The following is a 103,986-nucleotide window of genomic DNA, read 5'->3' as shown; positions in this document are numbered from 1 at the left end:
GGCGGCGGCCCGCCCCCTCCCCGTTCGCCGCGCGGAAAGCGGCACCTAAATCATCATCCGCGCAGCGGACTCAACAGAAAAGCCCTCACAAATCACAGCGCAATCAAAGGAGGACACATCTCTCCGTGAAAGCAGATTCAACAAAGCAACCCTCTCCAAATACAGAGCAATCTATCGAACACCCCCGCCTCCCCTGCTACACTAAATCCCCGCCATGACCCCGGCATCCCCACCATGCACACCGCCCCCGCCCTCATCATCATCGACATGCAACAAGGCATGAGCCGCCCCGAAGCCGGCCCGCGCAACAACCCCCAGGCCGAAGCCAATATCGCCCAACTGCTGAACGCCTGGCGCCAGGCCGGCGCGCCGCTGGTCCACGTGCGCCACATCTCCCGCACCCCGGAGTCGCCGTTCTGGCCCGGCCAGCCCGGCGTCGAATTCCAGCCGGCGCTGGCGCCGCTGGCCAGCGAACACGTGATGGAAAAGAACGTGCCGGACGCCTTCGCCCACAGCGGCCTGGAACGCTGGCTGCGCGTGCGCGGCATCGAACAACTGCTCATCGTCGGCGTCAGCACCAATAACTCGGTGGAGGCCACCGCCCGCAGCGCCGGCAACCTCGGCTTCCACACCCTGGTGGCCGCCGACGCCTGCTTCGCCTTCGACAAGGCGGACTACGCCGGCACCCCGCGCAGCGCCGACGAGGTGCACGCGATGGCGCTGGCCAATCTGGACGGCGAGTACGCCCATATCGTTCAATGCGCCGACATGCTGCGGCAGCTGCAATAAACCCTGATCAGGAGCCCAACCATGCAATTCGCCTACACCATTCTCTACGTCTCCGACGTCGCCGCCTCGCTGGCCTTCTTTGAAAACGCCTTTGGACTGAGGCGCCGCTTCCTGCACGAATCCGGCGATTACGGCGAGCTGGACACCGGCGCCACCACGCTGGCTTTCGCCGCCCACCCGCTGGGCCGCAGCAATCTGCCGGAAGGCTATGTGGCGGCGGATGCCTCGCCGCTGCCGCTGGGCATGGAGATCGCGCTGACGACCGACGACGTGGCCGCCGCCCACGCCCAGGCCTTGCGCCACGGCGGCGTTGAGCTGCAAGCGCCCTCGCTCAAGCCCTGGGGCCAGACGGTGTCCCATTTGCGTTGTCCGGATGGGCTGCTGCTGGAGCTATGCTCTCCGATCTAAAACGCCAGCCCAGCCCCAACAGCAGCACGACTCCGGCCAAGGCGGCCAGCGCCAGTTGCGGCCACGGCCCGGAGCCGCGCAGCGGAAACAGCAAAAGACCGCAAGCCGCCAGCGCCAGGCCGGCCGCCGCGCCCTGGCGCGCCAGCCTTGGCAACAGGCCGTGCCCCAAGCGAGCGGCGAGCAGCGCGCCGGTCAGCCACACCCCGGCCAGCGTGGCCAGCGCCAGGCCGGGCAAGCCCAGCCAGCGTGGCAGCGTCAGCAGCAAGGCGGCGCTCAGCGCGCTGCCGGCCAGCTCCAGCGCCAGCGGGCCGCGGGTGTCGCCGCCGGCGTAGCAATAGCGCGCCAGCAGCGCGTTCCAGGCGCCAAACACAATGCCCGGCGCGTACAGCGCCAGCAGCAGCGGCAGGCCGCTCGCCGCCAAGCCGCCGGGCAGCAGCAGCGCCACCAGCGCCGGCGCCGCGCCGATCAGTCCGGCCGCCGCCGGCAGGGTCAACAGGGTGCAGGCGGCCAGGCCGCGTTCCAGCAGCCGCAGCCGGCCCGCGTCCTGCGCGCCGCTCATCTTGCTCAACAAAACCTGGTTCAAACTCATCAAGGCGATCAGCGGCAGATTGATCAGCTTGCGCGCCAGATTCAGCAGGGTAATCGTCCCCTCGCCCAGCAGCGAGGCGGCCAGGCGCTCCAACAAGCCCAGGCCCTGACTGGCGGCCCCGCTGGCCAGCAGCGGCCACAGCCGCCGCCAGACCTGCCGGACATCGCCGCGGCCAGCGCGCAGCCAGGGCCGCCAGCCCAGCCGCCAGTTGCCGGGCAGCAGCGCCGCCGCCATCAACCCGCTGCCGGCCAGAAAGCATTTCGCCAGCGTCGTCGCCGTCGCGGCCGGCCCGGCCCAATACAGGTAGAACACCGCCGGCAGATTGAACAGCAGCGAACCCAGCCCGGCCAGCAGGAAGCGGCCCTGCGCTTGCAGCGGCACCGCCAGCACCGCCTGGGCCAGCAAGCCGGGCGCCAGCCAGGCCAGCCAGCGCAGCGCGGCGGCGGCCAGCTCGGCGTGAGCGGCGCCGATGCCGGGCGCCAGCGCCCGCGTCAGCCACGGCGCGGCCAGGCTCAGCAATGCCGCCAGGCCCAGGCCGGCGCCCAGCCAGTGGCGCAGCTGGCCGGCCAGCCAGCCGCCGCGGCGTTGCGGCGCCTGCGCCTGCCACAAGGGCAGCAGCGCGGCGGACAACAGGCCGCCGGCCAGCAGGGTGCGCAGCGCTTCCGGCAGGAACATCGCCACCAGGAAGGCGTCGCTGCGGCCGCCGGCGCCCCAGGCGGCCACCAGCAGCCACTCGCGGGCGAAACCGGCCAGCAGGCCGGCCAGCGTGGCCAGGGTCAAGAGCGCGGCGGGACCGAACATGGACTCAGTGTCATTAATGGAACAGGGTGAACAGCCCTTTGCCGCCCACCTTGTAGTTAAGATCGCGCGGCCGCTCGCCCATGGGCTTGGCGCCGCTGCCGCCGACGATCTTGTACGGCGCCACTTCCTTGCCCACCACGGTGTTGGCGGTGACCACCGCGCCGCGGCCGATGCGCGCGCCGTGGCCGATCAGCGCGCCGGTGGCGATCCAGGCGTAGTCGTCGATATAGACCGGCGCGGACACCGACCAGAATTCCGGCGCGCTCAGGTCGTGACTGCCGGCGATGATCTTGGCGTAGGAGGCGATGGCGACGTGATCGCCGATGATCAGCCCGGCGCGCGCGTCCAGCAGGCAGTGCCAGGCCACGCAGCTGTCCGCGCCTATCACCAGATTGTTGACGCCCAGCACCTCGGTGTTGCGCCACACGCTGGAGCCCTTGCCGATGCGCGCGCCGCCCAGGCGCAGCCAGGCCAGCCGCAGGTGGTGGGACGGCAGCTTGTTGATCAGGATGTTGTAGCCCTGCTCCCAGGCGCGCAGCCAGCGGTCCTTGAAAGTGGCCCAGTTGAGACCGTAACGCGGCACCAGCTGGGTGGGCACTTCGTCGCGCAAGAGCGCGTAGAAGCGGCTAGCCAAGGGGTGCGGGATGCGGCTTTCCATGTCGACGGAGACGATGGACACGCGCGGTTCCGCGGCGTCGCCCTCCTCGAAGGCCACGTTGTTGGCCAGCATCCAGTCGTAGGCGGCGGCCAGTTCCGCCGCCGGCGCGCCCAGACGCGCGGCGTAGCCGTCCAGCCGCTCGCGCAGCGCGCTGCTGTGGTAAATGCGGTGGCGCAGCGTCAGCGCCGGCGCGGCGGGAAGATCGGTGGGTTTCATCGCGGTTTCGCTTTCGGATCAACGGTTTTCGGGCCGGAGGGCGCGACGGCGCTCAATAGCGGATCGCCGCGGCCGGCCAGCCGGCGCGCCGCTTGCAGATTGACGCCCATCAGCAGCCAGAACAGGCCGATCAGCACCATGGTGAAGCTGTAGTAGTGGTCGAACAGGCCGGTGAGCAGCGCCGCCAGCAAGCCGGACAGGGTGCCGAGCCAGATCGCGCGCTCCGGGTCCAGCGCGGACAGCGGGCCGCGCGGCCGCGCCTCGCGCCACCAGGCGACGGTGACGGCGACGAAGAGCAGCATGCCGGGCGCGCCCAGCTTGTAAACGTAATTGAGCCAGAGGTTGGAGATGCCGAGCAGGCCGCTGTCCGGCGGCGGCGGATCCACTTTGAAGCCCAGGCCCAGCGGATAGGCGCGCATCGCGTCGGGGAAGCGGCGGTATTCGTCCATGCGGATTTCCGTACTGGCGTTGCTGGCGGAAAACGTGGTGGCCAGGCGTTCCTGCAAGGGCGGATAGAACAAGACCAGGGCCAGGACCAGCGCCGCGGCCAGGCCGATGATGCGGCCGGCGTGCGGCGCGCGCCGCCAGCTCAGCCACAGCAAAACCAGCGCCAGGCTGACGATGGCCCCGCGCGAGATGCTGAACAGCAGGCCGGCCGCGCCCAGCAGCGCCACCGTCAGGCCCAGCAAGCGCCGCCAGCCGCGCTGCGCCAGGCCGTAGAAGAAGGCCAGCGGCAGGAAGAGCGCCAGCGCGCCGCCGGTGAGATTGGGATGCACCCAGGGCGAGGCCATGCGGGTGTAGTTGGCGGAGAAGATGTCGCGCACCGCTTCCGGGTGGGCGTAGCGCAGTTTTTCCAGCACCGGGATGAAGCTGTTGGCGTCGCGGTCCTTGAGGAAATAGCCGATGGACAGCAGCAGCATGGCCAGCGTGCCCAGCAGCAGCGTCACGATCAGGCGGTCGCGGCTGCGTTCGTCCGGCAGCAGCAGCGGCGCCAGAAACAAGGCGGACAGATTCAGCAGCCAGCGCGCCCAGTTGACCGGGCCGTTGCCGTCGGCCTGCACCATCAGCTGGCCCGCCAGAAACGGCAGCAGGCTGAAGGCCATCAGCCACAGCAGCAGCTCTTCGGCGCGGCCGCGCGGCCATTGCAGGAGGCCGACGGCCAGCCGCGGCAGCGCCCCCAGCCAGGCCAGGCCCAGCAAGGCCTCGGACACGGTGACGCGCACGCCCAGTTGCACCGTGGCGTAAGGCGCCAGGGTGGCGGCAAGGCCGAACAGCGCCAGTCCCAGCAAGGGCGCGCGCAGCACGGCGACGCCGGCGCAGGCGGCGGCCAGCGCCAGCGCGGCGGCGGCCGGGCTGAGCAGGGCCAGCAGGCCGCCGAACAACAGCCCGCAGCTCAGGGCGAGCGCGCGATTCAGCGGCGTCATGCCAGCAGCCTGTCCAGCAGTTGATCCACGCGGCGGCGGTAGGCGTCCATATCGTAGCGGCGCGCCCAGGCGCGGTTGGCGTCGACATCGCCGTCCGGCCCGGCCGCGGCCAGCCGGTGCATCAAGGCTTGCAGCTCGCCGCCGTCGTTGGGGGCGAAACGCGCCGCTTGCGGCGGCGCGACCTCGTCCAGCGCGGAGCCGGTGGCCACCGCCACCGGCGTGCCTTGCGCCAGCGCCTCGATCACCGGCAGGCCGAAGCCTTCGGCGTAGGACGGCTGCCATAGCCGTTCCGCCCCCGCGTACACCGCGCTCAGCATGGCGTCGTCCAGATCGCTGAGCCAGATCAGGCCGTCCAGCCGCCGCAGCTCCGCCGGCAGGTCTTCCGGCCGCGCCACCAGCGCCAGCGCCGGCAGGTCCGGCTGGCGCTGACGCGCTTTCCGCCATTGCTCGACGAACCAGGGCATGTTCTTGCGCGGCTCGCGCGCGCCCACCGCCAGCCAATAGCGCGCCGGCAAGCCGGTCGGCGGCTCCGCGGCCGGCCTTGCCGGCTGCGGCACCGCGTTGGGCAGCAGCGCCAGCTTGGCGCGCTGGCGCGGGAACAGCCGCGCGGCGGCGTCGGCGGTGAATTGCGACGGCGTCCAGACCGCGTCGGCGCGTTGCAGGGAGCGCGCGGTGCCGGCCCAATCGATCACGCGATAGGCCAGCGCGCGCAGCAGGCTGACGTGGTAGTTGTCCAGGGTCAGCTGGAACACGTCGTGCAACAGCATGGCGTAGCGCACGCCGCCGGGCGCGCGCCAGGGCGGCAGCCCGGTGTTGGCGGTGGCGATGTAAAGATCCAGCCGCCGGGCGCGGATGGCCTGCGGCAGAAAGCGGCATTCGAAATGCCAGCGCTCGCGCGGGCGATGCAGCCCGTCGGCCGGGCTGGGCCGCGCCGGGCATTCCGCCAGCCTCCGGTGGGGATGGTCGGCCGGACAGGCGGTGAAACGCAGCACTTCCACGTTCGGCCGCGCCGCCAGCGCGGCCTCCAGCGCCAGCACTTGCCGCGCGATGCCGGAGCGCGGCGCGGCGGTCACCGGGCGGTAGTCAATTCCGATGCGCATGTCTCAGCTCCCGGTACAAGGTTTCCAGCTGGTCGGCGGCGATGGCCCAATCGTGCCGCCGCCGCACGAATTCGCGCCCGGCCCCGCCCAGGCTGGCCGCGCGCTCCGGCCGGCTCAGCAGCGCGGCCGCCGCCTCCGCCAATTGCTCGGCGTCGTCGCCGCGCAGGTATTCGCTGTCGGGACGCAGGTCCAGCCCGGACGCGCCCTGCGGCGTGCTCAGCAGCGGCAGGCCGGCGGCCAGCGCCTCCAGCACCTTGAGCTTGGAGCCGCCGCCCTGGCGCAGCCCGGCGATGAAGGCCGCGGCGCGGCGCTGCTGCGTCGGCAGTTCCGGCACGAAGCCCAGCCACTCCAGCCGCGCGTCCGGCCAGCGCCGCGCCCAATCCTCCGGCATCGCGTAGCCGCATATCGCCAGCCGCGCCCGCGGCAAGCGCCGCCACAGCCTAGGCATCACTTCCGCCGCCAGCCAGACGGCGGCGTCGCGGTTGGGCGGGTATTCGAAATTGCCGACGAAGAGCAGACGCTGGCTGGCGTAATCCGGGCGGACTTCGGCGAAGGCGTCGGCGTCCACGCCGTTGATCACCACGTCCACCAGCCGGCCGCTGTGCTGGGCCATCGCCGCGGCGTCCTCCCAGGTGACGGCGGCGACGCGCTCGGCGGCGTTCAGCGCCAGGGCCGCCCAACGCCGGTAACGCCAGCGGTCCCACCAGACGAAGGGCGCGCACCAGCGCGGCAGATGCTGATAGGTGGCCGCGCCCAGTTCGGACTCGACATTGTGCTCGGTCAGCAAAAAGGGCTGACGGCGGCGGTCCAGCGCTTCCAGGAAGGGCTGCAAGCCGTAGCTGTGCTCGATCTGCACCACGTCCCACCGCTGGCGCAGCAGGCCGTCGAAAGTGCGGCTCAGATCAGGCGACAGGCCGTTGACGCTGGCCAGCATCGGGTAGGGCCCCAAGGCCGCCGCCAATAGCGTCAGCGGGTGCTTCAGCGGCCGGCGCGGCAGCACGATCAGCCGTTCCACAATGCCTTCCAGCTGGCGGCGGCAGGCCTCGCTGGCCGGTTCCTTGCTCTGCACCAGCAAGGTGATGCGGTGGCCGCGCGCCGCCAAGGCGCGCAGCAGCTGGAACTGGCGCAGCTTGCCGCCGCTGGTGGTGGGCCAGGGCAGATACGGCAGGGTCCATAGAATGCGCAGCGGCGGGCAGCCGCCAAGGGAAAGAGAGGCCGGCTTCATTCTCGCCACTCCAGGATTTGCAGCTGCGGCTTCACCGCCACGCTCAGGCTGTCGCCGGCGGCGCTCAAGGCCGCGCTGCTTCCGCTCAAGGGCTGGCGCAGCGTGGCGCGGGCGACGCCGGGCAAGCGCGCCGCGCCGCCGTTCGCGCTCCAGAACATCCACAGGCGCGCGCCGTCCGGCTTGCGCCAGGCGATGCTGTACAAACCGTCCGGCGCGGCGTCCAGGCGCGGCGGCGACGCCGGCTCCAACCGCGGGCCGGTGATGGCGAGAAAGCGCGCCAGCGCCTTGTAGGCGGGCTTGGGCTTGCCGTTCAGATCCAGCAAGCCGTAACCGCGGTCGCGCGCGCTGGCGCGCTGGTCCAGATCGGACAGCGCGAATAGAAAGACGCGGTCGTAGTCCAGCGCGCTCATCAGCGCCAGCCGGCGCAGTAAATAATCCGCCTGGCCGTCGCGGCCGATGATCTCCTGCTCTTCCTTGGGGCCGGCGTAGCTGGACCAGCCCCATTCGGTGGCCCAGATGCCCGGCGCCTTGACCTGGCGCAGCCGGGCGTTGATCTGCTGAGCGCGCAGCACGAAGTCCCGCGTTTTAGGATCATCGCCCTCAGGCTGCTGGCTGTAGGGATGGTAGGCGACGATGGTTTTCAGATTCAGCGTGCCCTTCTTGCCCAGTTCCTCCAGCATCAGGCCGCCGCGCACCGGCATCTGGCTGTAATAAGCCATGCCGGCCATCACCACCGGCTTGCCCGGCGCCGCGGCGCGCAGCGCTTCCGCGCTGGCCTGCAACAAACGGCCGTAACCTTCCGGGCTGGGCAGCGGCCGCCAGAAGCCGGGCAGGTTGGGCTCGTTCCACACCTGCCAGGCGTCCACCGCCGGATAGCGCTTGGCCAACATGGCCATGCGTTTGGCGAACACCTTGTCGTCCTTGGGCGGGTACTGGTCGCTGGAACCAAGCAGCGGCGGCACGCTGCTGGCGAAGGGCGCCGATCCCACCAGGTAGAACACCGATTTGAGCTTCTGCGCCTTCAGCGTGTCCACCAGCTGATCCAGCGGCGCGAACACGAACTGGTTTTCCTTGGGTTCGTGGCGGTCCCAATGCAGGTCCACCCGCACCCAGCTCAGGCCCAGCGATTTGAGCTGCTGCATCTGGCGCTGGTATTGCTCCGGCGTGAACCAGAGGAAGTGCGCGTTGACGCCGAGAAAGTCGCGCCACACCACCGGCCGGCCGGCGGTCAGCTCGGTGGTTTCGGCGCGCGGGCCGGCCGCGGCCAACGTCAGCGCCGCCGCCAGGACCAGCGTCCGCCACGCCGCGCCGCGCGCGCTAGCCATGCGCCCTCTCCCCCAGCGCGGTCTGGAACATGCGCAGAAACTGCGTCGCCACGCGCGGCCAGGCGCGTTCCCGCCCCAGGCTGCGCGCCTGTTCGCTGTGCAGACGCAAGCGCTCGGGCTGACGCAGCAGGCTGATCAGGGTCCGGGCCAGCGCCGCGCTGTCCCCGCGGGCGTAGACCTCGCCGTTGCCGAAGGAGGCCTCCTCGGCCAGCGCGCGCGCGTCGGAACAGACCACGCCGCGGCCGCAGGCCACGGCCCAGGACAGCGCGCCGCTGGCGCCGCACATCCGGCCCAGCAAGGCCAGCTTCCACGATTCCCGATACGGCAGCACCATGGCGTGATGGGCCTGGATCAGGCCGGGGATGTCGGTGGCCGGCAGGTCCGGCCGCCACTCCAGCATGTCCCGATGCAGCCCCAGCAAGATGGCTTGCTGGCGCAGGGATTCCAGATAAGAGCCGGAGCGGCCGAAGGCGACGTCCGGCGCCACCCCGCCCGCCAGGGTCAGCCGCACCCGGTCCCGGGTGTCCGGTTCTTGCTGCAGCAGGGCCAGCGCGTCCAGCACATCCTCTATGCCCTTGCCCTGGTAGATGTAGCCGAAGTACAGCAGCCGCAACGGCCCCTGCGGCGGCAAGGCCGGCAGCGGTTCGGCGGCGATTTCGCGATTGCCGTGCGCAATGTGGAACACCCGGCCGGCCGGCAAGCGCATCCGCCGGGCCAGGCCTTCCGCGCCGGTGGCCGTCAGCGTCACCAGCCGGGTCAAGCGCCGCGCCAGCCGCCGCTCGCGCGCCAGCGTCAGCGGGGCGGCCAGCAAGGCCGCGGCCTGGGCCAGCGGGCGCGGCAGCCGCCGCGGCAAGCCGGGCGGCCGCCAGACCAGGCGTTCCGGATCATGGACGGTGGCCGTCAGCCTCAAGCCCGGCTGATGGCGCGCCAACCACTCCAGCGCCATGAATTCGCCGCAGCGGCCGCCGCCCAGTTCCGCGTGCACCAGATCGAAACGCCGCCAGTCCACGTTCTGCATCTGCCAGGACAGTTCCAGCGCGTTGAGCGCCAGCGGCTGCCCGTCCAGCGGGGAGACGACGCTGACGCCTTCGTCTTCCAAAGCCCGACGCCAGGCGTCGGCGTAGTCGGCGATGCCGTTTTGCTCCGACGGCAGCGGAGCCAGCAGGGCGATCTTCATCGGCCTTCTCCTTTCCAACGCGCCGCGCCTCTCAACACGGCGGCGGGGATTTCAAAACGGCGGCGGTTGAGCACGATGCCGTCTACCTGTCCGAACGCGGCGCCCAGGATGGCCAGCGCGTTTTCCACCACCGGCACCGTGGAGGCGCGCGCCTCCACCACCAGCAAGATCAGATCGGCGCGCTTCAGCTGCACGAAGGCCTGCTGATTGTCGAGCAGCGCCGGCGCTTCGATCAGCGCCACCTCGCCGGCGGCGACGCGCGCGTCCCCGGCGGCCAGCCGCGCCGGCACGCCGCGCTCGGCCAGCACCCGCAAAAAATGGCCGGCGACGAAGCTGACGCCCTCGCCGCGCCGCGACGACGCCAGGCCGATGACCAGGCCGTCCCGCGCCAGCTTGTCGGCCGGCAACTGGCTGTACAGGCGATAGACGCTGGCCTCGAAGGCCGGCGGCGGGGTCCGCCCCGGCTCCAGCTCCATCAGCGTGCTCCACAGCGGCACGCCGAAACGGCGCTCTACGCCGCCGCCGTCGTGGATGCGTTGGTCCAGCAGATAGCACAGGTAAAGGGCGAACAGGCCCACCGCCAGACCCGCCGGCGCCGCGGCCAGCAGGATGGCCAGGCTCTTGGGAAACACTCGCGCCGGGCTGAAAGTGGCCTGCTCTATCACCGCGATATTGCTGATGCGGCTGTTGTCCAGCTCACGGTCTATGCGCGCTTTTTCCAGGCTGTCGCGGTAGAGCAGGTAGTTCTTTTCCGCCACCGCCAGATTGCGTTCCAGCCGCGACAGCTCCGGCTCCACGCCGAGAATGCGCGCGCGCTCGTCCTTCAGCTCGGCGATGGCCTTGTCGTAAGCCGTCACCTTGGCCTTCAGTTCGCCGGCGCGCATGCCGCGCTCCAACTTGCCGCGCTCCAGCAGATTGACGAGATCGCTGGGCGCGCGGTTTTCCGAGCGCTGCACCGTGTCTTTTTCCCGGGCGATCAAGTTTTTAAGCGCGGCGATGTTTTCATCCAGCTCGCGGATGGGCAGCGCGTCCGGCAGATAGGTCTTGAGCTTGTCCAGCCGTTCCAGCTCCAGGCCGTTGAGCTTGAGCTTGAGGTCTTGCCGCGCCGGGTTCAGGCTCAGTTCGCGCTCCTTGACGATTTCGCGCGGCAGCTTGCCGCCGCTGGCCTGGGCGTTGGCGATGCCGCCCTGCATCGCCGTCCACTCCGCCTGATCGGCGCTGCGCGCCGCCTCCAGCTTGTTGAGCTGGTCGGTGAGGCTGTCCAGACGCTCCTTGGAGCTGATGCCGTCGATCTGGCGCAATTGCTGGCCGATCCGCTCCTTGTAGCCGGCGATCTGCTCGGCCAGCTTGCCGCTTTCGGTTTCGTAAAACGCGTACAGGCTTTTGCGCCCCAGCGCGCGGCTGCGCTCGTCGATATACAGCGCCAGCCATTTGTTCAGCACTTGCCGCGCCACCGCCGGATCGTCCCAGCTGAAAGCGATTTCCATCACCGCCGAGCCGCTTTGGTGGCTGACGCTGAATTGCTTTTCCAGCTTGGCGGCCAGCCGCTCCTGCGGCGTCTGCGTTTCCACCACCCCGATCAGGGCCAGCGCGTCGCGCGCGCCGTCCAGCACAGCGCCGGCCGCCTGCTTTAGCCGATGCTTGACGGTTTTCCACCAGCCTTGCGGCGGCGGCGAGCGCATCTCGTTCAGGTAGTAGTCGGCCACTTGGTGGATGATGGGGCGGCCGGTCAGCAGCTTTTCCTCGTCGACGATGGGATCGCGCTGAGTGCTGGGCGCCACCAGCGTCTGACGGTCGGCGTATTCGATCGGCAACGTACTGGTGTCGCGGCCGGGTTTGACCAGCAGCCGCGCTTCGGATTCGTAGCGGGCCGGCAGCAGGAAGGCGCCCAGCGCCGCCACCAGCACGGTGGCGACGAAGGCCCATTTGAACTCGCGCCGGAAGATGAAGAACAGGCGGGCCAGGTCGCGGAAGGAGCGGATTTCTATCATATCGCTATCGCCGGTGCGGACCAGGGGCTAGCCGCCGGCCTTGATGGTGGGGTTGTTCTGGATGTTGACGTTGTTGCTGCCCTTGCCGCCCAGGTCATAATTCAGTCCTATGCCTATCGCCTTGGAGAAGGGCAGCAGCTGGTTGACGTACATGTCCACGCCTTCCACCGCCTTGCCGATGGCGGACTTGGGCACGAACACGATGTCGCCGCGCTGCAGCATCACCCCGCGCCGTCCGGCGGCCGGGTCCAGCATCCGCGCCAGATCGGTGAAATAAATCTGATACAGGCCGGTCTCGTCCATGCGCAGCAGCGCCACGTGCTCGCTGTCGGCGGACGGCAGCACGCCGCCGGCGCCGATCACCGCCTGTTCGATGCTGGCGGCGGCGCTCAGCTCGAAGGCGGACGGATTGCGCACCGCGCCGCCGACGAAGACGCGGTTGCCCGGCGCGATGGCGATGTTGACGGTGACTTGCGGCTGGCGGTACAGCGCGGACAGCCGCTCGGTGATCTCCGCCCCTATCTCCTCCGGCGTGCGGCCGCCGCCGCGGACCAGGCCGGCGTTGGGATAGGAAAAGCTGCCGTCCGGGCGCACGAAGAACAGCGCCATCTCGTCTTTTTCCGCCGGGGATTGCGCGTCGCGGACGATGCGCAGGGTGTCGCCGTTCATCACCCGCGTCGTCGGCGGCGGCAATTGGCTGATGTCGCGCAGCGCCAGCCGCCGCGCTTCCACGGTCTTGGCGTCCGGCAGCGCGATGGTGCTGGGGGTGGAACAGGCCGTCAGTCCGCCCACAAGGGCGGACAACAAGACGGCGGCGAGCTTGGCGGTGGTCATCGCGTTCATTTCCAATAAGCGGGGAACATGCTGAGGCGGCGCTTGAGCGCGCGCGGCAGCCAGCGTTCGACATGGCCCAGCCGGTAGCCGGCCAGCTTGAGCGCGCAGCGCAGCAGCACTTCGGACTGCCGCCAAGGCTGGCCGGCGCGGCGGACCGTCTCCAGTTCCGAACGCACAAAGCGCCGCCCTTCCGCGCCGGCGCGGCCGAAGCGTTCGGCGATCCAGCGCTCGCGGCCGTAGAACACGCCGATGTCGAAATAACGGCGCATTTCCTCCCACAGCCCGTAATCGTGGGAATGGTGGACGCAGGCGGCGGCTTCGTAGCGCACCGACCAGCCGGCCAGCAGCATGCGGCCGGCGACGTGGGCGTCTTCGGAGCCGATCACGTCCACGGGGAAACCGCCCACCCCGCGCAGCGCCTCGCGGCGATAAGCGGCGAAGGAGTCCGAGCTGAAACAGGTCTTGATGCCCAGCTCGGCGGCGTCGGCCAGCCGCTTGGTGCGGCTGAACGGCGGATAATTGAAGCGGCGCGCGTGCGCGCCCAGCAAGCCGGCGTCCGGCTGCGGCAGTTGACGGCCGTAGGCGACGCCGATGTCCTCCTCCGCCAGCAGCGCGTCGCGCAAGCGGCGCAAGGCGTCGGGGCCGGCGGGAATGGCGTCCTGGGTCAGATAGATCAGCACTTTGGCGTCGGTCAGCTCGCTGGCCAGCCGGCGGGTGCCGCCGTGATTGAAGTCCGCGGCGCGCACCGGCACCACGCTGGCGCCGGCGGCCAGCAGGCGCGCCCGGCTGCCGTCGCTGGACTCGCTGTCCAGCACCAGCCATTCGTCCGGGCGCAGGCTTTGCGCCGCCAGCGCCGGCAGCAGCCGGTCCAGATGGCGGCCGGCGTTGCGCACCGGCAGGATCAGCGCGGTTCGGCTCACGGCGCGGCCTCCGAACGGCCGTAGTCGTCGGCGAAGCGCACGATGTCGTCCTCGCCCAGGTATTCGCCGCTCTGCACCTCGATCAACACCAGATCGATCAGGCCGGGATTGCTCAATCTATGGGTTTCGCCGGCGGGAATGAAGGTGGATTCATTGGTGTGCAGCAAGCGCTCTTCTTGGCCGTGGGTCACCATCGCCGTGCCGCTGACCACGATCCAGTGCTCGCTGCGGTGATGATGCATCTGCAAGGACAATGCCGCGCCGGGCTTCACCACAATGCGCTTGATCTTGTAGCGCTCGCTGTCCGCCAGCACGGTGTAATGGCCCCAGGGCCGCTGCGAGCTCAGGTGCAGCCGCCAGGCCGGGTGGTTCTGCTCCTGCAGCCGCCGCGCCAGCTCCCGCACGTCCTGGCTGCGCTCGCGCTTGGCCACCAACAAGGCGTCCGGGGTGTCCACCACCGCCAGATTGTCCACGCCCAGCATCGCGATCAGCCGGCCGCGGCTCTGGATGAAGCAATCATGGCTGTCCCGCAGCAAGGCGTCGCCGCTGACGCGGTTGCCGTCCGCGTCGGCCGGGAACTGCTCGGCCAGGCTGTCCCAGTTGCCGATATCGCTCCAGCCCAGCTCGCAGCGCACCACCGCCGCGGCGCGGGTATGCTCCATCACCGCGTAGTCGATGGAAATGTCCGGGCAGCGGCCGAAGCGCTCATGCTCCAGCGCGCGCAGCCTGTGGTCCGCGTGCGGGGACGCCGGGCTGTGCGCCAGGCAGTCCCGCACCGCCGCCAGCACCTGGGGCGCGTGTTCGGCCAGCTCTGCGCACAGCGCGGCGGCGGAAAAACAGAACATGCCGCTGTTCCACAGATGACGGCCGCCGGCCAGATAGCTCTCGGCGGCGGCGCGGTCCGGCTTTTCCACGAAACGCGCCACCTCCTGGCCGTCGACGCCGATCGCCGCGCCGGCCTCGATATAGCCGAAGCCGGTTTCCGCGCGGCTGGGCGTCAGGCCGAAAACGACGATGCGGCCGGCGGCGGCCAGCCGCGCGGCCTTCTCCACCGCGGCGGCGAAAGCGGCTTCGTCGGCGATCAGATGATCCGCCGGCAACGCCAGCAGCAGCGGATCGGCCTCCGGCTCGCGCTCCAGCAGGTCCGCGGCCGCCGCCGCCAGCGCCGGCGCGGTGTTGCGCCCTTCCGGCTCCAGCAGCAGCTCCAGCGCCAGTCCGCCGGCGTTGACCGCCCGGCATTCGTCCAGGGTGCGCAGCTGCGCCTGCTGATTGGTGATGATCATCACCCGTTTCACCCCCGGCAGGCGCGCGGCGCGCAGAAAGGCTTTCTGCAACAGGCTCTGATCGTCGGCCAGCCGGATGAAGGGCTTGGGAAACGCTTGCCGGGACACCGGCCACAAACGGGTGCCGGCGCCGCCGGACACGATGCAGGGAATCAGTTCTGGTCTTGGGCTTTGCATGGCGGCCTCAATAGGCTTCGTCGGCCGAGAGCACGGCCGGCAGGGTGCGGATCAGGATGTAGGCGTCGAACCACAGCGACCAGTTCTCGATGTATTCGAGATCGTGCGCCACCCGGCGCTCTATCTTGGTCAGCGTGTCGGTCTCGCCGCGGTAGCCGTTGACCTGGGCCCAGCCGGTAATGCCCGGCTTGACCCGGTGGCGGGCGGAATATTCCGCCACCGCGTCCTCGAACAAGACGCCGGCGGCCTTGGTGGCGGTGGCGTGCGGACGCGGCCCCACCATGGACATGCTGCCGCCCAGCACATTGAGCAATTGCGGCAACTCGTCCAGGCTGGTCTTGCGGATGAAACGGCCGACGCGGGTCACGCGCGGATCGCTGCGCGTGGTTTGCGCCTCGGCGTCCGCGTCGGCCTGCTCCACGTACATGGAGCGGAATTTGTAGACCTCGATCAGGCGGTTGTTGTAGCCGTAGCGCCGCTGCCGGAACAACACCGGCCCCGGCGAGTCCAGCTTGATCGCCGCGGAGATCAACAACATCAGCGGCGCGGCCAGCGTCAGCGCGCAAGCGGCCAGCAACACGTCCTCGCAGCGCTTGAGCAAGGGCGACCAGCCCTTGAGCGGCCGCTCGGAAATATTGAACATGGGCAGCCCGGCCACCGCGCTCACCCGATGATGGGCGTGCCGCAAGCCCGCCATGTCCGGCGCCAGCAGCACCGTCACCGGCAAGCGCCGCAGCAGGCTGACCAAATCCCCCATCCGCTTGACCGCCGCCCAGGGCAGCGCCACCAGGATTTGCTGCACCTCGCCCTCGCGCACCATCGCCTCCAGCCGCTGCATGCCGCCCAAATAGGGCAGGCCGGCCATCGCGTGCTGCAAACGGTCGGAGCGGTCGTCGACAAAACCAATCACGCAAGCGCGGATGTCCGCGTTCTCCCGCAGGAAACCGGCCAGCAAGTGGCCGCTGGCGGTACAGCCCAGAATCACCGTGCGTTGCAGGCCCACGCCGCGGCGCACCAGCCGGCGGCACCAGACATGCACCAGCAAGCGCTGCGACAGCAAGAGCGTCAGCGTCGCCGCGAACCATACCGGCCACAGCCGGTCCGGCAAGGCCGCCAGCGCCGGCGACAGCCCGCGCGCCAGCCACAAGACCGCAAACAGCAGCGCGCACGCCGCGGCCAAGGGCCGCAAACGCAGCTGACGCAGAAACATGCCGCCGCCGTAGACGCCAAAGGCCTGAAAAGACAGCAAGGCCAGGACGCCGGCAAGCAGCAAGACCTGCACGGCCTGCCCGCGGGCCTCCGCCGAAACCGGCTCAAGCAGCAGCAAAACGCAGCCGGGCGCCAACACCATCGCCAAATGCGTCAGCCGAGCCAGCAGCCGCAGATAGGTCAAGGTCTCGGGGTAGAACTGCACCAAGCTGTCCACATTGCGAATTCGCATCACATAAACCGTTAAGTTTAATTTGCTTAAACAAAAACGCCTTTTCAGTTTAAAATTTTGCTTAAATGTCTTTAAATCTTTTACGCAATATCGCAGCAAAGCCTCTTCGACGCAACCAGATTTGCGTTACATTTTGAAATCTGTTGTCAAAAAGAATGTAAAGCGGGCGCTCAAGCTGACTGCGCGGCGATTTATCGATTAAAATCACGACATCACCCCAGAAGGAACGATGCGATGTATCAGTCCGATTTCACCCAATTCATCAACGGCTTCCTGGAAGAGCATCCGGAAGTGGACAGCCAGCGCCGCGACCTGCGCCTGACCCTGTGGGATCGTCAAGTGAACGCCGACGACCAGAAACGCTGGAAAGAATCCCGCGTGCCGCAGCAGCCCTATGTCTACCAGCCGGAATAAGCCCGGCTCCCCGCCTGACCCGACGCCCGCGCCGCGGGCGTTTCCGATTGCACTGCACACCCCATGACCAGCCGCACCGTGGCGCTAGACGGCGCCTTGCATGATTACCTGCTGAACATCAGCCTCAGCGAACACCCGGTGATGCGCGATCTGCGCGAATTCACCGCCACCCACCGCATGGCCAAAATGCAGATCGCGCCGGAACAGGGCCAGTTCATGGCCTGGCTGGCGCAGCTGATAGGCGCGCGCCGCTATCTGGAGATCGGCGTATTCACCGGTTACAGCGCGCTGGCGGTGACGCTGGCGATGCCGGAAGACGGCCGCACGCTGGCCTGCGACGTCAGCGAAACCTTCACCGCCGTCGCCCGCGACTACTGGGCCCGCGCCGGCGTCGCCGAGCGCATCGAACTGGTGCTGCAACCGGCGCTCGCCACCCTGCGCCAACAGCTGGACGCCGGCCAGGCCGGCCAGTACGACCTGGCCTTCATCGACGCGGACAAGCCTGCCTACCGCGACTACTACGAAGCCTGCTTGCAGCTGGTGCGCCCCGGCGGCGTGATCGCCATCGACAATATTTTCCTGTCCGGCCGCGTGGTGGAGCCCAAGCCGGAAGACCCGCCCGGCGTGCATCTGATGCATGAATTCAACGCCGGCCTGAAGCACGACCCGCGCATCCGCATGTGCGTGCTGCCGGTGGGGGATGGGCTGACCCTGTGCACGCGGCTGGCCTGAGCCCCACAGGCGACCGTGGCCATGAACTTTTCATGATCCGCCGCGGTCTGATCCGCTTCCCCCGGACACCTAGACCGGAGCCCGGTGTATCATGACCGCTTGCCAACGCTAACAGACGCTCCATGCTCAATCGCCGTCCCCGCCGCCAGATGAACCAGATGAACGTCGTGCCTTACATCGACGTGATGCTGGTGCTGCTGGTCATCTTCATGGTGACCGCGCCGATGTTCACGCCCGGCGTGATCGAAGTGCCCAGCGTGTCCCAGGCCACCAGCATCGACACCCGTCCGCTGGAAGTGACCGTGGACGCCCAGGGCAAGATCCAACTGATAGACAACGACCGCAAGACCGACGTCGCCTCCGTCGCCGACCTTGCGGTGCAAATCCAGGCCTTGGGCGCGGCCGAACGCCCGGTGGCCATCTCCGCTGACGCCAACCTCAAGTACGCCGAAGTGGTGCAGATCGCCGACAAACTCCACCAGGCCGGCGTCAAGCGCGTGGCGCTGACGGTCAAGCAGCAGAAGCAGGGATGATGGCCGCAGTGTCCACCTCGCCGCGTCCTTGGTCGCTGATCGTTTCGGTACTGCTGCACGTCGCCGTGGTCGGCCTGCTGCTGTGGGGCGGCTTCCATTCCCAAACCCTGCAGGAACAGGCGCCGGTGGCGCTGGAGCTGTGGACCACCGCGCCGCCGCCGCCCGCGCCGGCCGCGGTGGCCGAACCCAAGCCCGCGCCGGTGGCGGAACCGCCGCGCCCCGCCGTGGCCGAGCCGCCGGCCGACGTCAACCTGGGCCGCGGCAAGAAACCGCCGGAACCGCCCAAGCTCAAGCCGGAACCCAAGCCCGAGCCTAAACCGGAGCCCAAGCCGGAACCGGCGAAGAAGCCCGAAGCGAAAAAAGCGGACAAGCCCGCCGAGAAAAAACCGGAGGCCAAAGCGCCGCCGGCGCCGGCCGCCAAACCGCAGGCCAAGCCCAAACCGTCCAAAACCTACAACCCGGAAGCCGACGATCTGCTGGCCAGCCTGGACAACCCGCGCACCAGCGGCAAGGCCAATGCGCGCAGCGATCAGGCCGGTTCGCCCAACGGCGTGGCCGGCGGCGCGGCCAACGGCTCGTCGACGGCCAAGGCCGGCTGGATCAGCCGGGTCAAGGCCAAAGTCACCCCGCTGGTGCAAGTGCCGCCGGAACTGAGCGGCAACCCCAAAGTGGTGTTGCAGGTCAGCCTGCTGCCCTCGCTGGAAGTGAACCGGGTGCAGCTGCTGCAAAGCAGCGGCAGCAAGGCTTACGACGACGCGGTGCAAAGGGCGATCTGGGAAGCGAAAACCTTCCCGGCGCTGCCGCCCGGCGCCAATTTCAACGATGGCTACCGGCAGTTCAAGATGGAGTTCCGGCCCAAGTCATAAGGCGGACCAAACACAAGCCATGATGGACCGGCTGCGGCGTCGCCTCATGCCGATAGACTGATTCGAGGGAACTAATGTCCAGCTTCAAAACTCTGTTGAATATGCTGCTCGTCACGCTGGGCCTGATGGCCGCAGGCGGCGCGCAAGCGGAAATGACCATCGAGATCGTCGGCGGCGGGGCCAATCGCCACGCCATCGCCATCGCGCCGTTCAAGGACGAAGCCAACGCCCAGGGCGGCCTGAGCCCGGTGATCAAGAACGATCTGACGATTTCCGGCGTCTTCCGCATGGTGGACGCCGCCAGCGTGGCCAATACGCCGTTTGAGCCCGCCGACATCCGCTACCCGCTGTGGCAGGCCGCCGGCGCGCAGTCCGTCGCCATCGGCAAAGTGGAGGCCGCGGGCGGCGGACAGTTGAAAATCAGTTTCCGGCTGATGGACGTCGCGCAGAAGAAGCAGCTGACCGGCGGCGAATTCACCGTCACCCCGGACCGCACACGCCAGGTGGCGCACGCGATCGCCGACATGATTTACGAGGCGATCACCGGCCAGAAAGGCTTCTTCAACACCCGCATCGTTTACGTGCTGAAGACCGGCGGCAGCTATCTCTTGCAAGTGGCGGACGTGGACGGCGGACGCGCCCAGACCATTCTGCGCTCCAGGGAGCCCATCATCTCCCCCAGCTGGAGCCCGGACGGCGGACGCATCGCCTATGTGTCGTTTGAAAGCAAGAAGCCGGTGGTCTGGGTGCAGAGCCTGGCCACCGGCCAGCGTTTCGCCGCCGCCAACTTCAAGGGCAGCAACTCCGCGCCGGCCTGGAGCCCGGACGGCGGCAAGCTGGCGGTGGTGCTGACCACCAGCGGCAATTCGCAGATTTACGTGATCAACGCCAACGGCGGCGGCGCGCGCAGGCTGATGTACAACGGCGGCATCGACACCGAGCCCACATGGAGCCCGGACGGCGGCAGCTTGTACTTTGTCTCCGACCGCGCCGGCGGCCCGCAGATTTACCGCGTGTCCGCCGATGGCGGCAACGCCCAGCGCGTCACCTGGGAAGGACGCTACAACGTGTCGCCCAAGGTGTCGCCGGACGGCAAGACCCTGAGTTACATCCGTCGCGAGGGAGGCAACTTCCGCGTGATGGCGCAAGACCTGGCCACCAACGACAGCCGCGCGCTGTCGGACAGCGGCTACAACGAACGCCCAAGCTTCGCCCCCAACGGCCGCATGGTGCTGTACGCCAGCGACGCCGGCGGCAAGAGCGTGTTGTACGCCGCCACCACGGATGGCAGCAGCAAAGTGAAATTGGCCGTGATCAACGGCGATGTACAGGACCCGGCTTGGGGCCCATTTAATCGTCCTTAATTGGAGCTATTGATATGAACTGGAAACAACTCGTCCTCGGCACCGCCACCGTTACCCTGCTGGCCGCCTGCGCCAGCACCAAACCGGCTGACACCACCGCCGGCACCCAGCAGCCCACCACGCCGCAGACCACCGCGCCGGTGGACACCGGCAGCGGCAACCAGAACCAGGTGTCCGTGGATCCCTTGAACGATCCCAACAGCCCGCTGGCCAAGCGCAGCGTCTACTTCGGCTTCGACTCCTCCTCCGTTGACGCCAGCGGCAAGCCGGTAGTGGAAACCCACTCCGCCTACCTGAAGCAGAACGCTGACAAAAAAGTCATCATCCAGGGCAACACCGACGCCCGCGGCAGCCGCGAATACAACCTGGCCCTGGGTCAGCGTCGCGCCGAAAGCGTGAAAAAGGCGATGGAAGTGCTGGGCGCCAAGGAAAGCCAGCTGGAAGCGGTCAGCTTCGGCAAGGAAAAACCGCGCGCCACCGGCAACACCGACGCGGACTTCGCCGAGAACCGTCGCGCCGACATCGTGTACCAAGGCCACTAAGCCCAAACCGCCGGCCCGACTCAGGGCCGGCTTTTACAGCCGGACATCGGGCGGATGCGTTTTCACGCGCTTGCCGTTAAGATATCCGGCTGTATTCATTGCCACCCACCTTACAAGCGTCGTCCCCTCCGGGCCGGACGGCGGGACATCCCGGGACAACCATGAAACGGCTCACCCTCTGCAGCGCGCTCTTGCTGGTTCTCACCGGCTGCGCCACCACCGGCGATCTGGAAGAAACCCGCCGCCAGCTGGACCAAGTCAACCGCCAGGCGTCCACCCGGCTCAATGAAGTGGAAAGCAAGCTTTCCAATGAAAAGCTGTTGGAAATGGTCAGCCAGCTGGAAGCGATGAAGGCTGAAGTGGCCAAGCTGCGCGGCGACGTGGAAGTGCTGAACTACAATCTGCAAACCACGCAGAAGCGCCAGAACGACCTGTACAACGATCTGGACGGCCGATTGGGCCATCTGGAGAACAGCGGCGCCAAGCCCATGCCCGCCACGCACGGCGACGCGGCCTCCGGCTCCGCGGACGGCGGCGCCGCCACCAGCCCGGATTACGACAAGGCGCTGAACCTGCTGCGCGCTCGCGACTTCGCCAAAGCCGCCGACGCGCTGCGCGGCTTCATCGAACAAAACCCGCAAGCGCCGCAAGTGGCGGAAGCCACTTACTGGCTGGGCGTATCCCACACCGCGCTGCGCCAATACGACGCCGCCATCGACATCCATCGCCGCTTCGTCGAGCAGTTTCCGGACAACCACTTCGCGCCGGAAGCCCTGCGCAATATCGGCAATTGCCAGCGCGATCTAGGCCAGATGGACCAGGCCAAAGCCACTTACAAACGCCTGATCAAACTGTATCCCAAGACGGATTCCGCCCAAAAAGCGCGCCAACAACTGGCAAAAATGTAACACCCCGGCCGGCTCCCCTCCGGCCGTCATGCCCCATTTTGAAGCCAGCCCGCCGCGGCTGGCTTTGTCTTCCGCGTCGTTTCCGTCGCCGGCAAATAGCTGATTTTTCAATAAAAAATTAAAACACAAATAATTATAACCAATGGTTATCCGCTCGCCGCACCAAAATGGCGCAGCGCTCCGCCTCCCCCTCCCTCCGCCGCCTCCGCTCCCGCTTGCCTTATCCATGCGTTTTCTCTACCAAACATGCTTATCGCATGACAATATATTCGTTCTGGGTTTAAACCCAGGATAAAAATACAAACGACAAGATCTACAAAGGAGTTACCCGTGATGAGAACCACACAAGCAAGCGGAACCCAATGGTTCCGGCTTGGCGCTATCGCCGTGGGCGTAGCGCTGATCGGCGGCCTGTCCGGCTGCGAAGACGACGGCAGCGGCAGCCAGCCCGGCGACGGCTCCAGCCATCATGGCGGCAGCGGCCGCCTGGCGGTGGACATCTTCGGCAACCGCGGCGGCGTGCTGACCGCGGTGCCCAGCGGCCTGTGCCTGGGCCAGCCCCGCGTGCAATGGAGCAACGGCGCCCGCGGCTTCAGCGCCGAAGACAGCGCGCCGGACCAGCCGCTGACCGCCACCGTCAGCTGCGCGCTGACCAGCGCCAGCCAGACCCTGGTGCCGCAGAACGTGTTCAGCGCGCCGTCGGTGTTCGCCGTGCTCAAGGCGGACCGCACGCTGGCGGTCTGGGGCAGCCGCCGCCTGGGCGGCGACACCTCCGCCCTGCCCGCCCAACCCAAGGACGTGGTGGCGGTGGCCGGCAATGAACGCGCGATGGCCGCGCTGCAGGCCGACGGCACCGTCGTCGGCTGGGGCCGCGCCGGCTCCGGCGCCAGTTTCGCCGGCCCGGTGGGCGTAGGCAGCGCCGACGCCACCTCCCCGGTGGCGCCGCTGGGCAAGATCGCCAAGCTGTGGCCCACCAAACGCGGCTTCGTCGCGCTCAACGGCGACGGCAGCGCCACTAGCTGGGGCAATATCGAAACCACCTTCGACGGCAGCGGCGGCTCCAAATCCATCTCCTCCTACTTCGACGCCGCCCGACTGGCCGCGCTGAAGGACGTCGCCAGCGTCAGCCACAATCTGGGCGCGGTGGCGGTGCTGAAGAAGGACGGCAGCGTGCTCGCCTTCGGCGATCCCAATTCCGGCGGCGACGCCTCGCCGCTGGCCGCCAAACTCAACAATGTGGCCAGCATCGCCGCCACCGATTACAACTTCGCCGCGCTGAAAAAAGACGGCAGCGTGGTGGTGTGGGGCCTGAACTGGGACGGCCAGACCAGCGACTACTACGACGGCAGCGAGCCCATGCCCGCCGGCGTCAGCGCCGTGCAGACCAACCTCAACGTCTTCGCCGCGCTGAAGCAGGACGGCTCGGTGGCCACCATCGGCAGCGCCTACTTCGACCGCGGCGCCGACACCGGCCCGGTGGCCGGCAACCTGGCCGGCGTGGCCAAGCTCTACGCCAGCAAGACCGCCTTCGCCGCCTTGCGCAAGGACGGCAGCGTGGTCACCTGGGGCGACAGCGCCCGCAACGACGCCAGCGGCGTGCAACACCAGCTCAACCGCGTGCGCGCCATCGCCTCCACCGAGCTGGCCTTCGCCGCGCTGCGTCAGGACGGCAGCGTCGTGACCTGGGGCGACGAACTGCGCGGCGGCGACAGCAGCGCGGTGCGGCACCGCCTGCGCGATGTGGTGGCCGTGTTCGCCAACGACTACGCCTTCGCCGCCTTGAAGGCCGACGGCAGCGTGGTCACCTGGGGCGCGCCCACCCACGGCGGCGACAGCTCCGCCGTCCGCTCGCGCCTGGTCAATATCCGCGCCATTTACAGCACTCCGCTCGGCGGCTTCCTCGCCGTGGCCAAGGACGGCAAGTTCGTCGCCTGGGGCAGCCCGTCCGCCGGCGGCAATGCCCCGGCCGGCCTCGCCGCCATCCCCTACGTCAAGAACTAAGCCGTCGCCGCATTGGAGCAATAACACATGAACCGCAAAACCTCGCTGTCCCTGCTGACCGCCGCGCTGCTGGCCGGCGCCGGCGCCGACATCGCCGCCGCGGCGCCCTCCGCCGCCGGCATCACCGGCATCATCGTCAAATACCACAGCGTCTCCCAGCTGCAACTGACCCAGGCTCGCATCGCCAACGGCGGCCGCGCCCCGTCCAGCCGCCCGGCGGATTTCGCCGCCCGCACCCAACGCGTGCAGCAACTGAGCGGCAGCCCGCTGCAATTCCATCACCAGATGGGCACCGGCGCCTACGTCTATCAAAGCGGCAAGGCGATGAGCGTGGCCGAAGCCCAGACCCTGGCGCGCAAGATCCAGCAAGACCCGGCGGTGGAATACGCCGAGCCGGACTTCGTCATGAGCCCCAACTACCTGCCCAGCAGCCCGCTCTACGCGGCCAAGCAATGGGATATGCAGGCTAGCGCCGGCGAACCGGGCGCGATGAACCTGCCGGCCGCCTGGGACCTGTCGCTGGGCGCCGGCGTCACCGTGGCGGTGCTGGACACCGGTTACCGTCCGCACGCCGACCTCAAGCCCAATCTGCTGGAACCGGGCTACAACTTCATCTCCGATCCCAAGCGCGCGCGCCTGCCGGCGGTGGCGCAGACCAATGCCGACGGCAGCCCGCTGCTGGACAGCAACGGCCAACCGGTGCAAAACGCGCGCACCAACAACGGCCTGGATCAGGGCGATTACAGCGACGGCAGCCTGTGCCGCGCCGGCAACAGCAGCTGGCACGGCACTCACGTGGCCGGCACCATCGCCGCGGCCGCCGGCGACGCCAACGGCCTGACCGGCGTGGCGCCCAAGTCCAAGCTGCTGCCGCTGCGCGTGCTGGGCCAATGCGGCGGCGCCAGCTCGGACATCGCCGACGCCATGCTGTGGGCGGTGGGCGCCACCGTGCCCGGCGCGCCGGTCAACGCCAATGTGGCGCGGGTGCTGAGCATGTCGCTGGGCGGCGCCCAGCCGTGCAGCCGCACCTACCGCGACGCCATCCAGCAGGTCAACGCCCGCAACGGCGTGGTGGTGGTGGCCGCCGGCAACGCGATGAAGAACGTGCGCAACACCAACCCGGCCAGCTGCCCCGGCGTGATCACCGTCGCTTCCAACGGCAAGTCCGGCGGCATCGCCTCCTACTCCAACTACGGCGCGATCACCACCGTCACCGCGCCGGGCGGCGATCTCAACAGCGGCGACCCCGGCATCTACTCCACGCTGAACAGTGGTACTACCGTGCCGGGCGCGGACAGCTACGCCGCCTTCCAGGGCACCTCCATGGCCACGCCCCACGTGGCCGGCCTGGTGGCGCTGATGCTGTCCTCCAACCCCAGCCTCAACTGGAAAGCGGTGCGCAACATCCTGATCAAGACTGCCCGCCAACCGGCGGCGGATTGCGAAGGTTGCTCCGCCGGCATCACCGACGCCGCCGCCGCGGTGCGCGCGGCCAAAGCCAACTAAGCCGGCCGGCGGTCGGCGCCCCGGCGCCGGCCGCCGGTTCGCTTGCGGCTTCCTTTCCCTGCACACCGGGAGCCTGCCGCCGCGGCTCTGGCCCAAAACCAGACGGCGGCGGCTTTTTTCTCAACGCTTTCAGGGCGCGCTTACGATCTCGCGAACCAAGACATGACATGGCGTTGCGGTGGGGAAAGCGGAATGCACACACGGTACATGAGCATTTTGAATGCCATACTCACCGTGCCACGTCTCACGACGCGCAGCAGATCGTAAACAGGTTCTTAGGTATCATTCAGTATCCAAACCCATCCCGCCGCGAGCCCGCCATGCCTCTGCCCACCCCGCCCCTGCCGGATTCCCTATCCCTTGCCGCCTTCCTCCTATTGGCCCTGGCCTTGCTGGCCGAAAGCCTGCGCCTGCGCTGGCCCTCCCGCCTGGCCGCGCTCAGCAGCGCCGGCGTCGCCGTCGCCTGCGGCCTGGTGCAGCCCTTGGGCGCCGCGGCCCTCCTCGCCGCCCTCGCCGTCAGCCTGGCCGCGCGCCACTACCGGCGGCCGGAGCTGTGGCTGGTCTGGATCGCGCTGCTGCTGGCGCTGGCGCTGCACGCCTTGCCCGGCTTCGACAACCCCTTGCTGTGGCAGGGCCTGAGCACGCCGAACAGCGCGCCCTACCGGCTGTACTGGAGTTACGACAAGGGCGCCGCCGGCTGGCTGCTCTTGATGGTGCTGGCCGCCAGCCCGCAAGTGGAGCGGCGCTGGGGCCCGGCGGCGGCCGGCGTCGGCGCGCTGCTGCTGCTGGTCGTGCTGGGCCTGGCCAGCGTGGCCGGCGTCATCGCCTGGGCGCCGAAATGGCCGCATTGGCTGCTGCCCTGGCTGTTCGCCAACTTCTTCCTGGTTTCGCTGGCCGAGGAAGCCTTCTTCCGCGCCGGCCTGCAACGCTGGCTGGAATTGCGCACCGAACCCTTTCCCGCCCTGATGGCCGCCGCGGTGGCCTTCGGCCTGGTCCACGTCGCCGGCGGCTGGGTCTGGGTGGGGCTCGCCACCCTGGCCGGCCTGGGTTACGGCCTGGTCTACGCCGCCACCCGCCAGGTCTTGTGGGCGGTGCTGGCCCATGTCGCCTTCAACGCTGTGCACCTGATTCTGTTCACTTATCCGCGGCTGATGTGATATGCCCTAAGTACCTTGATGTCAAAATAAAAAACCATAACGGCAGCAGGCCCCAATCGGGTAAAATCCCGGCTTTAGCCTCAACCAGCGAGCTTCTCCGCCATGATTGAAGTCGGCATCGTGATGGGTAGCAACAGCGATTGGGAAGTCATGCAGAACGCCGCCCGCGTGCTCAAAGACTTCGGCATCGCCTGTGAAACCCGCGTCGTCTCCGCCCACCGTACTCCCGACCTGCTGTTCCAATACGCAGAAACCGCTGCCGAGCGCGGCCTGAAGGCCATCATCGCCGGCGCCGGCGGCGCCGCCCACCTGCCGGGCATGCTGGCCGCCAAGACCCATGTGCCGGTGCTGGGCGTGCCGGTACCGTCCAAATACCTGCGCGGCGAGGATTCCCTGCTCTCCATCGTGCAAATGCCCAAGGGCATCCCGGTGGCCACCTTCGCCATCGGCGAGGCCGGCGCCGCCAACGCCGCGCTGTTCGCCGTGGCCATGCTGGCCGCCACCCGCCCGGAACTGGCGGAACAACTGGTCGCCTTCCGCCGCAAGCAAGAAGAAACCGTGCTGGCGATGACCCTGCCGGAGATCGAATAATGGCCGCCATCCTGCCCCCGGCGATGCTGGGCATCCTGGGCGGCGGCCAGTTGGGCCGCATGTTCGCCGTGGCCGCCAAGACCATGGGCTACCGCGTCACCGTGCTGGACCCGGACGAAGCCGCGCCGGCGGCCGAGTTCGCCGACCGCCACCTGTGCGCGCCGTTCAACGATCCGGCCGCGCTGGAAGACCTGGCTAAGAGTTGCGCCGCCGTCACCACTGAATTCGAGAACGTCAACGCCGACGCGATGCGCCTGCTGGCCAAGACCACCCGCGTGTCCCCGTCCGGCGACTGCGTCGCCATCGCCCAGGACCGCATCGTGGAAAAGGCCTGGATCGCCAAGGCCGGCCTGCCCACCGCGCCCTATCTGGCCATCCAGAGCGTGGAAGACATCCAGGTCGAGCTCGCGCCCTATCTGCCCGGCATCCTGAAAACCGCGCGCCTGGGCTACGACGGCAAAGGCCAGGCGCGGGTGAGCACCGCCGCCGAGGCGCGCGCCGCCTACGCCAACCTGGGTGGCCAGCCCTGCGTGCTGGAAAAAATGCTGGACCTGCAACTGGAAGTGTCCGCCATCGTCACCCGGGTCAGCGCCACCCAGAGTGCGGTGTTCCCGGTGGCCGAGAACATCCACGCCGACGGCATCCTGGACGAATCCATCGTGCCGGCGCGCATCAAGCCGGCGCTGGCGGCCGAAGCGCAAGCGATGGCGCTGCGCCTGGCCGAGGCGCTGGACTACGTTGGCGTGCTGGCGGTGGAATTCTTCGTGCTGGCCGACGACAGCCTGGTGGTCAACGAAATCGCGCCGCGGCCGCACAACTCCGGCCATTACACGCTCACCGCCTGCCTGACCGACCAGTTCCAGCAACAGGTGCGCGCAATGTGCGGCCTGCTGCCGGGCCGCACCGAGCTGCTCAGCCCGGTGGTGATGGTCAATCTGCTGGGCGATGTGTGGAAGGACAACGGCGCCCAGCCCAATTGGGACGTGCTGGCGGAAGCGCCCAACGCCCAACTGCATCTGTACGGCAAGAAAAGCGCGCGCCCCGGCCGCAAGATGGGCCACTTCAATGTGATGGCGGCTACGGCCGACGAAGCCTTGGATCAAGCCCGGGCCTTGAAGGATACCTTGTAAGCAGATGGCGAAGCTTTCCGGCTTCGCCATTTTTTCGCCATGAAGCTGAACGGACTCAATCACCTGACCCTGGCGGTGCGCGATCTGGAGCGCGCCTGGGACTTCTACGCCCTTACCCTGGGCTGCCAGCCCCATGCGCGCTGGGACGGCGGCGGTTATCTGAGCCTGGACGGCCTGTGGCTGTGCCTGTCCTTGGACCCGGCCGCCGCGCCAGCCCCCGACTACACCCATTACGCCTTTGGCGTGGACGCCGCCGACTTCCCGGCCTGGCGCGAGCGCCTGGCCGCCGCCGGCGTCCGCCAATGGCGGGACAACCGCAGCGAAGGCGACTCGCTCTACTTCCTGGACCCGGACGGCCATCAGCTCGAGCTGCACGTCGGCAGCCTGGCCTCGCGGCTGGCCGCCTGCCGCGCCCGCCCTTACGCCGGCATGCGCTTCTTCGACGAGGCGCCGGCATGAACGCCGACATCGCCGCGCTGCGCGCCGGACTGAGCGCCGCCGCCGTCCCGGAACAGGCCGCGCCGATGCGCGCCTATATGCGCGGGCAGTTCGACTTTCTCGGCGTGCCCACGCCGGCGCGCCGCAAGGTCTCCACGCCCTGGATCCGCGCGCTGAAGACCCAAACCGCGGAATACTGCCTGGAACTGGCCGAACAACTGTGGCGGCAGCCGGAACGCGAATTCCAATACGCGGCGGTGGACCTGCTGACCGCGCGCGCCGAGGCACTGCCGGCCGCCAGCCTGCCGCGGCTGCTGACCTTGGCCGCCGCCAAGCCCTGGTGGGACTGCGTGGACGGCTTGGCCGCCTGGGTGGTCGGCACGCTCGCGCGCCAACACCGCGATCTGCAACACGATATGGACGCGCTCAGCGGCGACGCCGACTTCTGGCTGCGCCGCGTCGCCATCCTGCACCAGCTGCGCTGGAAAACCGACACCGACGCCGAACGCCTGTTCCGCTACTGCGCCGCCAATGCCGGCGACGCCGAATTCTTCATTCGCAAGGCCATAGGCTGGGCCTTGCGCGAATACGCTTACACCGACGCCCGCGCCGTGCGCGCCTTTGTCGCGGCCACGCCGCTATCCGGGCTCAGCCGGCGCGAAGCCTTGAAACACATTGCCCGCTCCACCGAGGATTTCCGATGACCGGACTCAACACCACCCAACTGACCAGCTTGAAGAAAATCTACTCCGGCAAGGTCCGCGACCTGTACGAGATCGACGACCAGCGCATGCTGATGATCGCCACCGACCGGCTGTCCGCCTTCGACGTGATCCTGGACGATCCCATTCCCGGCAAGGGCCAGATCCTCACCGCCATCTCCAACTTCTGGTTCGACAAGCTCAAAGAGCTGGTGCCCTGCCACCTGACCGGCGACGCGCCGGAAGACGTGGTCTCCGCCGCCGACCTGCCGCAAGTGACCGGCCGCGCCGTGGTGGCCAAGCGCCTGAAACCGGTGCCGATCGAAGCCGTGGTGCGCGGCTACCTGGCCGGCTCCGGCTGGAAGGAATACCGCCAGAGCAGCACCGTCTGCGGCCTGGCGCTGCCGGCCGGCCTGCGCGAGGCCGACAAGCTGCCCGAGCCCATCTTCACCCCGTCCACCAAGGCGGCGGTGGGCGACCACGACGAAAACATCAGCTACCAGCGCTGCGAGGAAATCGTCGGCGCCGAATTGGCCGCCCAGGTGCGCGACACCGCGATCAAGCTCTACCGCGCCGCCGCCGAATTCGCCGCCAGCCGTGGCATCATCATCTGCGACACCAAGTTCGAGTTCGGCCTGGACGAAAACGGCGTGCTGACGCTGATGGACGAGGCGCTGACCCCGGACTCCAGCCGCTTCTGGCCGGCGGACAGCTACGCGCCGGGCGGCAACCCGCCGTCCTTCGACAAGCAGTTCGTCCGCGACTGGCTGGAAGCCTCCGGCTGGAACAAGCAGGCGCCGGCGCCGACGGTGCCGCTGGAGGTGCGCGAGAAGACCGCGGCCAAATATAAGGAAGCGCTGGACAGGCTGACCGCCTGAGAACCTGCTTACGATCTGCTGCGCGTCGGCGATACGGCGTTGAAAACCGCTTCAGAATGCTCATGTACCACTTGTACATTCCGCTTCTTCAGCTATTTTCGCCTTGTCTCGCTCTAGCTCGCTAGACTTTGAACAAGCACCAAGCCCCGCCCCGGCGGGGCTTGCTTTTTAAGCCGTTTCATATGACATTGGCGACTCAATCCCGCGACAGGAAACCCCGATGAAAACCGCCCTGCTGATCATCGACGTGCAAAGCGGCATGTTCGACCACGAACCCCGCGCCGACCACGCCGACGCCGTCATCGCCCGCCTCAATCAACTGGCCGCCGCCGCGCGCGCGGCCGGAACGCCGGTGGTATGGGTTCAACACGAACGCGCCAGCGCGCCGCTGATCCACGGCTCGGCGGAATGGCAGCTGGCCCGCGGCCTGGACGCCCAGCCGGACGACCACTACCTGCGCAAGACCACGCCGGACTCCTTCCTGCGCACCGGCCTGCATCAGCAACTGCAACAATGGGGCGTCGGCCAACTGGTCATCGCCGGCTACGCCAGCGAATTCTGCATCGACACCACCACCCGCAGCGCGGCCGCCCACGGCTACGCCATCATCCTGGCCAGCGACGCGCACACCACCCACGACAAGGACCACGCCAGCGCCGCCCAAATCCGCGCCCATGAAAACGCCACCCTGCCCAAGCTGGGCAGCTTCGGCGTGCCCATCCTGCTCCGTGCGGCGGCCGAGATCGCCTTCCCCGCCAGCGCCTGACCGCCCCGCATGCCCATCGCCCAGCCCACCCTCAACACGCCGCGCCTGCTGCTGTTGCCGGCTCAGCCGGCGCAGGCGCGCGCGATGCTGGATTTCCACGTCCGCAACCGCCAGCACTTCGAACCCTGGGACCCCAAGCCCGGCGACATGTTCTTCACCGAGCTGTACTGGACCATGCAGCTGCGCCAACGCGCGCGCGACTGGGAAGAAGGCCGCGGCGGCCGCTTCCTGCTGGCGCTGCACGCCGAGCCGGAACGGGTGATAGGCAGCGTCGGCCTCAGCAATATCAGCCGCGGCGCCTTCCAATCCTGTCATCTGGGCTATGGGCTGGACCAGCACTGCCAAGGCCAGGGCCTGATGCGCGAAGCGCTGGAAGCGGTGATACGCTGCGCCTTCGACACCCTCAAGCTGCACCGGGTCCAGGCCAACTACCAGCCGCACAATCTGCGCAGCGCCGGCCTGCTCAAGCGGCTGGGCTTCGAGATCGAAGGCCACGCCAAGAACTACCTCTATCTGAACGGCGCCTGGCGCGACCACGTGCTGAGCTCGCGGCTGAATCCGGACTTCGACCCGGAACACATGCTGGCCTGAGCGCCTGTCCACCATCTGCTGCGTATCAGTAGGACGAGTAGCCACGCTAAAAGCCTGTGCACGACCTGTTCAGTGTTTTGGCCCTGGCTTGGCGCACAGGACACCGCCGATCCGAAGCTCTCCAAGACCTCCGCGTGGGTATCGCTGCGCTCCACCCACCCTACCCCTGGCCAACGACCGCACGTAGGGTGGGTGGAGCCGCAGGCGATACCCACCAGCACCCGCGGTTGAGGATCACGCCAACCAAAGCGAAACAAGGCCTTGCTCGCGACACGCAACGGATCGTAAACAGGTTCTAAGACGTCACCGTCTCCAGCCTCTCCATCGCCCCCTGCAAACGCTGCTGCAAAGGCTCCAACAAGGCCCACAAGGCCTTGCCGCGCACTTGCGCGTTTTCGGTGTGACGCAGCATCAACAGCACCGCGCCCAAGGCCTCATTGCATTGACGCAATTCTTCGGCAACATCGTCGTAATGCTCGCAGCAATGGGCTAAATGAATCAGAACGGGATCGATGGCGGCAAGCGCGGTATTTTCCGAACGCAGACCTTGCAGATGTTTGACGGTCTTGATCAGACGGCTGGCCGCAGGAAGAGCGGCTGGAGATTGAGCGGCCTCCTTGGACGGAGGCGGTTTGGAAAGCAGGGACAGAACTGACAATAGAGGCATGACGGGCTCCGATCCAAAATGAGCCTGCCACCCCGCTTCCAATCAGGATGGGCAGGCATATGGCAGGGTTGGAAGACAGGCGAGTCGGAGCCAGCAGGCCAAAGGCCTCCCTGCCATAACCTGCCCTGATGGGCGCAGCTATAGCGTGGCATTGGGATGATAAGTCCCCCGACTCAATTCAGGCTTCCATTCCTGATGCCGCGCTGTATGAAACGGCATGCGGCTCATGTTGCCCACCCAGCCTGGCCGGGTCAAGCGCGGCGCGTCCCCGCGTGACTCGAAACCCTGCGCCCCACTCCAATAACGGCGACAGCGCCAGGACATTTGGATAGCGCTTGCCAGCATCCTTGCGCCATGTTCTGCTGTGAAGCCGCCGCTTCGCCGCAACCCTGATGCCGCGGCGCAGTCAAAACAGGCCATAAAAGGGCTCAACACCATGCAAACCTTCCATCTGAACGCCGACGACGGGGAAATCCTGCACGCCGCCTGCTGGCTGCCGGACGGCGCGCCGCGCGCCGTGGTGCTGATCTCCCACGGCATGAGCGAATACGCGGTCCGCTACCACCGCTTCGCCCAAACCCTGAGCGCCGCCGGCTACGCCGTCTACGCCCACGACCATCGCGGCCACGGCGCCGCGCCGCGGCTGCGCGGCCATTTCGCCGCCGACGGCGGCTGGGACAAGGTGGTGGCCGACGTGGACACCCTGCGCCGCCACGCCGCGGAACGCCATCCCGGCCTACCGGTGGCGCTGTTCGGCCACAGCATGGGCTCCTTCATCGCCCGCGCCTATTTCCTGCGCCACGGCGCGGCGCTGTCCGGCCTGGTCCTGTCCGCCACCGGCTACCGCCAGCGGCCGCTGGCCTGGCTGCTGCGCGGCCTGGCGCGGCTGGTGGCCCGCTTCGGCAGCCCGGAACGCCCCAGCCGGCTGCTGGCGCGGCTGGTCTTCGGCAGCTTCAACCTGGGCTTTCTGCCCGCCCGCACCGGCATGGACTGGCTGAGCCGCGACCCGGCGGAAGTGGACAAATACCTGGCGGACCCGCTATGCGGCTTCGACCCCTGCCCCGGCCTGTGGATAGATTTGTTCGGCGGCATCATCGCCATGGAACGCGGCGAGGCGAGCGGCGACAGCCTGCCGCGCCGCTGTCCGGTCTGGCTGCTGGCCGGCAGCCGCGACCCGGTCAGCCTGGGCAAGCTGGGCCTGGGCCAGCTGGAAATCCGCTACCGCGAAGCCGGCCTGCTCGATGTGCAGACCACGGTCTACCCCGGCGGCCGCCACGAAATGCTGAACGAAACCAACCGCGTGGAAGTGGAGCAGGACATGCTGCGCTGGCTTGAGCGGATTAGCGCGCAGCCGGCCAGTTAGACAGGCGCATTGAAACCAGCGCCCAAGCGCGCCGGCGCGAATTGGACTAAAATCCGGCGATTCGTTTTTCGCAGGAGGCCGCCATGAGCCTGATTCCCGAGATCAAACCGCAGCAATCGCTGGAACTGCTCAAAGAGCTGCACATCCTGACCCGCGACGGCAAGATCAACCAGGACACCCGCCGCAAGCTGAAACAGGTTTACCACCTGTACCAGTTCATCGAGCCGCTGATGGCCGACGTGCTGGCGGAAAAAGGCGAGATGAGCCTAGCCGACCACGGCGCCGGCAAATCCTATCTGGGCTTCATCCTTTACGACCTGTTCCTGAAGGACAAGGCCGCCGGCAGCGTCTACGGCATCGAAACCCGGCCGGAACTGGTCAGCCGCTCGCAAGAGCTGGCCGCCCGCCTTGGCTTCGAACGCATGGGCTTCTTGAACCTGAGCGTGGAACAGTCGATCACCTCGGAGCAATTGCCGGAGCAGGTGGACATCATCACCGCGCTGCACGCCTGCAATACCGCCACCGACGACGCCATCCGCTTCGCGCTGGCCAAGAACGCGCGCTACATCGTGCTGGTGCCCTGCTGCCAGGCGGAAGTGGCCGGCGTGCTGCGCCAGAAGAAAAACCAGAGCTTCGGCCTGACTCCGCTGTCCGAGATGTGGCGGCACCCCATCCACACCCGCGAGTTCGGCAGCCATCTGACCAATGTGCTGCGCTGCCTGCAGCTGGAGGCCCGCGGCTATCAGCTCACCGTCACCGAGCTGGTGGGCTGGGAACACTCGATGAAGAACGAGCTGATCATCGCCAAGTACACCGGCCAGCGCAAAAACAGCGCGCGCGAACGCCAGGAGGCGATTCTGAAAGAGCTGAACCTGGAAGACCTGCGCGAGCGCTTTGTTTACTAGTAGCCAGTTCAAAGGCTTTAATGATTCGCGGGTTGCAGCATCGTTAATACAATGGAAACCGCGTATTCGACGCGCCCTCACTCCCTTCAAGCCTGCCGACGGGTGGCAGGCCCGAGGTCTTAAGCGGCTGCTTGTTCGAGCAGCGCGACGTTAGCGCGCTGCGAGTTCAGCCGCGCCTCGGGCCTGACGGGAACCGGCGGGAAGCCGTAGGCCAGGCTTGCAGGGCGGCCTTTGGGGTAAAGGGGAATTTGGCCGCGCAAATTCCCCTTTCCGTTTGCCGGGCGGAACCGGCCCTAAATCATCATCCGCGTAGCGGATTCAAAACTCAAAATATCGTAAACAGGTCCAACTACGCCACTGACACCCGTCGCCTCGGCCCGTTTCCGGGCCCTGAGCATAATGGGAACGACGCACCCGAACCGCCCCGCGCGGCCGGTCCCGCCCCCGCCCGCTTCTCCTCCCGCCTCAGATTCTTCCGAGCGTTTCTCCGCGTCCGCCGGGGGCCCTTCCCAGGAGCCCGACATGAATATCAGCGCCAACGGCGTCAAACTGATCCAGCAATTCGAAGGCCTGCGCCTCAAGGCCTACCAGGACGCGGTGGGCGTCTGGACCATAGGCTACGGCCACACCGGTCCGGACGTGACGCCGGGTCTGGTCATCAGCCAGGCCCAGGCCGACGCGCTGCTGGCGCGCGATTTGAACCGCTTCGAAACCGGCGTCTCCCGACTGGTCTCGGTGCCGCTGAACCAGAACCAGTTCGATGCGCTGCTCAGCTTCAGCTACAACCTGGGCCAGGGTTCGCTGCAGAACTCCACCCTGCTGCGCCTGCTCAATCAGCGCGACTACGCCGGCGCCGCCGCCCAGTTTCCGCGCTGGAACAAGGCCGGCGGCAAAGTGCTGCCCGGCCTCACCCGCCGCCGCGCGGCGGAGCAGGCGCTGTTTCTGCAACCGGTCTGAGCACGTGGTCTGAGCCATGAAAAAAGCCCAAGCTGAACGCTTGGGCTTTTTTTGTATGTCGCACACAGCCGGAAAAGCTCGCGGCCCCGGCTCAATCCTCGTCCGCCAACACCGTCTCGCCGTCGCGCTGCGCCAGCATGAAACGGCGCAGCGGCCGGTGGCGCGCGATCAGCTCCGCCAAGCGCGGCGAATGGCTAGTCACCCACAGCTGGCTGTGGCGGCCGGCCTCGGCGATCAGCCGCGCCAAGGCCGGCAACAAGTCCGGGTGCAGGCTGTTTTCCGGCTCGTTCAAGGCCATGAAGGCCGGCGGACGCGGGCTGAGCAAGGCCACCGCCAGGCACAGGAAACGCAAGGTGCCGTCGGACAATTCGGCCGCCTCCAGCGGCCGCAGAATGCCGTCGCGCTGCATCAGCATCTGGAAACGGCCATGCAGCGCCTCCGTCTGGAAGCGGCTGTCCGGAAACGCGTCGGCCAGCACGCTGTGCAGCAGTTCGACGTCGCCGATCTCCACAATGGTCTGGAAAGCGGCCGCCAGGTTGCCGCCGTCGTGCGCCAGCACCGGCGAGCGGATGCCCACTTGCGGCGCGCGCGGCGGCGAGCCGGGCCACACCGCGAACTCATGGTAGAAACGCCAGCGCCGCAGCGTCTCCCGCACTTGCGACACCTCGGGATAGAGATGCGGCTCAGCCAATTGGCCGAACACCGACTCCTCGGCCTGCAGGCCCAAGGGATAGGTGGTCCTGACCCCGTCCACGCTGGTGAGAAAGGCGCTCTGATTGCGCCGCTCCAGCACCTGGGCCGATGGGCGGCGCCCCTGGCCGGCCAGCCACAACGTTTCCTCCTTCACCAATGGGTCCAGCGAGAACAGGCTGCGGCTGGGCTCGGGGTAGCCCAGCTGCAATTCGTAGTCGTAATCGGCCAGCCGCGCCGCCAGCGCCATGCGCTTGGGCTCGCCCTTGCGGTCTCCGCGGCGCAAGCCGCCGGCCCACATCGCCTTTTGAATGCCGCCCTCTTCCGCCAGCGCCGCGGACAGGCGGCCGCAGGCGGCCTCGTGCAGCAGGCGCACCGCTTTGTAGAGATTGGATTTGCCGCAGCCGTTGGGCCCGACGACGACGTTGAGCGGCTCCAGCTCCAGCCGCAGCTGACGGATGGAACGGAAACCCTTGAGGCTGAGCTCGTGAATGGACATGGCGGCTCCGGTGACGACGGAGCCGCCATTCTAGCGCGGACGCGCCGTTTTACTGCAGCGCCTGGTTGATCACCATGGCGATGCGCGCGCCGGCCTTGACCAGCTGCTGTTTGACCAGCTGAGCGCCGGCGGTCTGGTAGGTGCGGTCCAGGTAGGCCACGTCGCTGGGCGCTTGGCCGCAGCTGAAGTTGGACAGCGGGCCGTAGACCTCGCTGCGCGCGTACTGATTGGATTCCTTGATCCAGTCATTGACCTGCCCGCTCTGCCAGCCGGCGATATTGCGCGCGTAGTACTTGAGGTTCTGCGTCGCCCAGCTCTGCTCGTTGGCACCGCTCAAGGCCTGCTGTACCAGGGCGGTGTCCCACACCGAATGCAGATTGCCGGTCTTGTTGCTGCCGGCCAGCCGCGTCTTGACGTCGTTGCCGCCGCGGTCGTGGTTGTCGGCCGCGTGCAGCGGCTGGTGGATGTCGCCGATCATGTGGAGCAGGAAGGTCAGCGCCTGGGCGCGGGCGGACTTGCTCGCGGTTTTGTCGGCCAGCACCTTGCTGTAGCGCCCGATCTGATTGGACGCGCAGTTGCCGCTGGGACAATCGTCCTCCTCCACGCCGTCGCACACCGGCTCGTCGTTGTAATGCCATTGATCCGAGCCCGGCAGCTGCTGTTTCAATTCCTGCTTGTGCTGGTCCATGTACAAGGCCAGCTGGGCGAAGTCCGCGTTGGGGATCAATTGATTGACCGCGGCCTTGGCCTGGGGGCTCAACAATTGCTGAGCGACGTAGCCGGTGACGCGGTGGCCTTCCTGGCCCCAGGCCAGCGCTTGGGCGCTGGGCAGCGCGAAAGCGGCGGGCAACAGCAGGGCGAGCGTAAATTTCTTCATGACAGTTTCTCTTGTGATTGTGATATGCCAAGACGGGCGCGCCGCCCGTCTTTTTATGGCGAACGGATATTACCCGAAAACCGTTAAATTAAGATGCCAATATCATTTCATTTGAAGATATACGCTGTACAACCCCGTAAAAAAACCCGGCAATGCCGGGTTNNACGGACCATACAATAAACCGCCGTTATAGCCAGTGCTGAACAAGCGCTGGCTGGTAACGCCCGCCATATTATGGCTGGGGGGGGGGGGGGCCCGCCATATTATGGCTGGCGTCGGTGGCGGTATTGATGATCTGCTTCAGCGCCGCGTTCACCAGCATGCCGACCAAACCGCCGCCGCCGGAATTATTATTGCCCTCATTGCTCGAGGCCGAAGCGAAGCCACTCCACAGCACCGCGCCGGTCTTCAAGTCCACCATCTTGGCGCTGGCGGACACGACGGTATCGCTACTAATCACGCTATAGCTGGTGCCATACTTGTCCACCGTCACGTATAGCGCGGCGTCGGCGCCAAAGATGTTCTTCAGCTTGGCCGGGGTCACACCGTGAATGTCCGAGGCCGTGCTCAAGCCGTTTTGCTTGAAGGTTTCGTCCACCAGCGCCACCGGCATCACGTAGTAGCCCGCTTCGGCCAGCGGCATGGTGACTTGCGACAACATACTGTAGCTGGCGGCCACTTCCGGCGACTCATTCAACGGCGGCAACACCAGAATGGAGCGCGGCCGGCTCTGTTTGTAGGCCGCGTAATCATAGGGCTTGGGGCTGGCGCAGCCGGTGGCCAGCGCCACGACGGCCAGGCAGGCCAGCCATTGGGCAATGCGTTTGATCATGGTGCGGTCTTTCACTTCTTGGCTTTCTTCAGCAGGAAGTCCATATAGGCGGCGGATTCAGGAAACAGCTGCTTCTCGGTCTGGAACTGCTGGACCATCTGATCGTCCTTGCCCAGGCTGGCGTACAACATGCCCAGGTGGGCATGGTAGCCCGGCGGCGGAGTCTTGCCGTCTGCACGAATTTTCTGCAGATCGCTCTCCAATGCGGTCACCTGTTCTTCGGCCGCCACACCCTTGAAATGCTGGTAAACCTGGGGCTGGTAGCTTTCCCACTGGTACAGCGGTTTTTGACTGGCGCAGCCGGTCAACAATGCGCCGCCCAGCAGGGCCAGCGCCAATAGCGGCGTTTTCGCCATCTTGTGTTTCATGATGTTCAATCTTGCTTTAGCGAGCGCGAACGGGCAGCAAGGCCCGTCCTGTAATCATTCGAGGCTTGTTGAACGCTTAGAGCCGTTAACAAAACCTCGCAGAGAACCTGAGCCAAGGCGCGCCGACGCAGGCAGTACAAGGGGTACGACAAGGGGCGCAACGCAGGATCAGGGGTTTTATTAGCGGATCTTATTTGGCGGGCTGCCAGGCGCCGGAATCTATGGCCGCGGTCAGCTTGTTCACCGCCTCGCGCATCGCCAGGTCCAGCACCTTGCCGTTCAGTGTGGGGTCATAGCCGGCAGAGCCGCCAAAGCCGATGATTTCGCGGCTGGACAAGCTGTACTCGCCAGCTCCCAAAGCGGAGTAAACCACTTCCGAGGTCGCCACTTTGACGATGTTGAGGTTGACCTTGGCGTAAGCGATCTGCTGCTTGCCGCGACCGAGGATGCCGAACAGCTGGTGGTCGCCCACTTCCTTGCGGCCGAATTCGGTCACATCGCCGGTCACCACGTAGGTGGCGCCTTTGACCGCCTGCGCCTGCTTGCTGAACGCGGCTTCCTGCTTCATTTCTTCCAGGTTGTCGCGGTCCAGCACATTAAAGCGGTTGGTCTGCTGCAAATGGGTGATCAGAATGGTCTTGGCCTGGCCGCCCAAGCGATCCACACCGTCGGAGAAAATGCCGCGCATATAACTGGAGCGGTTATCGAACTTGCCCACCGCGATGGGGGAGCGCGGGCCGGCGTAGGGCTTGCCGGCAGTTTCCACCTGGGCCACCGTCAGCGCACGCGAGCTTTCCGTCGCGCAGCCGCTCAGTCCCGCCGCCGCGGCCATGGCGAATACGACGCATTTGTTTGCGATCTTCATTTTTATGCTCTCTAAACATCCAACTCGGAAAGTCCAGCATCATACGTTTCCATATGACGGCGGTCGACGCCATTTATGCCAAAACAGCGTTGGCTTATATATTTCGCGCCAAAGCCAGCCGTGGTTTGCTTCCAAACTCAGACGCTGTATCACCGCGTCGTCAGGCCAAAGACATGAAAAACCCGGCAATGCCGGGTTTCCTTTTCCTGCTCATTCCGCCGCGCTCAACGCGGTCGGTCGCCCAGGATGGTGGCGCGGTGCATCACCCGCCGCTGCGGCAGGTAATCCGCCACCGCGTAATGCTGGGTCACGCGGTTGTCCCAGAACGCCAGATCGTTTTCCTTCCAGCGCCAGCGCACGGTGAATTCCGGCCGCGCGGCGTGGGCGAACAGCAGGGCCAGCAGGGCATCGCTCTCGCGCGGCGCCAGTTCCAGGATGCGGGTGGTAAAGCCTTCGTTGACGAACAGGCCCTTGCGGCCGGTGACCGGATGGGTGCGCACCACCGGGTGCACCACCGGCGGATGGTCGCGGCTGGCCTGTTGCCAGCGCGCGTATTGCGGCGTGTCCTTGAAGCGGCTTTCCGGGAAGGAATGAATAAAGCTGTGCTCGGCGCTGAGGCCGTCCAGCAGCGCGCGCAAGGCCGGCGACAGCGCGTCGTAAGCGGCGCTGTTGCTGCTCCACAGCGTGTCCCCGCCCACGTCCGGCAGCTGCCGCGCCGCCAGCACCGCGCCCAGCGGCGGGGCGGCGATGAAGGTGACGTCGGTATGCCAGTTGTCGTTGTCCGGCAGATTGTCGACATGGGTGTCCAGCACGATGATTTCCGGCTGCTCCGCCACCGTCGGGTAGACCGGATGCAGGTGCAGATCGCCGAAGCGGGCGGCGAAGTCGCGCTGCTGGCGCGGCGTCAGCGGCTGGTTCTCGAAGAACAATACCTGATGGCGCAGCAGCGCCGCCTCGATCGCGTCGCGCTCGGCGCCGGACAGCGGCGCGCTCAGATCGACGCCGGAAACAATGGCCCCCAGGGCCGGGCTGATGGCTTGCAGTTGCAGGCTCATGAATGTGCTCCTTATCCGCGCGGCGGAAACCAAATCCAAAAAATCGAAAACTCGCTCAAAAACGTTCCGGCGCGGCCCAGCCGGCGAAGCGCCGCTCCGCCCAACGCAGCCCCAATTCCAGCGCCAGCGCGATCCAGGCGATGATCAGGATGCCGGCGATCACCGCGTCGGTGACCAGGAACTGGGCGGCGGACTGCACCATGAAACCCAGGCCGCGGGTGGCGGCCACCAGCTCCGCCGCCACCAGGGTGGACCAGCCCACGCCCAGGCCGATGCGCAGCCCGGTCAGGATCTCCGGCAGCGCGCTGGGCAGCACCACCAGCCGCAGCAGCTGGCCGCGGCTGGCGCCCAGCGAGCGCGCCGCCTGCAGCCGCGCCGGGTCCGCGCGGCGCACGCCGGCGGCGGTGGCGATGGCCAGCGGCGCGAAGATGGCGAGATAGATCAGCAGCACCTTGCTGGCTTCGCCAATGCCGAACCAGATCACGATCAAGGGCAGATAGGCCAGGGGCGGCACCGGCCGGTAGAACTCGATCAGCGGGTCCAGCGCCGCATGCGCGCGCCGGCTCAGACCCATCAGCATGCCCAGCGGCACCGCGGTGGCCGCGGCCAGCAATAGCGCCAGGCCCACCCGGCCCAGGCTGGCGGCGGCGTGACGCCACAGGCTGGCGTCCATGAAGCCGTTGACGGCCAGGTCCGCCAGCCGCGCCGCCACCTGGGCCGGGCCGGGCAGAAATAACGGCGACACCAGCCCGCCGGCGCTGGCCGCCCACCACAGCAGCAGCAGGCCGCCCACGGACAGCGCGCTGGGCCAGCGCCGACGCCAGGCGGCGAAGCGGCCGGAGAGCGGTGCGTGGGCATGGGCCGGCGGCGGCACGCTCAGCTCGGCCTGCGCGGCCGGGCCCAATTCAGTCAGTTCAAGCGGCGGCATGGTCGGCCTCCTCGGCGCGGAAAATCCAGTCCAGCAAATGCTCGCGCATGGCGATGAAGGCGGGATCGGCCTTGATCGAGCGCGCCGATTCGCCGGCGGCGTAGCGGTGGGCGAAGCCCAGTTTCTGCCGCAGCGCGATGCGGCCGGGGCGCGGCGTCAGCACCAAGAGCTCGGTGCCGAGGAACAGCGCTTCCTCGATGCTGTGGGTGATCAGGAAAATGCCTTTGCCGCTGCGCTGCCACAGGCTGAGGATCAGCGACTGCATCTTTTCCCGGGTCAGCGCGTCCAGCGCGCCCAAGGGCTCGTCCAGCAGCAGGAAGTCGGGATCGGCCGCCAGCGCACGCGCCAGGCCCAGGCGCTGGCGCATGCCGCCGGACATCTGGCTGAGCGCGTGGCCGGCGAAGGCTTCCAGCCCCACCCAGCCCAGCATGCGGCGCGCCTCGCTGCGCCGCCGTTCGCGCGGCACCCCGCGCAGGCGCAGGCCGAAGGCGACATTGTCCTCGGCGTTGAGCCAGGGCATCAGCGCGTCGTCCTGGAACACCACGCCGCGATCCGCGCCCGGCCCGCGCACCGGCCGGCCATTGGCCAGCACCCGGCCCTGACTGGGCGTCTGGAAGCCGGCCATCAGCCCCAGCAAGGTGGACTTGCCGCAGCCGGACGGCCCCAGGGCCACCACGATCTCGCCGGAACGCAGCTCCAGCGACACCCGGTCCAGCGCCTGCACCGGGCCGGACGGGCCGGCGTAGCTGACGCCGGCGTTTTCCACGATCAAGCTCGCCATCGCGGCCTCCTCGCGCTCAGCGCGGCTGCGCCAGCCGCACGAAGCGCGGCTCGACATAGGCTTGATAATCCGGCAGCACCGCTTCCACCTTCTTCTGTTCCTTCAGGAACAAGGCGGTGTCGCGCAGCGCCTTGGCGGTGCCGCCGCCCAGCAAGCGCGGCGACAGCTGCTCCTGCGCCAGCGGGAAGCGGCTGCCGGCCAGCAGGCCGGGAATCTGCGCCGGATCGGCCCCGGTCAGCCGCGCGATCTTGGCCACCTGCGGCGAGCCGGCGCTCCAGGCCGCCGGCTTGGCGCGGTAATCGGCGAAGGCCTGCAAGGTCACCTTGGCGAAGGCGGCCAGCGCCTGCGGCTGGGCGGCGGCGAAATCCTTGCGCGCCACCCAGGCTTCGAAAGTGGGCGCGCCCCACTGCCCCACTTGTTCGGAATTGACCAGCACCGAGCCGGTTTTCAGCGCCTGGCTCAAGGCCGGGTCCCAGACATAGGCGGCGTCGATGTCGCCGCGCTGCCAGGCGGCGCTGATCTCGGACGGGCGCAGATTGACAATGGACAGCTTGGCCGGGTCCAGCTTCCAGTGTTTGAGCGCGGCCAGCAGGCTGTAATGGGTGGTGGAGACATAGGGCACCGCCACTTTTTTGCCGATCAGGTCCCGCGGGGTCTTGATGCCGCTGCCCTTGCGCGCCACCAAGGCCTCGGAGTTGCCGATCTCGGCGACGATCAGAAAGGTCTGGATCGGCAGTTGGCGGGTGGCGGCGGCGCTGAGCGGGCTGGAGCCCAGATCGGCGATATGCACGTCGCCGGAGGCCAGCGCGGCCAGCACTTCCGCGCCGCTCTCGAACTTGCGCCATTGCAGCGGCCGGCCGATGGCTTTTTCATACAAGCCGTCGGCCTGGGCCACTTTGGAGGGATCAACCCCGGTCTGGTAGCCGATGACGATGGGCGCCTCGGCGGCGTGTGCCGCCAGGGCGAGGAAGGACAGGCTGGCGAGGCTGAGCGCCAGCAGGGAACGGCGGGAGATGAACATGGACATGGCGAGTTCCTGAACAAGGGGGACTCAGCACACTATAAAAGCCATGTTTAATATCAAAAAGTAATTAAATTTGCTTTCAATATTCCAAATAAATCAATAGCGTATTGGAGCCTGTTCAAAGTCTCGCGAGCAAGAGCGAGACAAGGCGAAAACGAGCGAAAAAGTGGAATGTACAAGTGGTACATGAGCATTTTGAGCTCGTACTCACCGTGCAAGGCTTCACCAAGCGCAGCAGGCTTTGAACAGGCTCTTAGAACCTGTTTACGATCTCGCGAGCTAGGGCGAGACAAGGCGAAAGCGAGCGAAAAAGCGGAATGTACACGTGGTACATGAGCATTTTGAGTTCGTTTTCAACGCCGTATCGCCGACGCGCAGCAGATCGTAAACAGGTTCTTACCAGTTCACCTGATCACTCAGCGTCAGCCCGCCCGCCGGCGCCTGCAGCACGCGGTTGCCGGCGCGCTGCTCCCAGCTCACGCTGCCGTCGGCGTTCTTGCGGTAGTACTTGTACTCGATGCGCTGGCCGGCCGGCAGATTGACCCGAGTCTTCCACAGCGGGTAGGCCGCCGCGTCCGCCGGCAGGCCCAGATCAGTGTTCCAATTGCCCAGCGCGCGCGCCGCGCCGGTCACGTACAGCTGCTGCCCCCAGCTGGTATCGGCGGCGGCCTGGATCTCCACCGTCGCCTCTCCGGCCTTGGGTTCCACCCGGCAGGCGTAGTAACGCGCGCAGGCGGCTTTCGGCAGATCGACGACGCGTCCGGCGCGGATGGAGGCCAGCAGGCTGATGTACTCGCCCATCGCCCAGCTCAGCGGCGCGATCGAGCGGGTGGGCGTGCCGGCGCGGTTGCCGGCCGGCGTCTCCACCGCCCAGCCGTCCGGCAGCACCGCGCTGTGCGGCCACACCTGTTCCGGCAGCATGCCCTCCGGCGTGGCCAGTTGCTTCAAGGCGGCCAGATAGGGCTGGCCGGCCGCGCCGCCGCCCTGGCGCGCAATCTCGTAGACGCCGCGCTCGGCGGTGAAGATGGGCCACAGCCGGCCCACGCCGCTGCCGGCGAAATCGCCGCCGTCGTTGCGTTCGCCGTAGCCGTCGAAGTTGTAGCGGAACCAGGCGTTGACCGGCAGCGCCGGCGCGCCGGGCAGGTCCAAGCGCTGCCCCAGCACCGCGTCGTAAATGCCCAGCGTGGCGAGCACCGCCGGATCGTCGGCGCGCTTCACCCCCATGCGCACCAGTTCCAGGAAGCCGCCGTCCACCACCCGGCGCGCGTCGCGGCTGCCGCCGCCGTTCTTCACTTCCAGCGCCTGCGGCGTGTCCGGGCCCAGCGCCTGCGGCGTGTCCGGGCCCAGCGCCGGCGCCTGGCCGGCGCGGCCGGCCCCGCCGGCGCGCGCGGACGGATTGAGGCGCAGATAATAACGACCGTCGCCAAAGCCGCCGCTGCGGGTGAAGGTCCAGGCGTCCACGTTCTGCTGCCAGTAATCGGCGGCGGACAGATAGCGCGCGGCGCTGGCGTCGTCGCCGTTGGCGCGGGCGATGTCGGCGGCGGCGGCCAGGCCGGCGATCTGCGCCGCCAGCGTGGACGGCGAATAGCCGCTGTTTTCCTCCCAGCGCTCCTGGTAGGTCCACGGCCCGGCGCTCAGGATGTAGTCGGCGGCCAGCTTGATGCGCGGCCACAGCGGCGAATACACCACCGGCCCCTGGCGCCAGGCCAGCAGGATGGGCATGGCCTGCTCGTCCATCTGGGTGCCCTGCCAATACTGCGCGCCGCTGACCCAGGCGTTTTGCGGAAAGCGGCCGTTGCGGCTGAAGCCGTCCGGGCAGCCGGCGGCGTCGTATTCCGCCGCGCCGCAGTCGCGGCGCTGCTGAAGGGTGTTGAACAGATAATCCGTCACCCGCGCGGCGGTGGCGCGGTCGCCGGCGGTGAGCAGGGCGTTGGCGAACTTGAACAGGTCGCGCGGCCACACCAGGTGATAGCCGCCGGCGTTGGCGTCGCCCTGGCTGGCGCCCCACGGCGTGCCCAGACCGGCCACCATCGCGCCGCTGGCCTTGTCCTGCATGGTTTTCAGCGTCATCGCCGCCAGGTAGTAGCCGTCGTCGGCGCTGCCGCCCTGATCGGACAGGCCGGCGGCGTAAGCCTGCCAGCCGGCGTCGTAGCGCCGCTGCGCCGCGCCCAGGTCACCGCCCAGCGCCGCCTCGGCCGCGTCCAGCGCCTGCCCCTGGCTGGCGCCGAAGCCCAGCACCACGTCGAAGGACACGCTGGCCGCGCGCGGGTCGCCCAGTTCCAGCCAGCCCATCTGCGCCACATTGCCGTTGCCGGCGGAATCGAAAGTCCAATCCATGCGCTTGTCGGCGCCGCCGCCCAGCAGATCGGTCCAGCCGTCGCTGAGGCCGACAAAACCGTTGGACAGCATGCGGCGGCCGTTCTGCGTCTTCCACGGCAAGCTGCTCAGCAGCGCCGAGGCGCGCTGATTGCGGCTGGCCGCCAAGGCCACGCCGCCGCCGGCGCGCGCCAGGGTGGCGGCGCTATTGCCGGCACCGGCGTTGTCCAAATAGGGTTTGAACAGCAGATAAAGCCGGAAATCGCCAACGCGGCGGCCGTCCAGCGCGCTGAAGGTGACGCGCTGGATCAGCGCGTCGCGTGCCGGATCGGTGAAGATGCGCTTGCTGATGCGCCAGTGATGGGCCGGGTTGCCGGTCTGCGCCTGCCAGCTCATGCTGCGCGGATGCAGCCGCTGCACGCGGTAGTCCTGCCGCTTTTCCTCGTCGACGAAGCCGCCGCCGGCGTCGCCCACCAGGAATTGCAGATCCACCGCCGCCTGGGTGTCCACCGCCGGGTAGAACACCTCGGACACCACGCCGCGATAGCCGGTGAAATACACCCGCGACGGCCCTTCCGTCGCCACGCCCACGAAAGACTTGGCCGCCGGACCGCGCACCGCCGTCAGTCCCGGCGCGCCAAACGCCTCGCCGGCCTGCGCCGCTCCGCCCAAGCCGCCCAACAGCAGGGCCAGGCCCATCCATTGCTTGATCATGTCCGCTCGCTCCTGATTTTGGCAGGGAGCGTAGCAAAACAAAATCCAAATGTCATTTAGAATGAAAAGGATTTCCAGCCTATCCAAGCCTTAGGGTCAGGCGCTGAAATTTTCCTACCCGTCGCTTAGCCGCGGTTCAACGTCTCGCGAGCCAGGGCGGGACAAGGCGTTTTCCGCTCAGCAGCGCATAAACCGCTTCAGAACACCGTCTCCCATTCCTCCCTCACCCGGTACTCCTCATCCACCAGGAACACGCGCTTCCATTTGTCGAAGCTCAGGCAGGGGTGGGAACTGCCGAACACCAGCAAATCGCCTATCCTCAGGTCCAGGCCGGGATCGCGCTCCAGCAAGGCATGCTGGTCCATCAAGGCGCGGGTGCGCAGGCCGCCGGGCGTGAAATCCACGCGCCGCCCTTGGCGGTACTGCGCGAACGGCTGCGGCAGGCCGGCGTCGAAGGCCACGTCGCGCTTGCCCAAGCCCACGATGGCCAGGCCCGGCTCCGGCAGCGACTGCACCAGCGCGCACAGCTCCAATGCCGGGGACAGCCCGCCGTCCAGCCGCGCCGCCAACGGCTCGCGCGCTTGCAGCGCGGCGTAAGCCTGCCGATAGATGCCGTGGTCCTGCGTCACGTAGCAGCCGGGACGGATCACATGACGCACCCCGGACAGGCCGGCGTCCCGCAGTTGCCGGCTGACGATGTCGAACCAGACCGAGCCGGCCCCGGTCAGCAGCGCTTCCGGCGCGCCGGCGAAGTCGCCGTTGCGCAGCAGCGTGCCGCACACCGTGACCGCGCGCTGAATCAGCGCCTGTATCGCCGCAGTGTCCGCCTGCTCGTCGTCGCCATGGATCACGCCCTCGTAGAAGGCCACGCCGGCCAGCGCCAGGCCCGGCAGCTTGGCGATGTGTTCCGCCAGTTCATAAGCCTGCCGCTCGGTGCGGCAGCCGCAACGCCCGCCGGGCGCGCCCATTTCCAGCAAGACCGACATCCGCAGTTGCCGGGCGGCGAAAAAGTCCGACAGCCGCCGCGCATTGTCCACACTGTCCACGCAGCAATGGAGGGCGGCGCGCCCATGCCGCAGCAGCGCAGCGACCAGGTCCATATTCGCCCGGCCCAGCACTTGATTGGCGATGATCACGTTCTCGGCCCCGGCCGCCACCGCCGCCTGGGCCTGAAACGCGCTGGCCACGCCCAGCCCCCAGGCGCCGGCAGCCAATTGCCGCCGGAAAATGGCCGGCGTCATCGTGGTCTTGCCGTGCGGGGCCAGCGAGACCCCCATCGCGTCCGCAAAACCTTGCATCCAGCGGATATTGCCGTCCAGCGCGCTCTCCTTGATCACCAGCGCCGGCAGGCAGGCGTCCTCATGCAGGATATTGGCCCCGCTCTCTCCGCGGAACATCAGCGCCGCCTTGTGCCGCGCGACCGCTGGCTCAAACACTCGCGTCATCATCATTGCTCCCTGGTTTCCCTATCCGCCATGGCTTTCACGCTCAGTCGTAATCATCTCCAGCACCTCCTCCCGGGAACGCGCGCTCGCCGGCGTCAGCCAGGTGACGACAACGGCCAGCAGCAGGCTGAGCAGCACCGCGGGAATCACCGGATTGCCCAGCCGCGCCAGCCACGGCGGCGACAGAATGATGGCCAGCGAGGCGAGGCTGCCGCCCAACAGCGCGGCGATGCAGCCCTGCCAATTGAAGCGCGGCCAGAAACGGCCCAGCAGCACGGTGACGAACATGCCGGACATCACCATGGAGATCATCTTGGTGATGTAGCCGATGATGTCGTTGGAAGTCAGCGCGAAGAGATAGGCCAGCAGGATCACCAGCAGCAGGAACAGCCGGGACAGCGCAATCGCCCGCTCCGGCGGCGGCATCCGGCCGCGGAGCCAGACGTAGAGATCGCGCAGGATGATGGAGACCCCGGCAATCGCGTCCGAGCTGCCGGAGGACATATTGGCCGACATGCCGGCGATCAGCACCACCACGGCCAGCGCCTGCGGCAAAGCGGTGGTGGCGTGCAGGAAGGCGAAGCTGCTATTGGCCAGATTGGGCTCCATCGCATGCGTGGCCATGCCGATGATGGCCGGCAGAAAGGAAAAGCCCATATACAGCAGGCCGGTGATGATGAAGGACTGGCGGATCACGCTGGCGGATTCGGCGGCGTAGATGCGCTGGCGGTAGGAGGGCGTGGCCAGCACACCCACGCCGATCACCGCGGCCAGCGACAAGGCCGGCAGCAGGCCCAGCTTGCCGATGCCGAAGGGCGTGAACGCGGCCGGATCGGTCCGGCTCACCACCACCTCCCAGCCGCCGACATGGCGCACCGACAGGGCCGCCAGCACGATGAAGCCGAGGAAGAGCACGATGGACTGCAAGGTGTCGATCCAGGACACCGCCTTGTAGCCGCCGATGCCGACGTAGAACACGAAGCCGACGGCGACAATGGTCTTGGCCGCCCGGATATCGATGCCGGAAGCCCAGGCCAGGTACAGGCCACCGCCCAGGATGTGCGCGCCCAGCCAGCCCAGAGAGGCGCAGAAAATGATGACGGCCACCAGGTTTTTGACCAGCTTGCTGCCGCCGGTGTAATAGCAGACCTCCTCGCTCATGGTCATGAAGCGGAGGTTTCGGACCGGCGCGAACCACCAGGCCGTCAACAGGATGCCGGTGGCGCCGCCAATGCCGTACAACATGCCGGCCCAGCCGTTGGCGTAACCGAAGCTGACCGCGCCGATGCTGGAGCCGGTGCCCACCATGGTGCCCACCGTCGAGCCCAGCGTCAGCAGCATCGGCATCTTGCGGCCGCCCAGGATGAAGTCCTCGCCGGTCTTCTGATGCCGGGTCACATACCAGCCCAACGTCATCATGCCGGCGGCGTAGATCAGAAACCACGTCAGAAAATCGCTATTCGCCATCGCCCTCTCCTTTTCATCGGCCGCGCTGCCGCGCCTGGCGCAAAATACTTAATATTTGAACTTGGCGTTAAAACACCTCATGTCCACCTCAACCATGCAATCCACCACCAGCTCCGCCACGCAGCACACCCGCGCCGGCGGATGCTCGGCGAAGAAAGAACGGAACACCCGGTTGAAGGAGGGGAAATAACGGGCGTCGCTGAGAAAGACCTGCATATGCACGATGTCCGCCGGCGCGAAGCCGGCCTCGGCCACAATGTCCAGGCAGTTCTGGATCGCCAGCCGCGACTGTTCCACGATGCCGCCGGCGATGATTTCGCCGTCCCGCATCGGGGTTTGCCCGGACACGTACAACCAGCCGTCCGCCGCCGCCGCCGCGGCGAAAGGCAGCGCTTGCCCGCCGGCGCCGGCGCTGCCGCTTACTCCATAACGCTTGATCATGCTATTTCCTCCCCTAAGCAGCCTGACGGCTTCTGCTCAAGAACCGCCCGGCGCGGACTCCGCTCAGCCGCTGCTGGGCATAGGTTTGCACCCCGTTGACGAAGACCCGCTCAATGCCCGCCGCCGCCTGCCGCGGCTGCTGGAAGCTGGCGACGTCGTCGATCCGCTGGTAGTCAAACAGCACCAGATCGGCGAAATAGCCGGCACGGATCAAGCCCCGGTCGCGCAGCGCGAAGCGCCTCGCCGGCAGGCCGGTCATCTTGTGGACGGCGGTGGACAGCGGGAACAGTTGCAAATCCCGGCTGTAATGGCCCAGCACCCGGGGGAAAGTCCCCCACAGCCGCGGATGCGGATTGGGATCGCAGGGCAGGCCGTCCGAGCCCACCATCGCCGCCGGGTGGCTCAGGATGCGCCGCACATCGTCCTCATCCATCTGGAAGTAAATGGCGCCGGCGGGCAGCAGGCGGCCGGCCGCCTGGTGGATGTCGCACGCCCAGAGGCCGGCGATCCGTTGCAGGGTTTTCCCCGCCATCTCCGGATGCGGCGCGGACCAGGTGATCAGGATGTCGTAGTCGGCGGTGACCTGGCCGGGGTCGAGATTGGAGGAGCCGGCGCGGTAGGGGTAGCAATCGAGGCTGATGTCCTGCCCCAGGCGCCGGATGTCGATCAACGCCAGCGTCTCCGCCGAGCGTCCCCAGTTTTTCAGCCCGGCGCATTTGTGGTGCGAGATCTGCACCGGCACCTTGGCGCTGCGGCCGATGAGGAAGGCTTCCTCCATCGCCTCCAGCACTCCGTCGTACTCGGTGCGCATATGGGTGGCGTAGACGCCCTGGTATTCGGCCAGCGGCGCGGCCAGCCGGCAGACTTCCTCGGTGGACGCCTGCGCCGCGCTGTCATAGGACAGGCCGGTGCTCAAGCCCAGCGCGCCCTGCTCCAGCGCCAGGATCAAATGCTCGCGCATCGCGGCGATGCCGGCCTCGTCCGCCGGCCCCTGCTGCGACGCCAGGCAGCGGTGCCGCAAGGTGGTGTGGCCGATCAAGGTGGCGACGTTGACCGAGGGCCGCGCCGCTTCGATGGCGGCGCGGTAGCTGGCCAGGTCCGGATAACGGAAGTCCTCCAATTCGCCCAGCAGATTGATCGGCGCCGGCACCTCCTCGCCCAGCACCGCGCCCACCGCGCTGAGTCCGCAGTTCCCGACGACGATGCTGGTCACGCCCTGCGAGGTTTTTTCCAGGTAGTCCGGGCGCCGGATCACCGCCAGGTCGTCATGGGTGTGAACGTCGATGAAGCCGGGCGCCAATACCAGGCCGGCGCAGTCGATGCGCTGCCCGGCGTCGCCGTCGAGCTCGGCGGCCACCGCCGCGATGCGTTCGCCTATCACCCCGACATCCGCCCGCCGCTCCGGCGCGCCGCTGCCGTCCGCCACCAAGGCGCCCTTGAACAAGTAGTCGTATCGCATATTGTTCTCCTATCCCGCCATTGCCTCCCGGTAAGCGCGGGCGAAAGCCCGCGCCTGCGCCCGCGTCCTCTCCGGCGGCTGGCCGGCGCGATACAACTCGCCGCCCAGCCCCGCCCCCCGGCAGCCGGCGCGTAGATAATCCGCCAGCGTCTCCGGTCTCACTCCGCCCACCGCGTAGATATCCACCGCTTCCGGCAGCACCGTCCGCAAGGCGGCCACATAAGCCGGCCCCAGCGCGCCGGCGGGGAACAGCTTGATCCGGCGCGCGCCGGCCGCGATGGCGTCGAAAGCCTCGGTGGCCGTGGCGCAGCCCGGCAGCAATTGCATGCCCGCGGCCAGGCCCTGCCGGATCACCTCGGCATCGACGTTGGGCGTAACGATCAAGCGGCAGCCCAGCTCGGCCAAGCGCCGCACCTGTTCCGGCCGCAGCACGGTGCCGGCGCCGATCAACGCCTGATCGCCATAGCGCTGCGCCGCCAGCTGAATGCCGGCCTCCCAGCGCTCCGAATTCAGCGGTATCTCCACCGCCTCGAAGCCCGCCTCGATCAAGGCCGGCACGTGCAGCTCCAGCTCCTCCGGCCGGATGCCCCGTAAAATCGCCACCAGCGGCAGCTTGCTGTCCATTTCTTGCTCCCTGTTGAATCCACCGCCCCGCCCGCGAGACTTTGAACAAGCTCTCAGAGCAAGCCCCGAGTCCGCGCCAGCAACATCGCTCCATGACCGGCCAGATCCGCCTGCGTCGCCTCGTCCACCATCGCCACATTGCCGGAGAAGAACTCATCGCCGGCCACCAGGCAGCCCAGCGCCGCGCGCAGCAGCGGCCGGCCGGTGGCGATGAATTGCGTGCCCGGACTCATATTCAGCGCGCGGCTGTTTTTCAAGGTCAGCAAGTCCGCGCCCAGCACCGCGCCCAACAGGAAATTGGCTCTGGCGTTGTGGTCGTACACCGTGAACTGGTCCAGCGTGCGCACCATGAAACAGGCCCGGCCCAGGCCGATGCGGCTGGCCTGCTCGGCCCCGGCCAACAACATCTCCACATCCAGCTCCGCGGCGAACGAGCCGCCCAGCGCATCCGCCAGCAAGGTGTTGTGGGTAATCACGTGCAAGAGCTCGCCGGCCAGCGTGGTCACGCAGCCGGCGATCCGCTGCCGCGCGTCCAGATGGATGAATTTGGAATGCGAGCCGGGAATGGCCAGAATGGCCGGCTGGCGGATGGACAGCCTGTCGATCAAGGCCATCGCCTCGACCTCTTCGCCGCGCATCATGTCCATGCGCTCGCAGTTGTGCAGGCCGATGTCCTCGGACAGATTCTTCACCCCGGGCACAAACCAGATCGGCCGCGCGCACACCTCAGGCACCACGCAGGCCCTCATCCCGGCGGCCAGGGCCTCGCGGCCGGCGGGCGCCAGCAGGTGGGGAATCTCCAGCAGGCCCATATTCGAACTGATCATTCCCGTCGCCAGCAGCAGGCTTGGCTCGTCGATGCCGACATCGGCCTGGCTCAACGCCTGCGCCAGCGTTTCCCTCACCGCCCGCCGCAATGCGTTCCGGCTGCCCGTCATCGCCGTATCCCGGCTCCCCACCCGCTGCGCCGCGCGCGCAATCGGCACTGAATCGCGCCATAAGGTGGCGCGGGTATTCGTGGTGCCGGCATCAATGGTCAATATCATTTCCACGCTTTAAATAATGGACTTGTGTGATATTGTTAATGAGCTAATTTTTTATCGCAAGACAGTTATATTTGACATCGGTTTAGTTTTATTAAACGAATGGATCTGGCGGATTTTATTTGCACGAGGGGAAATCATGTACCAACGCCTGCCACCGCTGCATGCCTTGAGAGTTTTTGAATCCGCCGCGCGACATATGAGTTTTACCCGCGCCGCGGAAGAATTATTCGTCACCAAGGCGGCCGTCAGCCATCAAATAAAACAGCTGGAGCAATTTCTGAATCAGCCCTTATTCGAACGCCAAAACAATCGTTTAAAATTAACCACGGCGGGCGAGCATTATTTACCCAGAATCAGAGAATCATTCCGCACGCTGCAACAAGCCACGGACGGATTGATGCTGCAGACGGCGCCGGCTTTGAATATCCATGTGCCGCGCCTGTTTGGCAGCAAATGGCTGATTCCCCGGCTGTACCGGTTTTTGAAACGGCACCCCGGCCTGCCGGTGGAAATCCATACCGAGCCGGCGGCCGAATATTCCGCCGCCGATATCGTCATCAGCACGGGACCGCCGTGGCCGGCCCGCTTCAACACCGAGCCCTTCGCCTCCTCCGCCTTCTTTCCGGTCTGCAGCCCCGACTTGGCCCGGCGCCTGCGGCGGCCGCGGGATTTGGCGCAATGCACGCTGCTGCACGAGCGGCAGTTCGCCGGCTGGCGGCAATGGCTGGATCACGTCCAGATCGATCTGGATCTCAAGGCGCAGCCGAGCTTGAGCTTTTCGGATGAATCCATGTTGTTGCAGGCGGCGATAGACGGACAGGGCGTCGCCCTGGGACAGGCGCTGTGCGTGGAATACGATTTGCTGGCCGGACGTCTGGCGCGGCCGCTGCGCGGCGAAGCGCCATTCCGCCAGGCCTATTACCTGAGCGTCGCGCAACGCGACGCCAACCAGCCGGCGGCGCGGGCCTTGCGCGACTGGCTGTTTGAAGAAGCCGCCGAGGGCTTGCCCGCGCCCCAAGCCGACATCGGCTAGCGCCAGCCCGTCATTGTCGACGCGCGACGCGGCCATGACAGCCGCGACGGCCGTCGAAGCCAGGCGACTCCCCCGCCCCAAAGCCAAGCTCAGCATTTGCCAGCCTCGCCTTCTCACCGCTCGTCTATAAAACAATGTCATTCAAAACGCATAGCCGCCGTCGCGGCCGCACAAGGAGAAGAGCGCATGGGCCTGAATGCCATCACCCCGGACGACCCCCGTTACGAAACGCTGAAAAAAGGCTTCAATCTGCGCTGGCCGGAGGCCGGCCAGGCCGCCGGCGGCATCGTCGTCTGCAGCGACGAGAACGAAGCCGCCGCCGCCTTGCAATACGCGCTGGACCACCGTCTCAAACCCACCATCCGCAGCGGCGGCCATTGCTACGAGGGCTTCGTCAGCAACAACCCCGGCGGCCTGATCATAGACATCGGCCAGCTCTCCGGCCTGCGCCGCGACGTGACGGCGGATGGCCGCCGTTACGGCTTTCAGCTCTTGGCCGGCAATCAGAACTGGGACGGCTATGTCGGCCTGTACAAGCTCACCGGCAAGACCGTGCCCGGCGGCTCTTGCTACTCGGTGGGCGCCGGCGGCCATATCAGCGGCGGCGGCTACGGCCTGCTGTCGCGGCTGCAAGGCCTGACCGTGGATTGGCTGAGCGCGGTGGACATTCTGCTGGCGGACGGCGGCAAGGCGCGCAAGGTCCACGCTCGCGCCGACAATGAATTCGCCGACCTGCTCAAGCTGTGCAAAGGCGCCGGCGGCGGCAACGTCGGCCTGATCACCAGCTATTACTTCGACGATCTGCCGCCGGCGCCGCAGCAGGTGGGCGTGCAATTCCTGCAATTCGACTGGAACGATTTCAAAGACCTGGGCCGCTTCACCGACTTGTTGCAAACCTACGGCCAATACTGGCGGGAGGCGGACAGCGAACCCGAAGGCTACGGCCTGTTCAGCCTGCTCAAACTCACCCATGTCAGCGCCAAAAAACTGGGGCTGGTGGTGCAGTACACGGACCGGGACGGCAAGCTGAACGACACCGCGCCGTTCAATGATTTTTACCAACGCATCGCGCAAGTGGCCTCGCCGCAATTGCTGAACACCTATCTGCCCGGCGGCGGCCATCTGCCCCACATCCCGCACCGCTCGCCGCCCAGAAACAGCGCGCCCTTGCCGGAACACGCGCAGGCGATGGACTGGCTGTACGCCACCCAGACGCTAAACGGCTCCGGCAACAATCAGCGCGGCAAGTACAAATCCGCCTATATGAAACAGAACTTCAGCCAGACCGAGTGCAAGGCGATCCACCGGCATCTGAACACCCATCCCCACGATCTGGACTTCTCCCAATCGCTGCTGCAAGTGGACTCCTACGGCGGCGCGATCAACCGCCGCGGCGCCGGCAACAACGGCTTCGATCCGGCCGACAACCAGACCGCGGTGCCGCAGCGCGCCTCGGTGATGAAGCTGCAATACCAGAGCTACTGGACCGACCCGGCCAACGACGCCAAGCATGTGCGCTGGATGCGCGAGTTCTTCGACGCCGTCTACGCCGCCGACGGCTTCAACGGCACGCCCTACCCGGCCTCGGCGGCCTTGCCGGATTCGCCCTACGAAGGCTGCTACATCAACTACCCGGACGTGGACATGCTGAACGGCGCTCAGCCGGGCACGCCCGGCTATAGCTGGGGCGAGCTGTATTACGGCGCGCTGTATCCGGAGCTGACGGCGATCAAGCGCAAATACGACCCGGGCAATGTCTTCAATCACGCGATGTCGCTGGGCGCGGAATAAGCGCCCGGCTCCGGCCGGCGCGGGACACGCGCCGGCCTCCTGTCCTTTCCCTCCGGCCCCCGGCCCCCTCCTGGCCTAAAGAACATTGCCCTTATGGCCAGCGCCGCCTATACCCGCGCTATGCCCATGGAATTAAATCGCCTACAAAAGCCGTCAGCGGATTTTCCTGCCGGCAAGGAGCCCATATGAGCTATCTGCAGTTCCCCCGCTTAGCCTTTTCCGGCCAGTTCCAGTCCGACGTCTCCACCGTCAACAACGATCCGCGCCATTACGACAACGCCACTTTCGAACCGCGCTTTCAGGAATATCAACAGGCGGGGGACAACGGGCGCACCAAAACCTACAACGGCTGGTGGCACCCCACCGGCACCGCCATCATGCGCTTCGCCAACTGCCAGGTGAGCAGCTTGCGCGGCCCCAGCGGCATTCTGATCACCGATCCGGCGCAAGACCCGCTGCTGTCCTGCAGCGTGGGCAACGCCATCGGCAAGCCGTCCGGCAAAATGGTGGACCTGGACCCGGACTGGCAGCTGGCCTCCAGCATCTACGGCCTGGCGGTGTCCTTGCTCAAGCCGGACGGCACGCCGCTGATGACCGCCGACTACCAGAGCAACCCTTTCCGCGACCTGTGGTTCTCCCGCGCCGCCAGCCAGGGCGACAGCGCCGCCTCCGCCGTCTTTCAGTCCGTGCTCACCAATATCCAGTGGCATCTGGACGGCTTCGACAGCCCGCTGCTGGCCCGCCTGATCGAGTTGAGCGAGCAGAACCGGCTATCCATCCGGCTGACCACCTACGGCTACAGCACCACCTACAGCGACCCCGGCTTCGGCTACGGCACCGTGCTCGGCGCCATCGGCCCGGCCTATCTCGGCCAGCCGCGCTCCTTCATCCTGGGCCGCCGCTTCATGCCCACCACGCAACAGGGCAGCGACCTTGCCAGCCAGAACGGCATCGGCTGTTTCTCCTCCTGGCTGGATCAGGATACCGCCAGCCTGCAAGTGGACCTGAGCAACGCGCTGCCGCTGGACAGCCGTTATCAGGTGACGGCGCTGCCGTCGCTGCAATACGCGATCCTGCACAATGAATGGACGGCGCAGGACGCGGAGATAGGACCGGGCGACTACACCGCCATCGCCGGCGTGGACACCTCGCAGACGCTGCAAGACCAGCAGGCCGGCATCCAGTCCGTGCCGCTGAACGAGGCGCAGCTGCGGCTGGCCAATCAGCCCTTGCCGCTGGCCATCGTCCAGCCGGTGGGCGCGGAGGGACGCGCCGTGGTCTGCGTGCGCGAAGCGCTGCTGGGCAACGAGGTCCGCGCCGAGGACTTCGCCATTCGCCTGGACCCCAACCACCCGGACAAGAACCACCTGCACACCCATCTCTACGCGGCGCGCTACGGCCAGCCGCTGGCCGGCGCGGCGCTGGCCTTCTGGGCCGGCGCGCCCATGCTGGACTACGGCGACACCCCCACCGACAAGACTCAGGGCACTACTCCGCGCGCGCTGTTGCCGGTCAACAACGTGCCCAACGCCGCCGTCCGCTTCAGCCCGGCGGAACCGGTCACCGATCAGGCCGGCCGGGTCGCCGTCACCCTGCACGGGCCGGAAAGCTTCGGCACCCCGCGCGAATACATGGACGGCCAGCTGTTCACCATCAACTACAATCTGGCCGGCTCCGATCCGGCGCTGCAACAGCCCTTCGACAATTTCGCCGTCGTGGTTTTCAGCAGCTTCCCGCAGCCGGGCCAGGACATCGACCTGGACAACCCGCGCTGGGAGGACGTGCAGCCCATCCTGCAGCAATACGCCAACCTCTACCCGGTGATGAGCCAGGGTCTGTTCGACTTTTCCAAGCAAGCGGTGGCCGACGCCAGCGCCTTCATCATGCGCTTCGTGTTCGACAAGCCCATCGAAGACCCGGACCAGATGCCGGTGACGCGCGACCTGTCCGCCAGCAAGCGGCGCATGCTGATCAACTATTTCCAGAACGTGATAGACCGCACCGGCAAAACCTTCGACCGCCAGCTGATGTACGGCAAGCGCTGCCCGCTGCGCCAGAGCGCGGCTCCCAGCGAGGCCGATATCGCCGCCACCCGCGGCTCTCTGAGCACGAGCAAGAGCCGCAAGGGCAACGACGCCTGAGCGCCCAGACCGCCCCTCTTTCAAGGAAACCAAGCCAGGAAACCAAGCCATGCTGAAGATACGTCAAGAACTGATGGCCGAACTGCTTCAGGCCGAGCACATCAACGATGTGCGGACCATGCTGGCCGGCGCGGTGCGGCTGGAGCTGTCCACCATTCCCACTTATCTGACCGCGCTGTTCTCCATCAAGCCCGGCCAGAATCAGGAAGCGCGCGCGCTGGTGCAATCCGTGGTGGTGGAGGAAATGCTGCACATGACCCTGGCCGCCAACACCCTGATCGCCATCGGCGGCAACCCGCGCGTCATCGAAGACGGCCGGGCGCTCAGCTACCCGGGGCCGCTGCCGATGTGCGTGGACACCGGCCTGATCGTCACCCTCAAGGCGCTGAGCCGGCAGCAGGCTCAGGAAGTGTTCATGGAGATTGAACGCCCGGACACCCAGGCCGTCCTGCCCGGAGAGACCCAGGCCTCGGTCGACAACCAGCCCGGCTTCGACTCCATCGGCCGCTTTTACCAGGCCATCCTGGAACGGCTGCAATATTTGGAAAACCACGGCCACGACTGCTTCGCCCAGCCGCGCCTGGACGAACAGGTGGACGTCAGCCAGTGGTTCCCGCAGGAGGTGCCGGGCTGTCCGGACGGCAAGGTCTACGACATGGCCAGCGCCCGCGTGGTGATAGACACCATTGTGCGCCAGGGCGAAGGCGTGCAGGTGGAGGACGACTGGATCAACCCCAAGGAAGAAGCCGGCGGCGGCTACGCCCATTATTTCAAGTTTGGCGAGATCTACTACGGCAAGCGCCTGGTGCGCGACGACTCCAGCCCCTCCGGCTGGTCCTATACCGGCGAGCCGGTGCCGCTGGACGAAACCGGGGTGTTCAATCTGCTGCCCAACGCCGCGCTGTCAGACTATCCGGCGGGCAGCGGCGCGGCCGTCAGCGGCGCCCAGTTCTACCAGGCCTACCAGAACCTGCTGGCCGCGCTGGACCGCACCTTCAACGGCCAGCCGCGGGAGTTGGACGCCGCCATCGGCATCATGTACGAGCTGAAGCTGGTGGCGCAAAAAGTGATGCGGAACCCGGTCAACAGCAGCGTGCCGGACGTGGTGGCCGCGCCGCCGTTCATGCTCCGGCATTCGTCGTCCTGAACGCCTGTTCAATGTCTAGCGCGCCAGGGCGGGAACCGCAAAGACAGCGGGATGCGCAAGGGGCGCATGCGCATTTTTAAAGGGGCGCTCGCCGCGCCGCGTCCGGCGAAGCGCGGCAGGCTATGAAGAGCTTCTGAGCACCGGCAGCGTCAGGGCGGCGCATAGCCCGCCCTCCTCGCCGGCCAGCAGTTCCAGGCGGCCGCCAAAGCGCCCGGCGATCGCGGTGACGATGGACAGGCCCAGGCCGCTGCCGGCCCCGGCATGCCGCCCGCGCCAAAAGCGCTGCGCGGCCTGTTCGCGCTGGTCCGCCGTCAGCCCCGGCCCCTGATCGCGGATTTCAAAGCGCAAGCCCTCCTCGCACAGCGCGGCCTCCAAACGCACCGGCGCGTCCGGCGGCGAATACCGCAAGGCGTTGTCCAGCAGATTGCGCAGCGCGGTGGCCGCCAGCGCCTGAGGCAAGGCCAGCGCGGCCTCCGGCAGCGGAGCGCAGACAATGCGCCGCGGCGGCGCGGGCTCCGCGTCGCGCATCGCCAGCCGCGCCACCTCGTCGGCGCAGGCCGGAGGGCCTTCCTCCCAGTCGAAAGCCCCTTCCAGCCGCGCCAGCATCAGCAACTGCCCCAGGGTGTTCTGCAAGCGTTCCGCCCCCTCGGCGGCGTGGGCCAGCGCCTGCGCCGCGTCCGGCCCCTGGGTGATGCGCGCCACTTGCAGATGCGTCTTGATCGCCGTCAGCGGGGTGCGCAACTCATGGGCGGCGTCGCTGGTCAGACGCCGCTCGCGTTGCAGCGCTTCGCCAACGCGCCGCAAGAGCTGATTCAGGCTGTCCGCCAGCGGCAGCACATCGCGCGGCAAACCCTGAGTGGCCACCGGCTCCAGCGCTTCCGGCGCGCGGCGCGCCAAGGCGCGGCGCAGCCGCTCCAGCGGCCGCAGCCCCCGGCTCACGCCCAGCCACAAGGCCACCAGGCTGCCGGCCAGGGCCGCGATGAAGGGCACGGCGGCGGCCCAGCGGATATCCGTCAACATCGCCTCGCGTTCGGTCAGCCGGTCCGCCGTGGTCACCCGCAAGCCGTTGGCCACCACCGTATAGCTGCGCCAGCGCTCGCCGCGCAGGGTTTGCTCGGCATAGCCCGGCGCCGGGTCCGCGCGGGTATCCGGCGCGCCCGGCGTGCGCGCCAGCACCTCGCCGCGCACGGAAACAATCTGGCACGCGATGCCGGCGCCTATGCCCTCGAAACGCGGCACGGCGCGCGGCGGCGGCGCCGGCAATTGCTCCATCAGGCCGGCCACCATCTGCGCCGACATCGCCAGCCGCCGGTCCAGCGTCAGCCGCATTTGCCGGTCCAGATCATGCAGCGTCCAGGCCGCCACGCCGCCCCACAGCAGGCACAGCGACACCCCTATCCATAACAGCAGTCGCAGACGCAAGCTCATTCGCCAGCCCTGCCGTAGCGGTAGCCCAGGCCGCGCACCGTCTCCACCACCGCCGGCCCCAGCTTGCGCCGCAAATGGTGGATGTGCACGTTCAGGGCGTTGCTTTCGATTTCTTCGCTGTAATCGTAGAGCCGGTCTTTTAACTGCTCGGCGCTGAGAATCCGCTCCCGCGCCTGCATCAAGGCCGCCAACAGCGCCAGTTCGCGGCGCGCCAGCGCCACCGGCCGGCCGTGCAGCCAGACTTCGCCGCGCATCGGGTCCAACCGCAGCGGGCCGTCCTCGATCACGTCCACGCAACGCCCGGCGGCGCGTCGGCGCAAGGCGTGCAGCCTCGCCACCAGTTCGTCCAGATCAAAGGGCTTGAGCAGATAATCGTCCGCGCCGGCGCGCAGGCCGGCCACCCGGTCTTCCACCGCGTCGCGCGCGGTCAACACCAGCACCGGCAGCGCCGCGCCGCGCGCGCGCAAGCGCGCCAGCAAGCGCATGCCGTCCTCGTCCGGCAGCCCCAGGTCCAGAATCATCAAATCGGCGTCCAGCGTCGCCAGCGCCGCCTCGGCCTGGGCCGCGCTGCCCACCGCGTCCACCGTCAGGCCGTGGGCGCGCAGCCCGGCGACGATGCCCAGCGCGATCAACTCATTGTCTTCCACCAATAACACCCGCATTTCCGCCTCCTTGTCGCCGCCAGCTTGCCGGCAACGGATTATCCCATTGTTAACGGCGGCTTAATCCCCGGCGCCCAGGCTGTGGGCATTCATCGCCATGGAGACCGCAATGCCGCTTATTTTCCGCAGCCTGTTGCTGCTGCTTTTCCTCTGGATGCCCGCCGTCCAGGCGCAAACCGGCTTTCTGCCGCCGGAACAGGCCTTCCGCCTCAGCGTCAGCGAGCTGGGCGACGGCCAGGTCCGCCTGCGCTGGGACATCCGCGACGGCTATTATTTGTATCGCAAAAATATCAAGATCGCGGCCGAACCCGCCGGCAGCGTCCCGCCGCCGGCGATGCCGGCCGGCAAGACCATCCATGATGAATTCTTTGGCGAATCCGAGGTGTATTACCAGCGGCTGGAACTGCTGGTGCGGGCCGGCCAGGCGCGCCGTCTCGCGCTGAGCTGGCAGGGCTGCGCCGAAGCCGGGCTGTGCTATCCGCCGCAGCATCGCGTCGTCGAGCTGTCCGGCGGCGGCCAGGCCGTTAAAACCGCCACGGCGGGGCTTGCCGGCACGGCCCCCGCCGCGCCGGCCCTGGGCGAAGACCAGGCGCTGGCGGCGCGGCTGGCGCAATCCGGCGTCGGCTGGGTCTTGCTGGCCTTCTTCGGCCTGGGCCTGCTGATGACCTTCACCCCCTGCGTGCTGCCCATGGTGCCCATTCTCAGCAGCCTGATCGTCGGCAGCGGGGCCACGCCGCGACGCGGCCTGGTCCTGGCGCTGGCCTTTGTGCTGCCGATGGCGCTGACCTACGCGGCGCTGGGCGCGCTGGCCGCCAGCATGGGCGCCAATCTTCAGGCCGCGCTGCAAACGCCGTGGGCGCTGGGCCTGTTCGCCGCGCTGTTCATCCTGCTGGCGCTGGCCATGTTCGGCGTTTACGAGCTGCAATTGCCGGCTGCGCTGCGCGACCGGCTGGCCATGGCCAGCCAGCGCCAGCGCGGCGGCACCCTGGGCGGCGCGGCGGCGATGGGCGTGCTGTCCGCCTTGCTGGTGGGCCCCTGCATGACCGCGCCGCTGGCCGGCGCCCTGCTCTACATCAGCGACAGCGGCGACGTGCTCAAAGGCGGCCTGGCCTTGCTAGCCATGGGCCTGGGCATGGGCGTGCCGCTCTTGCTGGTGGGCGCGTTGGGGGCCAAACTGCTGCCGCGTCCCGGCCTGTGGATGAACCGGGTCAAAGCGGTGTTCGGCTTCCTGCTGCTGGGCATGGCGATCTGGTTCCTCGACCGCGTGCTGCCCCCGGCCGCCAGCCTGGCCTTGTGGGGCGCGTGGCTGTTCGCCGTCGCCGTCGGCCTGCTGACGCTGAGCCGGCCCTGGCGCGCCAGCCCCGGCCAATGGACGCTGCGCGGCGCGGCGGCACTGCTGGGCCTGTGGGCGGCGGCGATGCTGATCGGCGCGGCCGCCGGGCAAAGCGATCCGCTGCGGCCGCTCGCCTTCGTCTCCTCCGCGGCCGCGCCCGCCACCGACATGGAACAACTCGGCTTCGTCACCGTGCGCGATGTCCGCGCGCTGCAACAGGGCCTGGACGAGGCCGCGCGCCAAGGCCGCTGGGCGCTGGTGGACTACTACGCCGACTGGTGCGTGGCCTGCAAGGAAATCGAACACAAGGTATTTGGCGATCCCCTCGTGCGACAAGCGCTGGCCGGCATGACGCTGCTGCGGCCCGACGTGACCGAATCCAGCCCGGACAGCGCCGCACTGCTGGCCTCGCGCCAGGTGATAGGACCGCCCACGCTGTTGCTGATCGGCCCGGACGGCCAGGAGCGCCGCGCCCAGCGCATCGTCGGCGCGCTGGGCCCGGACGCCTTTCTCGAACGCCTGAGCCAGGCGCGGCGGGCCCGCTGAATCTTTTGGAAAGGACCCAGTCTATTCAAACGTTTAAAAAAATAGCCTCCGCCACCCCGCTCCGCGCGGCACAGGACTGAACCATGCTTGCTTTCAACCTTGGCCCGCTGGCCATTCCGGTCAGCCTGGCCATCATCGCCGCCGCCTGGCTCGCCGCCCACGGCGCCGGCCTGCTCGCCGGCCGCGGCCGCCGCGTCAGCGTGGCGGCCCACCTCAACGACATGCTGCTGTGGGGCTTCGTCGCCGCGCGCGTCGGCTTCGTCCTGTACTGGTTTTCGCTGTACTCGCAGCGGCCGCTGGCGGTGCTGGATCTGCGCGACGGCGGCTTCCTGCCCTGGGCCGGCGTCGCCGCCGCGCTCGCCCTGGCCGCGTGGCGCGGCTGGCGTCGGCCGGAGCTGCGCCGTCCGCTGGCCGTCGCCATCCTGAGCGGCGCGCTGGTCTGGGCCGGCGGCGCGGCGCTGCAAGAAGGGCGAACCAAGGCCTCGCTGTCCGCCCGCGTGCTGCCGCAACTGGACGGCGCCCCGGCCTCGCTGCCGGCGCTGGCCGGCGGCAAGCCCATGGTGCTCAATCTCTGGGCCAGCTGGTGCCCGCCCTGCCTGCGGGAAATGCCGCTGCTGCAAGACGCCCAGCGGCAAAGGACCGACGTGCGCTTCGTCTTCGCCAACCAGGGCGAGGACGAAGTCGCGGTGCGCGAGTTCTTCCACAAGCAGCCGCTTCGGCTCCGGCATGTGCTGCTGGACCCGGCCGGCGCCCTGGGCCGGGAGTACGGCTCGGCGGCGCTGCCCACCACGCTGTTTTTCGACGCCCGCGGCCAATTGCAAACCATACATCTGGGCGAACTGTCCGAAGCCACTCTGGCCAGCAAGCTGCAATTGCTGGGCGGCTCGCCCGCTTCCAAGGAATAAACATGAACGCACCGCTGATCCGCGGCCTGGCGCCGCTGGCGCTCTGGCTGAGCCTGAGCGCTCACGCCGCGCCACCCCAAGCCTGGCCGGCGCCCATTCAGGCGCTGGAAGCCCAGGGCTATGAAGTCCTGAGCAGCTTTCCCGGCCCCTCCGGCCTGACCGGCTACGCCGCGCTCTACCTGGGCCGGCCGCAGGCCGTCTACCTGACCCCGGACGGCCGACAGGCCATCGTCGGCAACGTCACCGACGCCCGCGGCGACAAATGGAAGCCCGAGCTGCTGGACCGGCAGTTCGGCGCCGCGCTGTGGCGGCAGCTGGAAAGCAGCCACTGGATCGCCGACGGCAAGGACGGGGCCCCGCGCGTGGTCTACACCTTCACCGATCCCAACTGCCCGTATTGCCGGCAGCTCTGGCGGGACGCCCGGCCCTGGGTCCAGGCCGGCAAGGTCCAGATCCGCCACATCCTGGTGGGCCTGCTGGCCGAGGACAGCCCGGCCAAGGCCGCCGCCCTCCTGGCCGCGCCGGACCCGGCCGCCGCGCTGGCGCGCCACGAAGCCGGCGATTCGGTGCGGCCGCTGGCCAAGCCGCCGGCCGCCGTCGGCGCCAAACTGGCGGTCAACCAGCGGCTGATGGAGCGCTTCGGCGTGTTCGCCACCCCGGCCTCCTTCTACCGCGACGCCCAGGGCCGGCTGCAAAAAATCCAGGGCGCGCCCGCAGCGGCCGCGCTGCAACAGCTGCTCGGACCGCGCTGAGCCGGAATCAGCCGTTCCGGCGGCTGCGCCGCCACTGCCACAAGGGCGGCAGCAAGAGCAGCGCGACCATGCCCAGCACCAGCCACAGCATATTGTCCTGCACCCACGGAATCGCTCCCAGCCAGTAGCCCATGGACACCAGCCCGCCGCACCAGATCACCGCGCCCAACACGTTGTAGCAGGCGAAGCGGCGCGGACACATGCCGGACAAGCCGGCCAGAAACGGCGCCACCGTGCGCACGATGGGCACGAAACGGCCGATGGTGATGGTGGGCGCGCCGTAGCGGTCGAAAAAAGCCTGGGTCTTGGCCAGATGCTGGGGCTTGACCCAGCCGCGCCGGATCAGCGTCTGCCCCAGGGCGGAACGGCCGATGCTGTAATTCAGCAAATCCCCCAGGATGGCCGCCAGCGTGATCAGCCCCATCGGCCACCACGGCGACACGCCCTGCGCGCCCAGCAAGGCGCCGGTGGCGAACAGGAGTCCGTCGCCGGGCAGGAAGGGCAAGACCACCAGACCGGTTTCGCAAAACACGATGGCGGCCACGATCCACACCCCCAGCGCCCAGTTCTGCGCCAGCAGGGACATCAGATTCTCATCGCCGAACAACCAGCTCAGAAACCCCATGGTCAACACACTGCTCTCCTTGCCTCAATGAATTCGTCGCGTCTAATGCTTGACCGCCGCGCCGGGCGGATGTTTCCCCGGTCTGAGGGCGCGGCCGCGGAATCTTAATTTGACATAGGCATATTGTTTTGTTTTTAATGATGACAGCAAATGTCAGAATTGATTCTGCAACGGCTATCGACTTTCAAACTAAACCGCTTTCAGGAAGCCGCCATGCCTCAGTTGCCGCAAGCCCCCTTCTTATCCCCCTGTCCGCGCGCGGGAGCGCCGACGTGAGCGCCGGCCTTGCCGCCCCGGAGCTATCCAGTCAGGACGACGCGCTGCCGCTGTACCGCCAAGTGTATCAACGCTTCATCCAGGCCATCAGCCAGGGCAGCCTAACGCCGGGACAACGGGTGCCGTCCATACGCGCGCTGGCCGGCGAGCTGCAAGTGTCGCGCAATACCGTGGAACTGGCTTACGAATTATTGATAGGCGAAGGTTATCTGGAGGCGCGCGGCCAGGCCGGCACCGTGGTGTCGCCGCGGCTGGCGGAAGTGCGCATGCAGCAGCCCCGCCCGGCGGACGCGCCGGCGCCGCGCCCGGCCAGCCTGTCCTTGTTCGATTCCGCCTCCGACTGGCAGCCCCTGCCCTACCAGCTGGGCTTGCCGGCGCTGGACCTGTTCCCGCGCAAGCTGTGGGCCAGCCTGAACACCCGCCAGCTGCGGCTGCAGAACCGTTTTCTGTCCTACCCTCAGCCGGCCGGCTACGGGCCGCTGCGCGAGGCCATCGCCGCCTATCTGCACCTGTCGCGCGGGCTGGACTGCTCGCCGCAACAGGTCTTCATCACCGCCGGCTACCGCGGCGCGCTGAATTTGATCGGCCGCACCTTGTTGCGGCCGCTGGACCAGGTGTGGATTGAAGACCCCTGTTTCCCGCCCAGCCGCCACCTGATGGCGGAAATGGGCGCGGAGCTGGTGCCGGTGCCGGTGGACCGGGACGGCATGCAGGTGGCCGTCGCCAAGGAGAGGGCGCCGCACGCCCGTTTCGCGCTGGTGACCCCGGCGCATCAAAGCCCGCTGGGAGTGTCGCTGTCCCTGGTGCGGCGTCTGGAACTGCTGGCCTGGGCCGAGCACAACAACGCCTTCATCATCGAAGACGATTACGACAGCGAATACCGCTACGACGGCCGGCCGCAGCCGGCGCTGGCCAGCCTGGGGGCCAACGACAACGTGCTCTACGTCGGCAGCTTCAGCAAGGTGCTGAGCCCGGCGCTGCGCCTGGCCTATCTGGTGGTGCCCAAGCCCCTGCTGACGCGCTTCAACGCCGCCTGCCATACCTGGCACGACGGCTGCCCGTTGTTGAATCAGGGGGTGGTGGTGGATTTCATGCAGGAGGGCCACTTCATCCGCCATCTGCGCAAGATGCGCTCCGCCTACGCGCAGCGCCGCGAGCTGGTGATCGCCAGTCTGCGGCAGGCGTTCGGCGAGCGGATGAGTTTCGACGTGCCGGCCTGCGGCCTGCATTTGCTGGCGCGGCTGGATCGCTCGGAAGACGACATCGCCTTGGCGCAGCGCGCCAAGCGCGAGCGCTTCGGCATCGCCGCGCTGTCGGCGCGGGCGCTGGAGGCGGATTGCGGCAAGGGGCTGTTGTTCGGCTTCGCCAACGTGGCCACGCCGGAGCAGGCCGCGCAACAGGCGCGGAATCTGCGCCTGTGCCTGGAAGGCCGGTCCTTGCCGTCGGGCGGCTGAGAACCTGTTTACGATCCGCCGCGCGTCGTCGATACGGCGTTGAAAACGGCGGGGCTTGGCGGGCGTCGCCCAAGGGCCCCGTCCGGCCCAGCAAGCCTCAATCCGGAATCACCGCCGTCGCCTCGATCTGCACCTTGGCGCCCGGCACCATCAAGGACGCCACCTGGAACGCGCTCATCACCGGGAAATGGCCGATCAGCTCCCGGTAGGCGCGGCCCACTTCCCGGGCCTCGGCGAAATAAGCGTCGCGGTCGGACACATACCAGGTCAGCCGCACCAGGTGCTCCGGCCGCGCGCCGGCCTCGGCCAAGACCGCCACGATGTTCTTCAAGATCTGGATCGCCTGCTCGGCGTAGCCCGGCCCCACCAGCTTTTCTTCCGCGTCCCAGCCCAGTTGGCCGGAGGTGAACACCAGGGTGCCGCGCGCGGCGATGCCGTTGGCGTAGCCGCGCGGGCGCGCCCATTCCGGCGGTTGCAGGATTTGCATCATGCCGCCGCCTCCTCCAGCAAGCCGCTCAAGGCGGCGCGCACGTCGGCCGGGGCGTCGATGGCGGCGCCGCTGTCCAGCGAGATGTGCACCAGCACCTGGCGGCAGCGCAGCCGCAGTTCGCCGTTGGCGTGGCCTTCGATGTCCAGGGTCAGCGAGCTGCCGCCCAGCCGCGCCACACGCAGCTGCAGCGTCAGTTGGTCGCCCTGGCGGGACGGGCGCAGGAATTCGCAGTCCAGCTTGACGATGGGCAGGCCCAAGCGGCGCGGGCCGATGAAGTCGGCGAAGCTGATGCCCAGCCCTTCGGTGAACCAGTCTTCCACCAGCCAGTTGCTCAGCACCAGGTATTGCGGGAAGTAAACGATGCCGGCCGGATCGCAGTGGGAGAAGCGTATCGGGTAGGCCTTGGAAAAATGGGGGTCTTGCATCTTGTCGCTTTCTTGGCGTGGGCGGCCCTCGCCGCCCCTTGTGTGGGTCAGACGGCTTCGGTTTCCGCTTGCGCGGCGCACTCCGCCAGCCGCAGATAATTGCCCAGCATGCTGAGCCCCTGTTCGGTCAGCACCGATTCCGGATGGAATTGCAGGCCGTGAATGGGCAGGCTGCGGTGGCGCAGCGCCATGATCTCGCCCCGGCCGCCGTCGGCGCGCAGCGCCCAGGCGGTGGCGACCAGCTCCTCCGGCAGCGCGTCCGCCACCAGCGAGTGGTAGCGCGCCACCTTGAGGCCGTCGGCCAGGCCTTCGAACAGGCCCTCGCCGTCGTGATGGATGCGCGACACTTTGCCGTGCAGCACTTCGTCGGCGCGGCGCACTTGCGCGCCGAAGGCGGCGGCGATGCACTGGTGGCCCAGGCAGATGCCGAGGATGGGCAGGCGGCCGGCGAAGCGGCGGATCGCCGCCAGCGACACCCCGGCCTCGGCGGGCGAACAGGGTCCGGGCGAGACGATCAGCGAGCGCGGCCGCAGCGCTTCCATCTCCTCCAGGCTGATCTCGTCGTTGCGCCTCACCATGATGTCCGCGCCCAGCATGCCCAGGTACTGCACCACGTTGTAGGTGAAGGAATCGTAGTTATCGATCATCAAATGCATATCGCCTCCTCTTGCCGCGCCGCCGCCGCGGCCAGCTTGGCCGCCAGCAGCATCAACCGGCTTTTTTCCAGGGTTTCCTGCCATTCGCGCTCGGCCAGCGAGTCCTGCACCACGCCGGCGCCGGCCTGCACGTGCAGCCGGCCGTCTTGCAGCACACCGGTGCGGATGGTGATGGCCTGATCGGCGTTGCCGCGCCAGCCGATATAGCCGATGGAGCCGCCGTAGACGCCGCGCGAATGCGGCTCCAGCTCGGCGATCACTTCCAGCGCCCGCACCTTGGACGCGCCGCTGAGGGTGCCGGCCGGGAAGGTGCTCTTGAGCACGTCCAGCGCCTGCGCCTGTTGCGGCAGCTTGCCGGACACGGTGGAAACGATGTGCATGACGTGGGAGAAGGGCTCCACGGTCAGCAGTTCGTCCACTTGCACGCTGCCCAGCTCGGCCAGCCGGCCCAGGTCGTTGCGCGCCAGGTCCACCAGCATCATGTGTTCGGCGATTTCCTTGGGATCGGCCAGCAGTTCGCGGCGCAAATCCTGGTCTTCCGCCGCGTCCGCGCCGCGGCGGCGGGTGCCGGCCATGGGCCGGCTGGTGATCCGCTCGTCTTGCTGGCGGAACAGCATTTCCGGCGAGGCGCCGACGATCTGGGCGTCGCCCAGATTGAGCAGGTAGCGGTAGGGGGTTTCGCCCAGGCCCGACAAGGCCCGGTACAAGGTGGGCGCGTCGGCGGCGAAGGGCTGGCTCATGCGTTGGGACAACACCACCTGCATCACGTCGCCGGCGGCGATGTAGTCCTTGATCCGGCCCACCGCCTGCTGGAAGTCCTCGCGCGCAAAGGCGTAATCCAAGGCGGGGTCCGCCGTCGCGTCCGCGGCGAAAGCCGGCGGCGGCGCGGACGGCTCCGCCAGCAGCGCGCGGGTTTGCTCGCACAACCGCAGCAAGCGCTGTTGGCCGCGGGCGTAGCCGGCCGCCTCGGTAGATTCGTGGACGATGCAGTAGACGCTGGCCTGCTGGTGGTCCAACACCAGCAAGTCCAGGCTCAGCCATTGCAAGGCGTCCGGCAGCGCCAGCCCGGAGGGCTTGCGCGGCTGGCGGCGCAACCGCGGCTCGATCAGGCGAGTGGTTTCGAAGCCGAAATAGCCGAACAGGCCGCCGGAAAACGGCGGCAAGGCGCTGAAGTGCGGCGCGCGCCAGCCTTGTTGCAGCTTGGCCAGCTCCGCCAGCGGGTCCGCGCACTCCAGTTCGCGCAGCAGCTGGCCGTCGCGCCAGTGGCGCAGCCGGCCCTCGTCCAGCTCCACCCGCTCGCGGCAGGGCAGGCCGATCACCGAATAGGCGCGCTGAAACGCGCCGTCCCGCCAGTGACCGGTTTCAAACAGATAGTCCTGGCCCTGGTTGGCCAGCGCCTGGTACAGCGCCAGCGGGTCCGCGCCCGCCGGCAGCGGCAGGGTCCGCCACAGCGGCGCCAGGCTGAAGCCGTGGTCGCCGTAACGCAGAAACGCCTCTTCGCTCAGCATACTTTTTCCTCCTTGCGCTCCGCCTGCTCTCGGGCGGCCAGCTGCGCCATCGCGCGCCGGTCCGGCTTGCCGTTCTTGTTCAGCGGAATCTCCTCCAGCGCCAGCACCAGCGCCGGGCGCTTATAGCTTTCCAGATGGGCTTCCAGCGTGGCGTGCACCAGGCGCACCAGCGCCTCGCTGTCGTCGCCGGCGCGCAGGATCAGCGCCGGGCGGGCTTCGCCGTCGCGGTCCGGCGCGGCCACCACGTAGGCGTCGCCCAATTCCGGCAGCAACGCGGCCAGCAGGTTTTCGATTTCCACCGGCACCACCCAGCGGCCGAACACCTTGAAGCGGTCGTCCTCGCGGCCGTGGAAGCTCAGATAGCCGTGCTCGTCGCGGCTGAACAGATCGCCGGTGCGATACCAGCCGTCCTGGAAGCGCTCTTGCTCTTCCTGCGGACGCCGCCAGTAGCCCAGCGCGCGGCTGGGCGCCTTGACCAGCAGCACCCCGCATTCGCCGGCCGGCGCGTCCCGGCCGTCGGCGTCGACGATGCGCGCCTCCCAGCCCGGCAACATGCGGCCGACGCTGCCGGCGCGCAGCGCGTCCGGATAGCTGGTGGCGAACACATGGCACATTTCGGTGGCGCCGATACCGTCGTGCAGATCAAAGCCGAAACGCTGACGCCAGCGCCGCGCCAAAGGCGCGGACAGCGGGGCGCCGGCGGAGAAGGCCAGCCGGATCGCCACGTCGGACGGCTCCAGGCCGTGTTCCAGCAGCAGCCGGTACAGGGTGGGCACGGCGAACAGCACGGTGGGGCGGAACTGGCGCAGCACGCCGGCCACGCGTTCGGCCGACGGCCAGGCGCCGTCCAGCACGCCGCAAGCGCCCAGATACAGCGGGAAGAACAGGCTGTTGCCCATGCCGTAGCCAAAGAAGGATTTGGGCACCGAGTACAACACGTCGTCCGCGCCCAGCCGCAGCTGGCCGGCGGCGAAGTGCGAGCACACCGCCAGCATGGAGCGGGCGCTGTGCACCACGCCCTTGGCCTGGCCGGTGCTGCCGGAGGTGTATTGGATCAGCGCCGGCGCGTCTTCCGGCTGGCGCGCGAAATCGTCCCAATCGTCGTCGGGGCTGTCGCCGGCCAGCCATTCCAGATGAGCGCCGGCGTCCAGCAGCCGCAGCTTGGCCGCGGCCGGCCACACCGCGATCTGCGAGGACTGGCCCAGGCACAGCGCCGGAGCGGCGTCGGCCAGCAGGTGGTGGAGCGAGGCGGCGTCCAGCCGCGGATTGGCCACCACCGGCAAAGCGCCCACCGCCAGCGCGGCGTAAAAGGCCACTGCCAGCTCCGGGCCGTCGTCCAGCGCGATCAGCACGCGCTCGCCGGCTGCCACGCCTTCGGTTTGCAGCCAGGCGGCCTGACGGCGCAGCGCGCGGTTGAGCTGGCGGTAGCTGAGGCTGAAGCCGGGGCCGACGAAGCAGAGCCGGTCGCTGTCCGGCCGGCTGGCGGCCAGGCGCTCGGCCAGATTGATCAGCGGTTCCGGCGCGGCGACGTCTTGCGCCGGCCGCGCCGCCGCGCCGGAGGGCTGGGTCAGCGCGGCGATCAAGCGGTCTGTCAGCGCCAGCGCCTGGCGCGGATTGAGCCGCGGGTCGCAGCTGCTGTGGTAGGCGCGGCCCAGGTCTTCCTCGGCCAGCGCCTCCGGTCCGCCCAGGCATTCGGTCACGTCCAGGGCGCTCAATTCCAGGTGCACGCCGCCGGCGTGGCTGCCGCATTCGCGGTGGGCGGCGAGGAAGGCCTCCACCTCGGCCAGGATGTCTTCATAGCGCCGGGTCTTCACGCCGTTGGCCGCTTGCACGCCGTTGCCGTGCATCGGGTCGCACAGCCACAGCACTTGGCGGCCTTCCGCGCGCACCGCGTCCAGCAGCGCCGGCAGGCGCTGGATCTGCGCCGCGCCGAAGCGGGTGATCAGGGTCAGCCGGCCGGCCTCGTTGTCCGGGTTCAGCGCGTCGATCAGGCGCAGCAGTTCCTCGCGCTCCATGCCGGGGCCCACTTTGACGCCGACGGGATTGTTCACGCCGCGCAGGAATTCCAGATGCGCGCCGTCCAGCTGGCGGGTGCGTTCGCCCACCCACAGGAAGTGGCCGGAGCCGCAATACCAGTCGCCGCGCTCGTCCTGCTGCAGCTGGGCCTGTTCATAAGGCAGCAGCAGCGCTTCGTGGCTGACGTAGTAGCCGCTGTCGCGCGGCGCGGCCTCGCGGTCCAGGCCGCGCAGATAGTTGAGGCTGGCGGCGGCGTGGAAATAGGCGGATTCCAGCCGCTGCGGGTCGTGGGCGCGCGCGGCGGCGGCGAATTCCACGCCGTTGATGATGTCGCCGCGATAGCTGGGCAGGCTCAATCCGCCCAGCGCTTCCTGCGGCTGGCTGCGCGGCTTGGCGTACTGGCCGGCGATGCGGCCGATGCGCAGCACCGGGCGTTGCAGCGCCTGGCCCAGGTCCGCGGCCATGCGTTCCAGCAGGCGGTAGTGGCCGCCCAGCACGTCCGGCCGCAGGCCGGCGAAGCGCTCGGCGCAGTCTCCGGCCTGGATGACGAAGCCCTCTCCCCGCGCCACGCCGGCCAGCGCGGCGCGCAGCCGGCGGATTTCGGCGGAAGGCACCAGATTGGGATAGGCGCTCAGACGCGACAGCACGGCATGCAGCGCGGCGCCGTCGTCGTAATCGGGCATTTGTGTGTGCGGTTTCGCCTGCCAGCTGCTTGGGCTCCAGGCTTTGGATAGTGTCAGCATCGTGATCTCGTTTATCGGGTGCTGATTGGGAAAAGCCCGCCCGGCAAGAGCCGCTTGCGCCGGGCAAGGCTGGCGGGCCGCGCCGCCCGGGGGGCGGGAGACGCGGCCGGGCTTCAGGCGCTCAGTTCCTCGCGCAGCGCGATGCCGCCCAGGTTCTGCAACAAGGGCGCGTTCTCGCAGGCCAGGTAGACGCACTCCTCCGCGCCGGTGTTGACGTGCTGGTGCTCGGCCCAGACCGGCACGTAGATGGCGTCGCCGGCGCGCCACGGCACCTGGCGGTCGCCGATGCGGGAATAGCCCTGGCCCTGGGTGACGTAGATCACCGTCTCGTAGTTGTGGCGGTGCAGGCGGGTGGACTCGCCCTCTTCCAGCCGGCCTATGGTCAGGCTGATGGTGCGGCTGGGCAGATCGACGATGTGCACCTTGTGCTTGCGCTCGGAGGAGAAGGCCTGGTCGCCGCCCTGGCTGGCCGCCATCACCTGCTCGTGGCTCAGCCGCGCCGGCAACTGGGCCTGCAACTGGCTGGGCACGCGCCAGAAATCGGCGGAGGAGAAATGGCCGGCCGGAGCCGCGGCGGGCGCGGCGGCCGGCTGCGCCTGGCAATGCGCCCAGATGGCGTCGAACATCGCCACGCGGCGGGCGATCAGCTCGCGGCCCACGGCGATGGCCTGCTCGCGGCGCGCGTCCTGGTCCAGGGTCAGGCGCTGCATGATGGCCAGCATGGTCAGCGCGTGGTCTTCGTCTTCCTCGATGTGCAGGCTGAAGAACTCGGTGGCGTCCTCGCCGAAGCCGTGGTGTTGCAGCGCTTGCAGGATGGGGCGGTAGATCAGCGGCACGATGGCTTCCGCGCCCAGGCACATCGCGGCCAGGCCGGCCAGCGCGTCCGAGGACTGGCAGTGGCCCATCATGGTGTCCACCATCGCCAGGGTCTGCGGCAGCGGCGCGTGCGAGGCCGGCGCGGCGCCCACCACGCGCAAGGTGCGCTGGAACATTTCCGCGTGGGTGATGGCGCTGCCGCCGTCCACGCCCATTTCCTCGCGCATGTTTTCCATCAGCGCCATCACGTCGGCCGGGTCGCTCAGCTGGCCCATCAGCGCGCACAGATAGCGGGTGAAGTGGCGCGAGTAATGACTGTGCTGAACCAGCAGGGTGCGCACGGTGGCCAGGCTGGCCTCATTGCGTTCCAGCGCTTGCAGCAGCGGGTGTTCCACCAGGCCCTGCAGGTCTTCTTCTTTCAGCCAATCGGCCCAGATCAGGCTCATGCCTGCGATCAACGGGGTCTTGCTGCCGCTTTTTTCCAACAATGCTTCCATGTCCATCTCCCAATCGAAGTGTGCGGTTCGCGGCGCGGAAAGCGCCGCGGCGTCCAGGTGTTGCGGTGTTGCGAAATCAGGCCCGGGCAAAGCGCAGCGCCGGGTTGCGCCAGCTCAGGAACAGCAGCCCGGCGGCGGCGCAGCCGGCCGGGAACAGATACATGCCGGCCCAGCCCAGCCGGTGGATGGCGATGCCGCCCAACCAGGAACCGAGCGCGGCGCCGAAGAAGAAAACCGTCATGAACAGGCTGTTCAGCCGTGAGGCGGCGGCGGGGTCTATGCCCAGCACCCGGCCCTGGGCGATGGTCTGCACCGAGCGCACGCCCAGATCGGTCACCATCAGGAAGATCACGATCATCAGCACCTGGCTGCCCAGCCAGACGCCGGCCAGCGAGGTGGCGGCGATGCCGACGCCCAGCAGCGCGATCACGCCGTGCCAGTCCAGCCGGCGCTGCAGCCATTGCGCCAGCCACGGCGCGCGCAGCGCGGCGATGGAAGTGAAGGCCAGCAGGCCGGTCTGGCCCGCGTTCCAGTTCAGGGTGGCGTGGGTCAGCGAGGACAAATTGGCCCAGATGCCGTTGGAGGCGGCGAAGAAGCAGGCGGCCACCAGCGCCAGCCGGCGCAGCTCCGGCAGCTTCAGCCACAGCGCGCCCTGCTGGCTCAGCATGCGGCCGTAGCGCAGCTGGCCGGCCAGCGGCACCTCGCCGATGCAGCCGCGCAGCGCCAGGCCGATGACGAAGGTCAGGGCGCCCACCGTCAGATAGATGCCGCGCCAGCCGATGTGCTCGCCGCCCCAGCCGGCCAGCACCCGCGCCAGCAGCAGGCCGGCGAACAAGGAAGTGAGCAGGCTGCCCACCACCCGCCCGCGCTGCTCCGCCGCCAGCGCCTTGGCGCTGTAGGCCAGCAACAGCTGGCCAGCGATGGACAGCAGGCCGGCCAGGCCGCACAGCAGCACCATCAGCCACGGCGACGGGGCGATGCCCACCAGCAGCAGCACCGCGCCCAGCGCCAGCATGGTGGCGGGGATCAGCCGGCGCGGCGCGATCATGTCGCCCAGCGGCAAGCCCAGGATCAGGCCGGCGCCGTAGCCGAACTGGGTGGCCACCGACAGCCCCCACAGCGAGTCCGCGGACAGGCCGAAGGAGACGGCGATCAGCTGCGTCATCGATTGGTGGTAGACCACCGCCGCCACGGAAAACCCGGTGGCCAGGCAATAGAGGGTCAGCGCCCAGCGGGACAGGGCGTTTTGAGAGGTCATGATGTGTGTCCTTAGGCGCGGATCAGTCGAATGACAGCGCCAGTGTTGAAGTCAGCGGGCGGCTGCGGCAGCTGAGCACATAGCCGGCGGCCACCTCCTCGGGCGCCAATGCGTGCGGCGCCTCCATGTCCACTTCGCCGGCCAGCACCTGGCAGCGGCAGGTGGCGCAAACGCCGGCCTTGCAGGAATAGCGCGGCGTGACGCCGGCTTGCAGCAGCGCGTCCAAAAGGTTGTCCACCGGCGCGCCCAGTTCCACCTGGCGCTGCATGCCGTCCATCCTCACCGTCACCCGCACCCGCTCCGGGCTGTCCGCCAACGCGCGCTCGGCGCGGGCCGGACCGGCGGCCGGGGCCGCGGCGTAGTGTTCGCTGCGGACGCGTTCCGGCGGCAGGCCGCTCTCGCTCAGCGCCTGGCTCACCGCCGCCATCATGCCGGCCGGGCCGCAGACGTAGGCGTGGTCGATGGAGGCCGCCGGCAGGCAGCCGCGCAGCAGCGCCAGGCAGCGCTCGCGGTCCAGCCGGCCGTTGAACAGCTCGATGTCCTGCTCTTCCGCGCTGAACAGATAGATCAGGGACAGACGCGCCGGGTAGCGGTCCTTCAGCGTCGCCAGCGTTTCGCGGAACTGCAGCGAGGCCAGATTGCGGTTGCAATAGACCAGGGTGAAGCGGCTGAGCGGCTCGCGCAGCAAGGTGGCCTGCAGGATGGACAAGACCGGGGTGATGCCGCTGCCGGCGGCGAAACCGGCGTAATGGCGGGCCGTTTCCGGCGCCGCCGGCAGGCCGAAGCGGCCGGACGGCGGCAAGGCCTCCAGCATTGCGCCCGGCCCCAGGCTGGCGTGCGCCCATTGCGAGAAGCGGCCGCCGGCCACCCGCTTGATCGCCAGCTGCAGCTTGGGCGCGTCCGGCGCGTTGCACAGCGAATAACTGCGGCGCACTTCCTCGCCGTCCAGCCAGGCGCGCAGGGTCAGATGCTGGCCCGGCTCGTGGCGGAAGCGGTCGCGGTGTTCTTCCGACGGCTCCAGCGTCAACAGCAGACTGTCCGGCGTGTCGCGCTGGATCTCGGTCAGCTGCAAAGGGTAAAACTGCGGCATGACGGCTTCCTCATAAACTCTTGAAGTGCTCGAACGGATTGCGGCAGGCCTCGCACTGGTACAGCGATTTGCAGGCGGTGCCGCCGAATTCGCCCTGCGGGCGGGTGGCGTCGGAACCGCAGCGCGGACAGGACACCCGCGGCGCGGCGACGGCGACGAAGCTCAAGCGCTGCCAACCCGGCTCCGCCGGCAAGGGCGGGGCGATGCCGGCGGCGCGCAGCTTGGACCGGCCGCTTTCGCTGAGCCAGTCCGTGCTCCAGGCCGGATGCAGCCGCGTTTCCAGCCGCACCGCCTCCACGCCCCGGTCTTGCAGGGTCTGGCGGATATTGCTGTCTATCTGCGCCTTGGCCGGGCAGCCGCTATAGGTGGGCGTCACCACCACGCGCAGCGCGTCGTCCTCCCAGCGCACGTCGCGCACGATGCCCAGGTCCACGATGGAGACGTAGGGCATCTCCGGGTCCGGAATGCCGGCCAGCCATTCCCAGACGCGCTCGGTGCCGCTTTGCACCTCCAGGCCGTGCACCCGGCTCACCAGCCGGCTCCCGGATGGGCGCGGGTCAGGAACTGCATCTCCATCAGCAGGGCCACCAGCGCCTCGCCGTGCGCGCCGCGCTTGCCGCCGCTGACCGCCGGCGCCGCGCGCGGCGGCTCCAGCGTGGCCGCGGCCAGCACTTCGTTGACGTAGGCCAGCCATTCCGGGTACAGCGCGGCCAGATCGCAACCCACGCCCTGGGCCAGCATCGCCTGCTCCAGTTCGTCCATCTCGAACAATTCGCCCACGTAATGCCAGCAGCGCTCCAGCGCCAGCCGGCAGAACTCGCGGCTTTGCCGGCTGCCGTCGCCCAGCCTCACCACCCAGCCGCTGCTGCGGCGCAGGTGGTAAGTGGCCTCTTTCAGCGCCTTGGCGGCGATGGCGGCCACTTCCGCGTCCGCCGAATCCGACAGCTCGCGCAGCAGCAGGCAATGCCAGCTGTCGAACAGGAACTGGCGCATCTGGGTGTCGGCGAAATTGCCGCGGGTCAGCTCCACCAGCAACACGTTGCGGAAGGCCTGGGCGTCGCGGCCGTAGGCCAGATCGTCCTCGCTCTGCGCCGGCGTCAGCCCGCGGCCGGCGGCGTCCAGCCACAGTCGCGCCTGGCCCAGCAGGTCCAGCGCCACATTGCTTAGCGCCAGGTCTTCTTCCAGCGTCGGCGCGTGGCCGCACCATTCGCACAAGCGCTGCGACAGGATCAGCGCGTTGTCGCCCAGGCGCAGCAGGTATTCCGCGCGCAGGTTTTTCAATTCCGGATGCAGGGTCACAGGTGTTGCACTCCCTCTGGCACCTCGTAATAGGTGGCGTGGCGGAAGCCCTTGTCCGCCGCGGTCTCGAACCACGGCGCGCGCTCCACCTCGCCGCTGCTCACCAGATCTTCGGCGGCCACCAGCCACAGGCTGACGAACTCGCCGCGGCGGGTGAACACGTCGCGCGCGTGCTGCAGCGCCATCGCCGCGTCGCTGGCCTGCACGCTGCCCACGTGGCGGTGCGCCACGCCGTTCTGGCTGCGCGCGAACACTTCCCACAGCTTCCACTCATGCATCTCGTTCTCCTTGCGGCCCCGCCGCCAGCTTGGCGGCGTGGCAGGCGGCGGCTTCTCGCACCCAGGCGCCCTCGTCCCAGGACCGGCGACGGCTGGCGAGACGCTCGCGGTTGCACAGGCCCTGGCCCCGGATCACCCGGTTGAATTCGTCCCAGTCGATGCGGCCGATCTCGTAATGGCCCGTGTCCGGGTTGAAGCGCAGATCCGGATCCGGCACCGTCAGGCCCAGGTGCAGCACTTGCGGCACGGTCTGATCGACGAACTTCTGGCGCAGGGTGTCGTTGGAATACAGCTTGACGCCCCAGCGCATCGAGCGCTGCGAGTGCACCGAATCCTCGTCCGGCGGGCCGAACACCATCACCGTCGGCCACCACCAGCGGTTGAGCGCGTCCTGCGCCATCCGCCGCTGCGCCGGCGTGCCCTCCGCCAGCCGCCGCACCAGATCGAAACCCTGGCGGTGGTGGAAGCTCTCCTCCTGGCAGATGCGCACCATGGCGCGGGCGTACGGGCCGTAGGAACAGCGCGACAAGGGCACTTGGTTGACGATGGCGGCGCCGTCGGTCAGCCAGCCGATCATGCCGACGTCCGCCCAGCTCAAGGCCGGATAATTGAAAATATTCAGATACTTGGCCTCGCCGGCCAGCAGCTGCCCGTAAGCCTGCTCCCGGCTCAGGCCCAGGCTCTCCAGCGCGCTGTACAGATACTGGGCGTGGCCGGCCTCGTCCTGCACCTTGGCCAGCAGGATGCATTTGCGGCTGAGGCTGGGCGCGCGGGTGATCCAGGCGCCCTCCGGCAACATGCCCACGTATTCGGAATGGGCGTGCTGCGCCATCTGCCGCTGCAAGGTGCGGCGGTAGGCCTCCGGCATCCAGTCCTGCGGCTCTATCTTCTCGCCGCCGTCTATCCGCTGTTGAAACGCCTGCTCCAGCGCTTCCAGGTGCTCCGTCGTCGCCATCGGTCAGCCTCTCAGGTAATCCAGCAGGCTTTGCGGCTCCGCCGCCGCCTCCGGCTGGCGGTCCAGGGACTGGTTCCAGCGCAGCGCGCTGAACACCTCGCGCAGGCCGTCGTCGTAATCGCGCTGCCAGCTCCAGAACTGCTCGCGCGCCACGCGCTTGAGCACCTTGCCGGTGGAGCCCACCGGCAGCGCGTAATCGTCGCCGAGCACGCCCACGCACACGGTGTAGTCCGGCAGCGCGCCGCGGCCCTTGAACGGGAAGCAGTCCAGCGCCTGGCGCAGCACCTCGTCCGCGTCCAGCGCCGCGCCGGCCTTGCCGCGCGCCAGCACCAGCACCGCCTCTTCGCGCGTCGGCCCGCGCGAAACGCCGATCACGCTGACGTCGAACAGATCCGCATGACTCAGCAAATGCTCTTCCAGCAGCAAGGTGTAGGCCGGCTCGCCCAGCGGCGTCGGCACCGCGTCCACGATGCGGTCCAGGTGCACGAACTCGCCGTTGTCCAGGCGCAGGCCGATGTCGCCGGTCAGCCAGTAGCCGTTCAGCGTGGTCAGCGCGGTCAGATGCGGCTGGCCGTAATAGCCCGGCGTCACCGTGGGGGAACGCACGCCGATATAGCCCGGCTGGCCGTCCGGCAACAACTCGCCCTGCGGGGTGAGCACGTCACAGCGCGCGTAGGACGCCGCCGCGCCCACGGTGCGCTTGCTGGCCACCTGTTCCGGCGTGGACACCTTGAAGAACTGCGACATGCCCAGCTCGGACGCGCCGAACATATCGGTGAAGCGGCCCCGCGGCGCCAGGCGCAGCAGTTGGCGGATATGCGCCTCGTGCGCGGTGTCGCCGGTGTTGTAATAACGGCGCACCGAGTCGAAATAGCCGTCCGGCAGGTTCAGTTCCGCGAAGGAGGCGTAAGTCTGCGAAAACGCGGTAACGATGGTGGGCTGGAAGCTGGCGATCAGATTGGCCGCCACCTGGCCGGTTTGCGTCGCCAGCGCCAGCGCCGGCAATTGCAGCATGGTGGCCGTCATCAGATAGCTGACGCCGGCCGCGTGGGTGGGCGGCATCGCGGTGGCCAGCTTGTCCTCGTCTTGCTCGACAAAGCCGCGCAGGCGCTCGCGCTTGCCGTTGAAGAACTGCGCGTGGCCAAACAAGACCGCCTTGGGAATGCCGGTGGTGCCGGAGCTGTGGCACACCATCACGATGTCCTCGTCCTTCACCGCCGCCGGCCAGCCGGAGGCCGGCAGCGGCGCCAGCGCCACCGCCGCGCCGGCGTTGAAGCCCGCGTCCAGCGCGGTGAGGCCGCGCAGCGCGCCGGCCAGGTCCCAGCGCGCGTCGGTTTCCTTGTCGTAGACGAACACGTCGAAGCGGTTGCGCTGCGCGTACAGCGCCGCGATGTCGGCGCGCAGATGGCCGTTGATCAGCACCGGCACGCAGCCCAGGCTGCCCAGCGCCAGGAAATGCAGGAAGGACGGTATGCCGTCGCCCAGGAACAAGCAGACATGCCGCCCCGCCTGGATGCCCTGCTGGCGGTACCAGGCCGCCAGATCGCTCACCAGATGGAACAGGCTGTCCAGGGAAAAGGACTGATAGGCGTTGCCGCGCGGGCCGATAAAAGGCTTTTCCAGGAACAGATAGTCTTCCCGGCTGCCGCCGTAGGCGGCGTGGGCCTTGAACAGGAAATTGCCGGCGCCCAGTTCCGGATCGTTGAACAGCGCGTCCCAGGCTTGCTTTTTAATCAGGTGGTCCATGTCGGTGTGTGTCTGCTGGCGTTGGTTTAGCCCGCCGCTTGCGGCCAGGCGGGTGGGTGGACTGTCTGCGAGCCCGCTCGCGCTCTCGCGAGCGGACCCCTGGTCAGGCGCTTACTGGCGCATGCCGACGGCGAGCCGGTTCATGCCGTTCATCAGCGCAATGGCGAAGGTCAGATCGGAGATCTCCTGGTCGCTGAAATGCGCTTTCAGCGGCAGATAGGCGGCGTCGTCGGCGTGGCTGTCCACGACATAAGTCAGCGCCTCCGCCCATTCCAGCGCGGCCTTCTCGCGCTCACTGAACTGGGCGCTGACGCGCCAGCCGGCCAGTTCCGCCAGACGGCGGTCGCTTTCCTCGCGCTCGCGCAGAGCCTTGGTGTGCATGTTCAGGCAGAAGGAACAACCGTTGATCTGGGACACGCGCAGATAGATCAGCTCGATCAGCGGCAGGCCCAGCACGCTCTTTTCCAGGCCCTGCTTCACCAGGCGGAAGCCCTGCAGCAGTTCCGGGGACAATTCGTAATAAGCAAGACGCAAGCTACTCATGATCAACACTCCTAAATTTGGATAAGGACAGGAAGCGGGCGCGGCCCGGCCGCGCCCGGAAACTTCAGACGCGGCGCGCGCCCGGCGCCGCTTCCAGCGAACTGGCCAGGTACACCAGCGCGGCGCAGGCGGCGCAGGTGAGCACGCTGAAATTCAGCGACAGCTTCAGGCTCTGGAACGCGGCCATGCTCAGGGCGAACACCAGCAGCAGCGCCGCGCTGATCCAGGCGGAGGCGCGCAGTTGAACGCCCAGCAACAGGGTCACGCCCAACACCGCCTCCAGCACGTTCACCGCCCAGGCCAGCACCGGAATCAGACCGGCCGGCGCCCACGGGCACAGCTTGGCCACATGGCGATAGAAGTTTTCCATCGTTCCCCAGGACACCCCCAGTTCGCCCATATGACCCCAGAAGCCGAAGCGATCCGCCACCGCCGACAAAAACGCCGCCGCCAATGCGAACCGGGCCAACAGCAACACCGCCTTCCAGGCGCTTTCCTTTTGCATGCCTAAACCTCCCAATCGATATGGATGCCAACCCGCGACGGCGCGCCGTCAAGTTATGCAATATGGATTGCACTGTAATAGACATACTCGATACGCATAAGGGACAAGAATGAATTTTCCGACCATGACAAAGCGCATGAAGGCATTTGGAAACTGGAAAGACGGCGCGCGGATCGCCAAGCGACAAACCGCGCAAACCATTGAAAATAAAAGTAGATTCAATAGAGACAAGATCGCGCGGGACGGCGCCGCGCCGACGCCCGCGCCGCGGGGACATGACCCCGTCGCCGCCCGGCGGGCATGACCCCGTCCGCGCCGCCGCCTGTCCGGACGGACAGCCTGGCTCGGCAAAAACACCCTTTACCCGCCGCCCCCGCCGCGCTTAAATGACAGGCTTATCCACAACGAAGAGCCGCCGACAACACCTCGCGGAGAAGCTGAGCCAAGACGTGCCGACGCAGAAAACGAAGTTTCTGCGAAGCTACAGCACCCGTCGTACGACCAAAAGGCGGACGCAGGATCAGGGGTTTTGTTCGTGGATCTAAAGGCACACACCATGCGCCGCTTCCTGCTCCCCCTCCTCGCCGCCGGCCTGACCCTGGCCGGCGCCGCCCAAGCCAAAACCCTGAATTTCTCCGGCTACGTCTGGGAAGTCCGCAACCAGATCCAAAGCGGCCCCGGCCCCAACGACTGGGACGAGAACAACGCCTGGGTGGACGCCCAGGGCCGGCTCCACCTGAAGATCGCCCAACGCGGCGGCCAGTGGAGCAGCGCCGAGGTCTACCTGCCTCAGCGGCTGGGCTTTGGCCGCTACCAGTTCAAGCTGATAGGCCGGCCGGACCTGTTCGACGACAACATCGTGCTGGGCCTGTTCAACTACCCGACGCCGGACGTGGGCCCGGACGCCAGCAATGAAATCGACATCGAATTCGCCCGCTGGGGCAACCGGCAAAACCCGATGGGCAACTACACCGTCTACCCGGCCGTGCCCGGCCCCAAGCCCACCTCCTACGCCTTTGAACCGCACCTCAACGGCGACTACAGCACCCACCGCTTCAACTGGAACGCCAGCCGGGTGCTCTACCAATCGCTGCACGGCCACCAGGACGGCGACCTGTATGAAATGGCGCGCTGGAACTTCGCCCCGGCGGACCCCACGCGCCTGGTACCGCAGCAGCCGCTGCCGCCCCACATCAATCTGTGGCTGTTCCAGGGACGGCCGCCCAAGGACGGCAAGGAAGTGGAGATCGTGATCAAGGAGTTCTCCTTCATCCCGGCCGCCGCCAAATAAGCACGCAGCGGCATTTTCGCGGCGACAACGACAAAACCCGGCCTGGCGGCCGGGTTTCTCACTGAATACAAGATTCGTCAAAGCTTGATCAGGGCCAAGCGCTTAGGCCAATAACGCTCCAGCAAGGCGAACAGAATGGCCGCGGTCTCCACGTCCATCACCCCGCGGTAATCGCTGGCGCGGTAATGCATCTGGAAGGCGCGCACCAGGGCGGCGAAACCGGCGTCGCTGCCCGCCGCCGCCGCCTCGTAGCCGTAATGCTTGAACGCCTCCAGCATCTTCTCCCGGCCGGGCAAGCCCTGCTGCTGGAACTGCCGCGCGTATTTGCGCTGCGTCTCCGCCTCCGGCCACGCGCCCACCCCGGCCAGGTGCAGCTCCCGCCACGGGAACATCGGCCCCGGATCGCTCTTGCGGCCCACAGCGATGTCGGAATGGCCCAGCACATTCACCGGGCTGATGTCCGGATAGCGCGCCAGGATGTTCCGCGCCAATTCCGTCACCGCCGCCACCTGCTCCGGGTGATAGGGCGGAAACACCATGCCGCCCTTGTCCTCCCGCGCCAAGTTGACGATTTCCACGCCGATGGATGAATCGTTCAGATTGCTGCGGCCATCCCAGGCACTGGCGCCGGCATGCCAGGCGCGGTCGTTCTCGTCCACCAGATTGAACAGATTCATCTGCTTGAAGCCGGCCTGCTGATAGCTGGGGTCGCAAGGGTCCGGCGCCAGATAATGCGCGCTCACCTGGCCGGAACCGGTCAGCGCCTTGATGGAACCGGCGAAGTCCAGCGCGGTGTAATGCAGGATCAGGAAACGGACGCGTTTGTTGAAGCCTTGGACCGAGCGATAGGTATTGAACAGGATGGGCGTCATGAAGAATCTCCAGGAGGGGAATGGGAAGGGATGCGGCCGGCCAGACAGCCGGCACATAAAGTCTGAGTCCCCCCGGCCGCAGGGGTTCGGCGGGGGTGACGGGCGTCAGTTCAGCGCGAACGGGCCGCGACCCGCTGCAAAACCGGCGTCAATCGCGCCCCCCGCCCGGCGGCCGTCCGGTCTTAGAGTCCAGGCCCTTGGCCGCGGCCAGCTGCTTCATCAAGGCTTCCGACGGTTTTTCCGGCGGCACATTGGCCTTGAACGCCTCCAGCCACTTGAGCTTGCCGTCCCAAGCCGGCAGCGGGGCCGGCGGCAGCGGCACGATCTCGTCCAGTTCCGGCACCTTGGGGTGGGCGTAGGAGTAGTCGCTTAACACGCCCATAATGAGTAGATAACGTCGCCGCCGCTCATCGTCCTGTTTTAACCCCAGATCATCCCACTGTTTATTCTCTTCAGTGATGGGACCAAAAGCATTTCCCAAATTCAACGCAGAAGTTGCATCCCCCGATCTGATAGCCAATTGGAAAAATTTTACTGCTTCAGAATTAGTTTCACCCTGCATTTGAACTGCATACTCCTTCGCAGCCTTTCCATGCCCCTGCTCCCCTGCGCACTTCAACATCTGAGTCCCAATAGCAAAGGGTCCTGGCTGCGCAATCGTCAAACCCGTCAGCTTGTCCCCCACCAGATACTGCGCCTCCGGGCTGCCCAGGTCCGCCGCCTTGCGGTAGTAGCGGTTGGCCAGCTCCTCGTCCTGCTTCACGCCGTAGCCGGCCTTCAGATAACGCCCCATATCGTAGTAGCCGCCGGGAATGCCGCGGTCTATCAGCTCCTGGGTCAGGTCCAGCGTTTCCTTGACCGGGTCGTCGCTGCGCGCCGTGCCCCGCCCTATCATGTCGCGCAAGTCCAGATTGGCCTTGTAATGGCCGTGAGCCGTGGCGATGCGGTAATAACGCTCCATCTCCGGGAAACGCAGCGGGTCTTCCTTCTCGATCTGGTTCTTCTGCAACCAGCGGGCGTAGCGGTATAGCTGCTCCGCTTCCGGGGCCAAGGCCGGCAAATGGTCTTTCTCATACGCGCAGTTGAAGGCCAGCTTGGCTTCGACTGCTTTCAAATCAGGCACGGAACGCTCCTTGGCGCCGCAGGCGGCCAGAGCCCCCAACAGCGACAAGGCGTACAGCGTTTTAACCATGCTTGCCGTTCAGCGGCCGTCCGGTCTTAGGGTCCAGGCCCTTGGCCGCGGCCAGTTGGCTCATCAAGGCTTCCGACGGTTTTTCCGGCGGCAGATTGGCCTTGAACGCTTCCAGCCACTTCAACTTGCCGTCCCAGGCCGGCAGCGGGGCCGGCGGCAGCGGCACGATCTCGTCCAGTTCCGGCACCTTGGGATGGGCGTAGGAGTAGTCGCTGAGAACATCGCTAATGATTTTGTAGCGACGGCTACGCTCATCATCCTGCTTCAGACCCAAGTCATTCCATTGTTTGTTAGCATCTGTGATTGCACCAAAACCTTTTTCTAGCTTAAAAGCCGCTGCTTCATTTCCACTTTTAGTTGCCAGTTGGAAAAACTTAACAGCCTCAATAAAGTTTTGTTCAAAGCGTTGTTGATATGCGTAATCCGAAGCAGCCTTCCCATGTCCCTGCTCTCCTGCACACTTGAGCATTTGAGTCCCTACAGCAAACGGCCCTGGCTGCGCAATCGTCAGCCCCGTCAGCTTGTCCCCCACCAGATACTGTGCATCCGGGCTGCCCAGGTCCGCCGCCTTGCGGTAGTAACGGTTGGCCAGCTCCTCGTCCTGTTTCACGCCGTAGCCGGCCTTCAGATAACGCCCCATATCGTAATAGCCGCCGGGAATGCCGCGGTCTATCAGCTCCTGGGTCAGGTCCAGCGTTTCCTTGACCGGGTCCTCACTGCGCGCCGTGCCCCGCCCTATCATGTCGCGCAGCTCCAGATTGGCCTTGTAATGGCCGTGAGCCGTGGCAATGCGGTAATAACGCTCCATCTCCGGGAAGCGCAGCGGGTCTTCCTTCTCGATCTGGTTCTTCTGCAACCAGCGGGCGTAGCGGTATAACTGCTCCGCTTCCGGGATCAGAGCCGGCAAATGGTCTTTCTCATACGCGCAGTTGAAGGCCAACTTGGCTTCGACTTCTTTCAAATCAGGCACGGAACGCTCCTTGGCACCGCCGCAGGCGGCCAGGCTCAGGGTCAGAATCAGGGTCAGAAATGCAGGCTTAATCACTATTGCTCCGGGCAGGATCAGTACGCAGGAATTCACGGAGTGGTGCTAGAGGGGGTTGTGAGAACTTAAATGCGTTCTTATTCTCGCTTAAGATATCCTGCCAAGTCTTAAATGCCTCTTTAGCACTACTTTCCCTATCCATCCTATCTGGGTTTGCTCCCCCACGATATTGAGTATGCCTCCCCCACAACTCCTGGCGTAGCGGCTTGGAGATTTCCGGCCGATCCAGCGCAATGTTCAGCTCGCTGTCCACCTGCATGCTGCGGGTGTTGATATTGGCCGAGCCCAGCGTCAGAAAAGCGTCGTTGATAATCATCAGCTTGGCGTGGATATAGGTTTCAGCCCATGCCCCCCCAGGGGAGTCCGGCGCCACGATGGAGCAAATATGGGTTTTCAGGCCAGGCTGCTCAACCGCGGCAATGGGGGCGTCCGGCTTTTGGGCGGCTTCGTATTCCTTTTCCATCCGCTCCCGATAAGCCGTGGCGTCTGCCTCCGCTTCCTTGATCTTGCTTTTGAGCTTTGCCGGCGCCATGACGTTCAAGGCGCTCACCACTTTGGCCTCCCGTTCCGCCTGCTTGGCCTGGCCCAGCCTGGCCTCCACATCATCCGCCTTTTCCTGGCGCGCCACGCCGGGAATCGTATCGGCGCGCCCCAGGCTGTCCAGCATCCGGTAGGTGTTGACCGTGCCGGCGCCCACGCCGGCGTCGCTGGTATTGGTGATCACGAACAGATAGATAGGATAGGGGCGGCCGGCCTGCTTCTGCGCCTTGGCCACATCCTTGATCTTTTCCGCCAGCGGCGGCCAGCGGAAATACTGGTTTTCGATGAAGATGTAGGAGGTGACATTGTTGACCGCCTTCAGATACAGCTTCTTGATGTCCTGTTTCTTGTATTCCGGCTGGGTGCGCAGCAGCTGCACCATGGCGGCCTTATTGGCCTGCCCATCCACCCGCGGCGCATAACTGCCGAAACCGCAGCCGGGCAACGGCAGGTCTTCCTTGGTTTCGTCGCGCCAGGCGCGGCGGAAATTGTGGAACAGATCGCCCACCGCCGGGCCGGTGATCAGGCTGGAAAAATCCTCGCGCGGCCCCACCGTGCCGTTGCGGCCCAGATTGGGCGCTTTGGGCTTGGCGCTGTGGGCATTGGTGTCCCAGTACTCGTCCAACATATTGTGACCCATGACGAAACCGACATGGGCTTGCGCGTCGTCGTAATCCACCAGCACCATTTTCTGGTGATGGCTGGGGCCTATCGCCAAGGCGGTCTTGGTTCTTTTCTTCAAACCCTTATCGTCGTAATCCTGCGTTGCAATATGAGTGCGGGTATAAGGGCCAAAGCCGCGGCTGCGGAAATGCAGGTATTTACTGGGGATATCCTTGTGAAATCTGTCCCGCACAATCTTGTCCGAGGCGCCGGCCGCCGGCTGGTCCTCGTCATACCAGGAATACCACTGCGAATCGTATTTATACTGCTCCGGGGTTTCATAGCCCGGCTTGTCCTTAATCCCCACACTCCAGCGGCCCGGGGTTTGCGACTCATCCACCGTGGCGCCGGTGCTGTTGACGTACATGCCGGCCGGCTTGGAGGCAAAACACAGCACCCGCACCTGCACGCCCTGCTTGGCCTTGTGCTCCAGCAGCTTGCCTATCTGCGCCGGCACGGCTTCCGCGATGTCCGCGTACTTCACCATGTCCGCGCCCTTGCGGACAAAGTACATGGACGGCTGAAAGCCCCAGCAGATGATGCTGACGTTTTTCTTGGCCTTGGCGATGACGTAATGCACCGAGGCAAACGCCGCCTCGCCGTTGACCAGGGGCTGGAAGCTGCCCTCATGGGGCGCGTATTCGCTGGTCTGCAAAAACCAGGGCAGGGTCAAATTGGCCCGTAGCGGCTCTTTGACGCAGATCGGGGAGACTATCGTGTTCGCGCTCATTTATTACTCTCCTGCGGGCGAAGCGTCGGCCTCGCCATTCAGCAAACGGTGGTAGCGCGCGCGCGCATGCTCATCCGGCTCCACGCGGCCGTCCGGCGGCGCGCCGCCGGCCACGACTTTATGGAATCCGGCGTTGGCCAGCGCGCCCTTGTCCGGTTTGCTCAGCTCATTGGCCACCGGGATATCGAACTTGACGCCGTTGGCCAGCTCCACCGTGTATTTTTGCGTGGTGACCGCATGTTTGACCGCCAGGTGGCCGCTTTCGTCAATGATGCCGCGCTCCACCTCGCCGCCGTCGGCATGCAGGGTATAGGGCATGCCGGTCCAGCTGCTGTTGCCGCCTTGCGGCGATTGATCCAGGCGCAGCGACAACGGCATCCTGGGAATGCTCTGCGGATAATCCGGATGCGTGACCGTCATTTGCGCCGGCCCGCTCATCTGATGGCTGGCGCCCTTCACCGACACCTTGCCGGGGCAATGCAGCTCGATATTGCCGCCGGCGATGCGGATGTAAGCGCCGCCGCTGACGTTGAGCAGGATTTCCCGCTTGGCCGCCACCGTGATTCTTTCCTTGCAGGAAGTCACCGTCACGTCCTTGTCCGCGGTGACCTCGACGCTGTCGCTCTGCGCCAACATCTGCACCTTGCCCTTGGCCGCAATCAGCTTCAGCGAAATCTTGTCTTGCAGGCCGGTAACGAACAGGCTGATGTGCTGGCCCACATTGTGAATCCAGCGCCGGCCGCTGGTCTGGTTGGTGTCCCGCTGCGCCACCAGGTCCAGATTGCTGCCCGCGGCCAGGGTGTGGCTTTGCTGGCTCAGGCTGGCGATGCCGGCCGGCGCGGACAGGATGAGCAAGGGCTGGCGGCCGGTCTGTTCCTTGGCGGTTTTGCCGTCCTCGCTGCGTTTCGTTTCCGCCGCTGCGTTGTCTGCTGAGGAGGTGAAATATACGTTACAGCCCCCGCTCCGTCAACACCTATTTTGAAAAAAGAGAGGGTTTTTAAGATATCAACACCTAAGTCAATGATTTAAATGGATATCATCCATAAAGAATTTTACAAGAACTTTTGGGCAAGCCGGAAAACAAGGCTTCCCAGCTTGTTGTCGTCGGCAGATAAGCTGCGAAAGCGGGCAGATTTTCCCCGGTTTTTCCGAAAAACCCGCTTTCCGGCAAATTATTCGGCGCAGACTTTATGCCTTAGTCATTAATTGTTAAGCTAAGCGCATCCCCACCGCCCAGGAGCCCTCCTCATGCAGCAAACCTTGCGTCAACGATTGGAGGGCCTGCCCGCGCCGTTTTACGCCTTGATGCTGAGCGACGTGCTGAGCGGGCTGGCGATGGGCGCCGGTTACGTCGCCATCAGCTGGTGGGTGGTGCAATCCGGCGGCGCGCGCGATATGGCGTGGTTCGGCTCGATCACCGCGCTGGTGATGTTGCTGTCGCTGCCGCTGACCGCGCCCTTGGGCGACCGCCTGCCCAAGAACCGGCTGATAGGCGGCGGCATGCTGTTGGCGATGTTGAGCGCCCTGCTGTTGGCGCTGATGGCGGCCATGGGCTGGTATCGCATCGGCTGGGTGATTGCGGTGGAGTCGCTGGCCATGCTGGCCTGGTCCATCGTGCTGCCGTCCATGCTGAGCATCGCCGCCGAGATGGTGCCGGCGGCCAGACTGGGCGATGCGCTGTCCTTGCAGAAAAGCTCGCAGTCGGCCGGCAATCTGATCGGCCCGGTCTTGGGCGGCGGCCTGATGGCGGCGACCTCACCCACCCTGACTCTGCTGGCCTATGCCTTCTTGCTGGTGGTGGCCGCCGCGGCCTCCTTATATGTGCGCGTGCCGCCGCGCGCGGCAGGCGCCGTCCGCAGCCCCTGGCTGGAAGATATCCGCAGCGGCTTGTACGCGCGCTGGCGCATTCCGCTGGAACGCTATTGGACCTTGGCGGTATTCATCACCCTGGTGGCCTTCATGCCGCTGGTGACCACCTTGCTGCCGGTCAAGCTGCATGCGCTGGGTTTGTCCGCCGCCTGGCTGGGCGGTTGCGAGGCGGCGATCAGCGCCGGCATGCTGCTGGGTTCGCTATGGTTCACCCATGTGCTGCTGCGCCGCTTCAGCCGTTACCAGGCGCGCACCCTCGGCATGCTGGTCTGCGGTGTATTGATGCTGGTGGTGGCGCTCAGCGACAACCCTTGGCTGATCCTGGCCTGTTTCGCGGTGATGGGGCTGATGTTCGCGCTGAACCAGCTGATCGGCCAGACCCACCGCACGCTGGCGGTGCCGGAGAATTACCGCGCGCGCTTTTCCGCCATCAATGTGATGCTGGTGAAGATAGGCTCGATGCTGGGGCCGGCGCTGGCCGGAGCGCTGCTGCATGTGCTGCCGCTGGACCGGGTTTATCTGATCTTCGCGTTGCTGCATTTGGCCACCGTGCTGCCCATGCTGCTGTTGCCGGGCTTGAAGGCTTTCCTGGAGCTGGACCACGAGGAGGTGAAGGATTGGTATTGGCGGCATCACCCGGAGGCGTTCCGCGATTTGGCGGCCATGCCAGCCGCCGCCAAGCCGGCCTGTGAGACGCGCTGAGACGGATGCAAAAACGGCGGCCATCGGCCGCCGTTCGCGTTTCTATATATAAGGAGTGGATCAGAGCACGTAACGCGCCAGATCTTCGCGCTCGGCCACCTGCTCCAGCTTGCTGTCGACATAGGCGGCGTCGATCTCGCAGCGGCCGGCCTTGGCGTCGAATGCCACTTCTTCCAGCAGCTTTTCCATCACGGTGTAGAGACGGCGCGCGCCGATGTTCTCGGTTTTCTCGTTGACCCGCCAGGCGATCTCGGCCAGGCGCTGGATGCCGGATTCGGCAAACTCCAGTTCCACGCCCTCGGTGGCCATCAACGCCTGGTACTGACGGGTCAGGCAGGCGTTGGTGCTGGTGAGGATGGCCTTGAAGTCGTCCACGGTCAGCGAGGAGAGTTCAACGCGGATGGGCAGACGGCCTTGCAGTTCCGGGATCAGGTCCGACGGCTTGGACAGCTGGAAGGCGCCGGAGGCGATGAACAGGATGTGGTCGGTCTTGACCATGCCGTACTTGGTGGACACGGTGGTGCCTTCCACCAGCGGCAGCAGGTCGCGCTGCACGCCGGCGCGCGAGACGTCGGCGCCGCCCTGGCCTTCGCTGCGGCTGGTGACCTTGTCGATCTCGTCCAGGAACACGATGCCGTTCTGCTCGACGTTCTTCAGCGCTTCGGCGCGCAGTTCCTCGTCGTTGACCAGCTTGGCGGCTTCCTCGTCGATCAACTGCTTGCGCGCCTCCGTCACCTTCATCTTGGCCGTCTGTTTCTTGCCGGAGCCCATGCCCTGGAACATGCCTTGCAGCTGGCTGGCGAAATCCTCCATCCCCGGCGGGGCCATCACATTCATCTGCGCCGCCGGCGCGGCGATTTCGATTTCGATCTCTTTATCGTCCAGCGCGCCTTCGCGCAGCATCTTGCGGAATTTCTGGCGGGTGGCGCCGTCTTCCGGCTTGGCCTCCGCTTCCGGCTCGCCGCCGAAGAAACCGGCCTGCTGACGCGGACGCGGCAGCAGCACGTCCAGGATGCGGTCTTCCGCCGCGTCTTCCGCGCGCGGGCGGTTGCGCTTGATGGCGGCGTCGCGAGTGTCCTTGATCGCCACTTCCACCAGGTCGCGGATGATGGTGTCCACATCGCGGCCGACATAGCCCACCTCGGTGAACTTGGTGGCTTCTATCTTGATGAAGGGCGCGCCGGACAACTTGGCCAGGCGGCGGGCGATCTCGGTCTTGCCCACACCGGTGGGGCCTATCATCAGGATGTTCTTGGGGGTGATTTCGCTGCGCAGCGGCTCGGCCACCTGCTGGCGGCGCCAGCGGTTGCGCAAGGCCACCGCCACCGCGCGCTTGGCGGCGTTCTGGCCGATGATGTGTTGGTCCAGCTCGTGGACGATTTCCTGCGGGGTCATTTGCGTCATGACATTCTCCAGCCGGAAGCGGCGCTCCCGGCGATTTGATTCTTGAATCGGGCGGCTCAGTTGGCTGCCGGCTCTTTGCCTTCCGGCTCTTCGGCGTCGTCCAACAGCTCGATCACATGGTTGTGGTTGGTGTAGATGCAGATGTCGCCGGCGATCTCCAGCGATTTCTTCACTACCACTTCCGGCGCCAGATCGGTGTTTTCAAACAGCGCGCGCGCCGCGGACTGGGCGTAGGCGCCGCCGGAGCCGATGGCGGCGATGCCTTGCTCCGGTTCCAGCACGTCGCCGTTGCCGGTGATGATCAGGGTGCTGTTCTTGTCGGCGACGATCAGCATCGCCTCCAACCGGCGCAGCATGCGGTCGGTGCGCCAGTCCTTGGCCAGTTCCACCGCCGACACCAGCAGATTGCCCTGATGTTTTTGCAGCTTGGCTTCAAAACGCTCGATCAGGGTGAAGGCGTCGGCGGTGCCGCCGGCAAAGCCCGCCAGCACCTTGCCGCCGTGCAGCTTGCGCACCTTGCGCGCCGAGGCCTTGATCACGATGTTGCCCAGGGTGACCTGGCCATCCCCACCCAGCGCCACGCGATTGCCGCGGCGAATGGACACGATGGTGGTTCCGTCGAACTGTTGCATGTTTTGTATTCCAATAATGTCGCCACCGGCACTCCGCCGTGGCCAATGCTGCAAAATATGCAGGCAAAACCATGGATTGCAAGCGCCGGGCCGCTCCGGCGCGCCGGCGGACGCGACACTTGGCAAAATCCTTTTCCCGTCATTTATTTACCCATATCAATGACGTGAGGATATACGCGTTTTCCAGCTTGGATAATGAGAATAGTTTGTATTATCATCACCGTCATGAACCAGCGAATTCTTCAATACTCGGCGCTCTCCAGCACCGTGGGCCTGCATGCCCTGGTCTTCGTGCTGATGGGCGGCGCAGTGGCGATGCAGGCGCCGATCACGCTGCCGCGCGTCGCCAGCATGGAAATGATCAGCCTGGCCGCGCCCAGCAAGGCCGCCGCGCCGGCTGCACCCAAGCAGCAGCCCAAGCCCGAGAAAAAGCCGACGCCGCAGGTCAAGCCCACCCCGACGCCGAAGCCGACTCCGGTCAAACCCAAGGTAATGGCCACGCCCACGCCGGCCGCGCCCAGCGCCAAGGCCATCAGCGTGCCCACCGCCGCCCCCGCGGCGGAAAGCAAGCCCAGCGCGGCCACCAGCTCCGCCGAAGGCGGCAGCTCGCGCGGCCAGTCCGCCGACGCCAAGCCCTCGATCACCGAGCCGATGTACCGGGGCGGCTATCTGAACAATCCCAAGCCGGCCTACCCGGCGCTGTCCATCGAGGAAGGCGAAACCGGCACCGTGCAGCTGCGGGTGCACGTATCCGCCCAAGGCCAGCCGCTGGACGTGGCGCTGGCCAACACCAGCGGCTTCCCGCGCTTGGACCGCGCCGCCCTGGCGGCGGTGAAGAAATGGACCTTCACCCCGGCCAAACGCGGCAATGAAGCCATCGCCTACACCTTTATCGTTCCCGTTGAATTTTCTTTGAAGTCTGCCAAATCATGAATCTAATGACTGTATTCCAACAAGGGGACGCCGTGCTGGTCGCGGTGTTCATGATCCTGGTCCTGATGTCGGTGCTGACCTGGTACCTGATCCTGGTTCGCGGCGTCAGCACCTGGCATATCCGCCGCGCCAACAAGCAGGCCGAGGCCGCGCTGTGGGACGCCCCCAACTGGAAACAGGCGGAAACCCAGCTGCAGGATTCCCGCGCGCCCTTCGCCAACCTCACCCGCCAGGGCCTGGCCGCGCTGCGCCACTACCGCAGCCAGGCTGAGCGCCCGCTGGGCCAGAGCTGCGATCTGGACGAATTCCTGACCCGCGCCATCCGCAAGGGCCTGGCCCAGGAAAACGGCAAGCAGGAAACCGGCATGACCGTGCTGGCCTCGGTGGGCTCCACCGCGCCCTTCATTGGCTTGTTCGGCACGGTATGGGGCATTTACCACGCGCTGGTGAACATCGGCGCGGCCGGCCAGGTCACCATCGCCGCGGTGGCCGGCCCCATCGGCGAGGCCCTGGTGGCCACCGCCGCCGGCCTGGCCGCCGCCATCCCCGCGGTGCTGGCCTACAACGCCCTGACCCGCATGCAGCGCATCATGGCTCAGGACATGGACTACTTCGCCCACGATCTGCACGCCCAGCTGCTGACTCAGTCCGGAGAGATCGATGGCCTTCGGTAGTTTCGACAAGGGCGGCTCCGCCCCGATGGCCGACATCAACACCACCCCGCTGGTGGATGTGATGTTGGTGCTGCTGGTGGTGTTCATCATCACCACCCCGCTGCTGACCAATACCGTCAAGTTGGATCTGCCGCAGGCCAGCGCCGCCGCGCAGCAGAGCCAGCCCAAGGAAATCCGCCTGGCCATAGACGCCGCCGGCGCGGTGTTCTGGAACGACGTCAAAGTGCCGGAAGGCGAGCTGGACGCCCGTTTCGCCGCCGCCGCCCGCGACAACCCGCAAGTGGAGCTGCACTTGTTCGCCGACAAGAGCGTGCGTTACGAAACCGTGGCCAAAACCCTGGCCAGCGCCCAACAAGGCGGCATCAGCAAGATCGGCTTCGCCACCGAAGCGCCGTAAAGACCGCCAGCGAGCAGGCCGGCGCCCGCCGGCCGCTCGCGCAGAGCCGTCACGCAAGCCCACGCCATTGGTTTGCTTGAGGACTCTGCCAGCCGGCCCCTAAGAACGTGTTTACGATCTCGCGAGCTAAGGCGAGACAAGGCGTTGTGGCTGAGAAAGCGGAATGTACGCGCGGTACATGAGCATTTCGAAACCGTTTTTAACGCTGTGTCGCCGACGCGCAGCAGATCGTAAACAGGTTCTAAGGGCCTGAGCCGCAGTAGACGCGAGATCCGCGTCCCGTACCCGCCAGCGCGCAGCCGCTTATCCAGCCGCTATTTCGCGCCGGTTCCTCATCCCTCTCCACCCACTCCACGGACTGCCGCCGCGCAGATCAGGAGGGCCTTCGTCCGCTCCTTGCCCGGACCAGGCCGGAGAAGCGCGCAGTCAGGCAAAGAAGAGCAGAGCCGGCCTTAGCCGGCCGGCGATTATAACGACACAAACAAAATGAGAACCCTGATGGAACATCTGCCCACCCCAAGCCGCGGCAGCGGCATCGTCGCGCGCAAGTTGCCCGCGAAAATCGGCGCCGGCATGCTCGCCGCCGCCCTCTCCCCCGGACTGGCCCTGGCCGCCGACGCGCCCACCAAACTGGAAACCGTGCGCGTGGAAGGCGAAACGCCGGTGCGCGGCAGCCTGAAGACCGAATCCAGCGCCATCGGCAAGCTGAACCAGAAGCTGAAGGACATCCCGCAATCGGTCACCGTGCTCAGCAAGCAATTGCTGGAAGACCAGGCCGTCTCCAATTTGAAGGACGCGCTGCGCAACGTGCCCGGCATCACCTTCGCCGCCGGCGAAGGCGGCCGCACCGGCGACCAGGTGGTGATCCGCGGTTTTTCCGCCTTCACCGACACCTATCTGGACGGCATGCGCGACATCGGCCAGTACAACCGCGACACCTTCAACCTGGAAAAAGTGGAAGTGCTGAAGGGCGCCAGCTCCATGCTGTTTGGCCGCGGCTCCACCGGCGGCGTGGTCAACCAGGCCAGCAAGACGCCGTTCGCCGGCTCTCTGGTGGCGGGTGAAATGAGCGTCGGCAGCAATCGCTTCGCTCGCTCCACCTTCGACATCAACCAGGCGTTCAGCGACAGCGCCGCGATGCGCGTCAACCTGATGGCCACCGACGACGGCAGCGACCGCGGCCCGGTGAAGAACCAGCGCTTCGGCGTCGCGCCGTCCCTGGCCTTCGGCCTGGGCGAACCCACCACCCTGGTGCTGTCCTACTTCCACCAGAAGGAAGATAATGTTCCGGACTACGGCATCCCGTTCAACGCCAACACCCAGCAGCCCATCGACGTGCCGCGCGACCGCTTCTACGGCCTGAACAGCGACTTCGAGAAAACCCAGACCGACATCCTCACCGCCAAGCTCACCCACCGCTTCAGCGACGACCTGGTGCTGAGCAACCAATTGCGTTTCAACCGCTTCTGGCGCGATGTGTCGCCGACCGCGCCGCGCAATCCATCAAAACAACTGAATAAACCAGCCAACCAAGGCGGAACCTGGACCGGACGCTATGTTTGCGGCGACGCGGTTAGCGGCCAAGTCGTCGACCCCAACTCCGCGATGTGCCGCAGCAAGCCGATGCGCGACGGCATCGATTGGTCGTGGAACAACCAGACCGATCTGGTCAGCAAGTTCGATACCGGCAGCGTGCGCCATACGCTGCTGACCGGCTTGGAGCTGAGCAAGGAAAAATCCGACACCAACCGCTACGCCACGCTTGGCCTAGTTGCTCCCACCGACCGGGACAATCCCAATCCGGGATCGCCCACCGACCTCAGCCGCTACCGCAGCAGCAACACCCAGTTCGACGCCAGCAATATCGGCCTGTACGCGATGGACACGCTGGAGCTGAACCCGCAATGGAAGGCCGTGGTGGGCGCGCGCTTCGACCGCTTCAGCGGCGACTACAAGATCCGCGCCGGCAAGCGCGACGGCTCCGTCAATCAAGACCCCAGCAGCAGCTACGACGTCAGCCGCACCGACAATGTGTGGAGCTGGCGCAGCGGCCTGATCTGGCAGCCCAGCAGCGCCCAGTCCTACTATCTGAGCTACGGCACCTCGTTCAACCCCTCGGGCGAGGCCTACGCGCTGGACAAGGCCACCGCCAAAGTGGATCCGGAAAAGAACCGCAATATCGAACTGGGCGCCAAGTGGGATCTGTTCGACGGCGACGCCAGCCTGCGCGCGGCGCTGTTCCGCATCGAGAAGACCAACGAACGCAACACCGATCCGCTGGACCAGAACACCGTGCTGCTGTCCGGCAAGCGCCACACCGACGGCGTGGAAGTGGAAGGCGCCGGGCGGCTGAGCGAACGCTGGGACGTCTTCGCCGGCCTGACCTTGATGAAGTCCCGCATCGACAAGGCCGCGCCGCCGGCCTTGGGCGCCTCCGGCACCGAAGGCAATATGCCGCGTTACACGCCCAAGGTCACCGCCAACCTGTGGACCACCTACAAGTTCACCGAAGAAGTGATCGGCGGTTTCGGCCTGACCCATGTGGGCAAGCGCTACGCGCATGAAGCCAACACCAACTACCTGCCGGCCTACACCGTGGCCAACGCGATGCTGGCTTACGAGACCCGCAAGTACAAGGTGCAGCTGAATGTGAACAACCTGGCCAACAAGACCTACTTCGACGGCGGCTACCCGGCGCACGCCACGCTGGGCACCCCGCGCGAAGCGCAACTGACGGTCAGCTTCAAGTACTAAGCAGGTGATTACGATCTCGCGAGCCAGAACGAGACCAGGCGCAAGCGGCTGAGAAAGCGGCCTGCGCCGATGGCGCATGAGCGCTTCGAAGCCGGCGCTCATCGCACAATGTCCCTACCGGCGCGCAGCAGATCGTAAACCGCTTGCAAGCCGGCTCCGGCCCCCGGTTCGCCGGGGGCTTGGCCCCATTACGGAGACCCCATGTTATTGCACATCCCCGCGGTGCTGAGCGCCGAAGAACTGGCGCTGGGCCGCGAACTGCTGGCCCGCGCCGACTGGGCGGACGGCCGCATCACCGCCGGCAGCCAGTCCGCCCAGGTCAAACGCAATCTGCAGCTGCCGCAGCAACTGCCGGAAGCCCAACAACTGCAGGCCATGGTGGAAGGCGCACTGCAACGCAACGGCCTGTTCTTCTCCGCCGCGCTGCCGGCCAAAATCTTCCCGCCGCTGTTCAACTGCTACCAGGCCGGCATGGACTTCGGCAACCACGTGGACAACGCCGTGCGCCGCCACCCCTTCGACAACGGCTGGGTGCGCACCGACGTGTCCTGCACCCTGTTCTTCAGCCGCCCGGACGAATACGAAGGCGGCGAACTGGTGATTGAAGACACTTACGGCAGCCATAGCGTCAAGCTGGACGCCGGCGACATGGTGCTCTATCCGTCCACCAGCCTGCACCGGGTGGAACCGGTCACCGCCGGCGCGCGGCTGGCGTCCTTCTTCTGGGTGCAAAGCATGATCGGCGACGACGGCAAGCGCCGGCTGCTGTTCGACATGGACGCGGCGATCTCCAGCCTGCGCCAGCAATTGGGCGACAACGAAGCCCTGGTGGCGCTGACCGCCAACTACCATAACCTGCTGCGGATGTGGGCCGCGCCGTGAACGCCCGTTGACCATCCGCCAGCTTGTCCCGCACTTGCGCGCGGGATCGCGGACAAGCTCAACAGCGACACAAAAAGCACACACATTCGCAAGCGCTAATATGCGAACATGGAACGCTTGACCCCATCCGGCGGCGCGGACGCCGGATGCGCGTTTTCTCCGCCCTCGCGCCGTATAATCATCACCGCAACATCACACTTTTCGATTCCACTATGCGTACACTCACTCTCGGGCTGGCCGCCGGCCTCTACAGCAGCTTCAGCGCCGCCGCGCTGCAACCGGTCAGCGAAGCGCCGCTGGCGGTCAAAACCGCCGTCAGCTGCCAGCACAATAAAGACAACAGCCTGGACTGCGTCACCAGCAAGCAATTCACCATCCTGCACCCCTCCGGCCGCGAACAGCTGTCCCGCATCGACTTCACCTACCCGGCCGAAGACCGCCTGCGGGTGGAGCAGGCCGAAGTGATCCAGCCCAACGGCAAAGTGATCAAACTGGGCAAATCCCAGATCGAAACCCGCGCCGCGCCCAATCCGGACGCCGGCGTCAGCCGCGACATGCAAACCTGGATGGCCTTCCCGGAATTGTCGGTGGGCAGCACCGTGTCCTACCGCATCAAGACCCACAGCGTGGCGCAGCCCTTGGTGCGCCAACTGCGCTACCAACTGGACCTGGGCCCGCAAAAAGCGCGCGAGGACAGCTTCAGCTTCGACCTCCAATCCACCCGCCCGCTGACCTGGCGCGGCATGATGCTGGACGATTACAGCGTGGACGCCAGCGCGGACCGCAAGCGCATCAAGGTGACGCTGCGCCAGCCGCGCTTCCTCAGCTATATCAACGAGTGGAACAACAGCGCGCTGCGCGAATGGCCGCAGCTGGTGATCGCCACCTCGGACCAGCCGCAAGACCACTTCGGCGCTCACGCCCGCCGCTACAACGAAATCCTGGCCGCGCCGCTGCCGCCGGCCGCCGCCGCCGTGGTGGCCGCCAACCAGGGCAAGCCGGCCGCGGAGCAGGCGGCCGCCTTCATGCAGCACATCAACCGCAACTACCGCTACCTCAACGACACCCGTCTGGCGGAACGCGGCCTGGTGCCGTTCACGCTGGCGGAAATCGAAAAGCACGGCTACGGCGACTGCAAAGACCTCTCCACCCTGCTGACCGCCATGCTGCGCCGCTCCGGCGTCGCCGCCGAGCCGGCGCTGATCTACCGCGGCAAGTTCGCCCCGCCGCTGCTGCTGCCCGGCATCGGCGCGCCCAACCACATGATCGTCCGCGCCGACATCGCCGGCCAGACCTGGTGGCTGGATCCGACCAACCCCTTCTTCCAGCCCGGCCGCATCATGTCTGACCTGCAAGACCGCTGGGCCTTCATCATCGGCAAGGACGGCGTGGTCAGCCAGACCCAGGTGCCGATGGAGCCGGCGCGCACCGATCTGAACATCAAACGTGAAAACGCGCTGCAAGCCGACGGCAGCGCCGAGGTCCGCGCCGATATCGAACTGGGCAACTCCACGCTGATCGACACCATTCTGCAAGACCGCTACCAGGGCGTCAGCGCCACCGACCAAAGCCTGTGCAACCGGCTGAGCAATCAGCCGGAAGGCTGCAAGGTCCAGCGCGACAAGACCTCCTTCATGGTGCCGTCCGTCTACCCGTTGCGCATGAGCGTGCGCGACCCGCGCATGCTGGAGAAGATCTCCGGCCTGTTTCTCTACGACTCCCACTTCAAGGGCGTGTGGGACAGCTTCGACAGCTACAAGCGCAACGGCAACCTGGCCGACGTCTACCTGGGCGACGCCAGCGCCATGCAGTCCGACGTGCTGCTCAAGGGCGCCAAGGCCATCCAGCCGGCCTTCGAGTGCAAGGTCAGCTCCCCCTGGTACGAGGTGAACGCCAAGCAGCAGCAAACCCCGGCCGGCATCCGCGTCCAGTACCAGATCAGCAATAAGGTGCGCTGGCTCAGCCACGCCGAGATCAACAGCCCGGAATTCGCCAAGCTGATAGACGATGCCCGCGCCTGCGTGTCCCAGATCCGCCAGATCGTCAAACTCTGAAAACCGCTTCCATGCCAGCGGCGCGCCCCAAGATGTTGAACCGGCTCTGACGCCCTGCCCACCCGCGCCGCAAAGGATGCCGAAGGCATCCTTTTGTTTTTGTAAGAACTGGATTATTAAGAAGTAATTTAAGCAGCACCCTGTCAAGCATGGGCAGTACAAATAAATAAACGCTTGCCCCTACTGGGCCAGTGGCCGAAAATGAACATTTAGAGGTTATGCAATCGACAAATAAGAGAGAAACAGACCATGACGCACCCCGCCGCCGGCCCGGCCAGCAAGGAAATCCGGCTCGCTCCTCATGAACTGATCATCACCAAGACCGACCCCACCGGCCACATCACCTACGCCAACCGCGTGTTCATGCGCATCGCCGGCTACGCCGAGCACGAACTGCTGGGCAAACCGCATAATCTGATCCGCCATCCCGACATGCCGCGCGGCGCCTACCGGCTGATGTGGAAAACCCTGCAACAGGGCCAGGAATTCTTCGCCGTGGTGAAAAACCACAGCAAAAACGGCGACTACTACTGGGTGCTGGCCAACGTCACCCCGGACTACGATCTGCGCGGCCAACTGCAAGGCTATTACTCCGTGCGCCGGCCGCCCAGCCAGGAAGCCATCAAGGCCATAGAACCCGTCTACGCCCAGATGCGCCAGATCGAAGCCAGCCACAACAAGGCCACCGCGCCTGACGCCTCCGTGGCCTGGCTGCTGCAAGTGCTGGCGGAAAAAGGCGTCAGCTATCAGGACTTCATCCTGTCCCTCAACGCCCAGGTGCTGCAAGCGCCGGGAGTCGCCGCATGAACCACGACAAAAAACCGCCCTTCCTGCGCACCCAGCTGGGCTGGTGCATCATCAGCTTCAACCTGCTGGTCGCCTTCTCGCTGCTGGACGGCTTCCTGTTCCCGGAAATCGTCGGCCACATCGTGGACGCGCTGCTGCTGGCCGTCTCCATCGCCCTGTCCCTGCTGCTGTGGCGCCACAGCGGCCGCATCTTCGGCCTGCTCAACACCCTGCACGAACAACTGGGCTACGCCAGCTCCGGCGAACTGCACCACCGCGCCACCGGCACCCGCAACCTGGGCGAAGTGGGCAAGCTCGCCTGGCAGCTCAACGATTTCCTCGACCTGATCGAAACCTATTTCAAGGAAATCAACACCTGCTTCAAGGCCATCAGCGCCGGCGACTACAGCCGCCGCCCGCTGAGCCAGGGCCTGCCGGGCATCCTGGCCAGCTCGCTGGGCAGCGTCAACCACGCCATCCAGACCATGGCCGACAACGACGGCTACATCCGCCGCAACCGCCTGTCCTCCCAGCTGGCCGCGCTCAACAACCCGCATTTGCGCAAGGACCTGGCCAGCAACCAGAGCGATCTGGAAGACATCAGCCAGGCCATGGCCGACGTGGCCGCCATCACCCAGGACACCGCCGACGGCGCGCGCGTCAGCCTGGAAACCGCCCAGCACCTGTCCGGCCACCTGGACACCATCGCCGACAGCGTCAGCAGCATGGACACCGCCAGCACCGCGCTGGCCCAGGAATGGCAGGGCATAGAAACCTCGCTGGCCGACATCTCCGCCATCGCCGACCAAACCAATCTGCTGGCGCTGAACGCCGCCATTGAAGCCGCCCGCGCCGGCGAAACCGGCCGCGGCTTCGCCGTGGTGGCCGACGAAGTGCGCAAGCTGGCCGAACGCAGCAAGAGCACCGCCAACAATGTGCAGGACGTGCTGGAAAACCTGTCGCTGCGCATCGGCAATATGCAGACCCAGGCCAGCGCCGCCGGCAATGTGGCCAGCCAGGTCAAGGACTCGGTGGAAACCTTCCGCCAGCGCTTCAGCAGCCAGGTGGAGCAGTCGCAGCAGGTAATGGCGCAGGTGAACCGCGTGCACGACAAATCCCAGCTCAGCCTGCAAAAGGTGGGCCACGTGATCTTCAAGCAGACCGCCTATCACTCGATAGAGGAGGCCAAGCCGCTGGAGCAGGGCAGCGAGCTGCAAGGCTGGCTGCAACTGCAAGGCCAGCAGTCTTTTGGCCAGACCCGCTCCTGGAGCGAGCTGGCGGCCACCGAGCAGCAGGCCAGCCAGCACATCGGCGCCGCGCTGGCGGTGTTTGGCCAGGAAGGCCCGCTGGACGAGCAGGAGATCGTCGAGCGGATGCAGAAGCTGGAGCAGGACAGCGGCCGCATCCTGCGCTATCTGGACAAGCTGGGCGAGGAGAAGCACGGCCAGTAAGCCGCGCGACAGTGTCTGCCACATCGGCAAGAGGCATTGGAGCCTCGGCGGACATTCAAGCAAGCAGGAATCAAGCGGGGCCGCTTTGGGCTGCCCCGCTTTTTTGCGTGCGCCGGCTCGGCGGCAAACGATGTCGGTGGGTATCGTCTAGCGGCTCCACCCACCCTACAAGACCATCCGCCGTAGGGTGAGTGGGACGCAGCGATACCCACGCGGAAACGCGATGGAATCGATGCTTGGGTCTCAATGGCGGGGTTTGGTGGGTATCGCCTACGGCTCCACCCACCCTACAAGACCATTCACCGTAGGGTGGGTGGAGCGCAGCGATACCCACCGCAAGACGTTTAGCGGTTTCGCAAGCGGATGCGGCGGAAGCGCGCTTCCAGGCTGAAACGCTGTCCCAGCGCCAGGTAGATCTGGTGTTGGCTGTCTACATGGCGGTAAACCCGGACCCGGTCGGCGCCCAGCAGCATCATGATTTCCAGATAGTTGAAGAAGCCCATCCACTGGCCGCGTCCGGCGCGGTCGTCAAAATCGATGTCGCGCGCCACGCGGCTGAGCAGGCCTTTACCGACGTATTCCCGATTGTCCTTCAGCCATTGCAACAGGTGAGCCGCGCATTCGCGGCCGTAGGCGTGGTCGGCGAGGAGATCCTTGCTGGGCGTAGGCATTTGCCAGTAATGCGGGTAGGTGCGGCCGGGGCAGAAGCGGACGAAGGGGAGCAGTGCGCTCTGTTGTTCCAGGGCGTTCAGTTTGTAGCGGCGGCGCGGGGGAAAGTTTTGAGGCTGTTGCATGGTGTTTCTCCTGCTGTGACACAAGATAAACCACCTGCCGAGAGAAGCGGAGGTATTAGGCAGGCGCGTGGCAGGATTGGCGTACCGGGTGTGTACCAGACCGGTGAGTGCATGGCACTCTCCCACCATGCGCCTGCCAAACGGCACAGCCATGGTGAAACAGCCCGCGCAGTATGCTGCGTAGGCTGGTGGTACACACGAACGGGACGCCAATCCCGTGTGCCGCATGTGGGCGGCAACGGGGGGATTGTTGCCGAGGGGGCGCTTGGGGTCAAGGTGGGGTGGTTGCTTTGATTGTGCGTGGCTGACTTGTTGAGTGATCTGGCTTTGAATCCGCTGCGCGGATAATGATTTTGGTGCCGCTTTCCGCGCTAACCGAGCGAGGCAAGCGTAGCGTCGCGAGGGGACACCTGGGCGCTACACAAGGTGGTCTTTTTTGAATAAGAGAGGTGGTTTAGCGAAGTGGGTCATTTCTGTGAATAACTTGACCCCATTGCTCTTGTCTGTGGATAAGCCTAGCTCCCTAAAAGAAAGCATGTATCCGACGCGCCCCTGGTCCCTTCAAGCCTGCCGCCGGGTGGCAGGCCCGAGGTTTTAAGCGGCT

General features: G+C 66.8%; 96 protein-coding genes. 41 read left to right on the top strand and 55 right to left on the bottom strand.

The genetic code is table 11. From position 1 onward, the window contains the following. Positions 1 to 234: 234 nt before the first annotated feature. Both DB032_RS22945 and DB032_RS22940 read left to right on the top strand, forming a co-directional pair. A complete protein-coding gene (locus tag DB032_RS22945; RefSeq protein WP_107801490.1) occupies positions 235 to 789 on the top strand; it encodes a cysteine hydrolase family protein in 555 nt (184 codons plus the stop codon). Positions 790 to 810: 21 nt separating this feature from the next. Then, positions 811 to 1,197, top strand: a complete 387-nt coding sequence (locus DB032_RS22940; RefSeq protein ID WP_107801489.1) for a VOC family protein — start codon at positions 811 to 813, stop codon at positions 1,195 to 1,197. Here DB032_RS22940 and DB032_RS22935 read toward each other — a convergent pair. The 12 genes from DB032_RS22935 to DB032_RS22880 are packed head-to-tail and all read right to left on the bottom strand — an operon-like array spanning position 1,121 to position 16,358. Beyond that, a complete protein-coding gene (locus DB032_RS22935; protein ID WP_107801488.1) occupies positions 1,121 to 2,587 on the bottom strand; it encodes a lipid II flippase MurJ in 1,467 nt (488 codons plus the stop codon). The two genes, DB032_RS22940 and DB032_RS22935, sit on opposite strands and share 77 nt — an antisense overlap. A 13-nt stretch (positions 2,588 to 2,600) precedes the next feature. Continuing rightward, entirely contained in the window at positions 2,601 to 3,461 is an 861-nt protein-coding gene (locus tag DB032_RS22930) for an acyltransferase (RefSeq protein ID WP_199225973.1), read from the bottom strand. Beyond that, positions 3,458 to 4,885: an O-antigen ligase gene (locus DB032_RS22925; RefSeq protein WP_199225972.1), complete on the bottom strand. Its 1,428-nt coding sequence runs from the start codon at positions 4,883 to 4,885 to the stop codon at positions 3,458 to 3,460. Before DB032_RS22925 ends, DB032_RS22930 begins: the two co-directional genes overlap by 4 nt. Further along, a complete protein-coding gene (locus DB032_RS22920; RefSeq protein ID WP_107801487.1) occupies positions 4,882 to 5,985 on the bottom strand; it encodes a glycosyltransferase family 1 protein in 1,104 nt (367 codons plus the stop codon). The genes DB032_RS22925 and DB032_RS22920 overlap by 4 nt, the downstream gene beginning before the upstream one ends. Then, complete coding sequence (locus DB032_RS22915) at positions 5,969 to 7,210, bottom strand: glycosyltransferase family 4 protein (protein ID WP_199225971.1); 1,242 nt, start codon at positions 7,208 to 7,210, stop codon at positions 5,969 to 5,971. Before DB032_RS22915 ends, DB032_RS22920 begins: the two co-directional genes overlap by 17 nt. Further along, entirely contained in the window at positions 7,207 to 8,535 is a 1,329-nt protein-coding gene (locus DB032_RS22910) for a cellulase family glycosylhydrolase (RefSeq protein ID WP_107801486.1), read from the bottom strand. The genes DB032_RS22915 and DB032_RS22910 overlap by 4 nt, the downstream gene beginning before the upstream one ends. Next, entirely contained in the window at positions 8,528 to 9,712 is a 1,185-nt protein-coding gene (locus tag DB032_RS22905; RefSeq protein ID WP_107801485.1) for a glycosyltransferase, read from the bottom strand. The genes DB032_RS22910 and DB032_RS22905 overlap by 8 nt, the downstream gene beginning before the upstream one ends. Next, positions 9,709 to 11,703: a lipopolysaccharide biosynthesis protein gene (locus DB032_RS22900; RefSeq protein ID WP_107801484.1), complete on the bottom strand. Its 1,995-nt coding sequence runs from the start codon at positions 11,701 to 11,703 to the stop codon at positions 9,709 to 9,711. The genes DB032_RS22905 and DB032_RS22900 overlap by 4 nt, the downstream gene beginning before the upstream one ends. A 27-nt stretch (positions 11,704 to 11,730) precedes the next feature. Next, on the bottom strand, positions 11,731 to 12,537 hold the full coding sequence (locus tag DB032_RS22895) for a polysaccharide biosynthesis/export family protein (protein WP_107801483.1): 807 nt from the start codon (positions 12,535 to 12,537) through the stop codon (positions 11,731 to 11,733). 5 nt (positions 12,538 to 12,542) lie between these two features. Continuing rightward, on the bottom strand, positions 12,543 to 13,457 hold the full coding sequence (locus tag DB032_RS22890) for a glycosyltransferase family 2 protein (RefSeq protein WP_107801482.1): 915 nt from the start codon (positions 13,455 to 13,457) through the stop codon (positions 12,543 to 12,545). Next, positions 13,454 to 14,917 carry a mannose-1-phosphate guanylyltransferase/mannose-6-phosphate isomerase gene (locus DB032_RS22885; RefSeq protein ID WP_107801481.1) on the bottom strand — a complete coding sequence of 488 codons (1,464 nt, stop codon included), beginning with the start codon at positions 14,915 to 14,917 and terminating at the stop codon, positions 13,454 to 13,456. Before DB032_RS22885 ends, DB032_RS22890 begins: the two co-directional genes overlap by 4 nt. A gap of 7 nt (positions 14,918 to 14,924) precedes the next feature. Further along, on the bottom strand, positions 14,925 to 16,358 hold the full coding sequence (locus DB032_RS22880; protein WP_107801480.1) for an undecaprenyl-phosphate glucose phosphotransferase: 1,434 nt from the start codon (positions 16,356 to 16,358) through the stop codon (positions 14,925 to 14,927). Between the two features lie 234 nt (positions 16,359 to 16,592). Between DB032_RS22880 and DB032_RS22875 the strand changes: the two genes are divergently transcribed. The 17 genes from DB032_RS22875 to DB032_RS22795 all read left to right on the top strand — a co-directional run bounded on the left by DB032_RS22875 (position 16,593) and on the right by DB032_RS22795 (position 31,476). Next, positions 16,593 to 16,772, top strand: coding sequence for a DUF3460 family protein (locus DB032_RS22875; protein ID WP_107801479.1), 180 nt, complete (start codon positions 16,593 to 16,595; stop codon positions 16,770 to 16,772). Positions 16,773 to 16,835: 63 nt separating this feature from the next. Further along, positions 16,836 to 17,504, top strand: coding sequence for a class I SAM-dependent methyltransferase (locus tag DB032_RS22870; RefSeq protein WP_107801478.1), 669 nt, complete (start codon positions 16,836 to 16,838; stop codon positions 17,502 to 17,504). Positions 17,505 to 17,626: 122 nt separating this feature from the next. Then, positions 17,627 to 18,037 carry a biopolymer transporter ExbD gene (locus tag DB032_RS22865; protein ID WP_048408166.1) on the top strand — a complete coding sequence of 137 codons (411 nt, stop codon included), beginning with the start codon at positions 17,627 to 17,629 and terminating at the stop codon, positions 18,035 to 18,037. After that, complete coding sequence (locus DB032_RS22860) at positions 18,034 to 18,903, top strand: energy transducer TonB (RefSeq protein ID WP_107801477.1); 870 nt, start codon at positions 18,034 to 18,036, stop codon at positions 18,901 to 18,903. Before DB032_RS22865 ends, DB032_RS22860 begins: the two co-directional genes overlap by 4 nt. Before the next feature lie 74 nt (positions 18,904 to 18,977). Then, positions 18,978 to 20,267 carry a Tol-Pal system beta propeller repeat protein TolB gene (tolB, locus tag DB032_RS22855; RefSeq protein WP_107801476.1) on the top strand — a complete coding sequence of 430 codons (1,290 nt, stop codon included), beginning with the start codon at positions 18,978 to 18,980 and terminating at the stop codon, positions 20,265 to 20,267. Between the two features lie 14 nt (positions 20,268 to 20,281). Continuing rightward, on the top strand, positions 20,282 to 20,809 hold the full coding sequence (gene pal, locus DB032_RS22850) for a peptidoglycan-associated lipoprotein Pal (RefSeq protein ID WP_107801475.1): 528 nt from the start codon (positions 20,282 to 20,284) through the stop codon (positions 20,807 to 20,809). Positions 20,810 to 20,970: 161 nt separating this feature from the next. Further along, a complete protein-coding gene (gene ybgF, locus DB032_RS22845) occupies positions 20,971 to 21,717 on the top strand; it encodes a tol-pal system protein YbgF (protein WP_107801474.1) in 747 nt (248 codons plus the stop codon). A gap of 333 nt (positions 21,718 to 22,050) precedes the next feature. After that, positions 22,051 to 23,718, top strand: a complete 1,668-nt coding sequence (locus tag DB032_RS22840) for a hypothetical protein (protein WP_146176773.1) — start codon at positions 22,051 to 22,053, stop codon at positions 23,716 to 23,718. 27 nt (positions 23,719 to 23,745) lie between these two features. Further along, positions 23,746 to 25,224: a S8 family peptidase gene (locus DB032_RS22835; RefSeq protein ID WP_107801472.1), complete on the top strand. Its 1,479-nt coding sequence runs from the start codon at positions 23,746 to 23,748 to the stop codon at positions 25,222 to 25,224. A gap of 320 nt (positions 25,225 to 25,544) precedes the next feature. Further along, on the top strand, positions 25,545 to 26,381 hold the full coding sequence (locus DB032_RS22830) for a CPBP family intramembrane glutamic endopeptidase (protein WP_146176772.1): 837 nt from the start codon (positions 25,545 to 25,547) through the stop codon (positions 26,379 to 26,381). A gap of 102 nt (positions 26,382 to 26,483) precedes the next feature. Next, complete coding sequence (gene purE / locus DB032_RS22825) at positions 26,484 to 26,972, top strand: 5-(carboxyamino)imidazole ribonucleotide mutase (protein WP_107801470.1); 489 nt, start codon at positions 26,484 to 26,486, stop codon at positions 26,970 to 26,972. Next, positions 26,972 to 28,102, top strand: a complete 1,131-nt coding sequence (locus DB032_RS22820; RefSeq protein WP_107801469.1) for a 5-(carboxyamino)imidazole ribonucleotide synthase — start codon at positions 26,972 to 26,974, stop codon at positions 28,100 to 28,102. Before purE ends, DB032_RS22820 begins: the two co-directional genes overlap by 1 nt. A 39-nt stretch (positions 28,103 to 28,141) precedes the next feature. Beyond that, the gene (locus DB032_RS22815; protein ID WP_107801468.1) at positions 28,142 to 28,561 is read left to right on the top strand and encodes a fosfomycin resistance glutathione transferase; all 420 of its coding nucleotides are present in this window, start codon (positions 28,142 to 28,144) and stop codon (positions 28,559 to 28,561) included. Next, entirely contained in the window at positions 28,558 to 29,244 is a 687-nt protein-coding gene (locus tag DB032_RS22810) for a DNA alkylation repair protein (RefSeq protein WP_107801467.1), read from the top strand. The genes DB032_RS22815 and DB032_RS22810 overlap by 4 nt, the downstream gene beginning before the upstream one ends. Beyond that, positions 29,241 to 30,119 (top strand): phosphoribosylaminoimidazolesuccinocarboxamide synthase, encoded by an 879-nt coding sequence (locus DB032_RS22805; protein WP_107801466.1) that lies wholly within the window; start codon positions 29,241 to 29,243, stop codon positions 30,117 to 30,119. Before DB032_RS22810 ends, DB032_RS22805 begins: the two co-directional genes overlap by 4 nt. 220 nt (positions 30,120 to 30,339) lie before the next feature. Next, positions 30,340 to 30,885, top strand: a complete 546-nt coding sequence (locus tag DB032_RS22800) for a cysteine hydrolase family protein (protein ID WP_107801465.1) — start codon at positions 30,340 to 30,342, stop codon at positions 30,883 to 30,885. Between the two features lie 9 nt (positions 30,886 to 30,894). Next, positions 30,895 to 31,476: a GNAT family N-acetyltransferase gene (locus DB032_RS22795; protein WP_107801464.1), complete on the top strand. Its 582-nt coding sequence runs from the start codon at positions 30,895 to 30,897 to the stop codon at positions 31,474 to 31,476. A 295-nt stretch (positions 31,477 to 31,771) separates the two neighbouring features. Here the strand turns inward: DB032_RS22795 and DB032_RS22790 are convergent, their stop codons facing one another. After that, complete coding sequence (locus DB032_RS22790) at positions 31,772 to 32,143, bottom strand: hypothetical protein (protein ID WP_107801463.1); 372 nt, start codon at positions 32,141 to 32,143, stop codon at positions 31,772 to 31,774. A 436-nt stretch (positions 32,144 to 32,579) separates the two neighbouring features. Here DB032_RS22790 and DB032_RS22785 point away from each other — a divergent pair, with 436 nt between their 5' ends. The 3 genes from DB032_RS22785 to DB032_RS22770 all read left to right on the top strand — a co-directional run bounded on the left by DB032_RS22785 (position 32,580) and on the right by DB032_RS22770 (position 35,368). Next, a complete protein-coding gene (locus DB032_RS22785; protein WP_107801462.1) occupies positions 32,580 to 33,506 on the top strand; it encodes an alpha/beta hydrolase in 927 nt (308 codons plus the stop codon). A gap of 83 nt (positions 33,507 to 33,589) precedes the next feature. After that, entirely contained in the window at positions 33,590 to 34,411 is an 822-nt protein-coding gene (locus DB032_RS22780; protein ID WP_107801461.1) for an SAM-dependent methyltransferase, read from the top strand. Between the two features lie 522 nt (positions 34,412 to 34,933). Further along, the gene (locus DB032_RS22770) at positions 34,934 to 35,368 is read left to right on the top strand and encodes a lysozyme (RefSeq protein ID WP_107801459.1); all 435 of its coding nucleotides are present in this window, start codon (positions 34,934 to 34,936) and stop codon (positions 35,366 to 35,368) included. A 91-nt stretch (positions 35,369 to 35,459) separates the two neighbouring features. Here the strand turns inward: DB032_RS22770 and DB032_RS22765 are convergent, their stop codons facing one another. The 16 genes from DB032_RS22765 to DB032_RS22690 all read right to left on the bottom strand — a co-directional run bounded on the left by DB032_RS22765 (position 35,460) and on the right by DB032_RS22690 (position 52,799). Continuing rightward, complete coding sequence (locus DB032_RS22765) at positions 35,460 to 36,557, bottom strand: AAA family ATPase (RefSeq protein WP_107801458.1); 1,098 nt, start codon at positions 36,555 to 36,557, stop codon at positions 35,460 to 35,462. A 49-nt stretch (positions 36,558 to 36,606) separates the two neighbouring features. Continuing rightward, positions 36,607 to 37,434: a S1/P1 nuclease gene (locus DB032_RS22760; protein ID WP_107801457.1), complete on the bottom strand. Its 828-nt coding sequence runs from the start codon at positions 37,432 to 37,434 to the stop codon at positions 36,607 to 36,609. 232 nt (positions 37,435 to 37,666) lie between these two features. Then, positions 37,667 to 38,266 carry a GNA1162 family protein gene (locus DB032_RS22755; protein ID WP_199225970.1) on the bottom strand — a complete coding sequence of 200 codons (600 nt, stop codon included), beginning with the start codon at positions 38,264 to 38,266 and terminating at the stop codon, positions 37,667 to 37,669. Between the two features lie 11 nt (positions 38,267 to 38,277). Next, the gene (locus DB032_RS22750) at positions 38,278 to 38,634 is read right to left on the bottom strand and encodes a DUF4810 domain-containing protein (RefSeq protein WP_233246769.1); all 357 of its coding nucleotides are present in this window, start codon (positions 38,632 to 38,634) and stop codon (positions 38,278 to 38,280) included. A 190-nt stretch (positions 38,635 to 38,824) separates the two neighbouring features. Then, a complete protein-coding gene (locus DB032_RS22745; RefSeq protein WP_107801455.1) occupies positions 38,825 to 39,499 on the bottom strand; it encodes a CsgG/HfaB family protein in 675 nt (224 codons plus the stop codon). A gap of 224 nt (positions 39,500 to 39,723) precedes the next feature. Next, positions 39,724 to 40,554: a taurine dioxygenase gene (gene tauD, locus DB032_RS22740; RefSeq protein ID WP_107801454.1), complete on the bottom strand. Its 831-nt coding sequence runs from the start codon at positions 40,552 to 40,554 to the stop codon at positions 39,724 to 39,726. A gap of 55 nt (positions 40,555 to 40,609) precedes the next feature. After that, positions 40,610 to 41,482: a taurine ABC transporter permease TauC gene (gene tauC, locus DB032_RS22735; protein WP_107801453.1), complete on the bottom strand. Its 873-nt coding sequence runs from the start codon at positions 41,480 to 41,482 to the stop codon at positions 40,610 to 40,612. Next, positions 41,469 to 42,263 carry a taurine ABC transporter ATP-binding protein gene (locus DB032_RS22730; RefSeq protein WP_107802110.1) on the bottom strand — a complete coding sequence of 265 codons (795 nt, stop codon included), beginning with the start codon at positions 42,261 to 42,263 and terminating at the stop codon, positions 41,469 to 41,471. Before DB032_RS22730 ends, tauC begins: the two co-directional genes overlap by 14 nt. A 16-nt stretch (positions 42,264 to 42,279) precedes the next feature. Further along, complete coding sequence (gene tauA, locus DB032_RS22725; protein WP_231580945.1) at positions 42,280 to 43,290, bottom strand: taurine ABC transporter substrate-binding protein; 1,011 nt, start codon at positions 43,288 to 43,290, stop codon at positions 42,280 to 42,282. 393 nt (positions 43,291 to 43,683) lie between these two features. Next, on the bottom strand, positions 43,684 to 46,317 hold the full coding sequence (locus DB032_RS22720; protein WP_107801452.1) for a glycoside hydrolase family 15 protein: 2,634 nt from the start codon (positions 46,315 to 46,317) through the stop codon (positions 43,684 to 43,686). A 197-nt stretch (positions 46,318 to 46,514) separates the two neighbouring features. Next, entirely contained in the window at positions 46,515 to 47,762 is a 1,248-nt protein-coding gene (locus tag DB032_RS22715) for an alanine racemase (RefSeq protein ID WP_107802107.1), read from the bottom strand. Between the two features lie 21 nt (positions 47,763 to 47,783). After that, positions 47,784 to 49,229, bottom strand: a complete 1,446-nt coding sequence (locus DB032_RS22710; RefSeq protein WP_107801451.1) for a sodium:solute symporter family protein — start codon at positions 49,227 to 49,229, stop codon at positions 47,784 to 47,786. 48 nt (positions 49,230 to 49,277) lie between these two features. Then, entirely contained in the window at positions 49,278 to 49,670 is a 393-nt protein-coding gene (locus tag DB032_RS22705) for a RidA family protein (RefSeq protein WP_107801450.1), read from the bottom strand. 13 nt (positions 49,671 to 49,683) lie between these two features. Beyond that, the gene (locus tag DB032_RS22700; RefSeq protein WP_107801449.1) at positions 49,684 to 51,129 is read right to left on the bottom strand and encodes an amidohydrolase family protein; all 1,446 of its coding nucleotides are present in this window, start codon (positions 51,127 to 51,129) and stop codon (positions 49,684 to 49,686) included. A 9-nt stretch (positions 51,130 to 51,138) separates the two neighbouring features. Further along, positions 51,139 to 51,753, bottom strand: coding sequence for a 2-dehydro-3-deoxy-6-phosphogalactonate aldolase (locus DB032_RS22695; RefSeq protein ID WP_107801448.1), 615 nt, complete (start codon positions 51,751 to 51,753; stop codon positions 51,139 to 51,141). Positions 51,754 to 51,806: 53 nt separating this feature from the next. Continuing rightward, positions 51,807 to 52,799, bottom strand: coding sequence for a 2-dehydro-3-deoxygalactonokinase (locus tag DB032_RS22690; RefSeq protein WP_107801447.1), 993 nt, complete (start codon positions 52,797 to 52,799; stop codon positions 51,807 to 51,809). Between the two features lie 16 nt (positions 52,800 to 52,815). On the opposite strand from DB032_RS22690, the gene gcvA reads away from it, so the two are divergent. From gcvA to DB032_RS22670, 4 genes are all read left to right on the top strand, one after another. Continuing rightward, positions 52,816 to 53,832, top strand: a complete 1,017-nt coding sequence (gcvA, locus tag DB032_RS22685) for a transcriptional regulator GcvA (RefSeq protein ID WP_233246768.1) — start codon at positions 52,816 to 52,818, stop codon at positions 53,830 to 53,832. A 186-nt stretch (positions 53,833 to 54,018) separates the two neighbouring features. Next, entirely contained in the window at positions 54,019 to 55,623 is a 1,605-nt protein-coding gene (locus tag DB032_RS22680) for a BBE domain-containing protein (RefSeq protein ID WP_107801446.1), read from the top strand. Positions 55,624 to 55,808: 185 nt separating this feature from the next. Beyond that, the gene (locus tag DB032_RS22675; protein ID WP_107801445.1) at positions 55,809 to 57,764 is read left to right on the top strand and encodes a hypothetical protein; all 1,956 of its coding nucleotides are present in this window, start codon (positions 55,809 to 55,811) and stop codon (positions 57,762 to 57,764) included. Positions 57,765 to 57,813: 49 nt separating this feature from the next. Further along, positions 57,814 to 58,911, top strand: a complete 1,098-nt coding sequence (locus DB032_RS22670) for a ferritin-like protein (protein WP_107801444.1) — start codon at positions 57,814 to 57,816, stop codon at positions 58,909 to 58,911. A 120-nt stretch (positions 58,912 to 59,031) separates the two neighbouring features. Here DB032_RS22670 and DB032_RS22665 read toward each other — a convergent pair whose 3' ends face one another. Together DB032_RS22665 and DB032_RS22660 are read right to left on the bottom strand one after the other, a co-directional pair. Next, positions 59,032 to 60,339: an ATP-binding protein gene (locus DB032_RS22665; protein ID WP_107801443.1), complete on the bottom strand. Its 1,308-nt coding sequence runs from the start codon at positions 60,337 to 60,339 to the stop codon at positions 59,032 to 59,034. Next, positions 60,336 to 61,001 carry a response regulator gene (locus DB032_RS22660; protein ID WP_107801442.1) on the bottom strand — a complete coding sequence of 222 codons (666 nt, stop codon included), beginning with the start codon at positions 60,999 to 61,001 and terminating at the stop codon, positions 60,336 to 60,338. Before DB032_RS22660 ends, DB032_RS22665 begins: the two co-directional genes overlap by 4 nt. A 109-nt stretch (positions 61,002 to 61,110) precedes the next feature. On the opposite strand from DB032_RS22660, the gene dsbD reads away from it, so the two are divergent. The 3 genes from dsbD (at position 61,111) to dsbG (ending at position 64,537) form a co-directional block, all read left to right on the top strand. Beyond that, positions 61,111 to 62,880, top strand: coding sequence for a protein-disulfide reductase DsbD (gene dsbD / locus DB032_RS22655; RefSeq protein WP_107801441.1), 1,770 nt, complete (start codon positions 61,111 to 61,113; stop codon positions 62,878 to 62,880). 83 nt (positions 62,881 to 62,963) lie between these two features. Further along, entirely contained in the window at positions 62,964 to 63,785 is an 822-nt protein-coding gene (locus DB032_RS22650; RefSeq protein ID WP_107801440.1) for a TlpA disulfide reductase family protein, read from the top strand. A gap of 2 nt (positions 63,786 to 63,787) precedes the next feature. After that, positions 63,788 to 64,537 (top strand): thiol:disulfide interchange protein DsbG, encoded by a 750-nt coding sequence (dsbG, locus tag DB032_RS22645; RefSeq protein ID WP_107801439.1) that lies wholly within the window; start codon positions 63,788 to 63,790, stop codon positions 64,535 to 64,537. 7 nt (positions 64,538 to 64,544) lie between these two features. Here the strand turns inward: dsbG and DB032_RS22640 are convergent, their stop codons facing one another. Continuing rightward, positions 64,545 to 65,162 (bottom strand): VTT domain-containing protein, encoded by a 618-nt coding sequence (locus DB032_RS22640; RefSeq protein WP_227108502.1) that lies wholly within the window; start codon positions 65,160 to 65,162, stop codon positions 64,545 to 64,547. 272 nt (positions 65,163 to 65,434) lie between these two features. On the opposite strand from DB032_RS22640, the gene DB032_RS22635 reads away from it, so the two are divergent. Beyond that, complete coding sequence (locus tag DB032_RS22635) at positions 65,435 to 66,892, top strand: PLP-dependent aminotransferase family protein (protein WP_199225968.1); 1,458 nt, start codon at positions 65,435 to 65,437, stop codon at positions 66,890 to 66,892. Positions 66,893 to 66,989: 97 nt separating this feature from the next. Here the strand turns inward: DB032_RS22635 and DB032_RS22630 are convergent, their stop codons facing one another. From DB032_RS22630 to DB032_RS22550, 15 genes are all read right to left on the bottom strand, one after another. After that, positions 66,990 to 67,382: a RidA family protein gene (locus DB032_RS22630; protein ID WP_081549478.1), complete on the bottom strand. Its 393-nt coding sequence runs from the start codon at positions 67,380 to 67,382 to the stop codon at positions 66,990 to 66,992. Continuing rightward, positions 67,379 to 67,807 (bottom strand): thioesterase family protein, encoded by a 429-nt coding sequence (locus DB032_RS22625; RefSeq protein WP_107801437.1) that lies wholly within the window; start codon positions 67,805 to 67,807, stop codon positions 67,379 to 67,381. Before DB032_RS22625 ends, DB032_RS22630 begins: the two co-directional genes overlap by 4 nt. Positions 67,808 to 67,854: 47 nt before the next feature. Next, on the bottom strand, positions 67,855 to 68,463 hold the full coding sequence (locus DB032_RS22620) for an aminodeoxychorismate/anthranilate synthase component II (RefSeq protein WP_107801436.1): 609 nt from the start codon (positions 68,461 to 68,463) through the stop codon (positions 67,855 to 67,857). Continuing rightward, entirely contained in the window at positions 68,454 to 69,971 is a 1,518-nt protein-coding gene (locus DB032_RS22615; protein ID WP_107801435.1) for an anthranilate synthase component I family protein, read from the bottom strand. Before DB032_RS22615 ends, DB032_RS22620 begins: the two co-directional genes overlap by 10 nt. Next, entirely contained in the window at positions 69,965 to 72,730 is a 2,766-nt protein-coding gene (locus DB032_RS24485) for a 3-deoxy-7-phosphoheptulonate synthase (RefSeq protein ID WP_199225967.1), read from the bottom strand. Before DB032_RS24485 ends, DB032_RS22615 begins: the two co-directional genes overlap by 7 nt. 113 nt (positions 72,731 to 72,843) lie before the next feature. Then, a complete protein-coding gene (locus DB032_RS24480) occupies positions 72,844 to 74,043 on the bottom strand; it encodes an iron-containing redox enzyme family protein (protein ID WP_199225966.1) in 1,200 nt (399 codons plus the stop codon). A 76-nt stretch (positions 74,044 to 74,119) separates the two neighbouring features. Further along, positions 74,120 to 75,301, bottom strand: a complete 1,182-nt coding sequence (locus DB032_RS22590) for an MFS transporter (protein ID WP_107801434.1) — start codon at positions 75,299 to 75,301, stop codon at positions 74,120 to 74,122. Between the two features lie 22 nt (positions 75,302 to 75,323). Next, the gene (locus tag DB032_RS22585; protein ID WP_107801433.1) at positions 75,324 to 76,391 is read right to left on the bottom strand and encodes a 2Fe-2S iron-sulfur cluster-binding protein; all 1,068 of its coding nucleotides are present in this window, start codon (positions 76,389 to 76,391) and stop codon (positions 75,324 to 75,326) included. Positions 76,392 to 76,401: 10 nt separating this feature from the next. Next, complete coding sequence (gene paaD, locus DB032_RS22580; protein WP_199225965.1) at positions 76,402 to 76,923, bottom strand: 1,2-phenylacetyl-CoA epoxidase subunit PaaD; 522 nt, start codon at positions 76,921 to 76,923, stop codon at positions 76,402 to 76,404. Further along, positions 76,920 to 77,690 (bottom strand): 1,2-phenylacetyl-CoA epoxidase subunit PaaC, encoded by a 771-nt coding sequence (gene paaC, locus DB032_RS22575; RefSeq protein WP_158274401.1) that lies wholly within the window; start codon positions 77,688 to 77,690, stop codon positions 76,920 to 76,922. Before paaC ends, paaD begins: the two co-directional genes overlap by 4 nt. Further along, positions 77,687 to 77,968, bottom strand: coding sequence for a 1,2-phenylacetyl-CoA epoxidase subunit PaaB (paaB, locus tag DB032_RS22570; protein ID WP_019104274.1), 282 nt, complete (start codon positions 77,966 to 77,968; stop codon positions 77,687 to 77,689). The genes paaC and paaB overlap by 4 nt, the downstream gene beginning before the upstream one ends. Then, entirely contained in the window at positions 77,961 to 78,923 is a 963-nt protein-coding gene (gene paaA, locus DB032_RS22565) for a 1,2-phenylacetyl-CoA epoxidase subunit PaaA (protein ID WP_107801430.1), read from the bottom strand. The genes paaB and paaA overlap by 8 nt, the downstream gene beginning before the upstream one ends. A gap of 3 nt (positions 78,924 to 78,926) precedes the next feature. Next, entirely contained in the window at positions 78,927 to 80,669 is a 1,743-nt protein-coding gene (locus tag DB032_RS22560) for a class I adenylate-forming enzyme family protein (RefSeq protein ID WP_107801429.1), read from the bottom strand. Between the two features lie 111 nt (positions 80,670 to 80,780). Continuing rightward, positions 80,781 to 81,212 carry a carboxymuconolactone decarboxylase family protein gene (locus DB032_RS22555; RefSeq protein ID WP_019104277.1) on the bottom strand — a complete coding sequence of 144 codons (432 nt, stop codon included), beginning with the start codon at positions 81,210 to 81,212 and terminating at the stop codon, positions 80,781 to 80,783. 64 nt (positions 81,213 to 81,276) lie between these two features. Continuing rightward, entirely contained in the window at positions 81,277 to 81,717 is a 441-nt protein-coding gene (locus DB032_RS22550; RefSeq protein ID WP_107801428.1) for a MauE/DoxX family redox-associated membrane protein, read from the bottom strand. A 109-nt stretch (positions 81,718 to 81,826) separates the two neighbouring features. Between DB032_RS22550 and DB032_RS23985 the strand changes: the two genes are divergently transcribed. Beyond that, positions 81,827 to 82,021, top strand: a complete 195-nt coding sequence (locus DB032_RS23985) for a hypothetical protein (protein ID WP_146176771.1) — start codon at positions 81,827 to 81,829, stop codon at positions 82,019 to 82,021. Between the two features lie 231 nt (positions 82,022 to 82,252). Beyond that, positions 82,253 to 83,008 carry a glycoside hydrolase family 16 protein gene (locus DB032_RS22545; protein WP_233246767.1) on the top strand — a complete coding sequence of 252 codons (756 nt, stop codon included), beginning with the start codon at positions 82,253 to 82,255 and terminating at the stop codon, positions 83,006 to 83,008. Between the two features lie 77 nt (positions 83,009 to 83,085). Here DB032_RS22545 and DB032_RS22540 read toward each other — a convergent pair whose 3' ends face one another. The 5 genes from DB032_RS22540 to DB032_RS22520 all read right to left on the bottom strand — a co-directional run bounded on the left by DB032_RS22540 (position 83,086) and on the right by DB032_RS22520 (position 88,905). Beyond that, positions 83,086 to 83,880 carry an N-acetylmuramoyl-L-alanine amidase gene (locus DB032_RS22540; protein ID WP_107801426.1) on the bottom strand — a complete coding sequence of 265 codons (795 nt, stop codon included), beginning with the start codon at positions 83,878 to 83,880 and terminating at the stop codon, positions 83,086 to 83,088. A gap of 148 nt (positions 83,881 to 84,028) precedes the next feature. Continuing rightward, positions 84,029 to 85,003: a DUF6396 domain-containing protein gene (locus tag DB032_RS22535; protein WP_158274400.1), complete on the bottom strand. Its 975-nt coding sequence runs from the start codon at positions 85,001 to 85,003 to the stop codon at positions 84,029 to 84,031. 61 nt (positions 85,004 to 85,064) lie between these two features. Then, positions 85,065 to 86,117 carry a DUF6396 domain-containing protein gene (locus DB032_RS22530; RefSeq protein ID WP_107801424.1) on the bottom strand — a complete coding sequence of 351 codons (1,053 nt, stop codon included), beginning with the start codon at positions 86,115 to 86,117 and terminating at the stop codon, positions 85,065 to 85,067. Continuing rightward, positions 86,110 to 88,050: a phosphatidylserine/phosphatidylglycerophosphate/cardiolipin synthase family protein gene (locus DB032_RS22525; RefSeq protein WP_107801423.1), complete on the bottom strand. Its 1,941-nt coding sequence runs from the start codon at positions 88,048 to 88,050 to the stop codon at positions 86,110 to 86,112. The genes DB032_RS22530 and DB032_RS22525 overlap by 8 nt, the downstream gene beginning before the upstream one ends. Before the next feature lie 3 nt (positions 88,051 to 88,053). Next, complete coding sequence (locus DB032_RS22520; protein WP_107801422.1) at positions 88,054 to 88,905, bottom strand: DUF2345 domain-containing protein; 852 nt, start codon at positions 88,903 to 88,905, stop codon at positions 88,054 to 88,056. A 393-nt stretch (positions 88,906 to 89,298) separates the two neighbouring features. Here DB032_RS22520 and DB032_RS22515 point away from each other — a divergent pair, with 393 nt between their 5' ends. Then, complete coding sequence (locus DB032_RS22515) at positions 89,299 to 90,621, top strand: MFS transporter (protein ID WP_107801421.1); 1,323 nt, start codon at positions 89,299 to 89,301, stop codon at positions 90,619 to 90,621. A 60-nt stretch (positions 90,622 to 90,681) separates the two neighbouring features. Here the strand turns inward: DB032_RS22515 and hslU are convergent, their stop codons facing one another. Both hslU and hslV read right to left on the bottom strand, forming a co-directional pair. Further along, on the bottom strand, positions 90,682 to 92,025 hold the full coding sequence (gene hslU / locus DB032_RS22510) for an ATP-dependent protease ATPase subunit HslU (protein ID WP_107801420.1): 1,344 nt from the start codon (positions 92,023 to 92,025) through the stop codon (positions 90,682 to 90,684). Positions 92,026 to 92,081: 56 nt separating this feature from the next. After that, positions 92,082 to 92,657, bottom strand: coding sequence for an ATP-dependent protease subunit HslV (gene hslV, locus DB032_RS22505; protein ID WP_107801419.1), 576 nt, complete (start codon positions 92,655 to 92,657; stop codon positions 92,082 to 92,084). Positions 92,658 to 92,882: 225 nt separating this feature from the next. On the opposite strand from hslV, the gene DB032_RS22500 reads away from it, so the two are divergent. The 8 genes from DB032_RS22500 (at position 92,883) to DB032_RS22465 (ending at position 102,588) form a co-directional block, all read left to right on the top strand. Continuing rightward, positions 92,883 to 93,590 carry an energy transducer TonB gene (locus DB032_RS22500; RefSeq protein WP_107801418.1) on the top strand — a complete coding sequence of 236 codons (708 nt, stop codon included), beginning with the start codon at positions 92,883 to 92,885 and terminating at the stop codon, positions 93,588 to 93,590. Then, the gene (locus tag DB032_RS22495; protein ID WP_107801417.1) at positions 93,587 to 94,264 is read left to right on the top strand and encodes a MotA/TolQ/ExbB proton channel family protein; all 678 of its coding nucleotides are present in this window, start codon (positions 93,587 to 93,589) and stop codon (positions 94,262 to 94,264) included. Before DB032_RS22500 ends, DB032_RS22495 begins: the two co-directional genes overlap by 4 nt. Then, positions 94,251 to 94,661 (top strand): biopolymer transporter ExbD, encoded by a 411-nt coding sequence (locus DB032_RS22490; RefSeq protein ID WP_048415369.1) that lies wholly within the window; start codon positions 94,251 to 94,253, stop codon positions 94,659 to 94,661. The genes DB032_RS22495 and DB032_RS22490 overlap by 14 nt, the downstream gene beginning before the upstream one ends. 498 nt (positions 94,662 to 95,159) lie before the next feature. Continuing rightward, on the top strand, positions 95,160 to 97,415 hold the full coding sequence (locus DB032_RS22485) for a TonB-dependent siderophore receptor (RefSeq protein WP_107801416.1): 2,256 nt from the start codon (positions 95,160 to 95,162) through the stop codon (positions 97,413 to 97,415). Positions 97,416 to 97,616: 201 nt separating this feature from the next. Continuing rightward, positions 97,617 to 98,297 (top strand): Fe2+-dependent dioxygenase, encoded by a 681-nt coding sequence (locus tag DB032_RS22480; protein ID WP_107801415.1) that lies wholly within the window; start codon positions 97,617 to 97,619, stop codon positions 98,295 to 98,297. A gap of 212 nt (positions 98,298 to 98,509) precedes the next feature. Continuing rightward, a complete protein-coding gene (locus DB032_RS22475) occupies positions 98,510 to 100,351 on the top strand; it encodes a DUF3857 domain-containing transglutaminase family protein (RefSeq protein ID WP_158274399.1) in 1,842 nt (613 codons plus the stop codon). Between the two features lie 249 nt (positions 100,352 to 100,600). Then, positions 100,601 to 101,158, top strand: a complete 558-nt coding sequence (locus DB032_RS22470; RefSeq protein WP_107801413.1) for a PAS domain-containing protein — start codon at positions 100,601 to 100,603, stop codon at positions 101,156 to 101,158. Then, positions 101,155 to 102,588 carry a methyl-accepting chemotaxis protein gene (locus tag DB032_RS22465; protein WP_107801412.1) on the top strand — a complete coding sequence of 478 codons (1,434 nt, stop codon included), beginning with the start codon at positions 101,155 to 101,157 and terminating at the stop codon, positions 102,586 to 102,588. Before DB032_RS22470 ends, DB032_RS22465 begins: the two co-directional genes overlap by 4 nt. A 344-nt stretch (positions 102,589 to 102,932) precedes the next feature. Here DB032_RS22465 and DB032_RS22460 read toward each other — a convergent pair whose 3' ends face one another. Then, a complete protein-coding gene (locus tag DB032_RS22460) occupies positions 102,933 to 103,382 on the bottom strand; it encodes a hypothetical protein (RefSeq protein ID WP_107801411.1) in 450 nt (149 codons plus the stop codon). Positions 103,383 to 103,986: the final 604 nt, after the last annotated feature.

It is taken from the genome of Chromobacterium sp. Panama (genome assembly GCF_003052555.1).
Taxonomy (GTDB): Bacteria; Pseudomonadota; Gammaproteobacteria; order Burkholderiales; family Chromobacteriaceae; genus Chromobacterium.
Note: the sequence above shows the minus strand (reverse complement) of the source record. Positions and strands in the feature narration are given on the sequence as shown.

Excerpts from the sequence above, each read along its gene's own strand:
- DB032_RS22945 (WP_107801490.1), top strand. The coding sequence starts at position 235 with ATGCACACCGCCCCCGCCCTCATCATCATCGACATGCAACAAGGCATG.
- DB032_RS22940 (WP_107801489.1), top strand. The coding sequence starts at position 811 with ATGCAATTCGCCTACACCATTCTCTACGTCTCCGACGTCGCCGCCTCG.
- DB032_RS22935 (WP_107801488.1), bottom strand. The coding sequence starts at position 2,587 with ATGTTCGGTCCCGCCGCGCTCTTGACCCTGGCCACGCTGGCCGGCCTG.
- DB032_RS22930 (WP_199225973.1), bottom strand. The coding sequence starts at position 3,461 with ATGAAACCCACCGATCTTCCCGCCGCGCCGGCGCTGACGCTGCGCCAC.
- DB032_RS22925 (WP_199225972.1), bottom strand. The coding sequence starts at position 4,885 with ATGACGCCGCTGAATCGCGCGCTCGCCCTGAGCTGCGGGCTGTTGTTC.
- DB032_RS22920 (WP_107801487.1), bottom strand. The coding sequence starts at position 5,985 with ATGCGCATCGGAATTGACTACCGCCCGGTGACCGCCGCGCCGCGCTCC.
- DB032_RS22915 (WP_199225971.1), bottom strand. The coding sequence starts at position 7,210 with ATGAAGCCGGCCTCTCTTTCCCTTGGCGGCTGCCCGCCGCTGCGCATT.
- DB032_RS22910 (WP_107801486.1), bottom strand. The coding sequence starts at position 8,535 with ATGGCTAGCGCGCGCGGCGCGGCGTGGCGGACGCTGGTCCTGGCGGCG.
- DB032_RS22905 (WP_107801485.1), bottom strand. The coding sequence starts at position 9,712 with ATGAAGATCGCCCTGCTGGCTCCGCTGCCGTCGGAGCAAAACGGCATC.
- DB032_RS22900 (WP_107801484.1), bottom strand. The coding sequence starts at position 11,703 with ATGATAGAAATCCGCTCCTTCCGCGACCTGGCCCGCCTGTTCTTCATC.
- DB032_RS22895 (WP_107801483.1), bottom strand. The coding sequence starts at position 12,537 with ATGACCACCGCCAAGCTCGCCGCCGTCTTGTTGTCCGCCCTTGTGGGC.
- DB032_RS22885 (WP_107801481.1), bottom strand. The coding sequence starts at position 14,917 with ATGCAAAGCCCAAGACCAGAACTGATTCCCTGCATCGTGTCCGGCGGC.
- DB032_RS22880 (WP_107801480.1), bottom strand. The coding sequence starts at position 16,358 with ATGCGAATTCGCAATGTGGACAGCTTGGTGCAGTTCTACCCCGAGACC.
- DB032_RS22875 (WP_107801479.1), top strand. The coding sequence starts at position 16,593 with ATGTATCAGTCCGATTTCACCCAATTCATCAACGGCTTCCTGGAAGAG.
- DB032_RS22870 (WP_107801478.1), top strand. The coding sequence starts at position 16,836 with ATGACCAGCCGCACCGTGGCGCTAGACGGCGCCTTGCATGATTACCTG.
- DB032_RS22865 (WP_048408166.1), top strand. The coding sequence starts at position 17,627 with ATGCTCAATCGCCGTCCCCGCCGCCAGATGAACCAGATGAACGTCGTG.
- DB032_RS22860 (WP_107801477.1), top strand. The coding sequence starts at position 18,034 with ATGATGGCCGCAGTGTCCACCTCGCCGCGTCCTTGGTCGCTGATCGTT.
- tolB (WP_107801476.1), top strand. The coding sequence starts at position 18,978 with ATGTCCAGCTTCAAAACTCTGTTGAATATGCTGCTCGTCACGCTGGGC.
- pal (WP_107801475.1), top strand. The coding sequence starts at position 20,282 with ATGAACTGGAAACAACTCGTCCTCGGCACCGCCACCGTTACCCTGCTG.
- ybgF (WP_107801474.1), top strand. The coding sequence starts at position 20,971 with ATGAAACGGCTCACCCTCTGCAGCGCGCTCTTGCTGGTTCTCACCGGC.
- DB032_RS22840 (WP_146176773.1), top strand. The coding sequence starts at position 22,051 with ATGAGAACCACACAAGCAAGCGGAACCCAATGGTTCCGGCTTGGCGCT.
- DB032_RS22835 (WP_107801472.1), top strand. The coding sequence starts at position 23,746 with ATGAACCGCAAAACCTCGCTGTCCCTGCTGACCGCCGCGCTGCTGGCC.
- DB032_RS22830 (WP_146176772.1), top strand. The coding sequence starts at position 25,545 with ATGCCTCTGCCCACCCCGCCCCTGCCGGATTCCCTATCCCTTGCCGCC.
- purE (WP_107801470.1), top strand. The coding sequence starts at position 26,484 with ATGATTGAAGTCGGCATCGTGATGGGTAGCAACAGCGATTGGGAAGTC.
- DB032_RS22820 (WP_107801469.1), top strand. The coding sequence starts at position 26,972 with ATGGCCGCCATCCTGCCCCCGGCGATGCTGGGCATCCTGGGCGGCGGC.
- DB032_RS22815 (WP_107801468.1), top strand. The coding sequence starts at position 28,142 with ATGAAGCTGAACGGACTCAATCACCTGACCCTGGCGGTGCGCGATCTG.
- DB032_RS22810 (WP_107801467.1), top strand. The coding sequence starts at position 28,558 with ATGAACGCCGACATCGCCGCGCTGCGCGCCGGACTGAGCGCCGCCGCC.
- DB032_RS22805 (WP_107801466.1), top strand. The coding sequence starts at position 29,241 with ATGACCGGACTCAACACCACCCAACTGACCAGCTTGAAGAAAATCTAC.
- DB032_RS22800 (WP_107801465.1), top strand. The coding sequence starts at position 30,340 with ATGAAAACCGCCCTGCTGATCATCGACGTGCAAAGCGGCATGTTCGAC.
- DB032_RS22795 (WP_107801464.1), top strand. The coding sequence starts at position 30,895 with ATGCCCATCGCCCAGCCCACCCTCAACACGCCGCGCCTGCTGCTGTTG.
- DB032_RS22790 (WP_107801463.1), bottom strand. The coding sequence starts at position 32,143 with ATGCCTCTATTGTCAGTTCTGTCCCTGCTTTCCAAACCGCCTCCGTCC.
- DB032_RS22785 (WP_107801462.1), top strand. The coding sequence starts at position 32,580 with ATGCAAACCTTCCATCTGAACGCCGACGACGGGGAAATCCTGCACGCC.
- DB032_RS22780 (WP_107801461.1), top strand. The coding sequence starts at position 33,590 with ATGAGCCTGATTCCCGAGATCAAACCGCAGCAATCGCTGGAACTGCTC.
- DB032_RS22770 (WP_107801459.1), top strand. The coding sequence starts at position 34,934 with ATGAATATCAGCGCCAACGGCGTCAAACTGATCCAGCAATTCGAAGGC.
- DB032_RS22765 (WP_107801458.1), bottom strand. The coding sequence starts at position 36,557 with ATGTCCATTCACGAGCTCAGCCTCAAGGGTTTCCGTTCCATCCGTCAG.
- DB032_RS22760 (WP_107801457.1), bottom strand. The coding sequence starts at position 37,434 with ATGAAGAAATTTACGCTCGCCCTGCTGTTGCCCGCCGCTTTCGCGCTG.
- DB032_RS22755 (WP_199225970.1), bottom strand. The coding sequence starts at position 38,266 with ATGATCAAACGCATTGCCCAATGGCTGGCCTGCCTGGCCGTCGTGGCG.
- DB032_RS22750 (WP_233246769.1), bottom strand. The coding sequence starts at position 38,634 with ATGAAACACAAGATGGCGAAAACGCCGCTATTGGCGCTGGCCCTGCTG.
- DB032_RS22745 (WP_107801455.1), bottom strand. The coding sequence starts at position 39,499 with ATGAAGATCGCAAACAAATGCGTCGTATTCGCCATGGCCGCGGCGGCG.
- tauD (WP_107801454.1), bottom strand. The coding sequence starts at position 40,554 with ATGAGCCTGCAACTGCAAGCCATCAGCCCGGCCCTGGGGGCCATTGTT.
- tauC (WP_107801453.1), bottom strand. The coding sequence starts at position 41,482 with ATGCCGCCGCTTGAACTGACTGAATTGGGCCCGGCCGCGCAGGCCGAG.
- DB032_RS22730 (WP_107802110.1), bottom strand. The coding sequence starts at position 42,263 with ATGGCGAGCTTGATCGTGGAAAACGCCGGCGTCAGCTACGCCGGCCCG.
- tauA (WP_231580945.1), bottom strand. The coding sequence starts at position 43,290 with ATGTCCATGTTCATCTCCCGCCGTTCCCTGCTGGCGCTCAGCCTCGCC.
- DB032_RS22720 (WP_107801452.1), bottom strand. The coding sequence starts at position 46,317 with ATGATCAAGCAATGGATGGGCCTGGCCCTGCTGTTGGGCGGCTTGGGC.
- DB032_RS22715 (WP_107802107.1), bottom strand. The coding sequence starts at position 47,762 with ATGACGCGAGTGTTTGAGCCAGCGGTCGCGCGGCACAAGGCGGCGCTG.
- DB032_RS22710 (WP_107801451.1), bottom strand. The coding sequence starts at position 49,229 with ATGGCGAATAGCGATTTTCTGACGTGGTTTCTGATCTACGCCGCCGGC.
- DB032_RS22705 (WP_107801450.1), bottom strand. The coding sequence starts at position 49,670 with ATGATCAAGCGTTATGGAGTAAGCGGCAGCGCCGGCGCCGGCGGGCAA.
- DB032_RS22700 (WP_107801449.1), bottom strand. The coding sequence starts at position 51,129 with ATGCGATACGACTACTTGTTCAAGGGCGCCTTGGTGGCGGACGGCAGC.
- DB032_RS22695 (WP_107801448.1), bottom strand. The coding sequence starts at position 51,753 with ATGGACAGCAAGCTGCCGCTGGTGGCGATTTTACGGGGCATCCGGCCG.
- DB032_RS22690 (WP_107801447.1), bottom strand. The coding sequence starts at position 52,799 with ATGATATTGACCATTGATGCCGGCACCACGAATACCCGCGCCACCTTA.
- gcvA (WP_233246768.1), top strand. The coding sequence starts at position 52,816 with ATGGACTTGTGTGATATTGTTAATGAGCTAATTTTTTATCGCAAGACA.
- DB032_RS22680 (WP_107801446.1), top strand. The coding sequence starts at position 54,019 with ATGGGCCTGAATGCCATCACCCCGGACGACCCCCGTTACGAAACGCTG.
- DB032_RS22675 (WP_107801445.1), top strand. The coding sequence starts at position 55,809 with ATGAGCTATCTGCAGTTCCCCCGCTTAGCCTTTTCCGGCCAGTTCCAG.
- DB032_RS22670 (WP_107801444.1), top strand. The coding sequence starts at position 57,814 with ATGCTGAAGATACGTCAAGAACTGATGGCCGAACTGCTTCAGGCCGAG.
- DB032_RS22665 (WP_107801443.1), bottom strand. The coding sequence starts at position 60,339 with ATGAGCTTGCGTCTGCGACTGCTGTTATGGATAGGGGTGTCGCTGTGC.
- DB032_RS22660 (WP_107801442.1), bottom strand. The coding sequence starts at position 61,001 with ATGCGGGTGTTATTGGTGGAAGACAATGAGTTGATCGCGCTGGGCATC.
- dsbD (WP_107801441.1), top strand. The coding sequence starts at position 61,111 with ATGCCGCTTATTTTCCGCAGCCTGTTGCTGCTGCTTTTCCTCTGGATG.
- DB032_RS22650 (WP_107801440.1), top strand. The coding sequence starts at position 62,964 with ATGCTTGCTTTCAACCTTGGCCCGCTGGCCATTCCGGTCAGCCTGGCC.
- dsbG (WP_107801439.1), top strand. The coding sequence starts at position 63,788 with ATGAACGCACCGCTGATCCGCGGCCTGGCGCCGCTGGCGCTCTGGCTG.
- DB032_RS22640 (WP_227108502.1), bottom strand. The coding sequence starts at position 65,162 with ATGGGGTTTCTGAGCTGGTTGTTCGGCGATGAGAATCTGATGTCCCTG.
- DB032_RS22630 (WP_081549478.1), bottom strand. The coding sequence starts at position 67,382 with ATGATGCAAATCCTGCAACCGCCGGAATGGGCGCGCCCGCGCGGCTAC.
- DB032_RS22625 (WP_107801437.1), bottom strand. The coding sequence starts at position 67,807 with ATGCAAGACCCCCATTTTTCCAAGGCCTACCCGATACGCTTCTCCCAC.
- DB032_RS22620 (WP_107801436.1), bottom strand. The coding sequence starts at position 68,463 with ATGCATTTGATGATCGATAACTACGATTCCTTCACCTACAACGTGGTG.
- DB032_RS22615 (WP_107801435.1), bottom strand. The coding sequence starts at position 69,971 with ATGCTGAGCGAAGAGGCGTTTCTGCGTTACGGCGACCACGGCTTCAGC.
- DB032_RS24485 (WP_199225967.1), bottom strand. The coding sequence starts at position 72,730 with ATGCTGACACTATCCAAAGCCTGGAGCCCAAGCAGCTGGCAGGCGAAA.
- DB032_RS24480 (WP_199225966.1), bottom strand. The coding sequence starts at position 74,043 with ATGGAAGCATTGTTGGAAAAAAGCGGCAGCAAGACCCCGTTGATCGCA.
- DB032_RS22590 (WP_107801434.1), bottom strand. The coding sequence starts at position 75,301 with ATGACCTCTCAAAACGCCCTGTCCCGCTGGGCGCTGACCCTCTATTGC.
- DB032_RS22585 (WP_107801433.1), bottom strand. The coding sequence starts at position 76,391 with ATGCCGCAGTTTTACCCTTTGCAGCTGACCGAGATCCAGCGCGACACG.
- paaB (WP_019104274.1), bottom strand. The coding sequence starts at position 77,968 with ATGCATGAGTGGAAGCTGTGGGAAGTGTTCGCGCGCAGCCAGAACGGC.
- paaA (WP_107801430.1), bottom strand. The coding sequence starts at position 78,923 with ATGGCGACGACGGAGCACCTGGAAGCGCTGGAGCAGGCGTTTCAACAG.
- DB032_RS22560 (WP_107801429.1), bottom strand. The coding sequence starts at position 80,669 with ATGGACCACCTGATTAAAAAGCAAGCCTGGGACGCGCTGTTCAACGAT.
- DB032_RS22555 (WP_019104277.1), bottom strand. The coding sequence starts at position 81,212 with ATGAGTAGCTTGCGTCTTGCTTATTACGAATTGTCCCCGGAACTGCTG.
- DB032_RS22550 (WP_107801428.1), bottom strand. The coding sequence starts at position 81,717 with ATGCAAAAGGAAAGCGCCTGGAAGGCGGTGTTGCTGTTGGCCCGGTTC.
- DB032_RS23985 (WP_146176771.1), top strand. The coding sequence starts at position 81,827 with ATGAATTTTCCGACCATGACAAAGCGCATGAAGGCATTTGGAAACTGG.
- DB032_RS22540 (WP_107801426.1), bottom strand. The coding sequence starts at position 83,880 with ATGACGCCCATCCTGTTCAATACCTATCGCTCGGTCCAAGGCTTCAAC.
- DB032_RS22525 (WP_107801423.1), bottom strand. The coding sequence starts at position 88,050 with ATGAGCGCGAACACGATAGTCTCCCCGATCTGCGTCAAAGAGCCGCTA.
- DB032_RS22515 (WP_107801421.1), top strand. The coding sequence starts at position 89,299 with ATGCAGCAAACCTTGCGTCAACGATTGGAGGGCCTGCCCGCGCCGTTT.
- hslU (WP_107801420.1), bottom strand. The coding sequence starts at position 92,025 with ATGACGCAAATGACCCCGCAGGAAATCGTCCACGAGCTGGACCAACAC.
- hslV (WP_107801419.1), bottom strand. The coding sequence starts at position 92,657 with ATGCAACAGTTCGACGGAACCACCATCGTGTCCATTCGCCGCGGCAAT.
- DB032_RS22500 (WP_107801418.1), top strand. The coding sequence starts at position 92,883 with ATGAACCAGCGAATTCTTCAATACTCGGCGCTCTCCAGCACCGTGGGC.
- DB032_RS22495 (WP_107801417.1), top strand. The coding sequence starts at position 93,587 with ATGAATCTAATGACTGTATTCCAACAAGGGGACGCCGTGCTGGTCGCG.
- DB032_RS22490 (WP_048415369.1), top strand. The coding sequence starts at position 94,251 with ATGGCCTTCGGTAGTTTCGACAAGGGCGGCTCCGCCCCGATGGCCGAC.
- DB032_RS22485 (WP_107801416.1), top strand. The coding sequence starts at position 95,160 with ATGGAACATCTGCCCACCCCAAGCCGCGGCAGCGGCATCGTCGCGCGC.
- DB032_RS22480 (WP_107801415.1), top strand. The coding sequence starts at position 97,617 with ATGTTATTGCACATCCCCGCGGTGCTGAGCGCCGAAGAACTGGCGCTG.
- DB032_RS22475 (WP_158274399.1), top strand. The coding sequence starts at position 98,510 with ATGCGTACACTCACTCTCGGGCTGGCCGCCGGCCTCTACAGCAGCTTC.
- DB032_RS22470 (WP_107801413.1), top strand. The coding sequence starts at position 100,601 with ATGACGCACCCCGCCGCCGGCCCGGCCAGCAAGGAAATCCGGCTCGCT.
- DB032_RS22465 (WP_107801412.1), top strand. The coding sequence starts at position 101,155 with ATGAACCACGACAAAAAACCGCCCTTCCTGCGCACCCAGCTGGGCTGG.
- DB032_RS22460 (WP_107801411.1), bottom strand. The coding sequence starts at position 103,382 with ATGCAACAGCCTCAAAACTTTCCCCCGCGCCGCCGCTACAAACTGAAC.